Origin of the sequence: Epibacterium sp. MM17-32, assembly GCF_022348205.1 — a bacterium.
GTDB lineage: Bacteria > Pseudomonadota > Alphaproteobacteria > Rhodobacterales > Rhodobacteraceae > Epibacterium.
The window spans coordinates 111,723-205,025 of sequence record NZ_JAKRFC010000007.1 but is presented as its reverse complement, the minus strand read 5'-3'; the positions used below and the strand labels follow the sequence as shown (position 1 = coordinate 205,025).

The 93,303-nt window shown below is 62.1% G+C and carries 97 protein-coding genes, 1 tRNA gene and 3 pseudogenes (1 of these 101 cut by a window edge); 45 read left to right on the top strand and 56 right to left on the bottom strand.

Annotation, left to right across the window (positions count from 1 at the left end; all coding sequences use genetic code 11):
- Positions 1 to 82 precede the first annotated feature (82 nt).
- The 6 genes from MHM88_RS13490 to def (MHM88_RS13465) all read right to left on the bottom strand — a co-directional run bounded on the left by MHM88_RS13490 (position 83) and on the right by def (MHM88_RS13465) (position 3,246).
- The gene (locus MHM88_RS13490; RefSeq protein WP_239322602.1) at positions 83 to 319 is read right to left on the bottom strand and encodes a GlsB/YeaQ/YmgE family stress response membrane protein; all 237 of its coding nucleotides are present in this window, start codon (positions 317 to 319) and stop codon (positions 83 to 85) included.
- 74 nt (positions 320 to 393) lie between these two features.
- Positions 394 to 630, bottom strand: a complete 237-nt coding sequence (locus tag MHM88_RS13485; RefSeq protein ID WP_239322601.1) for a hypothetical protein — start codon at positions 628 to 630, stop codon at positions 394 to 396.
- Positions 627 to 1,553 (bottom strand): methionyl-tRNA formyltransferase, encoded by a 927-nt coding sequence (gene fmt / locus MHM88_RS13480; RefSeq protein ID WP_239366006.1) that lies wholly within the window; start codon positions 1,551 to 1,553, stop codon positions 627 to 629. The genes MHM88_RS13485 and fmt overlap by 4 nt, the downstream gene beginning before the upstream one ends.
- A 168-nt stretch (positions 1,554 to 1,721) precedes the next feature.
- Positions 1,722 to 2,219, bottom strand: a complete 498-nt coding sequence (gene def, locus MHM88_RS13475) for a peptide deformylase (protein ID WP_239322599.1) — start codon at positions 2,217 to 2,219, stop codon at positions 1,722 to 1,724.
- On the bottom strand, positions 2,216 to 2,725 hold the full coding sequence (gene def / locus MHM88_RS13470; RefSeq protein WP_239366004.1) for a peptide deformylase: 510 nt from the start codon (positions 2,723 to 2,725) through the stop codon (positions 2,216 to 2,218). Before def (MHM88_RS13470) ends, def (MHM88_RS13475) begins: the two co-directional genes overlap by 4 nt.
- The gene (gene def, locus MHM88_RS13465; protein WP_239322597.1) at positions 2,722 to 3,246 is read right to left on the bottom strand and encodes a peptide deformylase; all 525 of its coding nucleotides are present in this window, start codon (positions 3,244 to 3,246) and stop codon (positions 2,722 to 2,724) included. Before def (MHM88_RS13465) ends, def (MHM88_RS13470) begins: the two co-directional genes overlap by 4 nt.
- A 162-nt stretch (positions 3,247 to 3,408) precedes the next feature.
- Here def (MHM88_RS13465) and MHM88_RS13460 point away from each other — a divergent pair, with 162 nt between their 5' ends.
- Positions 3,409 to 4,581, top strand: coding sequence for a MalY/PatB family protein (locus MHM88_RS13460; RefSeq protein ID WP_239366002.1), 1,173 nt, complete (start codon positions 3,409 to 3,411; stop codon positions 4,579 to 4,581).
- Between the two features lie 459 nt (positions 4,582 to 5,040).
- Here the strand turns inward: MHM88_RS13460 and MHM88_RS13455 are convergent, their stop codons facing one another.
- On the bottom strand, positions 5,041 to 5,406 hold the full coding sequence (locus MHM88_RS13455; RefSeq protein ID WP_239366000.1) for a hypothetical protein: 366 nt from the start codon (positions 5,404 to 5,406) through the stop codon (positions 5,041 to 5,043).
- A gap of 264 nt (positions 5,407 to 5,670) precedes the next feature.
- On the opposite strand from MHM88_RS13455, the gene MHM88_RS13450 reads away from it, so the two are divergent.
- From MHM88_RS13450 to MHM88_RS13435, 4 genes are all read left to right on the top strand, one after another.
- The gene (locus MHM88_RS13450; RefSeq protein WP_239365998.1) at positions 5,671 to 6,645 is read left to right on the top strand and encodes a glutathione S-transferase family protein; all 975 of its coding nucleotides are present in this window, start codon (positions 5,671 to 5,673) and stop codon (positions 6,643 to 6,645) included.
- A 104-nt stretch (positions 6,646 to 6,749) separates the two neighbouring features.
- Positions 6,750 to 7,748 (top strand): threonine-phosphate decarboxylase, encoded by a 999-nt coding sequence (locus tag MHM88_RS13445; protein ID WP_239365996.1) that lies wholly within the window; start codon positions 6,750 to 6,752, stop codon positions 7,746 to 7,748.
- On the top strand, positions 7,745 to 8,656 hold the full coding sequence (gene cbiB, locus MHM88_RS13440) for an adenosylcobinamide-phosphate synthase CbiB (RefSeq protein WP_239365994.1): 912 nt from the start codon (positions 7,745 to 7,747) through the stop codon (positions 8,654 to 8,656). Before MHM88_RS13445 ends, cbiB begins: the two co-directional genes overlap by 4 nt.
- Before the next feature lie 43 nt (positions 8,657 to 8,699).
- Positions 8,700 to 9,896: a lytic murein transglycosylase gene (locus MHM88_RS13435; protein WP_239365975.1), complete on the top strand. Its 1,197-nt coding sequence runs from the start codon at positions 8,700 to 8,702 to the stop codon at positions 9,894 to 9,896.
- Here MHM88_RS13435 and MHM88_RS13430 read toward each other — a convergent pair whose 3' ends face one another.
- A complete protein-coding gene (locus tag MHM88_RS13430; protein WP_239365973.1) occupies positions 9,897 to 13,352 on the bottom strand; it encodes a chromosome segregation SMC family protein in 3,456 nt (1,151 codons plus the stop codon). It lies immediately after the preceding gene.
- 129 nt (positions 13,353 to 13,481) lie between these two features.
- Positions 13,482 to 14,696, bottom strand: a complete 1,215-nt coding sequence (locus MHM88_RS13425) for a PLP-dependent aminotransferase family protein (protein WP_239365971.1) — start codon at positions 14,694 to 14,696, stop codon at positions 13,482 to 13,484.
- A gap of 153 nt (positions 14,697 to 14,849) precedes the next feature.
- Here MHM88_RS13425 and MHM88_RS13420 point away from each other — a divergent pair, with 153 nt between their 5' ends.
- Entirely contained in the window at positions 14,850 to 15,617 is a 768-nt protein-coding gene (locus MHM88_RS13420; RefSeq protein WP_239322588.1) for a FadR/GntR family transcriptional regulator, read from the top strand.
- Positions 15,618 to 15,623: 6 nt separating this feature from the next.
- Here the strand turns inward: MHM88_RS13420 and MHM88_RS13415 are convergent, their stop codons facing one another.
- The 7 genes from MHM88_RS13415 to MHM88_RS13385 form a co-directional block, all read right to left on the bottom strand.
- On the bottom strand, positions 15,624 to 16,448 hold the full coding sequence (locus MHM88_RS13415) for a phosphate ABC transporter ATP-binding protein (RefSeq protein WP_239365969.1): 825 nt from the start codon (positions 16,446 to 16,448) through the stop codon (positions 15,624 to 15,626).
- A 160-nt stretch (positions 16,449 to 16,608) separates the two neighbouring features.
- Complete coding sequence (locus tag MHM88_RS13410) at positions 16,609 to 17,166, bottom strand: F0F1 ATP synthase subunit B (protein WP_239322586.1); 558 nt, start codon at positions 17,164 to 17,166, stop codon at positions 16,609 to 16,611.
- 4 nt (positions 17,167 to 17,170) lie between these two features.
- A complete protein-coding gene (locus tag MHM88_RS13405; RefSeq protein ID WP_239322585.1) occupies positions 17,171 to 17,716 on the bottom strand; it encodes a F0F1 ATP synthase subunit B' in 546 nt (181 codons plus the stop codon).
- Positions 17,717 to 17,802: 86 nt separating this feature from the next.
- The gene (locus MHM88_RS13400) at positions 17,803 to 18,027 is read right to left on the bottom strand and encodes a F0F1 ATP synthase subunit C (RefSeq protein WP_005636439.1); all 225 of its coding nucleotides are present in this window, start codon (positions 18,025 to 18,027) and stop codon (positions 17,803 to 17,805) included.
- 56 nt (positions 18,028 to 18,083) lie between these two features.
- Positions 18,084 to 18,887, bottom strand: a complete 804-nt coding sequence (locus MHM88_RS13395; protein ID WP_239322584.1) for a F0F1 ATP synthase subunit A — start codon at positions 18,885 to 18,887, stop codon at positions 18,084 to 18,086.
- Positions 18,888 to 18,926: 39 nt separating this feature from the next.
- Positions 18,927 to 19,268, bottom strand: a complete 342-nt coding sequence (locus MHM88_RS13390) for an AtpZ/AtpI family protein (protein ID WP_239365954.1) — start codon at positions 19,266 to 19,268, stop codon at positions 18,927 to 18,929.
- 209 nt (positions 19,269 to 19,477) lie between these two features.
- On the bottom strand, positions 19,478 to 20,365 hold the full coding sequence (locus MHM88_RS13385; protein WP_239365951.1) for a DMT family transporter: 888 nt from the start codon (positions 20,363 to 20,365) through the stop codon (positions 19,478 to 19,480).
- 87 nt (positions 20,366 to 20,452) lie between these two features.
- Between MHM88_RS13385 and MHM88_RS13380 the strand changes: the two genes are divergently transcribed.
- The gene (locus MHM88_RS13380; protein ID WP_005636424.1) at positions 20,453 to 20,782 is read left to right on the top strand and encodes a helix-turn-helix transcriptional regulator; all 330 of its coding nucleotides are present in this window, start codon (positions 20,453 to 20,455) and stop codon (positions 20,780 to 20,782) included.
- 39 nt (positions 20,783 to 20,821) lie between these two features.
- Here MHM88_RS13380 and MHM88_RS13375 read toward each other — a convergent pair whose 3' ends face one another.
- Both MHM88_RS13375 and MHM88_RS13370 read right to left on the bottom strand, forming a co-directional pair.
- On the bottom strand, positions 20,822 to 21,742 hold the full coding sequence (locus MHM88_RS13375) for a DMT family transporter (protein ID WP_239365948.1): 921 nt from the start codon (positions 21,740 to 21,742) through the stop codon (positions 20,822 to 20,824).
- Entirely contained in the window at positions 21,742 to 22,620 is an 879-nt protein-coding gene (locus tag MHM88_RS13370; RefSeq protein WP_225261621.1) for a LysR family transcriptional regulator, read from the bottom strand. The genes MHM88_RS13375 and MHM88_RS13370 overlap by 1 nt, the downstream gene beginning before the upstream one ends.
- Before the next feature lie 140 nt (positions 22,621 to 22,760).
- Between MHM88_RS13370 and MHM88_RS13365 the strand changes: the two genes are divergently transcribed.
- Complete coding sequence (locus MHM88_RS13365) at positions 22,761 to 23,342, top strand: FMN-dependent NADH-azoreductase (protein ID WP_239365945.1); 582 nt, start codon at positions 22,761 to 22,763, stop codon at positions 23,340 to 23,342.
- A gap of 161 nt (positions 23,343 to 23,503) precedes the next feature.
- Here the strand turns inward: MHM88_RS13365 and MHM88_RS13360 are convergent, their stop codons facing one another.
- Positions 23,504 to 24,031, bottom strand: a complete 528-nt coding sequence (locus MHM88_RS13360) for a prolyl-tRNA synthetase associated domain-containing protein (protein WP_239365942.1) — start codon at positions 24,029 to 24,031, stop codon at positions 23,504 to 23,506.
- Between the two features lie 99 nt (positions 24,032 to 24,130).
- Entirely contained in the window at positions 24,131 to 24,835 is a 705-nt protein-coding gene (locus MHM88_RS13355; RefSeq protein WP_239365939.1) for a hypothetical protein, read from the bottom strand.
- A gap of 459 nt (positions 24,836 to 25,294) precedes the next feature.
- On the opposite strand from MHM88_RS13355, the gene ffh reads away from it, so the two are divergent.
- The 8 genes from ffh to rimM are packed head-to-tail and all read left to right on the top strand — an operon-like array spanning position 25,295 to position 30,034.
- Complete coding sequence (ffh, locus tag MHM88_RS13350; protein ID WP_239365937.1) at positions 25,295 to 26,833, top strand: signal recognition particle protein; 1,539 nt, start codon at positions 25,295 to 25,297, stop codon at positions 26,831 to 26,833.
- A 9-nt stretch (positions 26,834 to 26,842) separates the two neighbouring features.
- Positions 26,843 to 27,373 carry a GNAT family N-acetyltransferase gene (locus MHM88_RS13345; protein ID WP_239365934.1) on the top strand — a complete coding sequence of 177 codons (531 nt, stop codon included), beginning with the start codon at positions 26,843 to 26,845 and terminating at the stop codon, positions 27,371 to 27,373.
- Complete coding sequence (locus MHM88_RS13340; RefSeq protein ID WP_239322574.1) at positions 27,370 to 27,975, top strand: GNAT family N-acetyltransferase; 606 nt, start codon at positions 27,370 to 27,372, stop codon at positions 27,973 to 27,975. Before MHM88_RS13345 ends, MHM88_RS13340 begins: the two co-directional genes overlap by 4 nt.
- Positions 27,968 to 28,276, top strand: coding sequence for a chorismate mutase (locus MHM88_RS13335; protein ID WP_239365931.1), 309 nt, complete (start codon positions 27,968 to 27,970; stop codon positions 28,274 to 28,276). Before MHM88_RS13340 ends, MHM88_RS13335 begins: the two co-directional genes overlap by 8 nt.
- A 58-nt stretch (positions 28,277 to 28,334) precedes the next feature.
- Positions 28,335 to 28,703, top strand: a complete 369-nt coding sequence (rpsP, locus tag MHM88_RS13330; RefSeq protein WP_239322572.1) for a 30S ribosomal protein S16 — start codon at positions 28,335 to 28,337, stop codon at positions 28,701 to 28,703.
- Between the two features lie 4 nt (positions 28,704 to 28,707).
- A complete protein-coding gene (gene bluB, locus MHM88_RS13325) occupies positions 28,708 to 29,361 on the top strand; it encodes a 5,6-dimethylbenzimidazole synthase (RefSeq protein ID WP_239365929.1) in 654 nt (217 codons plus the stop codon).
- 21 nt (positions 29,362 to 29,382) lie between these two features.
- Positions 29,383 to 29,517 (top strand): hypothetical protein, encoded by a 135-nt coding sequence (locus tag MHM88_RS23130; RefSeq protein WP_255734637.1) that lies wholly within the window; start codon positions 29,383 to 29,385, stop codon positions 29,515 to 29,517.
- A 1-nt stretch (position 29,518) separates the two neighbouring features.
- Entirely contained in the window at positions 29,519 to 30,034 is a 516-nt protein-coding gene (gene rimM, locus MHM88_RS13320; protein ID WP_239365919.1) for a ribosome maturation factor RimM, read from the top strand.
- Between the two features lie 32 nt (positions 30,035 to 30,066).
- Here the strand turns inward: rimM and MHM88_RS13315 are convergent, their stop codons facing one another.
- A complete protein-coding gene (locus MHM88_RS13315) occupies positions 30,067 to 31,110 on the bottom strand; it encodes an aminoglycoside phosphotransferase family protein (protein ID WP_239365909.1) in 1,044 nt (347 codons plus the stop codon).
- 54 nt (positions 31,111 to 31,164) lie between these two features.
- On the opposite strand from MHM88_RS13315, the gene trmD reads away from it, so the two are divergent.
- Both trmD and MHM88_RS13305 read left to right on the top strand, forming a co-directional pair.
- Positions 31,165 to 31,968, top strand: coding sequence for a tRNA (guanosine(37)-N1)-methyltransferase TrmD (gene trmD / locus MHM88_RS13310; RefSeq protein WP_239365906.1), 804 nt, complete (start codon positions 31,165 to 31,167; stop codon positions 31,966 to 31,968).
- A 79-nt stretch (positions 31,969 to 32,047) separates the two neighbouring features.
- Positions 32,048 to 32,380 (top strand): YegP family protein, encoded by a 333-nt coding sequence (locus tag MHM88_RS13305; protein ID WP_239365893.1) that lies wholly within the window; start codon positions 32,048 to 32,050, stop codon positions 32,378 to 32,380.
- Positions 32,381 to 32,417: 37 nt separating this feature from the next.
- Here the strand turns inward: MHM88_RS13305 and MHM88_RS13300 are convergent, their stop codons facing one another.
- Positions 32,418 to 32,861, bottom strand: coding sequence for a helix-turn-helix domain-containing protein (locus MHM88_RS13300; protein WP_239365890.1), 444 nt, complete (start codon positions 32,859 to 32,861; stop codon positions 32,418 to 32,420).
- A gap of 67 nt (positions 32,862 to 32,928) precedes the next feature.
- Here MHM88_RS13300 and MHM88_RS13295 point away from each other — a divergent pair, with 67 nt between their 5' ends.
- The 4 genes from MHM88_RS13295 (at position 32,929) to MHM88_RS13280 (ending at position 36,096) form a co-directional block, all read left to right on the top strand.
- Positions 32,929 to 34,137, top strand: a complete 1,209-nt coding sequence (locus MHM88_RS13295) for an MFS transporter (RefSeq protein WP_239365886.1) — start codon at positions 32,929 to 32,931, stop codon at positions 34,135 to 34,137.
- Between the two features lie 302 nt (positions 34,138 to 34,439).
- Positions 34,440 to 34,811: a 50S ribosomal protein L19 gene (gene rplS, locus MHM88_RS13290; protein ID WP_239322563.1), complete on the top strand. Its 372-nt coding sequence runs from the start codon at positions 34,440 to 34,442 to the stop codon at positions 34,809 to 34,811.
- Positions 34,812 to 34,822: 11 nt separating this feature from the next.
- On the top strand, positions 34,823 to 35,044 hold the full coding sequence (rpmE, locus tag MHM88_RS13285; RefSeq protein ID WP_239322562.1) for a 50S ribosomal protein L31: 222 nt from the start codon (positions 34,823 to 34,825) through the stop codon (positions 35,042 to 35,044).
- Positions 35,045 to 35,286: 242 nt separating this feature from the next.
- Positions 35,287 to 36,096, top strand: a complete 810-nt coding sequence (locus MHM88_RS13280) for a division plane positioning ATPase MipZ (protein ID WP_239322561.1) — start codon at positions 35,287 to 35,289, stop codon at positions 36,094 to 36,096.
- Positions 36,097 to 36,297: 201 nt separating this feature from the next.
- Here MHM88_RS13280 and MHM88_RS13275 read toward each other — a convergent pair whose 3' ends face one another.
- Together MHM88_RS13275 and MHM88_RS13270 are read right to left on the bottom strand one after the other, a co-directional pair.
- Positions 36,298 to 37,545 (bottom strand): adenylate/guanylate cyclase domain-containing protein, encoded by a 1,248-nt coding sequence (locus tag MHM88_RS13275; protein WP_239365883.1) that lies wholly within the window; start codon positions 37,543 to 37,545, stop codon positions 36,298 to 36,300.
- The gene (locus tag MHM88_RS13270; protein WP_009178138.1) at positions 37,542 to 38,000 is read right to left on the bottom strand and encodes a MarR family winged helix-turn-helix transcriptional regulator; all 459 of its coding nucleotides are present in this window, start codon (positions 37,998 to 38,000) and stop codon (positions 37,542 to 37,544) included. The genes MHM88_RS13275 and MHM88_RS13270 overlap by 4 nt, the downstream gene beginning before the upstream one ends.
- A gap of 76 nt (positions 38,001 to 38,076) precedes the next feature.
- On the opposite strand from MHM88_RS13270, the gene hmgA reads away from it, so the two are divergent.
- The 6 genes from hmgA (at position 38,077) to maiA (ending at position 44,410) form a co-directional block, all read left to right on the top strand.
- Positions 38,077 to 39,432: a homogentisate 1,2-dioxygenase gene (gene hmgA / locus MHM88_RS13265; RefSeq protein ID WP_110362748.1), complete on the top strand. Its 1,356-nt coding sequence runs from the start codon at positions 38,077 to 38,079 to the stop codon at positions 39,430 to 39,432.
- A gap of 116 nt (positions 39,433 to 39,548) precedes the next feature.
- Entirely contained in the window at positions 39,549 to 40,805 is a 1,257-nt protein-coding gene (gene fahA / locus MHM88_RS13260; protein WP_239365880.1) for a fumarylacetoacetase, read from the top strand.
- Positions 40,806 to 40,887: 82 nt separating this feature from the next.
- Positions 40,888 to 41,838, top strand: a complete 951-nt coding sequence (locus tag MHM88_RS13255) for an MBL fold metallo-hydrolase (protein ID WP_239365878.1) — start codon at positions 40,888 to 40,890, stop codon at positions 41,836 to 41,838.
- Between the two features lie 124 nt (positions 41,839 to 41,962).
- Positions 41,963 to 43,570: an FAD-dependent oxidoreductase gene (locus MHM88_RS13250; RefSeq protein ID WP_239365868.1), complete on the top strand. Its 1,608-nt coding sequence runs from the start codon at positions 41,963 to 41,965 to the stop codon at positions 43,568 to 43,570.
- A 5-nt stretch (positions 43,571 to 43,575) separates the two neighbouring features.
- Positions 43,576 to 43,782: a DUF2783 domain-containing protein gene (locus MHM88_RS13245; RefSeq protein ID WP_005631765.1), complete on the top strand. Its 207-nt coding sequence runs from the start codon at positions 43,576 to 43,578 to the stop codon at positions 43,780 to 43,782.
- A complete protein-coding gene (maiA, locus tag MHM88_RS13240; RefSeq protein ID WP_239365865.1) occupies positions 43,775 to 44,410 on the top strand; it encodes a maleylacetoacetate isomerase in 636 nt (211 codons plus the stop codon). The genes MHM88_RS13245 and maiA overlap by 8 nt, the downstream gene beginning before the upstream one ends.
- Before the next feature lie 51 nt (positions 44,411 to 44,461).
- On the opposite strand, the gene MHM88_RS13235 is transcribed toward maiA, so the two are convergent.
- Genes MHM88_RS13235 through MHM88_RS13205 form a run of 7 tightly spaced genes read right to left on the bottom strand, consistent with a single transcriptional unit; the run spans position 44,462 to position 50,893 of the window.
- Complete coding sequence (locus MHM88_RS13235; protein WP_239322557.1) at positions 44,462 to 44,755, bottom strand: amphi-Trp domain-containing protein; 294 nt, start codon at positions 44,753 to 44,755, stop codon at positions 44,462 to 44,464.
- A 38-nt stretch (positions 44,756 to 44,793) separates the two neighbouring features.
- Complete coding sequence (locus MHM88_RS13230; protein WP_239365862.1) at positions 44,794 to 46,134, bottom strand: metallophosphoesterase; 1,341 nt, start codon at positions 46,132 to 46,134, stop codon at positions 44,794 to 44,796.
- Positions 46,135 to 46,145: 11 nt separating this feature from the next.
- Positions 46,146 to 46,844, bottom strand: a complete 699-nt coding sequence (locus MHM88_RS13225; RefSeq protein ID WP_239365860.1) for a histidine phosphatase family protein — start codon at positions 46,842 to 46,844, stop codon at positions 46,146 to 46,148.
- Positions 46,837 to 47,925, bottom strand: a complete 1,089-nt coding sequence (locus MHM88_RS13220; protein WP_239365857.1) for an HprK-related kinase B — start codon at positions 47,923 to 47,925, stop codon at positions 46,837 to 46,839. Before MHM88_RS13220 ends, MHM88_RS13225 begins: the two co-directional genes overlap by 8 nt.
- On the bottom strand, positions 47,922 to 48,809 hold the full coding sequence (locus MHM88_RS13215; protein ID WP_239365854.1) for a GAK system ATP-grasp enzyme: 888 nt from the start codon (positions 48,807 to 48,809) through the stop codon (positions 47,922 to 47,924). The genes MHM88_RS13220 and MHM88_RS13215 overlap by 4 nt, the downstream gene beginning before the upstream one ends.
- The gene (locus MHM88_RS13210; RefSeq protein WP_239365850.1) at positions 48,802 to 50,436 is read right to left on the bottom strand and encodes an aminoglycoside phosphotransferase family protein; all 1,635 of its coding nucleotides are present in this window, start codon (positions 50,434 to 50,436) and stop codon (positions 48,802 to 48,804) included. The genes MHM88_RS13215 and MHM88_RS13210 overlap by 8 nt, the downstream gene beginning before the upstream one ends.
- Positions 50,423 to 50,893: an NUDIX domain-containing protein gene (locus MHM88_RS13205; protein WP_239365828.1), complete on the bottom strand. Its 471-nt coding sequence runs from the start codon at positions 50,891 to 50,893 to the stop codon at positions 50,423 to 50,425. The genes MHM88_RS13210 and MHM88_RS13205 overlap by 14 nt, the downstream gene beginning before the upstream one ends.
- Before the next feature lie 66 nt (positions 50,894 to 50,959).
- Here MHM88_RS13205 and MHM88_RS13200 point away from each other — a divergent pair, with 66 nt between their 5' ends.
- Positions 50,960 to 52,141: a GAK system CofD-like protein gene (locus tag MHM88_RS13200; RefSeq protein WP_239365823.1), complete on the top strand. Its 1,182-nt coding sequence runs from the start codon at positions 50,960 to 50,962 to the stop codon at positions 52,139 to 52,141.
- A gap of 187 nt (positions 52,142 to 52,328) precedes the next feature.
- The gene (locus MHM88_RS13195; protein ID WP_239365819.1) at positions 52,329 to 52,751 is read left to right on the top strand and encodes a hypothetical protein; all 423 of its coding nucleotides are present in this window, start codon (positions 52,329 to 52,331) and stop codon (positions 52,749 to 52,751) included.
- A gap of 70 nt (positions 52,752 to 52,821) precedes the next feature.
- On the opposite strand, the gene MHM88_RS13190 is transcribed toward MHM88_RS13195, so the two are convergent.
- The gene (locus MHM88_RS13190) at positions 52,822 to 55,038 is read right to left on the bottom strand and encodes a transglycosylase domain-containing protein (protein WP_239365816.1); all 2,217 of its coding nucleotides are present in this window, start codon (positions 55,036 to 55,038) and stop codon (positions 52,822 to 52,824) included.
- 288 nt (positions 55,039 to 55,326) lie between these two features.
- On the opposite strand from MHM88_RS13190, the gene MHM88_RS13185 reads away from it, so the two are divergent.
- Positions 55,327 to 55,665, top strand: a complete 339-nt coding sequence (locus MHM88_RS13185; RefSeq protein ID WP_239322547.1) for a P-II family nitrogen regulator — start codon at positions 55,327 to 55,329, stop codon at positions 55,663 to 55,665.
- Positions 55,666 to 55,695: 30 nt separating this feature from the next.
- Positions 55,696 to 57,015 (top strand): ammonium transporter, encoded by a 1,320-nt coding sequence (gene amt / locus MHM88_RS13180; protein ID WP_239365813.1) that lies wholly within the window; start codon positions 55,696 to 55,698, stop codon positions 57,013 to 57,015.
- A 151-nt stretch (positions 57,016 to 57,166) separates the two neighbouring features.
- On the opposite strand, the gene MHM88_RS13175 is transcribed toward amt, so the two are convergent.
- The 4 genes from MHM88_RS13175 to MHM88_RS13160 form a co-directional block, all read right to left on the bottom strand.
- Positions 57,167 to 58,351 (bottom strand): amino acid aminotransferase, encoded by a 1,185-nt coding sequence (locus MHM88_RS13175; RefSeq protein ID WP_239322545.1) that lies wholly within the window; start codon positions 58,349 to 58,351, stop codon positions 57,167 to 57,169.
- Positions 58,351 to 59,202, bottom strand: a complete 852-nt coding sequence (gene sseA, locus MHM88_RS13170) for a 3-mercaptopyruvate sulfurtransferase (RefSeq protein WP_239365810.1) — start codon at positions 59,200 to 59,202, stop codon at positions 58,351 to 58,353. The genes MHM88_RS13175 and sseA overlap by 1 nt, the downstream gene beginning before the upstream one ends.
- Before the next feature lie 131 nt (positions 59,203 to 59,333).
- Positions 59,334 to 59,834 (bottom strand): hypothetical protein, encoded by a 501-nt coding sequence (locus MHM88_RS13165; RefSeq protein ID WP_239322543.1) that lies wholly within the window; start codon positions 59,832 to 59,834, stop codon positions 59,334 to 59,336.
- A gap of 253 nt (positions 59,835 to 60,087) precedes the next feature.
- Positions 60,088 to 60,855, bottom strand: coding sequence for a DUF1013 domain-containing protein (locus tag MHM88_RS13160; RefSeq protein ID WP_239322542.1), 768 nt, complete (start codon positions 60,853 to 60,855; stop codon positions 60,088 to 60,090).
- Between the two features lie 174 nt (positions 60,856 to 61,029).
- Between MHM88_RS13160 and MHM88_RS13155 the strand changes: the two genes are divergently transcribed.
- Positions 61,030 to 61,674, top strand: a complete 645-nt coding sequence (locus tag MHM88_RS13155; RefSeq protein ID WP_239365808.1) for a ribonuclease T2 — start codon at positions 61,030 to 61,032, stop codon at positions 61,672 to 61,674.
- 222 nt (positions 61,675 to 61,896) lie between these two features.
- Positions 61,897 to 62,763, top strand: a complete 867-nt coding sequence (locus MHM88_RS13150) for a DUF2189 domain-containing protein (RefSeq protein WP_239365806.1) — start codon at positions 61,897 to 61,899, stop codon at positions 62,761 to 62,763.
- 48 nt (positions 62,764 to 62,811) lie between these two features.
- On the opposite strand, the gene MHM88_RS13145 is transcribed toward MHM88_RS13150, so the two are convergent.
- Together MHM88_RS13145 and MHM88_RS13140 are read right to left on the bottom strand one after the other, a co-directional pair.
- Complete coding sequence (locus tag MHM88_RS13145; protein ID WP_239365803.1) at positions 62,812 to 63,816, bottom strand: NAD(P)H-quinone oxidoreductase; 1,005 nt, start codon at positions 63,814 to 63,816, stop codon at positions 62,812 to 62,814.
- Between the two features lie 154 nt (positions 63,817 to 63,970).
- On the bottom strand, positions 63,971 to 64,675 hold the full coding sequence (locus tag MHM88_RS13140) for a COQ9 family protein (RefSeq protein ID WP_239365800.1): 705 nt from the start codon (positions 64,673 to 64,675) through the stop codon (positions 63,971 to 63,973).
- A 117-nt stretch (positions 64,676 to 64,792) separates the two neighbouring features.
- Here MHM88_RS13140 and rpsU point away from each other — a divergent pair, with 117 nt between their 5' ends.
- The gene (gene rpsU / locus MHM88_RS13135) at positions 64,793 to 64,999 is read left to right on the top strand and encodes a 30S ribosomal protein S21 (protein ID WP_005614280.1); all 207 of its coding nucleotides are present in this window, start codon (positions 64,793 to 64,795) and stop codon (positions 64,997 to 64,999) included.
- Between the two features lie 175 nt (positions 65,000 to 65,174).
- On the opposite strand, the gene ppk2 is transcribed toward rpsU, so the two are convergent.
- Complete coding sequence (gene ppk2 / locus MHM88_RS13130) at positions 65,175 to 66,092, bottom strand: polyphosphate kinase 2 (RefSeq protein ID WP_239322537.1); 918 nt, start codon at positions 66,090 to 66,092, stop codon at positions 65,175 to 65,177.
- Between the two features lie 217 nt (positions 66,093 to 66,309).
- On the bottom strand, positions 66,310 to 66,771 hold the full coding sequence (locus tag MHM88_RS13125; protein ID WP_239322536.1) for an Lrp/AsnC family transcriptional regulator: 462 nt from the start codon (positions 66,769 to 66,771) through the stop codon (positions 66,310 to 66,312).
- A 139-nt stretch (positions 66,772 to 66,910) separates the two neighbouring features.
- Here MHM88_RS13125 and ald point away from each other — a divergent pair, with 139 nt between their 5' ends.
- Both ald and MHM88_RS13115 read left to right on the top strand, forming a co-directional pair.
- Positions 66,911 to 68,035: an alanine dehydrogenase gene (gene ald, locus MHM88_RS13120; RefSeq protein ID WP_239365787.1), complete on the top strand. Its 1,125-nt coding sequence runs from the start codon at positions 66,911 to 66,913 to the stop codon at positions 68,033 to 68,035.
- A gap of 252 nt (positions 68,036 to 68,287) precedes the next feature.
- Positions 68,288 to 69,094, top strand: a complete 807-nt coding sequence (locus MHM88_RS13115; protein WP_239322534.1) for a mechanosensitive ion channel family protein — start codon at positions 68,288 to 68,290, stop codon at positions 69,092 to 69,094.
- Positions 69,095 to 69,102: 8 nt separating this feature from the next.
- Here the strand turns inward: MHM88_RS13115 and MHM88_RS13110 are convergent, their stop codons facing one another.
- From MHM88_RS13110 to MHM88_RS13090, 5 genes are all read right to left on the bottom strand, one after another.
- Complete coding sequence (locus MHM88_RS13110; RefSeq protein ID WP_239365785.1) at positions 69,103 to 69,627, bottom strand: hypothetical protein; 525 nt, start codon at positions 69,625 to 69,627, stop codon at positions 69,103 to 69,105.
- A gap of 194 nt (positions 69,628 to 69,821) precedes the next feature.
- Positions 69,822 to 70,412, bottom strand: a complete 591-nt coding sequence (locus tag MHM88_RS13105; protein WP_239365783.1) for a hypothetical protein — start codon at positions 70,410 to 70,412, stop codon at positions 69,822 to 69,824.
- Between the two features lie 70 nt (positions 70,413 to 70,482).
- Positions 70,483 to 71,046 carry a GNAT family N-acetyltransferase gene (locus MHM88_RS13100; RefSeq protein WP_239365781.1) on the bottom strand — a complete coding sequence of 188 codons (564 nt, stop codon included), beginning with the start codon at positions 71,044 to 71,046 and terminating at the stop codon, positions 70,483 to 70,485.
- Positions 71,043 to 71,492, bottom strand: a complete 450-nt coding sequence (locus MHM88_RS13095; protein ID WP_239365779.1) for a YtoQ family protein — start codon at positions 71,490 to 71,492, stop codon at positions 71,043 to 71,045. The genes MHM88_RS13100 and MHM88_RS13095 overlap by 4 nt, the downstream gene beginning before the upstream one ends.
- Positions 71,493 to 71,574: 82 nt before the next feature.
- Positions 71,575 to 72,213, bottom strand: coding sequence for a class I SAM-dependent methyltransferase (locus MHM88_RS13090; protein ID WP_370645719.1), 639 nt, complete (start codon positions 72,211 to 72,213; stop codon positions 71,575 to 71,577).
- Positions 72,214 to 72,297: 84 nt separating this feature from the next.
- On the opposite strand from MHM88_RS13090, the gene MHM88_RS13085 reads away from it, so the two are divergent.
- Complete coding sequence (locus tag MHM88_RS13085) at positions 72,298 to 73,188, top strand: LysR family transcriptional regulator (RefSeq protein WP_239365777.1); 891 nt, start codon at positions 72,298 to 72,300, stop codon at positions 73,186 to 73,188.
- Between the two features lie 82 nt (positions 73,189 to 73,270).
- On the opposite strand, the gene pheT is transcribed toward MHM88_RS13085, so the two are convergent.
- The 3 genes from pheT to MHM88_RS13070 all read right to left on the bottom strand — a co-directional run bounded on the left by pheT (position 73,271) and on the right by MHM88_RS13070 (position 77,259).
- On the bottom strand, positions 73,271 to 75,667 hold the full coding sequence (pheT, locus tag MHM88_RS13080; RefSeq protein WP_239365774.1) for a phenylalanine--tRNA ligase subunit beta: 2,397 nt from the start codon (positions 75,665 to 75,667) through the stop codon (positions 73,271 to 73,273).
- A 195-nt stretch (positions 75,668 to 75,862) separates the two neighbouring features.
- Entirely contained in the window at positions 75,863 to 76,525 is a 663-nt protein-coding gene (locus tag MHM88_RS13075) for a GntR family transcriptional regulator (protein ID WP_305037469.1), read from the bottom strand.
- A gap of 32 nt (positions 76,526 to 76,557) precedes the next feature.
- Complete coding sequence (locus tag MHM88_RS13070) at positions 76,558 to 77,259, bottom strand: M48 family metallopeptidase (RefSeq protein ID WP_239365770.1); 702 nt, start codon at positions 77,257 to 77,259, stop codon at positions 76,558 to 76,560.
- A 109-nt stretch (positions 77,260 to 77,368) separates the two neighbouring features.
- Here MHM88_RS13070 and MHM88_RS13065 point away from each other — a divergent pair, with 109 nt between their 5' ends.
- The 5 genes and pseudogenes from MHM88_RS13065 to MHM88_RS13045 all read left to right on the top strand — a co-directional run.
- Positions 77,369 to 77,695 carry a TIGR02300 family protein gene (locus MHM88_RS13065; RefSeq protein ID WP_239322526.1) on the top strand — a complete coding sequence of 109 codons (327 nt, stop codon included), beginning with the start codon at positions 77,369 to 77,371 and terminating at the stop codon, positions 77,693 to 77,695.
- 542 nt (positions 77,696 to 78,237) lie between these two features.
- A tRNA-Ala gene (locus MHM88_RS13060) sits at positions 78,238 to 78,313 on the top strand.
- Positions 78,314 to 78,483: 170 nt separating this feature from the next.
- Positions 78,484 to 79,023: pseudogene (locus tag MHM88_RS13055) on the top strand (AAA family ATPase).
- 529 nt (positions 79,024 to 79,552) lie between these two features.
- Positions 79,553 to 80,524, top strand: a pseudogene (locus MHM88_RS13050) (IS5 family transposase).
- 65 nt (positions 80,525 to 80,589) lie between these two features.
- A pseudogene (locus MHM88_RS13045) lies at positions 80,590 to 80,823 on the top strand (transposase); the annotation flags it as partial.
- 2 nt (positions 80,824 to 80,825) lie between these two features.
- Here the strand turns inward: MHM88_RS13045 and MHM88_RS13040 are convergent.
- The 5 genes from MHM88_RS13040 to MHM88_RS13020 all read right to left on the bottom strand — a co-directional run bounded on the left by MHM88_RS13040 (position 80,826) and on the right by MHM88_RS13020 (position 87,474).
- Positions 80,826 to 82,427 carry an ABC transporter ATP-binding protein gene (locus tag MHM88_RS13040; RefSeq protein ID WP_239365767.1) on the bottom strand — a complete coding sequence of 534 codons (1,602 nt, stop codon included), beginning with the start codon at positions 82,425 to 82,427 and terminating at the stop codon, positions 80,826 to 80,828.
- A gap of 58 nt (positions 82,428 to 82,485) precedes the next feature.
- Positions 82,486 to 83,592, bottom strand: a complete 1,107-nt coding sequence (locus MHM88_RS13035; protein WP_239365764.1) for an ABC transporter permease — start codon at positions 83,590 to 83,592, stop codon at positions 82,486 to 82,488.
- A gap of 4 nt (positions 83,593 to 83,596) precedes the next feature.
- Positions 83,597 to 84,685: a microcin C ABC transporter permease YejB gene (locus MHM88_RS13030; RefSeq protein ID WP_239322504.1), complete on the bottom strand. Its 1,089-nt coding sequence runs from the start codon at positions 84,683 to 84,685 to the stop codon at positions 83,597 to 83,599.
- Positions 84,686 to 84,692: 7 nt separating this feature from the next.
- Positions 84,693 to 86,633: an extracellular solute-binding protein gene (locus tag MHM88_RS13025; RefSeq protein WP_239365761.1), complete on the bottom strand. Its 1,941-nt coding sequence runs from the start codon at positions 86,631 to 86,633 to the stop codon at positions 84,693 to 84,695.
- A gap of 340 nt (positions 86,634 to 86,973) precedes the next feature.
- Complete coding sequence (locus MHM88_RS13020) at positions 86,974 to 87,474, bottom strand: cytochrome c family protein (protein ID WP_239365756.1); 501 nt, start codon at positions 87,472 to 87,474, stop codon at positions 86,974 to 86,976.
- Positions 87,475 to 87,594: 120 nt separating this feature from the next.
- On the opposite strand from MHM88_RS13020, the gene MHM88_RS13015 reads away from it, so the two are divergent.
- Positions 87,595 to 88,425 carry a prephenate dehydratase gene (locus tag MHM88_RS13015; protein ID WP_239322501.1) on the top strand — a complete coding sequence of 277 codons (831 nt, stop codon included), beginning with the start codon at positions 87,595 to 87,597 and terminating at the stop codon, positions 88,423 to 88,425.
- A 62-nt stretch (positions 88,426 to 88,487) separates the two neighbouring features.
- Here the strand turns inward: MHM88_RS13015 and MHM88_RS13010 are convergent, their stop codons facing one another.
- From MHM88_RS13010 to nudC, 3 genes are all read right to left on the bottom strand, one after another.
- A complete protein-coding gene (locus tag MHM88_RS13010; RefSeq protein WP_239322500.1) occupies positions 88,488 to 90,554 on the bottom strand; it encodes a bifunctional diguanylate cyclase/phosphodiesterase in 2,067 nt (688 codons plus the stop codon).
- A gap of 320 nt (positions 90,555 to 90,874) precedes the next feature.
- Positions 90,875 to 91,342 (bottom strand): SRPBCC family protein, encoded by a 468-nt coding sequence (locus tag MHM88_RS13005; protein ID WP_239365754.1) that lies wholly within the window; start codon positions 91,340 to 91,342, stop codon positions 90,875 to 90,877.
- Positions 91,343 to 91,424: 82 nt separating this feature from the next.
- Positions 91,425 to 92,444, bottom strand: a complete 1,020-nt coding sequence (gene nudC, locus MHM88_RS13000; RefSeq protein ID WP_239366029.1) for an NAD(+) diphosphatase — start codon at positions 92,442 to 92,444, stop codon at positions 91,425 to 91,427.
- A 279-nt stretch (positions 92,445 to 92,723) separates the two neighbouring features.
- Here nudC and MHM88_RS12995 point away from each other — a divergent pair, with 279 nt between their 5' ends.
- Positions 92,724 to 93,303, top strand: the start of a protein-coding gene (locus MHM88_RS12995; RefSeq protein ID WP_239365752.1) for a 5'-nucleotidase C-terminal domain-containing protein. The gene runs 1,310 nt beyond the window's last position; the window shows 580 of its 1,890 coding nt (coding positions 1-580); its start codon is at positions 92,724 to 92,726; its stop codon lies off the right edge, out of view.

Here is a 93,303-nt window from a genome sequence, read left to right as displayed (position 1 = left end):
GCCGCCGCGCTGGTCGTTTCGGGCAAAGCCCGAAGCGAAACACCTTACCGCCGGAGCAGAGGCGTCCCCCGCATCCGGGGCCTCACCTGTTCTGAATTTTCTGCCACAGATAGATCAACGCAAGCGCGCCCAACACGGCCCCCACCAACCCGGCAAGCAGACCCATGACCGCCAGCAGGGTGCGCAGCACCAGCCCCCCGATCAGGGCTCCGGCCATGCCGATGCAAATCGTGGTGATGACATCCGTCTCGATACGCATGATGCGCGTGGCGAGGAACCCCGCCGCCGCGCCGATGATAATCAGGAAAACAACCGACATTCTTCTGCCTTTCTTTCCGGCCCGTCTTTGACCGTCTGAAGGGAGCCAGCCTGAACAGCAGGCCCCGAATACAGTCAACGCCGCCAATGAAACGGCACGATGATCAGCGCCCCCACCGACGACAACACGGCATTCCAGCCCGGCGCGTGAAAGCCGATGCCGAACATCAGCCGCAGAAAGAAGAACAGGAATGCTCCGCCAACACAAATGATGATCGACTGGATGATCCCGTTGTGGGTGAACCCGCTGCGTTCCGCCGCATAGCCAACGATCCCGGCGATCACCACTGTTCCAAACAGCGCCAGCATCATGCCCCATCCTCCTTCGGTGCCAGCCGCACCCCGATGGCAATCGGGAACCCGCGCAGGAAGGTCTCCCGGTCCTGTACACCCTTCCCGGCCCGCTGGAGGCGCAGCAGTTCCACAGCGCCATCGCCACACGCCACGGTCAGGGTTTCATCCAGCACCGTGCCGGGCTCCCCGCTGCCCGGCGCGACCCGCGAGGCCAGCACCTTGATCCGCTGTCCCTCCACCTCGCACCACGCCCCGGGAAAGGGCGACAGCCCGCGAATCTTGCGATCCACCTCGGTTGCCGGTGCCTGCCAGTCGATCCGCGCCTCGGCCTTGTCGATCTTGGTCGCATAGGTGACGCCCTGAACCGGCTGCTCCTCCGGCACCAGATCCGGCAGGGTCGAGAGGGCTTCGACGATCAATCCCGCCCCGATTTCGGACAGCCGGTCATGCAGCTCAGAGGTCAGCTCCAAAGCGCCAATCTCCGTTTCCTGACGCAGCAGGACAGGCCCGGTGTCGAGCCCCGCCTCCATCTGCATGATGCAGATGCCGGTGCGCGCATCGCCCGCCATGATGGCGCGATGGATGGGCGCGGCCCCGCGCCAGCGCGGCAGCAGGCTGGCGTGGATATTGAGACACCCGAACCGGGGCGCATCCAGAACGGGCTGCGGCAGGATCAGCCCATAGGCCACCACCACGGCCACATCCGCATCGAGCGCTGCAAATGCCGCCTGCTCTTCCGCACCCTTGAGGGAAACCGGATGGCGCACCTCCAGACCCAGCTCGATGGCGCGCGCATGCACCGGTGTCGGACGGTCCTTCTTGCCGCGGCCGGCCGGGCGCGGGGGTTGGCAATAGACAGCAGCGATCTCGTGACCGGCATAGACCAGCGCCTCCAGCACCGGCACCGAAAACTCCGGTGTTCCCATAAAGATAACCCGCATGACCCTGCCCTTTCGCGCCGTTTGTTCGCTACTGGCAACAGGCTTAGCGCAGGTGGTCAAGCGGGACCAGAGCGGACGCGCATGCGCGCGCCAGTCTCAGCCTGCCCCTGCCGGGCAGGCCGGGTCGCAGAACGAAACCCTCTGACACGAACGCGGACCCGAGGCGGTTCAACGCGCCAGTTTGCGGGCCTTCTTGATCAGCATGTCGCGCTTCATCCGGGACAGGTGGTCAAAATACATCTTGCCGTTCAGGTGATCGATCTGATGCTGCACCGACGTGGCCTCGATCCCGACAAAATCGCGACGGTCCACCACCCCGTTTTCATTGAGAAACCGCACGGTGACCGCACGCGGGCGCGTGATCCGGGCTGACACGCCGGGCAGGTTGGGGCTGGCTTCGTCATGCTCGCGCAGCTCGATCGAAGCGTGCAATATCTCGGGATTGGCCAGCCGAACAGCGCGTCCCCGCTCCGAGGAGCCATCCACCACCGCCAACCGCAACATCACCCCGATCTGGGGCGCTGCGAGCCCGACCCCGGGCATCGCCTCCATCGTGTCGATCATGTCATCCCAGATGGCGCGGATCTCATCGGTGATCTCCGACACCTCTTCTGCGGCAGTGCGCAAACGCTTGTCGGGCCAGGGCAGGCAGGGGCGAATGGTCATGGCAGAGCCTCCTTTTGCGCGCAATAGCGGGCTTCGGCGGCGTCACGGTCCGCAGCCGATAAATGGTCAAAGGTCACGCGACCGTCGAGGTGATCGTATTCGTGCTGGATGCAGCGCGCCGCAAATCCGTCAAAACCGCCCTCTAAGCTCTCGCCCTGGGTGTTCTGCCAGCGGACACGGATCTGCACGGGGCGGATCACCTCCGTCAGGACACCGGGGATCGAGAGACACCCTTCCTCTCCCGGCGCGACGTCCTGCGAACGCCAGAGGATTTCCGGGTTCACCATCACAACCGGGGTGCGCGCGCCCGTCTTCCAGTCCACGTCCATCACAAAAAGGCGCTTCAGGACGCCTACCTGCGGTGCGGCAAGACCGCGCCCCGGCGCGTCATACATCGTCTCCAGCATGTCCGCGATCAATGTGGAGAGGTCCTCATCCGCCTGAACCGGGGCACAGACTGTCGCCAGTCGCGGATCGGGCCACCGGACGATGGGCAGCAGGCTCATCCGTTGCCACGAGCGCGTTCGCGCTTCAGCTTCTGCATCTTGCGCGTGATCATCTGACGCTTCAGCGGCTTCAGATAATCGATGAACAGCTTACCATCGAGGTGATCGATCTCATGCTGCACGCAGGTGGCCCAGAGACCATCGAAGGTCTCGCTCCGGAGGTTGCCGTCGCGGTCGAGCCATTCCACATCCACCACCCGGGGCCGGGTGACTTCGGCGTATTGCTCGGGGATCGACAGACAGCCTTCCTCGTAGACATTGGTCTCGTCCGAGGCAGCAATGACGCGCGGGTTGAACATCACAAGCGGGCGCGCATCGCCTTCGCCTTCCTTGACGCAATCAAGGACGATCAGGCGATCCAGCACGCCGATCTGCGGCGCGGCAAGACCGATTCCCGGCGCGGCATACATGGTTTCAAGCATGTCGTCCGCCAATTGGCGCAGATCGTCAGAGAGATCGGGCACTTCGGCGGCGGTCTTTTTCAGACGCGGGTCGGGATGGATCAGGATCGGGCGTTTCATGGCCCATCGCTTTAGGACAATCCCCGCAGCGCCGCAACGGCTCATGTCCGTTCCTGCGGTCGGCGGCGTGCTGCCCTGTGTTTGTACCAGCACATTGGAGGGGCTTTGCAGCGCTCGCGTGATCCCCTAGCCTCCCGCCAAACATGACGGAGACAGAGTTTCATGGATTTCGACAAGATCATTGACCGCCGCAACACCCATTCCATCAAATGGGACATGATGGAGCCCCTCTATGGTGTGTCCCCCGAGGACGGTCTGGCGATGTGGGTAGCGGATACCGATTTTGCGGTGCCGGATGTGGTGTCGGCGCGGATGCGGGCGATGGCCGATCACGGCATCTATGGCTACGTGAACTGCGAATCCGAGTACAAGGGGGCGATTCAGTGGTGGATGGAGAACCGCCATGGCTGGCGCGTCGATGCCGATGCGATCTTTACCACCACCGGGCTGGTGAACGGTGTCGGCATGTGTCTGGACACCTTCACCAATGAAGGCGACGGCATCGTGCTGTTCACCCCGGTCTACCACGCCTTTGCCAAGGTGATCCGCCTTGCCGGGCGTGAGGTGGTGGAATGCCAGATGGTGCAGGAAGACGGCGCCTACAAGATGGACTTTGCCGCCTATGACGCGCAGATGACCGGCAGGGAAAGGATGGTGATCCTGTGTTCGCCACATAACCCCGGCGGGCGCGTCTGGACGCAGGAGGAATTGCAGGGTGTTGCCGACTTCTGCAAGCGCCACGACCTGATGCTGATCTCCGACGAAATCCACCACGACCTGGTGTTTGAGGGCCATACCCACATCCCGATGGCAGTGGCCGCCCCCGACATTGCAGATCGGCTGATCATGCTGACTGCGCCGTCGAAGACATTCAACTTTGCCGGCCTGCACACCGGCCAGGTGATCATCCAGGACGAGACCCTGCGCGAGCGTTTCCGTCGGCGCATGCTGGCAATCTACCTGCAAGGCAACACCGCTGGCGAGTTTGCCACCATGGCCGCCTACTCGCCCGACGGGGCGTCCTATGTCGCGGAGCTGGTGCCCTATTTGGCGGCCAACAAGGCCCTGTTTGACGAGGCGGTGAATGCGATCCCCGGCCTGAGTTCCATGGAGCTGCAATCCACCTATCTGGCCTGGGTCGACTTCTCCGGCACCGGTATGGAGCGGGAGGAATTCACCCGCCGGGTGGAACAGGTGGCCAAGATTGCCGTCAACCACGGAACCACTTTCGGCACCGGCGGCGAGAGTTTCCTGCGCTTCAACCTCGGCACCCAGCGTGTTCGGGTGGAAGAAGCGTGCGAGCGACTGGCAAAGGCCTTTGCCGATTTGCAGTGAACTCACCGGGCGGGTGACCATCGAGAGAACCGGTTCCACGGCAGTCACCCGTTGTTGGATGAATGCTGCGGCTGGGCGACAGTTCGACGGCGTTTATGCCATTGGCGCGATCACCCGAAAGACTGGCCAGGGTCGCCGACGGGATTGCCGATCTTCAGTTACAGGGCCGTGGCAAAACACACAGCCTCCGGCGGGGCCTTGTCTCTGTCGGAGGCTACTGGCTTCGGTTCCTGAAAACGGACCGCCACGTTTTGCGCACTCCCAAGCCAAATGCATACGCCAACGGTACTATTGAGGTGTTTCGCTTCGGGCTTTGCCCGAAGCGACTCGCGCGCTGCGCGCCCGTACCGGGCGCGCAGCGCGCGGGGCCCAACTATTGATGTCAGGTCCTGAAAGGACGTGGCGCCAATGGGCGGGAGCCTCCCCCCTTGCATCCCACTCCCCCAGTACGCTGAGGTGTCAGCTGTCTCCCAGGTGGTCGTGTCCCAACAATCCAACTGGCGCATCGGGTGCACGATAGAAATCCAGCGGCGCCGTTTCCGCAGCGGCGGTTGCGCGCTTGAACTCATAGCGCATCTCGCCCGCCTCCGCTTCGGACGCAACGATCAGGCACTGTGACAGGTGACGTGTGCCATCGTAGAGATCCACAAGGCCGCGCAATTGCGGAACGGTTTCCTCTTCCACCGAAAACCCGCTCTCCCATTGACGCAGCACCGGATAAATCTCTTCGCCCGCGTGCACGCGAAGACGATTCTTCTTCTTCAGGCCCTGGAGGCGCGCCTTGTCCAGCGCATCCTGCACGGATTTAGGTACATATGTGGTCATGGTCTCAACCTCCGGCTCACGAGGACCGATCTACAGGGTGACGTCAAATTGGCTAAAATCAAGTGAATACACCGCATGTTCCGTTGAGCCGATGTGAGTGTTGTGGTCATGCCGCGTCCTGGCTTTGAACCTCCGCCCCCACGGGCTCTGCCCATCCCCTCGGCACCTGTGCGGCTGCGCAGGGACGCTGCGCAACGACACAGGTGGTCGAGCTTCGCCCGCGCCCCTATCCTTCTCAGCAACCGAGGAAAGAAAGGGCTGATCATGGGACTGCTGGTCGACGGCACGTGGCACGATGTCTGGTATGACACCAAATCGCATGGAGGTGCGTTCAAGCGCTCCGAATCGCAATTTCGCAACTGGCTCAGCGCGGACGGAAGCCCCGGCCCGGCGGGTCAGACCGGGTTCAAGGCAGAGAGCGGGCGGTATCACCTCTATGTCTCCTACGCCTGTCCCTGGGCACATCGCACGCTGATCTTTCGCAAGCTGAAAGAGTTGGAGGATCACATATCGGTATCTGTCGTTCATCCCGATATGCTCGACAAAGGCTGGGAGTTCAAAACCGACGAGGCGGGCGCAACCGGCGATACGCTTTTCGGGTTTGACTACATGCACCAGATCTACACCAAGGCGGACCCGGAGTACTCCGGCCGTGTGACGGTGCCAGTGCTGTGGGACAAGCAGGAAAACACCATCGTCTCGAACGAGAGCGCGGAGATCATCCGCATGTTCAACTCCGCCTTTGACGACATCACCGGCAATACCCGCGATTTCTGGCCCGAGGCGCTGCGTGAGCCGATCGAGGCGGTGAACGCCCGGGTCTATGACACCGTGAACAACGGCGTCTACAAGGCCGGGTTCGCCACATCGCAAGAGGCCTATGACGCAGCTGTAGGACCGCTGTTCGACAGCCTCGACTGGCTGGAGGACATCCTGAGCCAGCACCGCTATCTGATGGGCGATACGCTGACCGAAGCCGACTGGCGCCTGTTTACCACGCTGGTGCGGTTCGATCCGGTCTACCACCTGCATTTCAAATGCAACCGGCGCCGGATCATCGACTACCCCAACCTCTGGGCCTATACCCGGGAACTCTACCAGATGCCGGGCGTGGCAGAGACCGTGGTGATGCCGCATATCGTGCGCCACTATCATTACAGCCACGACACCATCAATCCGCACCGGATCCTGCCGATCAACCCGGTGCTGGACTGGGACGCCCCGCACGGACGCGGCTAACAGCGGGGGCGAACAAGGCGCGGCGGAGGATCCCGCCGCGCTTGCTTTATGCAGGCGTCAGAGGCATATCGTCCCGAGACCCTGTGAATAGAGACCGCTCCGCCATGTCAGACAGCCCCCCCAGCGCCGAAGACAGCGCCCCGGCGACCGCCCTGCCGGATCAGGCTTCGGTGCGAGACCACGGCGGCAACCTGGCCGCCGCCATCGCGCGCTTCGGCGGGCAACGCGGAGACTGGATCGACCTCTCCACCGGCATCAACCCGTCGCCCTATCCGCTCCCGCCGCTGCTGGCGGAGGACTGGACTGCCCTGCCCGACGCCGATGCGCAGCAGGCGCTGATTGCCGCGGCCCGCCGCTTCTGGCAGGTCCCGGACGAGGCGGATATTCTTGCAGCGCCGGGGGCCTCCGCCCTGATCGCGCGTCTGCCCGCACTCCGCCCGGCCCGCACCGTCAGCATCAGCACGCCGACCTACAATGAACACGCTGCCGCCTTCGACCAAAGCGGCTGGCAGATCCTCGACACCGGCCCGGCCGAGGCACAGGTGGTGGTTCATCCCAACAACCCGGATGGCCGTCTCTGGATGCCCGAAGAGGTCAACGCGCCCTTCTGCATCATCGATGAAAGCTTTTGTGACATCTGCCCGGATCAGAGCCTGATCGCCCGCGCCACCACCCCCGGTACGGTGATCCTCAAGAGCTTTGGCAAGTTCTGGGGGCTGGCTGGCCTGCGGCTGGGATTTGCCATTGGTGATCCGGAACTGATCGCAGGTCTGCGCGCCGCCATGGGGCCATGGGCGGTCTCCGGCCCGGCCCTGCGCATTGCCACACACGCCTTGAACGATCCCGACTGGGCCACCACCACCCGGCTGGAGCTGGCCGATGCCGCCGCGCGGCTGGACCAGCTGATGCAACAGGCCGGGGCTCAGACCGTTGGCGGCACCGACCTGTTCCGGCTTTATGACGTGGGGGATGCGCAGGCCTGGCAGGACCGCCTCGCCCGCGCCCGGATCTGGAGCCGCATCTTTCCCTATTCCACCCGCTTCCTGCGCCTTGGCCTGCCGCCGATGTCCCGCTGGAGCCAACTGGAGACCGCCCTGACATGAGCACCGCCGCGCTGCTGATCCCTGCCCTGCTTATCGACGCCGCCCTGGGAGAGCCGAAATGGCTGTGGTCCCGCATTCCGCATCCGGCAGTGCTGATGGGGCGGCTTGTGCAGGCGCTGGATGATGGGTTCAACGATGGAGAAGGCAAGCGTGGCAAGGGTGTCATGGCCGTGTGCGTGCTGGTCCTGACCGGGCTGCTCCTTGGCTGGATACTGTCTTGGCTCGGTGCGGTGGTCAGCGTCCTGATCGCTGCCGTCCTGATCGCGCAGCGGTCGCTGACCGATCACGTCGGTGCGGTGGCCGCCGGCCTTCGGCACAGCCTGACCGACGGGCGCACGGCGGTTGCACAGATCGTCAGCCGCGATACGGCCAGCATGACGGGGCCGCAGGTGGCACGCGCCGCGATCGAAAGCGGTGCGGAAAACTTCTCCGACGGGGTTGTTGCGCCGGCCTTCTGGTTCCTCGTCGCCGGCCTGCCGGGGCTGTTGATCTATAAACTGGTCAACACCGCCGACAGCATGATCGGCTATCGCACCGAAGCTTATGAGGAATTCGGATGGGCGGCGGCGCGGCTGGACGATGTGCTGAACATCATCCCGGCCCGGCTGAGCGCCCTGTTGCTGGCCATCGTCACCCGCCGGACAGGGGATTGGGGCATGATCAGCAGCGATGCGCGCAAGCATCGCTCGCCCAACGCGGGCTGGCCCGAGGCAGCGATGGCGCGCGCGCTTGGCGTGGCACTGGCGGGGCCGCGATCCTATGATGGCGCGGTGCGCGACTTTGCCTGGGTCAATGAAACCGGTTCCAAGAGCGCCGGCGCCCATGACATCACGCGCTGCTGCGAAATTCTTTGGAAATCCTGGGGGCTGACACTTGTTCTAGTGGTTGCATTGGGGCTGCTATTCTAGATACCGTTAGCGCGAAACCGATCCGACCAAAGGACATATGGCCATGCGCGTGCTGCCGAGCCCCAAAGCGGTCCTGCACCGCACCGCCCTGATCGCCCTGCTGAGCGTCCCGAGCCTTGTCGCAGCCCAATGCGGAGGCGGTTTCCAGAATTTCGTGCGCGGCCTCAAGGACGAGGCGGTCTCTGCCGGCTACGCGATCAATCTTGTCAACGACTTCTTCAAGGGCGTGTCCCAGGATCAGAGCGTGCTGCGCGCGGACCGCTCCCAGGGCGTCTTCCAGAAACCCTTCATTGAATTCTCGCGCCGTCTGATCTCTCAGGACCGGCTGATCCGCGGGCGTCGCAAGGGCGAGGAATTCGACAAGATCTTCGAACGCATCGAGACGACCTATGGCATCGACCGCGGCGTGCTCCTGGCCTTCTGGGCCTTCGAAACCGATTACGGTGCCGTGCAGGGGAATTTCAACACACGCGACGCGCTGGTGACCCTCGCCCATGACTGCCGCCGCCCGGAGCTGTTCCGCCCGCAGATTTTCTCGGCTCTGGAGCTGTATCGCAAAGGCGACTTTGATCCCGCGCGCACCACCGGTGCCTGGGCGGGCGAAATCGGCATGGTGCAGATGCTTCCCAGCGATATCCTCGAACACGGGGTGGATGCGGACGGCGACGGGCATGTCACGCTCAAGACGTCTGCCGCCGATGCGCTGATGTCGGCCGCGCGGATGCTGTCTCATCTGGGCTGGCGCGCGAATGAGCCCTGGCTGCAAGAGGTCACCATCCCCGCCGGCATGGATGTCTCCGCCTCCGGACCTGCGCATAAGAAAACCGTCTCCGAGTGGGATGCGATGGGCGTTGTGCCGCGGTCCGGTGGATTTGCGATGAAAGAGGCCAAAGCCTCCTTGTTGCTGCCGCAAGGCCACAAGGGGCCGGCCTTTCTCGCCTATCCGAACTTCGACATCTATTTCGAGTGGAACCAGAGCTTTACCTATGTCCTGACCGCCGCCTATTTTGCCACACGGCTGGAAGGCGCGCAGGTCTACAATGCCGGCGATTCCGAGCAGGGCCTGTCAGGTGACCAGATGAAGGAACTCCAGCGCCGCCTGCAAGCCCGCGGGCATGATGTGGGGGATGTGGACGGTATTCTGGGCGCCAATACCCGGCTCGCCGTGCAAAGGGAACAACAGCGCCTGGGCCTGCCGGCGGATGCCTGGCCCACACCGGATCTGCTGAACGCGCTTTAATCAGGCCACCAGCGCCTCGGCCTTTTTCAGATCCACGGACACCAGCTGGCTGACGCCTTTTTCCTGCATCGTCACGCCAAACAGGCGGTCCATGCGCGCCATGGTGACGGCGTGGTGGGTGATGATGAGGAACCGCGTATCGGTCTGGCGGCACATTTCATCGAGCAGATCGCAGAAGCGGGTGACATTGGCATCGTCCAGCGGCGCGTCAACCTCGTCGAGCACGCAGATCGGTGCCGGGTTCGACAGGAACACCGCAAAGATCAGCGCCATCGCGGTCAGGGTCTGCTCACCGCCCGACAGAAGCGACAGGGTCGACAGTTTCTTGCCCGGTGGCTGGCACATGATTTCCAGACCAGCGTCCAGGGGATCGTCGCTTTCGACCATCAGCAGGTTCGCCTCGCCGCCGCCGAACAGATGCGTGAACAGCATCGCAAAGGAGCTGTTGACCTGTTCAAAGGCGGTCAGCAGGCGCTCCCGCCCTTCGCGGTTGAGCGAGGCAATGCCCGCGCGCAGGGTCTTTACCGCCTCTTCCAGATCGAGCTTTTCCGCCACCAGCGTATCATGCTCTTCCTGCACCTCGCGGGCGTCCTCTTCGGCCCGCAGGTTCACCGCGCCAAGCGCATCGCGTTGACGCTTGTGGCGCGCCACCTCGATTTCCAGCTCTTCGGCGTTGGGCATGTCTTCGGGGGCGACCTGTAGCTGCTCCAGCAGCTCCGCAGGCTCCATCTGCATGACCTCGTCGATGCGCTCGGCGGTGGCCTCCACGGTTTCGCGGGCGGCCTCGGTGCGGGCTTCAGACCGGGCCCGCGCCTCCCGCGCCTCAGACGCCAGGCGCTCGCATTCGCGCTCGTTATGGACCGCTTCACGCAGCACCGCTTCGGCGGCGACCAGCGCATCCGATGCCTCTGCCTTGCGCGCTTCCGCATCGGTGATCTGTTCGTTCAGCTCCTCGCGGGTCTCGGCGATCTCGCCGGGCACCGCCATCGCGTCCTCAAGCTCCTCCTGACTGGCCTCGCGGCGCTCTTCCAGCTCGGCAATCCGCTTGCCCGCGGAGTCCAGTCGGTGCCGCCAGCCGGAGATTTCCTTGGTCACGGTTTGCGCGCGTTTGGTCCGTGCCTCCCCCTCGCGGCGCAATTCGTCCAGCGCCGAGCGATGGGTGAGCATGGTGATCCGCGCGGCTTCGACGCCGTGTTTGATCTCTTCGACCTTGGCGCGCGCCTCGGACAGATCCCCAAGGGCTGCCTGCGCGGCCTCGGCCTCCTTCAACTGCAGGGAGGCCGTCAGCGCATCCTCTTCGTGGCGGGCCACCGCGATGCCAAAATTCTCCAGCTTGCCTTCGGCGAGGTTCTTCTCCGCCTCCGCACGGCTGAGGGCGCGGGCGGCATCGGCGACACGCTGATCGGCAGCGCGGCGGGCCTGACGGGCGGCCTGGTCGGCGCGCGTGACCTCTTCGAGCTTGCGCACCAGCGCCTCATGCGCGGCCTGCGCGCCCTCGGTGCGGGCGGTGGCATGGGCCAGATCCTGCTTCAGCGCCTCCAGCCGGTTCATCTGCTCCAGCCGCATCGCCGCCGCCGAGGGCGCATCCTCGGCCCAGGAGCGGAACCCATCCCAGCGCCAGAGATCGCCCTCCAGCGTCACCAGTCGCTGCCCCGGCTGCAACAGCGGCTGCAAACGCGCCGCCTCGTCCGGGTCAACGACTCCGATCTGGGCAATCCGGCGCCAGAGCGCATCTGGGCCGTCCACATATTTGCCCAAGGGCTCCACCCCATCCGGCAGCGGCGCATCCCGCTCATAGGACGGCAGGGTCAGCCAGCCCGTCGGCCCATCGCTGCGCGCCAACGGTGCGCGCAAGTCATCGGCCAACGCAGCCCCGAGGGCCTTTTCATAGCCCGGTGTCACCCGCAGGTCATCCATGACCTGGCCGCCCTCGGCGGTGTCACGCTCGACCAGCTTTGCAAGCGCCGTGACCTCGGCCCGCAGCGCGCCCAACTCGCCCTCGGCCTCAGAGCGTTTGGCGCGCGCTTCGGTTTCCTGCGACTGGGTCTCGGTACGCAGCTCATCGGCTTCGGCCAGCGCGTCTTCTGCCATTTCGGCGGCTTCGCGGGCCTCTTCCTCAGCCTCGACGGCGGCCTCATAGCTGGCTTCGGAGGCCGTCAGGGCCTCGCGCGCCGCCTCCTGCGCAGCACGTGATTTCGCGCCCTCGCCTTCGGCACGCTCCAGCGCGCGACGGCAATCCTCGACCAGACGTTGCGCAGACTGATGGCGGGCGGCGAGACGTGCGACATCCTCCGTCACCTGCGAAAGATGCTCTTCTCCGTTGTGCAGGATCGACGTGGATTCCTGAGCCACCTCGGCGGCCTCCGTCATACGCTCGTCGTGTCCTTCACCCGCCTTGGCCAGTTCGCGCTTTTCCCACTCCAGCCGCTCGATCGTTTCACCGGCGTCCTTGTTCAGCCCCGCTTCGCGCTCAATGTCGTTGCCAAGCTGCTGGATGCGGCTGTTCAGACGTTCAATATTCTGCCGCGCCTGTGCCTCCTGGTCCGACAGCGCATCACGCTGCACCACCAGCCGCTGCAACACGGCAGCCGCGATGGCGTCTTCTTCGCGCAGCGGGGGCAGACCTTCTTCGGCGCTGGCCCGTTTTTCGGCAGCGACGCGGGCCAGCGCCTCCGCCTTGGCGGCCTGGCTGACGCGGGTGCGCAGCTCGTCCTCTGCCGCAAGCCGCGCATCGTCGGCCTCGCGCCAGCGGCGATAGAGCAGCATACCCTCGGCCAGCCGCAGCTTCTCGCCAATCTCGCGATAGCGCTGCGCCTGTTTGGCCTGACGTCCGAGCTGCCCCAACTGCGTCGCCAGCTGCTCGATCACGTCATCGACACGCAGCAGGTTCTGTTCGGTGTTCTTCAGCTTCAGCTCGGCCTCGTGCCGGCGCTGATACAGGCCCGAGATCCCGGCTGCCTCTTCGAGCACCCGCCGGCGCGCCTTTGGCTTGGCGTTGATCAGCTCGGAAATCTGCCCCTGCCGCACCAGTGCGGGCGAATGCGCCCCGGTGGAGGCATCGGCAAAGAGCATCTGCACGTCCTTGGCCCGCACATCCTTGGCATTCGCCTTGTAGGCGGAGCCGACGTCGCGCGTGATCCGGCGCACAATATCGAGCTGGTCCGCGTCATTGAAACCCGACGGCGCCAGCCGCTCCGAATTGTCGATCTGCAGGCTGACCTCTGCAAAGTTGCGCGCCGACCGCGAGGCCGTGCCTGCAAAGATCACGTCCTCCATGCCACCGCCGCGCATGGCTTTGGCACGGGTCTCCCCCATCACCCAGCGCAACGCCTCCAGCAGGTTCGACTTGCCACAGCCATTCGGCCCCACAACGCCCGTCAGACCATCGGCGATGATCAGGTCGGTGGGATCGACAAAGCTCTTGAAGCCGTTGAGCCTGAGTTTGGAAAAACGCAAGATCGCCCTTTCTGGTGATTCCGTTGCCAGAAATCACATCAGGCTTGCAGGCCGAGTGTCAACGGCACGTGACGCAAAATCGGCACTTTGAAGCAGGTGACCCCACCATATCTTGTGGATAACCAGGTTTTACAGCGCCGAGCGCAACACTCGGCCCAGACGCGCCATACCCTCCGCGATCGTAGTCTCATTGCTATTGGAGAAACTCAGGCGCAAACAATTCTGGCCCGATCCATCCGCAAAGAACGCCTGTCCGGGCACAAACGCAAGCTTCTCCTGTTCCAGCGCCTGCTCCAACAGGCGCGCCGCGTCCACGTCGGCCGGCAGGGTCACCCAGATGAACATCCCCCCCTCGGGCCGGGTCCAGGTCACGCCTTCTGGCATATGCTCCGCGAGCGCGGCCAGCATGGCGTCGCGACGGCGCGCATAGACCGCGCGCAGGTTGGCAACATGGGGCTCGAAATGCTGCTGGGCAACCTGATGTGTTGCGATCTGGTTGATGGTGGCCGAATGCAGGTCGGCGGCCTGTTTCATCAGCACCAACTGCTGGATCACCGGCGTTGCTGCGACAACCCAACCGACCCGCAGCCCGGGTGACAGGGTCTTGGAAAAGGTGCCGCAATAGATGGTGCGGCATGCCTCGAGGTCGCCACCGTTCTGCGCCAATTCGAGCGCCAGGATCGGCGGGATCTCTTCACCGTCATAGCGCAGCGCCTGATATGCGGCATCCTCGATCAGAGCGGCGTCCAGAGATGTGGCCATGTCCAGCGCCGCAAGCCGCTCGGCCCGGGTCATGGTGACGCCCGTGGGATTTGCAAAATCGGGGCTGACATAGGCAAACTTCACCCGGCCGCCTGCGGCCTCGGCCGCTGCGGCATATGCGGCAGGGGATTGATTCTCGCCCGCGCGCAGGGGGCTGTAGCGTGGCTCATAGGCGTTGAAGGCCGCCAACGCCCCGAGGTAGGTGGGCCACCCCACAAGCGCCGTGTCGCCGGGATCGAGGAACAATTTGCCAAGGTAGTCCAGCGCCTGCTGCGAACCGGAAGTGATGAGGACATTCTCGGGCGCGCAGGGAATCCCGCGCCCGGCCATATGCGCTGCAATCCACTGCCGCAGGGGCAGATACCCCTCTGACACGGAATACTGAAGAGACTGGGCCTGATGCTCTGGCGAAAGCGCGTCTTGAAACGCGTCGGCGAAGGCCTCGGCAGGAAACAGCGCCGGATCCGGGATCCCTCCGGCGAAGGACAGCATTCCCGGTTGATCCAACAGCTTGAGCAGCTCGCGAATTTCCGAAGCTTTCATGCGGTTCATTCGTTTCGCAAATTGCGCAGTTTTGCTCATTTGGGTTACTTCCTTTCAATTCTTTGGTTGCACCTGACCGAAGAGGTCAAAACAAGTCAATACTGCTGACCTATTATTTCAACCATCGTGATCTTGCAGGCGGTCTCGGTTGGTGGTCATATGATTTGACCAATCGCTGCCCTTCGAGACCCCATGCCCTTTCAGAAAGTTCAGCCCGAAAAGCTCTCTGCCGCAGTCGTGCGCCAGATCGAGAAACTGATCCTGCGGGGCATCCTGTGCCCGGGGGAGCGTTTGCCGTCTGAACGGGAACTGGCGGAGCGACTGGGCGTGTCGCGCCCCTCGCTGCGCGATGCACTGGCAGAGCTTCAGGACCGCGGCCTATTGGCCAGTCGCGCGGGATCCGGCGTATATGTGGCCGATGTGCTGGGATCGGCGTTTTCGCCGGCGCTGATACAGCTCTTTGCCAGCGATGATGAGGCGGTGTTTGACTACCTGTCGTTTCGTCGGGATCTGGAAGGCATGGCCGCAGAACGAGCGGCGCGGTTTGGCTCCGACGCCGACCTCGGCGTGATCCAGGAGATCTTCGACAAGATGGAGCTTGCGGGGGACCCGAGCATCTCCGAGGCTGCGGCCGAACTCGATGCGCAATTCCATTCCGCAATCCTCGAAGCGAGCCATAATGTGGTGCTCTTGCACATGATGCGTTCGATGTTCGACATGTTGCGAAAAGGAGTGTTCTACAACCGGCGGATCATGTTCGGTCAGCACACCACCTATGAGGCCCTGCTGGAGCAGCACAGGGCGATCAACGCGGCCCTGCAGAGCCGCGATGCCACCGCAGCCAAAGCCGCAGTCGAAGCGCATCTGGATTATGTCAAACAGGCGCTGGAGGAACAGATCCGCGCGGATCGCAATGCGGAAATCGCAGCGCAACGGCTGGAGCATGAACGCAACCGCTAGGGGCGCTTACATCGCGGTGCTGTTGATGAAATCACGGGTCTGCTGCTGCAACGCGGCCGTAAACATCATCTCTGCGGTGTCGATCTCCACCAGCTGTCCCTCGTCAAGGAACGCCACCCGGTCCGCAACCTGTGCCGTTTCGGTGAGCGAGGCGGTCACGATCACGAGGGTGTAGTCCCGCTTCAGATCCATCACCAGACGGTTCAGCATCTCCAGCTCCATCCGGTCGATCGACCCGGTCGGGCGGTCCAGAAGCAGCACCTGCGGCTGGATGGCGATACTCCGGGCGAGACAGAGCTGGCGCTGTTGGTGAATGGGCAGATCGGTGCCCCGCAGACTGTGCAGATGATCCTTGACCTGATCCCACAACAAGCAGCGGCGCAGGGCGCCCTCAACGACTTCGGAAATCGCAGGCGCGGTGGTGGCAACCCGGTTCAACCGTACCCCATAGGCGATATTGTCCCAGATCGAGACCGGAAACGGATTTGCCTCCTGGGGCATATAGGCCAGACGCCGGCGCAATGTCGGCAGATCACACGACCGCCGATGAATATCCTCACCATCGAACAGAATGCGTCCTGTGGTGACGATGCCGCGATCCTCGTCAAGCAGGCGGCACATCGCCCGCAGGAGCGCCGTCTTGCCCGCTCCGGCACGACCGATGAGGCCAAGAACCTCTGCGCGCATCAGATCGAAAGTCAGGTCGCGCAGAACCGGTTTACCACCAACAGCTGCGCCAAATCCGCAGAAAGACACCAGGGCGCCGTCATCGCGATCACCATTCCCGGGTGGCCGTGTCTGCTTCAGATGCAGGGGGCGAGAGTGGAACATGGGCAAGCCTTGACGTCTATGTCTTCCATTTACCTGATGTCACACAAGAAGGTTAACCGGTCATCGGGAAAATCACGGTTTCATAAAAACTTCATACAGCACGAACGCAACAGGCCCCGGAGCATCCCCGGGGCCTGTTGCTTGTCACATGTACAGCTGCTCAGTGCAGTTTCGCGTCCACGTCCTGGATCGCTGCATCGATCAGCTTGTTTGCGTCGGCGGCGGTCATCTGCTTCGAAATCACCTGATCGGCAACTTCGACGGCGATGGCGATCGCACGATCACGCACTTCTTTGACGGCCGAGGCTTCCGCAGATGCGATCTGCTCTTCCGCGGCAGCCAGACGGCGTGCGATGGACGCCGCGAGGTCGGTCTTGGCCTGTTCCGCAGCTGCAGCGGCCTCGTCACGGGCGTTGGCGACGATGCGCTCCGCCTGTGCCTGGACGTCCTGCTGCTTGCGCTCGTAGGAGGCCAGAAGGGTCTGGGCCTCTTCGCGCAGCGCGCGGGCTTCTTCCAGTTCCGACTTGATGCTGTCTGCGCGATTGTCGAGCTGTTTGCCGATCAGGGACGGCACTTTGGCAGCGAGCAGGATGCCAATGAACAGCAGGAAGGCGAGAACAACAACAAAGTCGGTGTTTCCGAGGTTCCAGCCACCGCCAGCAGCGAGGGCCGGAGATGCGGTTGCGAGGGTCAGAGCAATTGCAAGAGTTGCACGCATGGTCTTAGCCCTCCGTCCGTTTGGCGACAGCCGCCGCAACAGCGTCAGCGTCGTCCTTGCCACCCAGAGCCGTGACCAGAGCGGATGCGGTATCGGTCGCAACAACTTTGACACTTTCCAGCGCGGTGGCGCGGATTTCGGCAATGGCTTTCTCGGATTCCGCTGCTTTCGCAGAGATTTCCTCATCCGCCTTTGCGATTGCCTCGTCGACCTCGGCCTGAATTTCGGCACGGGTCTCTGCGGCGATGCGCTGCGCTTCCGCGCGGGCGTCGGCCAGAGCCTTGTTATAAGCGTTTTCGGCCTCGACAGCTTTGGCCTTCAGGTCTTCAGCCGCGGCGAGGTCGTTGGTAATAGTGCCCTGACGCTCGTTCAGAATGGCTGCAATACGGGGCAGCGCGACGCGCGACAGGATCAGATAGATCACGACAAGCGTGACCAGAAGCCAGAAGATCTGGTTTCCGTAGGTCGAGAAGTCCAGCTGCGGCATGCCGGAAGATCCGTGCGCCGCTTCGGCAGCTCCATGACCTGCGTCATGCGTATTAGATGCCATGTCGTCCTCCTATGGAACTTGCCGTTACACCGGGCGGGGCGCGATTGGCACTCCGCCCGGCCGTAAGGAAAAAGTGTTCCGGAGTCTTAGACGGCGAACATCAGGAGCAGAGCAACCAGGAACGAGAAGATGCCCAGAGCTTCTGCAAATGCGATGCCGATGAAGAGGGTTGCGGTCTGGGAAGCAGCCGCGGAGGGGTTGCGCAGAGCGCCCGCCAGGAAGTTAGCAGCAACGTTGCCAACACCCAGAGCAGCAATACCAGTACCCATGCCAGCCAGGCCAGCGCCGATGTATGCGAGATCGCCTTCCATTTGATATCTCCTTACGATTGGAAGTTGAGGTAGTCGTTCAGACCAGCAGCCTGCCCTTAGTGGGACGGATGCAGCGCGTCCTTCAGATAGACGCAGGTCAGAATGGTGAACACGTAAGCCTGAATGAAGGCCACGAGAACTTCGAGTGCGTAGACCGCGGTGATGGCAAAGATCGGCAGGAAGGCACCGGCACCCAGCGCGCCAGCAAAACCTGCGAACACCTTCAGAACCGCGTGGCCGGCCATCACGTTACCTGCAAGACGGATGCAGTGGCTGACGGGGCGCACGAAGTAGGAAATCAGTTCGATTATGGCCAGGATCGGACGCAGCGCCAGCGGTGCGGAGCTGACCCAGAACAGGCCGAGGAATTTCGCACCATGCAGCACGAAGCCGGTGATGGTCACGGTCACGAAGACCAGCATCGCCAGGATCGCGGTCACGGCAAAATGCGAAGTGGTGGTGAAGGACATCGGGATCAGGCCAAGGAAGTTGGCGGTCACGATGAACATGAAGAGCGTCATGATGTAGGGGAAGAACTTCACCGCGTCCTTGCCGGTGACGTCTTCGACCATCTTGTAGATGAACCCATAGGCCAGTTCCGCAACCGACTGCGCGCGCGAGGGCACGATGCCGCGGTTCGAAGAGCCCAGAACCAGCAGCCCGATGATCGCCACCACGGCAAACAGCATCCAGAGCGTCACGTTGGTGGGCGTGTACCAGGCGATGTGGTCACCGCCAAACAGCGGCTTCACGGTGAACTGGTCCATCGGGTGAATGGCAAGTCCGGCGTGCTCCGGTGCAAACACCAGACCCGATACGAGCACCAGAGCCAAAGCTACGTAAAAGAACAGTTTGCCCATCGTTCCGCTTCTCCTGTCGCTTAGGCCGTCGCCCAGCATTCATGCATCTTTGTCAGCGTCGGCGTGTTTCTCCGCCTCGGCCATTTGTTTGTCCTGAATCTCGCGTGCGCTGCGGAGCATCACGCTCACCCCGGCGGCCAGACCCAGCAATATGAACAGCACCATGAAGATGGGGGTCGTTCCCAAGAGAACATCCAGCCCGTATCCGATGCCAAGGCCGATCACGAGACCGGCCACCAATTCCGTCACCATCCGCCAGGCCTGATTGGCCATGGAATAGTGTTCATCCGCGCGAGGTTCCGGCTCTTCATGCGCCTTCTTGGCGGCTGCCAGTTTCTCCTCCAGCTGCGCCATGCGCTGCTTTTGGTCGTCGTCGATCAAGGTGACGCTTCCTCTCGCGAAATCTGAAGGTGTGCTAAGCGGTCCCCCGCTCAGAGTCAATTGCGCAATGCGCGCAGCTTCTGTGAGCTGAAATCATTTAATATCAACACCTTAATTTGACAGAGCAGGTCTGCCCCTGCCTCCCTGCCCCGCTGGGCTGCAGCAAAACGTGCCAGATCCCATATTCAACCAAACGGTTGATCTTGAAATTACGCGGCCGCAACCCGTCGACGGAACAGCCGGCCGTCGATCAGCAACAGACCAAAGAGGATGGCAAACAGCCCCGTCAGGTGGCTGATCTCGAGCGGCTCTCCCAGAACCAAGACCCCCAAGGTCAGCGCTGAGGCGGGCGCGATCAGCGTCGGAAGGGTGACATTGGTCGGGCCAATCTTCGGAAGCACCCAGTACATGGCGATGAAGGCGGCAGAGGTCAGCGCAAACCCGATGATCAGCAACGCCCCCCATGCCTGTGTGGACAGCCCGCCCGGCACCCCATCGGACCAGAGGGCCAGTGGCAGGATAAAGGCTGTTGCCCCGGTCAAGGCCCAGGCCACCAGCACGACTGGTTCCATATCGCGAAACTGGCGCGCGACATTGACCGAAAAGGCATAACACAGCGGCGCGCCCAAGGTGACGAGGATCGCCCAGATGGCAGAACTCTCCCCGCCCTGCAGGATCGGCAGAGACAGCAGAACGATCCCCGCCAGCCCGGACGTAACACCCAAACTCTTGCGCCAATTGGCGCGCTCGCCACCCGGCCAGAAATGGGTCACCACCACCGCGAGCGCCGGGGTACAGGCATTGACGATCCCCGCAACACCGCTGGCGATATGCTGCTGCCCGAGCGCATAACAGGAAAACGGGATCGCATAACTCAGGGCCCCAAACCCCGCCAGCGCCAGCGCGCGCGATGGCGATATGCGCCAGTTGCGCCCGCGCGCCAGCAGGAAAACCCAGCACCCCAAAGCCCCTAGCCCGACACGTCCGACAGAGATCCACAAGGGTGCCAACTCGCGCAGCAGCACCGCGTTGAACATAAAGGACATCCCCCAGCCAATGCCGAGGATCACGATGATGGCCCAATACCGCAATGCCATGGAGCTCTCCCTCAATAGCGCCCGCGCCGTTTTGCGCATGCGCTTCGGGATTGTCGACCCGCTTCCTGCGCTTTAGGAGATATCCCCATGAGCGATACTCTTGATACTGTCTTTGCGGCCCTCGCAGACCCGACCCGTCGGGCGATCCTGTCGATGCTGCTCGAAGACGATATGGCCGTCACCGATGTGGCAGAGCCCTTTGAGATGTCGCTGGCGGCGATTTCCAAACATCTCACCATCCTCACCCGTGCCGGTCTGATCCAGCAGGAAAAGCGCGGGCGGGTGAAATGGTGCAAGCTGCAACCGGATGCTCTGCGCGCCGCCTCGGTCTGGATGCAGGGCTTTGGTCAGTTTGAGCCGGTGAACTTGGATGCCTTTGAGCGGTTTCTCGAAGAAGAGCTCCGCGACGGCGAGTGAGGCACATGCCCGGCGCGGACCAAGTGAGACTTGGCGTCTTTAACCGTGTTCATCCTTCAACAGCAGCCAGAGCGCCACGATCGTCAGCGCGATCCCCACAAAGATCAGTGCCGGAGGCCAACCTTTGCCCAGCGCGATCTCCCACAGGATCACCCACGACGGCACCAGATAGGTATAGGCCATGACCTTTGCCGATGGCAGCCGCAGCGTTGCAAATTGCAGCAGGACAAAGGTACAGGCCGAGGCACAGACCGACACATAAATAAGACCGATCCAGACGATGGGCTTTAGCCCCGCCCAATCCGTGGCGATCAGATCGCGCCACGCCAGCGCGATCAGCGCCACCGCCCCGGCGACCAGCACCCCAAAGGTGAAGACCAGCGCAGGCTCGCCCCGGTTCAGCTTGCGCACCATCGGCGTATAAAGCGCGTGCGCCACACAGCCGACGAAATAGATCACCTCACCCTGACCGATCTCAAAGCGGACCGCAGCCTCAAGATCTGCGCGAAAGATCACCCAAAGCGCCCCCGCCCCGCCGATCATCAAGGCCAGCGCCATGCGCGGCGTGGTGATCTGGCGCAGCAAGAGCCAGCCAAAGACACCGCTCATGGCCGGCGTCAGCGTAAATACCGCCGCCGCGCTCACCGGATCCGCGGTTTTCAACCCGTAGAACATCAGTACGAAATAAGTCGCAAACACCCCGCCCAATAGCGCATAGCGCCAGGGCGCGCTGAAATGTTGCGACTTCAGACCCGGCCCGATGGCCGCAGCCGCGCCGATCAAGATCCCCGCCAGCACAAAGCGCACGGCATTCAGAGCCGCAGGCGTGACCTCATTCGCGATCAACGCGCCGAGCGAAAACGACCCCGCCACCAGCGCCGAGAACGCCAGCATCGCCAGATGCCCCTTGTGGCTGTCGCTGAGACCGCCCCGCATGGGTGCCAGATCCATATCGCTCATCACTGTGGCCAGGTTTTCGCGTGCTCTTTCAAAAAGCGCACGAAGCTCTGCACCTTATTGGTGCGATGCAGGTCCACATGAGTCACCAGCCAGATTTTGCCCGACCACTCATCACGAGGGTCCATCATCATCACCAGATCCGGGCAGCTTGCTGCCTCCCACAAGGAGATAAACCCGATGCCCGCCCCAGCCCGGATGGCCTTATGTCCGGCCACCGCATCCGAACAGCGAAACACAATGTTCTCAGCCGGGATGGTCGCGCGCAGCCAGCGTTCGAACGGGGCGCGGGTGTTTTCATTGTCACTGGCAACGAACCGGTGGTTCACCATATCGTCTTGCCCTTTGAGCATGCCGTGGCGCGCAACGTAGTCTTCCGAGGCATAAAGCGCGAGGCGCTGCCCCACGAAGGGTTGAACCACATTGTCCGGCTGTTCCGGTGCCGCCCCTGCGCGCAAGGCCACATGCGCCTCGCCATATTCCAGTCGGAACAACCGATCCCCGGTCAGATAGCGGATCACCAGATCCGGGTGCATCTGCTGGAACTCCGTCAGCGCGGGCGCCAGCATCGGTGCCATGGAGGACAGGGATGTCACCACCAATTCGCCGGACACCTCGTCGCCCTGCCCCTTGAGCCGCCCAACCAACTGGCTGAACTGATCGTCTGTCGCCTGCGCGACACGCAACAGATCCAGCCCGGCCTCAGTCGGCGTGTACCCCCGCGCATGGCGCTGGAACAGTTTTACACCAAGACGCGCTTCGATCGCATCAATATGCCGGATGACCGTCGCATGATGCACGCCCAGCACTTCTGCCGCACCGCTCACCGTGCCAAGCCGCGCAACCTGATACGCGGTGCGCACTTCGTCCCAATTCTCCACCTGATCCCCCGTCGCGAAGATATCTGCAAGTATTTGCGCGGATGCGCACAGACTTTGTTCAATATCACAAATTGTGTTCGGATGTGCAAATCCCCATTCTGAGCCTCAGACGAATTTTCCTCCTCACAAGGACCAAGACGATGGCTCACACCGTACTCCATATCGACAGCTCCGCCCGCCAATCCGGCTCCACTTCCCGCGTGTTGACCGCGCAGGTGGTGGAACGGCTGAATGCCGAAACCGTTATTCGACGCGATCTGTCGACGCCGCTGCCGCTGCTGGATGAGGCATGGATTGGCGCAAACTTCACCCCTGCCGATCAACGCAGCGATGAACAAAAAGCGACGCTGGCCTTGTCGGACAGCTTGATTGATGAGCTCAAAGAGGCGGACACCGTGGTGATCGGTGTCCCGATCTACAATTTCACCATCCCCACGACCCTCAAGGCCTGGATCGATCTGGTCGCCCGCGTTGGTGTGACCTTTCAATACACCGAGACCGGGCCCGAAGGTCTGCTGAAGGGCAAACGTGCCATTCTGGCGGTTGCATCGGGCGGCACCGAAGCCGGATCAGACATCGACTACGCCAGCCGCTACCTGCGGCACATGCTGGGTTTCATCGGAATTACCGACATTGAAATCGTCGCGGCGGATCAGCAAGCCATTGACGCCGAAGGGTCCGTACAAAAGGCCAAGGACGCCATCGCAGAACTGGCCGCATAAGTGACAATAACGTGGAGGAGGGGCGCTCCCGCCCGTCCACCGATCAGCCACAGGCTGCTCGCGTCCCGTTGGGCCCGGCAGGCCGCGCCGCAGGCGCGGCCTGCCCCCCCGGCGATCCGCAACGCGGAGCGCAACACCTCAATCCTCAGGTTTGAAACAGATCAGATCCACTCGGGCGTGGTGCCGATTTTTTCACAAAACGCCATGAAATCCGCGCGCGGCATTGCAACGGTGCGATCATTCACCAGAGGATGCATATATATACGATCCGCCGTCTGAGCCTCAGCGTCCATAAAGAACCTGACGCCCTTTGGCGCGCCATTGATCATCGCCAGCGGGGTGACCGCACCGGGACGAATGCCGAGATGCTCCATCAAGCGCTCTTCGGTCCCAAATGACAGCCCTCCCACCCCCAATTGCGCGCCAAGCGCCTTCAGGTCGATCTCACGATCCTGCTGCAGAGAGACGAGGTAATTGCGCTTCTTGCGATCCCGCAGATAGAGGTTCTTGAGGCGGAGCGCCGTTTCACCGGGCACCAGCAAATCGCCCTCCACCGCTTTGGACTCTTCGACCGTGCGCAATGGCACGTGCTGGTGCAGCGTATAAGACAGCCCCCAGGCGTCAAGCTGGGCCAGCAAAGCATCAGAAGACAGAGGCATAGAATCCGGTGCGGCGGTCGGCGCGTCCATAATCGCTCCTTCAGGTCAGGGAATTCGGGCCGTAACAGGCATACACCCGCCCTTTTGGCAGATTGCCCGGTATCTGTGCAACGCGGTTGCGACCGAACCTCAGGCGACTGCGGCAACCCGTGGGGCAAAACATCTGATCCAAGCAGCATCGATGTCGGTCATATCAGGGGCCGGCACAGCCGTGCCGACAGCCGCGGGCGCGTCCCAACGCCGCTCGCGTTGCCGCGCCGGTTCTGCATCCCGCGGAGACACAGATGCGGGGCGCAGGCGATCCAATCCCTCAAGCGTCACACGCTGATAGGGAAGCGCACTGCGATACGGGCTGAGATTGCCGATGCCGCATCCTGCCTGAGCCGCAAAATACTCCAACCGACGCGCCTTGGCGGTGAGGTTCTCGCCGCCCCGCTGCGCAGGGCGCATCTCACCCGGCCCGTCTTGGCCCTCATAAAGCCGCCCGCCGCCAAGCTCGACCATATCACACGCGAAGTAGTAGATCCGGGACGGGGCCAGGGACGCAAGGACCCAGTATCCCGCCACGAACGCCATGCCACCGCCCGTGAAAGGCGCGCCGCCGTAAAGGGTCTGAACCGGTGAAAACTCTGCCTCGGTGATAACCTTCTGGTCGCCTTCCAACAGCACCGGCCTCCTGTCCACGGAAAAGTCCCTTCTGTGGATCATATGCGTCCAGTCCTCACGGATGCTCCAGGCATCATGGATTGCAACCACATGATCAAACAGTCCGACCGGCCAGCCTGCGGCCTCGATCGCATAGGGCGCACAGCCAAGAATGAGGACCTTTGTCATAATTTCTTTACAACTCCTTGCCGAGCCCGGCTTTGAGCAAATGCGGCGGGGCAAGGTCAACGGCACGATCTGAAAATCTGCATGCCCGATGCACCTTTGGGTAACGATCCGCCAGAAATGGCGGGCACCGGTGAAAAACTGCCGACGCCCCACACCCCCCCGCGCATTTGCACTTGCGCCCTTCTTCTTGACTCTCAGGTGCCCCCAGAGTAGGGCAGAGCCAATTCCGGGAGTCGTCGTGTCTTCCGGTCCTCGGCATGGGTCGGGGATCGCCCTCCACCAGCGCGTTGCGCCCGTGGGGGCAAACCTTGTTGGTTTGCACCCACATTTCTAGCACGGCGGGGGCAAACCTTATTGGTTTGTGCCTGTGGTTGCGATCTGGTGGCAGGTGATTGAGGTTCGTTCCACCGCTCCTTACATCAGGAGCACATATCGTAACCGGCAATGGAGGCCGAAGGCATGTTTGAAAATCTATCCGAACGCCTGTCTGGTGTCTTTGACCGGCTGACGAAACAGGGCGCCCTCTCTGAGGATGACGTAAAAACCGCCCTGCGCGAAGTACGCGTGGCCCTGCTCGAAGCCGACGTTTCGCTGCCCGTCGCCCGCGACTTTGTCAAGAAGGTGCAGGAACAGGCCACGGGTCAAGCCGTCACCAAATCGGTGACACCGGGCCAGCAGGTCGTGAAGATCGTGCATGACGCGCTTGTCGATACGCTGCGCGGCGAGGACGACCCCGGCGCGCTGAAGATCGACAGCCCACCCGCACCGATCCTGATGGTTGGTCTGCAAGGCTCCGGTAAGACCACCACCACCGGTAAACTCGCCAAGCGGCTCAAGGAAAAAGAGGGCAAGAAAGTCCTCCTTGCCTCGCTCGACGTCTATCGCCCGGCGGCGATGGATCAGTTGGCGGTGCTCGGCACCCAGATCGGCGTCGACACCCTGCCGATCGTCAAAGGTCAGACGCCTGTAGATATCGCCAAACGCGCCAAACAGCAGGCGGCGCTGGGGGGCTATGACGTCTATATGCTCGACACCGCCGGTCGTCTGCAGATCGACGAAGTCCTGATGAAAGAGGTCGAGGACGTCCGCGACGTGGTCTCCCCGCGCGAGACCCTGCTGGTCGTCGACGGTCTGACCGGTCAGGTCGCCGTCGAGGTGGCCGAGGAGTTCGACAACAAGATCGGCATCTCCGGCGTCGTCCTCACCCGGATGGATGGTGACGGTCGCGGCGGCGCGGCGCTCTCGATGCGCGCGGTGACCGGCAAGCCGATCCGCTTTGTCGGCCTTGGCGAAAAGATGGACGCCATCGAGACCTTCGAGCCGGACCGGATCGCAGGCCGCATCCTTGGCATGGGCGATATCGTCGCCCTTGTTGAGAAGGCACAGGACACCATCGAGGCCGAACAGGCCGAGCGCATGATGAAGCGCATGATGAAGGGTCAGTTCAACATGAACGACCTGCGCATGCAGCTGGAACAGATGCAGCAGATGGGCGGCATGCAGGGCATGATGCAGATGATGCCGGGCATGAACAAAATGGCCAAACAGGTCGAGGATTCGGGCTTTGACGACAAGATGGTCAAACGCCAGATCGCCATGATCCAATCCATGACCAAGAAGGAACGCGCCAACCCCGCGCTATTGCAGGCCAGCCGCAAGAAACGCATTGCGGCCGGTTCCGGCATGGAAGTCGCTGACCTCAACAAGCTTCTGAAGATGCACCGTCAGATGGCGGACATGATGAAGAAAATGGGCAAGATGGGCAAAGGCAAGATGCTGAAACAGGCCATGAAAGGCATGTTCGGCAAAGGCGGCGGCATGCCCGACATGCCGGGTGGCATGCCCGGCGGCATGGATCCGTCGCAGATGGACCCCAAGGCCCTGGAAGCCGCGGCCAAGGCGATGGGCGGCAAGGGCGGACTGCCCGGTGGTCTCGGAGGCTTGGGCGGCGGCATGGGCCTGCCCGGCGGTCTCTCCGGTTTTGGCAAGAAGAAGTAACCGCAGCAGATGACCTCCGCGCCCACCATAGAAACCGACCGCCTGGTCCTGCGCCCGCATGAGGCCGCAGACTTGGATGCCTTCTGGGCATTCTATCAGAGCGACCGGTCGAAATACATGGACGCGCCCGGCAGCCCCTCGCAGCTTTGGACGGGGCTTCTGGCCGAAGTGGGGTCGTGGGAGTTCTTCGGCTGGGGTGGCCTCGCGATCGAAACCAAGGACGGCCAGCTGGCCGGCCAGGTCTGCATCAGCCAACCACCGCATTTTCCGGAACTGGAACTGGGCTGGATCGTGTTTTCCGGTTTCGAGGGGGCAAGCTACGCCTTCGAGGCGGCCTCGGCGATGCGCGATTATGCCTTTGAGATCCTCGAGGTCTCGACCCTGGTCAGCTACATCGACCGCAAGAACCTGCGCTCGATCGCCCTGGCCGAACGCATGGGCGCCGTGCACGACCCGGATGCGCGCACCTATGATCCGATGGACCTGGTCTATCGCCACGCACCGGACAGTTCCGGCCCCGGACTGGAGGCCTATGCATGAGCACCTCCTCCATTCCGGTGATCGAAACCAGACGTCTGATCCTGCGCGGCCCCGAGGCCTCGGATTATCCGAATTTCAAGGCCACGTTTACCTCCTACCGCGCGCGGTTCATGGGCGGGCCACTGAACACCTACGAGGCGTGGATGCTCTATGCCGCCGAGATCGGCCATTGGCAGGTGCGCGGCTTTGGCATGTGGATGATCCACGACAAGGTGACGGATGAGACCTATGGCATGGCCGGCGGCTGGCAGCCCGCAGGTTGGCCCGAGCGCGAGATCGCCTGGATCATCTGGCCGGAAAAATCCGGCAAGGGCTATGCCCTTGAAGCGACCCATGCGGCGCGGGATTACTTTTACACCCAAGCCGGATGGGACGGCGCGGTCAGCTATATTGACCCCAAGAACCTCGACTCGATCCGCCTGGCGGAACGTCTGGGTGCCAAAAAGGACCACGCCGCGCAGACCATCGACGGCAACGACGCGGTCTATCGCCACCCAGGCCCCGCGCAACTGCGCGACAGCCAGCTGGCACATGGCATCGAGATGGAGATCGGCCACTACGCCGACCCGCTGTTCAAACCGAAAGGATGGGCCATTGACTGAAACAACGACCGATCCTGTCGCCCGCGCCGCGGAGATCCTGAAAGGGCATCGCGAGAGCATTGATCGTCTTGATGCGATCCTTGTCTATACCCTGGGAGAACGCTTCAAGCACACCCAGGCGGTGGGCCAGCTCAAGGCGACACACGACCTTCCCCCGTCCGATCCCTCGCGTGAGGCAACGCAGATCGCGCGGCTCGAAGACTTGGCGAAGGAGGCCGATCTGGACCCCGCATTCGCCAAGGCGTTCTTGAACTTCATCATCGATGAAGTCATCCGCCACCACAAGAAACACCAGGAATAAGCGGGGGCGACCTGAACACAGGACACCCCGTTCAACGCCATCAAAGGAGAATGAAACCATGGCAATGAAAATTCGTCTCGCCCGCGGCGGCTCCAAGAAGCGCCCCTTCTACCGTATCGTTGCAGCGGATTCCCGCATGCCGCGCGACGGCCGCTTCATCGAGAAGCTGGGCACCTACAACCCGCTCCTGCCGAAAGACAGCGAAGAGCGCGTGAAAATGGACATCGAGAAGGTCCAGGCCTGGCTCGACAAAGGCGCACAGCCGACCGACCGTGTTGCACGTATGCTCGAAGCAGCAGGCGTTCGCGAGAAAGCCACCCGCAACAACCCCAACAAAGGCACCCCGGGCAAGAAAGCCCAGGAGCGCGCTGAAGAAAAAGCCGCCAAGGCAGCTGAAGCAGCCGAAGCCGCAGCAGACGCGGAATAATCACATGACGGGCCCGGTGCAGGATGCAAAGGGATGTTTCCCGCAGGCGTTCCGCGCCGAGCTCGATCTGTTGATGAAGTTGCGCCGGGACGTCCGGCGCTTCCGCACCGATCCGGTAGACGAGGCAGTGCTGACGCGCTGCCTCTCTGCTGTTTCGCTGGCCCCCTCCGTGGGCCTCAGCGAACCCTGGCGCATCATCCGCGTCGAAAGTGAGGCCGCACGTGCGGCAGCGCTGAAGAATTTCGAAGCCGCCAATGCCGAGGCGCTGGCGGATTACAGCGAGGACCGCGCCGCCACCTATGCGCGCCTCAAACTCTCCGGCATGCGCGAAGCCCCGGTTCAGATCGCGTTTTTCTGCGATGACGAGACCGAAAAAGGCCACGGCCTCGGCGCGCGCACCATGCCGGAAATGCGCCGCTATTCGGTGGTTACGGCCATCACCCTGTTCTGGCTGTCCTTGCGGGCAGAAGGGCTTGGCCTCGGCTGGGTCTCGGTCCTTGACCCCGACCAGATGGCGCGCGATCTGAATGTCCCTGCGGGCTGGAGTCTCATCGGATATTTCTGCATTGGCCATCCTGAACGCCTGTCCGACACGCCGGAACTGGAGCAGGAAGGCTGGGAAGACCGCTTCAACCTCCTGCCGGTCGAGACGCGATAACGGACCATGGGACTGATCCGGATGCTGATCTTTACCCTTGTCGCCTTTGGCGCCGGGGTCCTTTATGAACGCAGCGGCGCCCGCGAGCGCTGTGCCGCCGAAGGCGGTGACTGGGCAAGAACTGAAACGGGGACCGGCATGATTTGCCGGATGTGACATGAGCGACGACAGCAACGATCTGATCTGCGTAGGCGCGCTGGCTGGCTCTTTCGGCGTGCGCGGCGAAGTGCGGCTGAAGAGCTTTTGCGCCGATCCGCAAGAAATCGAGGACTACTCCCCCCTGCTGGGCGAGGACGGCCAGACCAGCTACAGCCTGGCCATCACCCGCGCCGTAAAGAACGGATTTGCCGCCCGCATTGTGGGGGTGGACACCAAAGAGGAGGCGGATGCGCTCAAGGGGGTGCAGCTGTTCGCGCCCCGGACGCGGCTGCCCTCCCTGCCCGATGATGAATTCTACCACGCCGACCTGATCGGCCTCGAAGTTGTTGATACCGGGGGCGCTTCGCTGGGGCGCGTGAAGGCAGTGCAGAACTACGGTGCCGATGACCTCCTGGAGATCCACAGCCCGGGGCTCTCGGCAACGGTGCTCTTGCCCTTTACCAAGGCGGCGGTGCCCACGGTTGACCTGACACAGGGCCGCATCATCGCAGACCCGCCGGAAGGCGTGTTTTAAAGGGCAGCTGGGTCGGTATGGCAGTCAGGCGCTCAGCCCGGGTGATGCGCCTGAAACCATGAGAACACACGCTGAGTACCCACAAAGGCCTCCTGCTCCCACTGCGCCATCTCACCCCCCGGCGGGGGCAGTTTTCTCCACACCTTGTAGAGCCGATAAAGATAGATGAACTGAAAGACGGGATCCTCGGTCAGAGCCTGGCCATACCCGCTTTCGAAGGCCTGCCAGTCCGCAGCCGCGACGCAGCCGAAATCCCGCTGCTGACCATGCTCCGTCAGGTTCTCCGGCAACTTGGCCTGCCAGAGATTGACGAGATCGATGTGATTGCAGCCGGCTCCCGCGGCGGAGAAATCGATAAAAGACACCAGATCCTGCGTCATCAGAATATTCCTGAAGTGAAGATCCCCGTGCAGCGCAACGGCGCGATAGGCCTCTCCGCGCGCGCGATTGGCGAACCGGTGCAGCATCGCGCAAAGCCCCAGAAACCGCTTGGGTTTGCGCAGTGCGATGTCCCCCGCCCGCACGCGGGTTGCACAAGCCGCGACCTCCCGCAGATATTCCCTCGGCCAGAAGCGCCGGTCCTGCGGGGTGCCGGTGTCATGCAGCGCAGCCACCGCACCACCAATCCGGCGCAGCAAGGATGCGCGGTCGGCAATGCCATAGCTCGCAAAGGTCAGCTCTCGATGGGCGGTCTCGCCGGGTGCGACCTCAAACAGCGCATAGGGGCGCGTCTCATCCTGCCACAACAGCGCCGGTACGTTCACCCCCGGGACATCGCGCAGCGCCTGTGCCGCCATCCGGTGCCGTTCAAGGTGCTTCATATGCGCGGAGACGTTGTCCGTCGCAAACTCCGCCCGCAGAACAAATCGCTGCCCGGTTGTGGTTCTCACCCCCAAAACCGCACGTTGATCCCGGCCTGAGGAGTTCACCAGCATCATGCTGAAGGCGGTATCTTCGGCCGGCAAGCCCATTTCTTCGGCGATGCGCGGCCACAGGGCGACCGCACGGCGCTCCGCCTCCGCCACAGCGGCATCCCGATGGTAGAGCGGCAACCGGTTCGGGATTTCATTCGTCATCGGACATCGCAGCTTTCGGTTGCGGTTCGGGTTGTTTCAACTAAACAGCTTCTCATGAGCAAGCCAATCAAATCCCACGGGCGCCTTTCGATCGGCGCCAGTCTGAAACCGCGCGAGTTGATGAGCGACACGCCGGATCTCGCTGGTGTGTGGAAAGCCAAAATCCTGACGCTCTTTCCCGGCGCATTTCCCGGTGTCCTCGGTGAAAGCCTGACCGGCAAGGCGCTCCAGCAGGGATTGTGGCAACTGGAGACCATCGACCTGCGTCCGTTCGGGATCGGCAAGCACAAGAATGTCGACGACACGCCTGCAGGCGGCGGTGCGGGCATGGTGCTGCGCGCCGATGTGCTGGGCGCCGCGATCGATCACGCAATGCAGGGCACCCGGGGCAACTGGCCCCTGATCTACCTGTCGCCACGCGGTCGCCGGATGGACCAGCAGATGATGCAGAACCTCGCCCGTTGCGATGGTATGACGCTGCTCTGTGGCCGATTTGAAGGCGTCGACGAACGTGTTCTGGAACACTATGGCATCATGGAGGTTTCGCTGGGGGATTTTGTGATGACGGGCGGGGAGTTGGCCGCTCAGGCGCTGATCGATGCCACCGTCCGACTGATCCCCGGCGTCCTGGGCAACCAGGCCTCCACCGAGGAAGAGAGCTTTTCCTCCGGTCTCCTCGAACACCCGCAGTACACCCGCCCCGCGGAATGGAACGGACGCGCCATTCCCGATGTTCTGATGTCCGGTCATCACGGCAAAATCGCGCAATGGCGGCGGGAGATGAGCGAACAAATCACCCGCGAACGCCGCCCGGATCTGTGGGACGCCTATACCCGCAAGGCCGACCCGAAGGACTGAACCGCCGCCTGCAACGTTGCCGAACACCAAAAGCCGTGCTTTAGTCCCTTCTATTCACTCAGGAATAGGAGACCACAGGGTGGCTGGGAAATTTGAACTCTATACCGACAACGCCGGCGAATACCGCTTTCGCCTGAAGGCCGGCAATGGCGAGAACATTCTGGCAAGCGAAGGCTACAAGCAAAAGGCCAGCGCCGAGAACGGCATCGCATCCGTCAAGAGCAACGCCGGTGACGATGGCCGCTACGAGCGCAAGGAAACCGCTGCCGGCAAGCATATGTTCAACCTGAAGGCCAGCAACGGCCAGGTGATCGGCACCTCGCAAAGCTATGCCAGCGCCTCGGGTCGCGACAATGGCATCGAGTCGGTGAAGAACAATGCGCCCGAAGCCCGGATCGAAGATCTGACCTGATCCCCTTATCCTTGGCGGGCCGCAGCCGGACTGCGGCTCAGCTGTCCTGCCGCATGCGCGCAGACCGCGACGCCCGGGCCTCGCGCTGTTGGGCGCGGATGGCCACCCGCAGCATCTGCTGGAACCGGGCACATTCCAGGTGGTTGGGCTCCGGGCATTCCGCGACATGGCGCATCATCTGCGCCAGCGCCTCCATCTGTTTTGCCTGTCGCAGCATATCATCGGCGCGGCTGTGCAGTTCATCCCGTGGCAGCTCCGGCTGGCCCTTTGCTCCGAACATCGCCGCAATCTCGTCGAGCGCAAACCCGCCCTGTTTCCCAAGCGCGATCAGCGCCAGCTGTTGCAGGACCTCTGGCCCATATTGGCGCCGCAACCCGTTGCGGGACAGGGACTGGATCAGGCCCTTTTCCTCATAATACCGCAGCGCCGAGGGCTTTACACCGCTGCGATCGGCAACCTCGCCAATATCGAGCAATTTCATCCTTGACCTCAAGTTGACTTGAATTCGTAGCCTGCATTCAATCCCGAACTTTGGCAAGGAGATCCTCGTGTCCCAATCTCTCTCTCCGCTCCCGTCCCTTGATCGCCGCGCCGTGGCGCTTTTGCTTGCGGCGACCCTTACCACCATGGCCAACGCCGCCATCAGCCCTGCCCTGCCGGGGCTGGAGGCCCGGTTCGCAGACCATCCGCAGGCCGCACTTCTGACCCGGTTTCTGGTGCCCGCGCCGTCGGTTGCCGTGGTGCTGATTGCTGGCTGGACCGGCGTCCTTGCCGACCGGATTGGCAAACGGATCCTCCTGCTGGGCGGTGTATTTCTGTTCGCACTGGCCGGATGTCTGGGCATGTTCCTGAACAGCCTCGAAGCGATCCTTGCCAGCCGCCTGGCACTTGGCGTCGCGGTTGCCCTGATCATGACCGCTCAAACAGCGCTCATCGCGGATTATTTCGATGGCGCGGCCCGGAGCCGTTTGCTTGGCCTTCAGATCTCGGCGCGCAACATCGGTGGTCTGGTTTCGATCACCCTCGCTGGCGTTCTGGCGCTGATGTCGCCCATGCATGCCTTCGCCATTCACGGCATCGCGCTGCTGATCCTGCCGGTGCTGTGGGTCGCCATCACCGAACCAAAGCGCCCGACGTCCTCCCCCGCCGAAACACTCGCGAGTGGGTCGGCCAGTGGCGCGCCAGGGCTCGGCGCCGGGCTGTGGTCGATGGCCGCGCTGCAACTGCTGACGACCTTGTGCTTTTTCACCATGCCGACCCAGGTCCCGTTCTTCGTCGCCAGCCACGGCATCGACAACACCGCGGTGATGGGAGCCGTGATGGGGGCGCTGACGCTGGCCGGCGCATTCGCCGCGACGCGCTATTCTGTCCTCAAGCCCCGGCTTGGTCATGCGCGGCTGTTCATGCTCGGCTACGGCCTGATGGGCAGCGGCATGGCGACGCTGGCGCTGGCGGGCGGGCTGCCCCTGATCTTTGTCGGCGCGACGCTTGTAGGCCTTGGTTTTGCAACCGTCTCCCCAAACTTCAACGAGATTGCACTGAAGTCCGCACCAGCCAGCCGCCGGGGGCGCGCTGCCGGTGTCATGACCACCTCGGTCTTTCTCGGCCAGATCATTTCGCCGTTCCTGACCCTGCCGCTGGTCCGTGCCAGCGGCTACCCCGGCACCTTCGCGGCCCTTGCCGTTGTGCTCCTGCTGGGCGCAGTCGGGGCGCTGGTTATCCACAGCCAGCAAAAACCGCTGACCAAACAGGTCTGATGCCTGCACCGCAGGGGGACACCCCTCGGCGGACGGCGCCGTATCGGGCTTGCAAACAGGCCCGAACTGGCCTATCAACCGCGCGTCCGGGGCTCGTCATGAGTCGTCCGGACCTGTTCCGTTTTGCCTGTGCCACCCTTCTTCGGCGGCGATACAGCACGCGGATCGAGACGAAAAGCAACGAGACCGTATCTCTGGCGGGCGCAGCAGGTGAGAGCCGTTTGCGGACCCGGTGAAGACCAGGAGCTCTGGGGATCACAAGACCTTCGTGGATATAACCACGAGCAGCATAGGAGACGATCATGGATCTGATCGCACAACTCGAAGCGGAGCAGATTGCTGCGCTGGGGAAAACCATCCCCGACTTCAAGGCCGGTGACACCATCCGCGTCGGCTACAAGGTGACCGAAGGCACCCGCACCCGTGTGCAGGCCTACGAGGGCGTCTGCATCAGCCGCAAGAACGGCTCCGGTATCGCCGGCTCCTTCACGGTTCGCAAGATTTCCTTTGGCGAAGGTGTGGAACGTGTGTTCCCGCTGTTCTCCACCAATATCGAGTACATCGAGGTCGTGCGCCGCGGTCGCGTGCGTCGCGCCAAGCTGTACTACCTGCGCTCGCGTCGCGGCAAATCCGCCCGTATCGCAGAAGACGCAAACTACAAAGCCAAAGCGTAAGGAGTGGTCTCATGAAAAAAGACACCCATCCCGACTACCACTTCATCGACGTCAAGCTGACCGACGGCACCATCATCAAGATGCGTTCCACCTGGGGCAGCGAAGGCGATCAGCTGGCACTGGACATCGACCCCTCCGCGCACCCCGCGTGGACCGGCGGCTCCTCCCGCCTCATGGACACCGGCGGCCGCGTGTCCAAGTTCAAGAAGAAATACGAAGGTCTGGGCTTCTGAGCCAACCCTTCCACCGGTTTATCCACAAGGATACACCTGTCAAACGCCGTCCCTCCGGGGGCGGCGTTTTGTGTTTGGGCCGTCGGGGTGCCAGCTGCTGTCGCTGTGGGCGTTACTTCAGGACAATAGGCTCTAACTTGGGTGTTTTGGCCGCTTTCCATTGATTCGCTTGGGTCTTATAGTCCCGGAAAAAGCAAAGGGCGCCGCCACGCAAGCGGCGCAGATTTGAAGGGATCCGTGAGATGGCGCATATCATTGTCGTCGGCAACGAAAAGGGCGGCGCAGGGAAATCCACTGTCTCCATGCATGTGGCCACCACACTGGCGCGCATGGGGTACAAGGTCGCGGGACTGGACCTCGACCTCAGGCAGCGTTCGCTCGGACGGTATCTGGAAAACCGTCTCGCCTTCATCGCCGCGTCCAATATGGATCTGCCGATGGTGGCCCTGCACGAACTGCCAGAGATCGATCCGGACACCTTGCAACCGGGCGAAAACATCTATGACCTGCGCTTGTCGGCAGCGGTTTCGGAGTTGGAGCCGGAGTATGACTTCATTCTCATTGACTGCCCCGGCTCCCACACCCGGCTGAGCCAGGTCGCGCATTCGCTGGCCGACACATTGATCACGCCGCTCAACGACAGTTTTGTGGATTTCGACCTGCTGGCGCATACGGATGAGAAGGGCGAAAAGATCAAAGGCCCCTCGGTTTACTCCGAAATGGTCTGGAACGCACGTCAGTTGCGCGCGCAGGCAGGTTTACCCCCCATCGACTGGATCGTGATCCGCAACCGGGTCGGTACCCAGCGCATGGTCAACAAGGAAAAGATGGAGCGCGCGATCAATATGCTCTCCAAGCGGATCGGCTTTCGCGTCGCACCGGGCTTTTCCGAGCGCGTGATCTTCCGTGAACTCTTCCCGCGCGGCCTGACCTTGCTGGATCTGAAGGATGTGGGCGTCAAACAGCTCAACATCTCGAATATCGCCGCACGTCAGGAGCTGCGCGATATGATGAAGGCGCTGGAGCTGCCCGAAGTCGAGATCGACATCTGACCTAACGGTCTGCGTAAGGTCGCCAAGGGGTTCCGCCCCCTGCCCTGACCCACCTTCGGTGTGCCAGATCGGGATCGGCGAAGGGCGCGCGCCGGGCCTTTGGCCCGGCGCGCGCGGGTCCACCCGGTCACGGGTGGAAACCCCTTCGACCAACAGAGTGATTGGGATCCTGCAACGATGTCCGGGGGCTTGGTTGGCGCCTCACACCTCCGGTTGATACAGCGTAAATAGCTCCACCGGCTCTGCCACCCCACGCAACATGTAGCGTCCGACCGAGATCAGACCCTCTCCGTCACGCCCTGCCGCATTGCGCACGTCTTCCGAGAGGATGATCGAGCGCTCCACCGTGCGATGCATGTCCGCAATCCGCGCCGTCAGGTTCACGGCTGGGCCGATCACGGTGAAATCCAGCCGATTGGGCGCGCCGATATTGCCATAGAGGATCTCACCCGCATGCAGGGCCATAGTATATTCGGCCAGCGGCAGACCTTCCGCGGCGCGGGCGGCATTGACCGCTTTCATCCGTGGCCCCAGTTCCGCGACGGCGCGCAATGCGGCCTGCGCATCCTCCTGAAGCGTGCCAAGGTTGAACATCGCCATGACCGCATCGCCCATGAACTTCAGGATATTGCCGCCATGCGACTGGATCAGCTCCACCACATGGCCAAAATAGTCGTTCAGCAAATCGACCATCGCCTCGCCCGGCAGAGCCTCAGAGAGCGCCGTAAAGCCGCGCAAGTCGAACAGGCAGATCACCGCATCGATATGCTGAGACGACCCGCGCGCGATTTCCCCGGACAGGACGCGCGCGCCAGCATCCCGGCCCAGATAGACCTGCAACAGCGCACGCCCCATTTCGCGGTTCCCCGCGCCTGCGAGTACAAGCGCCAGCGTGTCAAAGACCCCCCGAATGATGTTTAGATAGGGCGCGGCATCCTCGGGCGCGCCGTCAAAACTCCAGGACACCACGAGGCCCTCGGCATCCGGGCGTTCAGGCTCATAGGCGGTCTCGCTTGCAGGCCCCAACGGCTGCCAATGAGCAAAGTAACTCGTTGCGCCCATCGCCTTGAGGCGGGCAAATATCGGAAAACGCGACACATCCTGCGCGCTGAAGACACTGTGCATCTCAGCCTCGCCCGAGGTGAGAAGCGCATGAAACGGGCTTTGTAGCCACTCATGATGCGGTTCTTTGTGATCGACGCGGCCAAAATACTCGGCGTTCATCCCATCCTTGCGGGTCCAGGTAAAACCAATGCCGCCAAACTCAGGGTGCAGCGCGCGCTGTGCCAGCTGCATCCGCAACAGAGGTACCCCGTGGTTGACCAGTCGTTCGCAAAAGGCGCGCAACAGCTCTTCGCGTCCACGGGATTTAAGCCCCTGACGGGTGAGCCAGTTCTTTAGATCTTCGGTGGCGGCGTGAATTGCCCCATCCTCCTCATGGTGGGTCATGTCTCAAGATCGACCGGGCATTCCATGCTGGCCAACTGCCGTAACATACGGCGCAAGAGCGCCACATCGCCAGCCGAAAACCCCTTGGTCAGTTTCTGGTCATACGCCCGCGCCTGCTTACGCAGATCGTCGTAGACGCCACGCCCCGCCGCCGTCAACTCAAGGTGCTCTGCCCGGCGATCTGACTCATCCCGGCTGCGACTGACCCAGCGGCGTTCCGCCAATTTTGCAACGGCGCGGCTGATCTTTGTCTTGTGGATCTTGGCCCTTTGACTGATGTCCCGCGCGGTCATGCGATTGTACATGCCGAGATGGAACAGCACCCGCCATTCGGTGCGCAGCATGCCGTAGCGCCCTTTGTAGAGCTTTTGGAACTCCAGCGAGGAATCCTCCGCCGCCCGATTCAGGAGAAACGGCAGGAAATCCTGCACTATAAAATCATCATTTTTGTCCATACCCGCGCTCCGCATCTCTTGTTAGTTACAAAATCAACTATTACCGAGAGGGAAATGCAAGAGGAGGTTGGCTAAAATGACCCGTCACGCTTTGCCTGACCAGATGATTCAAGCCCCGTCCAATCAGGGCACCCATGAGGGTTACATGCCCGGATTTGGGAATGATTTTGAAACCGAAGCCCTGCCCGGCGCCCTGCCCCAAGGCATGAACAGCCCCCAGAAATGCGAATATGGGCTCTATGGCGAGCAGCTCTCCGGCACCGCCTTTACGGCGGAACGCCCCGAACGTACCTGGTGCTATCGCATTCGCCCCAGCGTGAAGCATTCGCACCGCTACGAGAAAATCGACCTGCCTTACTGGAAGAGCGCGCCGCATATTCCAGAGGATGTGATTTCGCTCGGCCAATACCGCTGGGACCCGGTGCCGCATTCGGATCAGGGGCTGACCTGGCTCACGGGGATGCGCACCATGACGACGGCGGGGGATGTGAACACCCAGGTCGGCATGGCGACCCATATCTACCTTGTGACCGAGTCGATGAAGGATGAATATTTCTTCTCTGCCGACTCGGAGCTTCTGGTGGTCCCGCAAGAAGGCCGCCTGCGCTTTGCCACCGAACTCGGAATCATCGACATCGAGCCCAAGGAGATCGCCATCCTCCCGCGTGGTCTGGTGTACCGTGTCGAAGTGCTGGATGGCCCGGCTCGCGGCTTTGTCTGCGAAAACTACGGTCAGAAATTCGATCTGCCCGGCCGTGGTCCGATCGGTGCAAACTGCATGGCCAACCCGCGGGATTTCAAGGCACCGGTGGCCGCATATGAGGACCGTGAAGTGCCCTCGACGCTGACCGTGAAATGGTGTGGCCAATTCCATGAGACCAAGATCGGCCAGAGCCCGCTGGATGTGGTGGCCTGGCACGGTAACTACGCGCCCTATAAATACGATCTGCGCACCTATTGCCCGGTGGGCGCGATCCTGTTTGACCACCCTGACCCGTCGATCTTTACCGTGCTGACCGCGCCCTCCGGTCAGCCGGGAACCGCCAATATCGATTTTGTGCTGTTTCGCGAACGCTGGATGGTGGCCGAGAACACCTTCCGCCCACCGTGGTATCATAAGAACATCATGTCGGAGCTGATGGGCAACATCTACGGCCAGTATGATGCCAAGCCGCAGGGTTTTGTCCCCGGTGGTGTAAGCCTTCACAACATGATGCTGCCGCATGGTCCCGACCGGGAGGCCTTTGAGGGCGCGTCGAATTCAAACCTCGGGCCGGAGAAGCTGGAGAACACCATGTCCTTCATGTTTGAAACCCGCTTCCCTCAGCATCTGACGGAGTTTGCCGCCAATGAGGCCCCGCTTCAGGATGAATACATCGACTGCTGGAGCGATCTGGAAAAGAAATTCGACGGAACACCCGGTAAGAAGTAAGGGGCGGGGGCGCTGCCCCCTCTGCGGCCCCCAATTGGGGCCGCATTCACCCCCGAGATATTTGTAAAAAGCTGAAGGAGGGCCGACAGAGCCCTCACCACCAAAAAGGAACGCGCATGCCTTTGAAAAAATCCTGGGTGACGTCGGCCAATTCCGCTGACCACCCTTTTCCGCTGAATAACCTTCCCTATGGTGTGTTTTCGACCACCGACAGCGATCCGCGCTGTGGCGTGGCGATTGGTGACATGATCCTCGACCTGCAGGCGGCAGAAGCGGCTGGACTGGTTGATATGGGCGAGGAAGCGCTGTTCGAGTTGCCCTTCTGGAACGAGTTTATGGAAGAAGGCCCTGCGGTCTGGGCCACGCTTCGCAATCGCCTGATCGCGCTTTTGCAAGAGGGCGCAGAAGAGCAAAAGAAAGTCGAAGCCTGCCTTGTGCCGATGGTCGATGCCGAGATGCACATGCCCTTTATGGTGTCGGAATACACCGATTTCTATGCCGGGCGTCACCACGCCACCAATGTCGGCACCATGTTCCGTGGCGCGGAGAACGCGCTGCCGCCAAACTGGCTGCACATCCCGATCGGGTACAACGGTCGTGCGTCCTCTGTCGTGGTGTCCGGCACCGATGTGCGGCGTCCTTGGGGCCAGCTCAAGGGGCCAAATGATGACGCGCCCCGTTGGGCGCCTTGCGCACGATTTGATATCGAGCTGGAAATGGGCGCTATTGTTGGCACGCCATCGGATGGGCCGATCACGGTGCAGGAAGCGGATGATCATATCTTTGGGTATGTGCTGCTGAACGACTGGTCGGCCCGCGATATTCAGGCTTGGGAATACCAGCCGCTCGGCCCTTTTCAGGCCAAAGCGACTGCCACCACCATCAGCCCGTGGATCGTCACCAAAGCCGCGTTAGAGCCTTTCCGCTGCGACACACCTGCACGCGAAGTAGAGCTTCTGGATCACCTGAAGGACTGCGGCCCGATGCTCTATGACATCGACCTTGCCGTGAGCCTGCGTCCTGAGGGGGGCGAAGAGGCCACCATCGCACGCACCAACTACAAGGAAATGTACTATTCCGCCGCGCAGCAATTGGCGCATCACACCACCTCGGGCTGTCCGATGAACGCGGGCGATCTGCTGGGATCCGGCACCATATCAGGCCCGAACAAGGACGAACGTGGCTCGCTCCTTGAACTCAGCTGGGGTGGCAAGGAGCCACTCACGCTGCCCTCGGGCGACACCCGCAGCTTTATCGAGGATGGCGACACGCTCACGCTGAAGGGCGCGGCCAAAGGCGATGGCTACACCATCGGGTTTGGCGACTGCACCGGCACGGTCTTGCCCGCGCTTAGCGATCCTTTCGCACGCTGACGCCTTCATCTTTTCATAAATACCTCCGCCGGAGGCATCCCAACCTGACCTCCGGCGGAACAGACAAAAAGGATACGCAACCATGGCCAAGGCATTCGCATCCCAAGGCGACATGAGCGAAAAGACAATTTCCTTCACCGAAGTGGGCGAGGGACTTTATGCCTTCACCGCCGAGGGCGACCCGAATTCGGGCGTCATCATCGGGGATGACTCGGTGATGATCGTCGAGGCGCAGGCAACCCCGCGTCTGGCCAACAAGGTGATCGAATGTGTGCGCTCCGTGACCGACAAACCGATCAGCCATGTGGTGCTCACCCACTACCACGCGGTGCGTGTGCTGGGGGCCTCGGCCTTTGGTGCCCAGAACATCATCATGTCCGACACCGCACGCGCCATGGTCGTCGAACGCGGTCAGGAGGACTGGGACAGCGAATTCCAGCGCTTCCCGCGCCTGTTCGAGGGCCATGAAAGCATCCCCGGCCTCACCTGGCCGACCACAACATTCTCGGACAGTATGACCGTCTACCTCGGCAATCGCCGCATCGACATCAAACATCTGGGCCGCGCCCATACCGCAGGGGATGCGGTGATCCATGTGCCGGACCAGAACGTCATGTTCACCGGTGATATCGTCGAATACCACTCCGCCTGCTACTGCGGCGACGGGCATTTTGGCGACTGGGGCAACACCCTCGACAATATCAAAGCCTATGATGTGGACGCCATCGCCCCCGGTCGTGGCGACGCGCTGGTCGGCAAGGACATGGTCAACACCGCCATTGAAAACACCCGCGATTTTGTCGAGAGCACCTATCGCCCGGCCGCCAAGGTTGCCGCCCGTGGTGGGTCCCTCAAGGAAGCATGGGACGCGGTGCGCGAGGCCTGTGATCCCAAGTTCAAGGACTACGCGATCTACGAACACTGCCTGCCGTTCAACGTTGCCCGCGCCTATGACGAGGCCCGTGGCATCGACACCCCCCGCGTCTGGACCGCCCAGCGCGATCTGGAGATGTGGGAGGCGCTGCAGTCCTGATTTTCGGCTCTAACGCCTGATTTAGAGCCTGTTTTGAACGCATCGGCGGCCTTGTCCGCCCCTGCACCGGTCCCCAAGTCGCGGGACCGGACCCGTGCCTGCTTGCCCGGAGGGAGGAAACCGGATGAACAAGATTTTCGAGGTGCCGCTATACCCATATACGCGCCATGCGGATCAGGACGCGCATCCGCCTGCGCGCCACAAGGTGGTTGTGGTGGGGGCAGGTCCCGTGGGCCTTGCCGCCGCCATTGACCTTGCACAATCCGGCGTTCCGGTCGTGGTACTGGACGACAATGACAAGGTGAGCTTCGGCTCTCGTGCGATCTGTTTTGCCAAACGCACGCTGGAAATCGCGGACCGCCTTGGTGTTGGCCATGCCATGGCGGGCAAGGGAGAGGAATGGAACGTCGGCAAGGTGTTTTTCGGCGATCGCAAGGTCTATGACTTCAACCTTCTGCCCGAAGATGGCCACCAGTTTCCGGCCTTTGTGAACCTGCAACAATACTACATCGAGGAATATCTCGTTGACCGCGTCCGCGCCCTGCAAGCCGAGGGCGCGCCGATTGAAATGCGCGGCAAGAACCGCGTCACGGATGTCTCGGACCACGGCGATTATGCCGCGCTGACAGTGGAGACCCCGGACGGGGCCTACACACTGGAAACCGAGTGGCTCATCGCCTGTGACGGAGCGGGGTCGCCCATTCGCGCGCAGATGGGGCTCGACTTTGTGGGCCGGGTGTTTGAAGACAACTTCCTTATTGCCGATGTGGTCATGGATGCGGATTTCCCGACCGAACGCTGGTTCTGGTTCGATCCGCCCTTCAACAAGGGTCAGTCGGCGCTGCTGCACAAACAGCCCGATGGCGTCTGGCGCATCGACCTGCAACTGGGCTGGGACATCGACAAAGAGGCCGAGAAAAAGCCCGAGAACGTGATCCCGCGCCTCAAGGCGATGCTGGGCGACGACGTTCAGTTCGAGCTGGAGTGGGTCTCCATCTACACGTTCCAGTGCCGCCGGATGGAAAAATTTCGCCACGGTCGGGTGATCTTTGCCGGAGATAGCGCGCATCAGGTTTCGCCCTTCGGCGCACGCGGGGCAAATTCCGGCCTGCAAGACACTGACAATCTGATCTGGAAGCTGAAACTGGTGCTGGACGGCATCGCGGACCAGAGCCTCCTGGATACCTACGATGCCGAGCGGCTGGCGGCGGCGGATGAGAATATCCTCAACTCTTCCCGCTCAACCGACTTCATTACGCCCAAATCAGAGATGTCGCGCATCTTCCGCGATGCGGTGCTGGATCTCTCCGAACATCACGGCTTTGCCCGCCCGCTGGTGAACTCGGGCCGCCTCTCGGTGCCCTCTGTCTATGACGGCTCCCGGCTCAATTCTGCCGATCAGCTGCCCGGTGGCCCTGCCCGCACCCGTCCCGGTGCGCCCTGCCCCGATGTGCCGCTGGACGCAGGCTACCTGCTGGCGCAGCTCGGCGGCGGGTTCACCTTGCTTTCGATCAACGCAGAGCTGCCCGACGGGTTCGAGGAGGCCGGCGTGGCCGTCTCGTCTTTGGCGCTCACCACCGAAACCCACACGGCATTGGCCGAGCGTTACTTGGGTGACGCCGCATCCGCCGTTTATCTGATCCGCCCGGATCAGCATGTCGCCACCCGGATGGACCGCTTTGACGCGCCCCATTTCCGCGCCGCCCTGCGCCGCGCCATCGGTAAGGAGTGACCCATATGACCGATGCTCTGACCCTGACCCCGAACCTTGCAAAACCTGATGACAGTTACGCTCTGCTGCTGGCTGCGCATGAGGGGCTGACCAAGGCCCAAAGTGATGCGCTGAATGCCCGCTTGATCCTGCTTCTGGCCAACCACATTGGCGACCCACAGGTTCTGAAACAGGCTCTAACAGAGGCCAAACGAGGGCTGCGCGATGACTGAGGCGGTGCTTTATGATTACTGGCGCTCCTCGGCCAGCTACCGTCTGCGCATCGCGCTGAACCTTGCAGGGATCGCTTATGAGAGCCGCGTCGTTGATCTGGTGGCGGGCGATCAGCGGTCCCCGGATCATCTGGCGCTTAATCCTCAGGGGTTTGTGCCGGTGCTGGAAATCGACGGGCATCGGTTTACGCAGTCGCTGGCCTGTCTCACCTACCTGAACACAACCCGCGACCTTGGCTTGTTGCCCAACGCCCCGTCCGAGCGCGCCCATGTCGAGGCGTTGGCACAGTCAATCGCGGTCGATCTGCATCCGGTCTGCAACCTCTCTGTTGCCCGTTTCGGCGTTGCGCAAAGCGGCGGCAACTTGCAGATGGGCGACTGGATGCGCCAGTTTATTGGTCCCGGGCTTGCCGCATTTGATGGGCTGCTCAATCGCTGGGATGAGGCTCCCTATTGCACCGGTGATCGCCCCGGGCTGGCTGACATCTGCCTGATGCCGCAGCTTTATAATGCGCGGCGCTGGGAGGTCGATCTCAGCCCCTTCCCTCGCCTGAAGCGGATCGAGGCCACCTGCGCGGATCATCCAGCCTTTGCCGCCGCGCATCCGGACCAGCAATCGCACAACTGATCGCACGCCGGACATCGGCCGGGCCGGTAATCAGGTCGACCGGGGGGGCGCCTAGCCTCGGGACTTCACCTTGGGCGCGCTCTTTTCCTGCAGGTCGGCATCCCGCTCTGTCCAGCTGACGCGGAAATCAACCTTGCAGTGCCCGTCGTTGCGCTCTGCCCGGATGCGCAGCGTCAACAGGCCTTCCGGCGTCAACACGATCTCGCCATCCTCATCACTGAGGCTCAGCTCGCCTTTTGCCAACCCTTTGCTGATCGCGTCGATCAGGGTCTTGATCGTTTTGCGATCCTGCAGGGAATCATGGCGAAAGCGGGCGTCGTCGCGTGTCTTTTCGTCCTTGGCCATTGGTGCCTGCCCTGTTGTGTCCCGACGTCCGCGCAGCGCTAGCGCGAAAGAAACTGTCGCTCCGGTGCAAAATGCTTGGCCCGCGGATAGTCCCTGCTCAGACCGATGACATCGCCACTGGGAAAGATCAAGGTCGCCCCTGCCCCGATCCCGGGCAAGCCCTCGGATCGGCGCGACGCCCGATCAAGGGTCACGTCCCCTTCAAGATGCAACAGGCCCTGCTTGGTCAGAAGGCGCTGACCGCTCTGGTTGTTGACATGGCCCTGGACCACCATGTGGATACCAAGTTCGTGCAGCATCGCCACCCCCTGGTCCGTCAGCGCGGCGTCGGAGCTGCGATATTTGGTCCGCACAAGGTTCGCGAGGGGACCGAAGTAAAACGCAAAAGGATGCGCCCCCTGTTCCGCGCGGTAGCGTGCGTTGACTGCGCCTGCTCCGCCCTCTGCCAGCAACGCGCACATGCTGTCGTCCAACCCCGCGTGCACAAACAGCAGTGAGCCCAGTTGGCAGACGACATCCATCGACTCGTAGAACCACGCGTAGTCGCCATCTGGCGCAAAGAACACATCGTGACACTTGAGCGCGGCCGCCAGGACCATACGCGCGGTCATGCCCGCCTGTGCCACTTCGCGGTCGAATTGCGCGGCCTTCTTTTCAAGTTTTACCACCTCGCGCGCGACGGCGGCGGAATTCAGATGCGCCAAAGCCTCGGTCGAGAAACGCTCCGCCCAGTCGGGGCGTGGATGCAGCCGCGCGCGGCAAGCGGCTTCATCCGGTAGCGCGGCCAGATCGGCATCGGTCACGTATCGATCATGGATTTCACGCAGAAGCGGGATGATCTTGCGCCCCATCCGCACCAGGAGATGTTCAGTCAGGGCGGTCGGTGGCGTGCGCAAGGCCCCCACCGCGAGCCGGAGGCGCAGGTCATGGTTGCCAGCGAGAATGCGCAGATCAGGGCCCTTGGCCATCAGCCGCCCCAGCGCATCCAGCATATCCAGATCGCTCGGCCCTTTGTCGAGGCAATCCCCGCCGATCAAGATCGTGGCGCTCTGCCCGAACTCTGTCAGGCCGAAGCCCCCCGCTTCGCGCCGGTCTCGCCGGATCAGCCCTGCGGCGGCAAGTGATCGCAGAAAGCCCTCGGCATCGGCATGAGTATCGGAGAGGAACACCACCGGTCTGGTCGGCCAGCGCCACCCACCATGGGCCTGGGCACGGGCCAGGCAGGCGCGCAGATGCGCGGCGCTTTCGGGGGCGGCACTGCCGGAATGCTCTGCGGTGAAGGCCCAGCGTTCTAGCTGGTTCGGCAGGTCTGACAAGTCGCCAACGGGGTCGTGAACAGGCGGCAGAAGCGGCGAACGGTCGGTGCGGCAGGTCTGCAAGTCGTAGATCCCTAGTCCAGATGGGTCTCCTGTCTTTGTCGCTGCTTCCAGGCACCGCCAAAGTGCGCCCATCTACCATGGCCCATGTAACAGAGCAGTAACGGCTGTGCATGAAACATCGACAGCTGCGGGATCTCGCTCAATTGCAACAGCCCAAGGTGGTGCGCTGCGTGTCGGAAGGATGCCCCATGGCCGACACAGATCGTCAGGGTCCCGGCATCGGCTGCCCGGGCCACATCGGTGAGATGCGAGGCCACACGCGCGCCCGCCTCCATCAGCGATTCCGCCCCCTGAAACGGCAGGCGATAGTGACTGTCAGATTTCCAGCCTGCGGGGGCAGATGCGTAGCGCGGGTCGACGTCCAGCAGGGTCTCGATCTCCGAAGTGGTCAAATTCGCCACGGCCCCGACGCTGCGTTCGGCCAGGTCTGCCGTCTCGGAGATCTGTGCCACGTGGTGTCCCGCGGCGCGGAGGGTTTGCGCAATCAGATCCGCCGTTTGCCAAGCCCGCAACTGGTGCGAGGCATGAATGACCGGAGCAAGCTTCAGCGTTTCCGCGTTCAGGATTCGGTCAAGCGCCGAACCGCAGGCCTGCGCCTGCGCCTTGCCCTCCTCGGTCAGCGGGAAGGGCTGCAACGCCGAGGGCGCAGCTGGTCGCTGCGCATAGGCCCCGTGGCGCACCAGTGCGATGACACGCCGTGGCTCAGGCATCGAACAACTCGCGCCCGAAATAGGCAATGGCATCAAAATTCACCTGCCCGGTGACCTCCTGCACACGCACATTGCGCAACGCCGCAAGATAGCCCTGCGGATCGGGGGCTTCATCGTCATGCAGGAAGCGGCCATCGGGATATTGATAGAATGGCCCGGGGCTCTTCATGATCGCGCTCAGTAGATCCGGGCGCTCCGCAAGATCGACCTCTTCGATCATGGTCACCTTGTCTGCGTCCCGCTGCCAGTTCAGCACCCAGAAATCCGTCAACGGGCCCGCATAGGCAATGCGGTTCTCGCCATAGATGTCCGGGATTATCAGGTCGTGTTTCTCTTCCAGCTCCCACAGATCGCTTTCCGGCATGGCACGCAGTTCAGCGATGCGCGCCGTACTCAGCATGCCGTGCAAGCGGCCATTGCCAAGGATGGTACCGGGGTTGATGCGCGGATGTTTCGGGATGCCCAGCCCCCGGGCCCCGCTGTCGTCAGACGTTGCCAACAACCTGTCATTGGTCATGAACGCCGTACCCGGGATATCCATCAGGCGCAGGATGGACGTGGACTTGCCGCCTCCCGAAAGACCGGCGATCGCAAGCGTGCGCGCCCCCCGGGTAACAGCCGCGGCATGACAGATCTGCCACCCCATGCGCTGGCCATGGTTCAGCACCTGCGTATTGATGAAGTTCACCACCTGATTGGGATGTGCCGAAACCGGACCAAACGCCACCAGCAGGTCCGGCGATTGCAGGAACGTGACGCCGGTGCGCCATTTGTGAATCAACCGACCGTCTCTCAGGTCGAAGATTGCATCCTTGCGTCCGGTCTTGCCCGGCTCTCGCGCCCAGTCCTGCCAGACCGGGGCCGGCTCCAGCAATTGCCCCTCGACCACATGGACACTGATGTCGGGGGCCACGACCGTTGCAACGGCATCCTTGAAGTAGTCTGCATGCGCCTCGCGCAGGGTCCCCTCGCAAAGAATGCGCAACGTCACCGGCCCGACCTGCAAATCCAGCGGCGCGGCGGCCATGGCGCGGGTCAGGTCGAAATGGGCGCGCATGTCAGCAACTGTCCGTGCCGTCATGCAGTGACCCCCGTCAGCACGTGATCGGCCACCAGCGCCGCCGCATCGATGCCGCAACCGTCCCGAACCCCGCGATAGCCCCCAAAGGCAGAGACTTCGAACACGATCGGACCGGTCTCGGTCAGGGCCACATCCACGGTGGTAAAGCTCAGACCGAAGGGGGCCTGTGCGCGCTGCCCCAACGCGATCAGCGCGGCGTCCGGTTCAAACGACTCGTATTTGCCGCCCGACAGGATGGTCGTGTTCCAACTGCTCTCGTCCTGTTTCACCCGCGCATAGGTGCACAGATAGCGGCCGCCGAGAAACACCATGCCCAGGTCCTGCCCGGAGAGTTCGCGCTTGGCCTGCACATACATCACCGGGTTATCCGCCTTGAAGGCCGCGACCCGGTCTGCCGCATCCGCATCGTCCGCAGAGATCACGCACATGCCGCGCGCCTTGGTCGAGAACAGCGGCTTGAACACTGCGCTGCCATAGGTTTCCACCGCCCGCAACGCCGCGCCTTCGTCTTCTGTGATCGTGGTTGGCGGCATCGGGATGTCGACATTTGCCAGCGTCACCGTACAGGCCAGCCGGTCCATCAACCGCAAGATCGCCTCGGGGCGGCTGTAGATCTTCACGCCCTTGGCTTCGGCCACGCGCAGCATTTCCAGCCGGTCAAGCGCATGGACGCTGTAGTCTTCGGAAATCTTCTTGATCACCAGCCCGTCAAGCTGGCACAGATCCTCGCCGCGATACATCAGCGCGCCAGACGCAAGATCCAGCGAGACCTCCGCCATGTCGATCACCAGGCGAAATCCCGTCCGCGCCTCCAGCGCCTCTGCGATCGCTTCGGTCGACCACTTGCCCGGGATGCCGACCACCCCGATTTTCCGTTCAGTCACCAAACAGCTCCTTGATTGGCAATTTCAATCGGCCTTCGCGGCCTTCAGGCACGGCAAGGGCTCTCTCCAGCAGGTAGCGCGCGCGCAGGAACATGCGCCGCGCGTGTTCCTTGTCAAAGACAAACCGCGTGGATGAGGCAAAGCTCCGCGCCAGTCCCAGCGCCAGCCGGTATTCGAATGTCGTGTCCTTTTCGGCACGGGCGAACTTTGCCGCCATCCGGTGCAGCCCCAACGCCGTGTCGGCAATCCGCGCCCGGACCGGGCCGTCCTGCACCTGCAACCGGTAGTTCGAAACCATGAACACCGATACATCCTGCACGTAGTCCATATAGCGCGAGCGATGCAAATCGATAAACCGGACTTTCTTTTCACCGGGATCGTAGATCACATTGTCGAGGTTGAAGTCCCCGTGAATGTAAACCGAAAACGGTGCGGTCACCTTTGCTTCGCGCCTCTCCGCCGCTTTTAACAGATCTTCGAAAGCAGGGTGGTTTACGCCCTGGATGCACGCGGTGCCGGTGTCGAATTCGGGATGAACACGATAGACGTCCTGCATGCGGTCGGCCAGTTGCTTCATCGCGCGCATCTCGACCGGATCATCCGCGCGCGTGCGCGTCCAGATGTCTTGCAGGGTCTTGTACAATGCCCGCTGAGCTGCGGACAACGCCGCCTCGCCCTCGTTCAGCAGGGCGTGTTCGAAAGTGTAGCCCGGCAGGTGTTCAATCAGCAGCGCCGCGGACTGGCCGCGTTTTTCATACGACAGGATTCGCGGCGCCAGCCCGGGATAGATCGCATGCCAGCTCTTGACCCCTGCCCGCTCCTCCTTGACCTTGCGTTTCTCGCCGTCCTTGAACACCGCATCGATCAGATCTCCGCCCTTGTCACGGGTGCTGACCGCGGAAATCGCGCTACCGGAACGGGTTTCAGCCAGCGGTTTCAATACCAGGTCCTCATCAGCGACCTTGCTGCCCGACAGCACGCTGCGCAGGGTGAAATAGCGTTCGAACTGCACGTTCTGCCCGATCGAAATCGACAGCAGCGCCTCGGAAATGCCTTGCAGGCTTTCGCCCATGCGGCGCACCTCGTTCAGGACCAAAAGCGCATTGGCGAGGTCTTCGGTGTGGCGGGTGTCGCGCATATCGCGCGTGTAGGTCCGGAACATCCGGTCGTAGAAGTCATCGACCTCGGCCTTGTGCTGCCCGATGGCGATCGCGCTCTTGCCATCGGTAGCCTCCAGCGCCGGCAACACCTCATGCAGCGCGCCCGCCACCTGTTTCAGGACCTTCCGATAGGCCTCGGGGCGCAACAGCTTCCCCCGCTCCACATCCTCCGCATGCAGCAAGGCCATGCGAGACAGGCGCGACAGCTGATCGAGGTTGCGGGCAATGGTGTCCACATTCTGAAGCACCAGCCGCCGGGATTGCGAGGGTTTGCCCCGGGTGGCAGCGCTGCGGCAGGCCGACTGCACCCGTGACCACAGGTTGTGGGCATAGCCCGCGCGCTGCACCACCTTCTGTGCCGCCTCCGGCGACGGGGCCTTGAAATAGGCCAGCAGGCCGGACATCTGCCCGTCCAGCTCCGCCAGCAGAAACGCCAGGTTTTCTTGTGCCGCCTCAGGCAGTTTCATCTTGTACTACCCCTCGGTAGATCTCGGCGATCTGATCCGTCAGCAACGCACCATAGGGTGGATCAAACAGGTCGGCCTCGGCAACGGGATCGGCCCAGCGCACCGCGATCTGCTTGGAATCCGGATGTTTCCCCATCTGCGGGACATATGTGTCATCCACATGACAGGTGAACAGATGTTCCACCTGATGGCGTATCCCCTCGGGGCGCTGGCGGTAGGTTTCCAGAACATGGATCAGAGCACCGACCTGAACGTTGGCGCCGACTTCTTCTTCGGCTTCGCGCCGGGCGGCTTCGGCCAGTGTTTCTCCCGGCTCCAGCCGTCCGCCCGGAAGACCGAGATAGATGCGCCCGTCCGCGGCCTGCTTGACCTGAACAAGAACACATCCTTCACGCCAGATCACCGCCCGCGCCACAACGCGGATGACATCAAGGAACTCTGGTGCAGGAGAGGGCATGGCAAGTCTGTGGTGTTTTGGCAAAAGGAGTGGCATGGTCGCCGCGAGCAGCACGAGTGGAGATCCATGACCGATTTCGCGATCCTACGCCAAGCCTCGGTTCCCGACAACCTGCGCATCACACGCTCGCGGGCTGCGCCCAACCTCGGGCCGCGCCTGCTGTTCTTTTCCGGTGGCAGCGCGCTCAACGAGATTTCCCGCAAACTCAAGCACTATACGCATAATTCGGTCCATCTCATCACTCCGTTCGACAGTGGCGGCTCTTCGCAGGTGCTGCGCGAAGCCTTCGCCATGCCTGCCGTGGGAGATTTGCGAAGCCGCCTGATGGCACTGGCTGATGAAACCGAACTGGGCCAGCCGGACATCTATCGACTGTTTTCCCACCGGCTGCCGAAAACGGCCCGCGACAAGGACCTGGCCCGCGAGGTGGCCAGCCTGTTCGACGGATCGCATCCACTTCTGAAGGCCCTGTCCAAGCCGATGCGGCAGTTGATTGTCGGCTACCTGCGCCATTTCTCCGAGGCCGCGCCCGGTGATCTGGACTATCGCAACGCCAGCATCGGCAACCTGATCCTCGCCGGCGGCTACCTCGACAATGACAAGGGGCTCGAACCGGTGCTGTTCCTGATGTCGAAGATGGTCGATGTGCGTGGAACCGTGCGTCCCATTGCCGATGTGAACCTGCAGATCGGGGCCGAGCTGGAAGACGGGCGGCGCGTCATCGGACAACGCCAGATGACAGGGAAGGAGAGCGCGCCGCTCGGCACCCGCATCCTGCGCCTCTTCCTGTCGGATGGCACCGGAGAATTGCCTGCCGACTCGGTGCGCCTGCCGAAACGGAACCAAAAGCTGATCGCGGCCAGCGATTTGATCTGCTACCCGCCCGGCAGCCTCTATTCCAGTGTGATCTCCAACCTGCTGCCCGCCGGTGTCGGACGCGCCATCGCGTCGCGCACCGTGCCGAAAATCTATGTGCCCAGCCTCGGTGACGACCCGGAGTGTCATGGCATGCGGCTGACCGATCAGGTCGCCGCCCTGCTGAACGCATTGCGCCGCGACGCAGGACCCGTTTCCACGTCCGCGCTTCTGACCCATGTGGTCTGTGACGGGCAAACCCCGGCCCAGGACCGCGACCAGGTCAGCCGCGACCATGGCATCCCCTGCATCGGCCAGCCGCTTGCACATGCACCCAAGCCGCACCGATACGATCCGGAAGCCTTGTGCGAACTCCTGATCTCACTCAGCTGAGCACCTCTCTGTCATCGGGGTCCGCCGACACTCAACCAAGCATCAGACTGACATCATTGGAACTTCGGGACAATTCTTACCAAACTGATAACAAGCTCCGCAATTTCGCCATAGGCTGATCCCAGCCCTTCCGCGCGCCCCACCTACTCCTGTCCCCAAGTCGAAACTCACTTGCGAGGACCGGACCATGTCACTTTCCAAAGCTCTCTCCCGCGTCGTCTCCGCCGCGCTGCAGTCCAATGACCAGACGCGGCCCCTCGCCGCCGGCCCTGCGCTCTTTGCCTTTGCGGCCTTGGTGACCCTGGGTGGCGCACAGGTGGCCGGGGCCACCACCAGCGGACCCCAATCCGCAGCCTATACCGTACAGTATGAGCGTGGCGGTCCCCTCCATGACCGCCTTGTCCGGCTGAATACTCTGCGCGCCGACAACGCCGCTGTCGCGTTTCGCGATCGAGTTTGCAACGCGGCCTGCACGATGGTTCGGGGCCTGCCGCAAACCTGCGGCACTCCCGAAACCGCGTTTGGATTGCAGGGGGTGTCCCGATCCCATCGCCTGATGGAGCCTGGCAAAACCGGGTCTGCAGCGCAGCAACACCCAGGATTGTTTTGATCCCATCCGGGCGGAGCGCCCTCTTGCGACAGGCGCTCGGGCAAACTCGGGGGGAACCTTTCCCGCCGCGTCAGTTGCCGAAGATGTCGCGCAGCACGCCGTTCAGGGCCCGCTCGATCCCACGCCCGACGCCATCTCCTTGTCGACGCGGAGCCGGCTGGGGCTCCGGCACCGCGATCGGCTCCGGGGCCTTCATCGGCAGCGGCTGCGGCTCCAGACCAGAATGAACACGCACCATGGCCTCGCGCCAGATCTCGGCCGGCAGACCACCGCCGGTCACACCGGTCAGGGGCGTGTTGTCATCGTAGCCCATCCAGACCCCCGCCACGTATTCGGCGGTAAACCCGATGAACCAGGCATCCTTTGCCGCCGAGGTCGTGCCGGATTTACCCGCCGCCTGCCAGCCCGGGATCTGCGCGCGCCTTCCGGTGCCCTCGGCGATGACTTTTTCCATCATCCAGATCAATTCCTGCGCGGCGGCAGGGCGGATCACCCGCTCTCCCATGCCGCCGGACGCGCCCATCAAAGGCTCGGCATCACCGACCAGCGTCAGGGCCTCCACGCCATAGGGGGTCACAGACGATCCCCCGTTCAGAATACCGGCATAGGCGCCGGTCATCTCGATCAGCGTGCTCTCCGAGGCGCCAAGCGCGAGCGACGGACCGTCCGCCAGGCTGCTCTCGATGCCGAATTCGCCCGCCACGTGGCGCACGTTATCCCGCCCCACGGCTTCTGACACTTTGACCGCCGGCACGTTGAGCGAGTCGCGCAAGGCGCGGGTCAGGGTGATTTCGCCGTAATGCTTGCGGGTATAGTTCTGCGGACACCACGGGCCGGATCCCGGAATGTCGATGCAATATTCCGCATCCAGCACCCGGTCGTAGGGCGAATAGCCAAGTTCAAGCGCCGCCGCATAGACGAAGGGTTTGAACGACGATCCAGTCTGCCGCTTGGCCTGCGTGGCCCGGTTGAACACGCCCGAGGCCCGGACCTTGCGCCCGCCGACCATCGCACGCACCGCCCCATCCGCACTCATGACCACCACGGCAGCCTGTGCCTTGGACCCCTCGCGCACCTTGTTTTCGAACACATAAGTGACCGCATCCTCGGCCGCCTGCTGCAAACGCTGGTCGAGCGTGGTGCGGATGACCACATCCTCGGTGGTCTGGTCGCCCAGGAACCCCGGCACCGTATCCATGATCCAATCCGCAAAATAGCCACCGGCGCGGGCTGCTGCCGCTTCGCTGAGCTCTGCGGGATTGGCTGCTGCCATCTCGCGTTCTTGTTCGCTCAGATAGCCTTGCTCCTCCATCAGACGCAGCACGGTGGCCGCGCGATTGCGCGAACGTTCGATGTTGTTGGTCGGCGCCAGCGTCGAAGGGGCCGTCAGCAAACCGGCCAGCATTGCGGCCTCGGGCGGGTTCACCTGATTGGCGGATTTGCCAAAGAACCGCTGCGATGCCGCTTCGGCGCCATAGGCCCCACCGCCCATATAGGCGCGATTCATGTAGATCGAGAGGATCTCGTTTTTCGAGTATTTTGCCTCCATCGCCATGGCAAAGATCGCTTCCTTTGCCTTGCGCCAGAGTGAGGACTGGCGGCAGTCGCTTTCATAGGCGGCTTCGCTGTCCCAGATCTCGGGGTCGTATTCAACGCCGAGGCACATCAGCTTTGCGGTCTGCTGGGTGATGCTAGAGCCACCGTGCCCGGACAGCGGGCCGCGTCCTTCGCGCAGGTTGATCCGCACCGCGCTGGCGATCCCGCGCGGCGAGACGCCGAAGTGGCGGTAGAACCGCTTGTCTTCGGTGGCGACGATCGCGTTTTTCAGGTGTGGAGAGACGGTTTCGGCCGTCACCACGCCACCAAACTGGTCACCGCGCCAGGCAAATGTCTTGCCGTCGCGATCCAGAAGCGTGACCGAGCCCTGATTTCGCCCGTCCAGCAGCGCCTGGTATTCCGGCAACTTCGAATAGTGATAGGCCACCGCCGCCACGAGAAAGAGCCCGACCAGAACCCCCATGCGCCAGCTGACGGCCCAGATCGCACGCAAGACGATCTGGAACGGCATCAGCAGCCATCCCAGCAGGCCGCGCTTGCGCGGAGGCCGCCGCACCGCCTTGCGCCGCCCGAACAGGCGCCATCCGGATTTGGCCTTGGCTGAGGTTTTCCTACGGGGCGCTTTCTTGGCGGGTTTGCGTGCGCTCCCGCCAGGGTAACGCTTGTCCGCAACCAGCGGACCACGTCCACGTCCCGAAGTTCCGCGCCCGGAATTGCGCCCCTGCGTCATGCTGAAATCCTGTTCTGACTGCTCATCTTCGACGTCTGGGCGGGCTTAAGCCCTGCCTCTTTGGCACAGAATAGCGCCTCTTGCGCAGGATGTAGAGAGGCGGTTTTCCGCCACACCCCATCCAAAATGCGCCTAATTAACAAGCAGAGCCCCTTTTTTGAGCGAATTTATTGAGCCGACGCCCAGAAAGCAGGCGTCTTAACCCAGCTGTAACGTTCCCCCGACTCGAGCGGGACGATCTTCTGCACCTGCAAACATCGGGCGCAGGGCCCGGGAAAGGGTGACGAGATGAAATTGATCATTGCAGCCATCAAACCCTTCAAGCTGGAGGAGGTCCGCGAGGCGCTGACCGCGCTTGGGGTGTCAGGTTTGATGGTAACCGAAATCAAGGGCTTTGGCGCACAGGCGGGTCACACCGAGATCTACCGCGGCGCCGAATACGAAGTGAATTTCGTGCCGAAGGTGAAACTGGAAATCGTGGTGCCCTCCGACCTGGCTGACCAGGTGGTTGAAACCATCACCCAGACCGCCCGCACCGGCAAGATCGGCGACGGCAAGATCTTCGTGCTGGACGTGGCCCAGGCCGTGCGCGTGCGCACCGGCGAAACCAATCAGGACGCGCTCTAACGCGCCTTTCGCAAAGGAAAGCCAAAACCAATGAAAAAACTGACAGTGACACTCGCCGCCACGGCGCTGGCGGCCCTGCCGGGTCTGGCCTTCGCGCAGGAAGCTGCGGCGGAGACACCGGACATCAACCCCTATATCTTCACCACGCTCCTGTTCCTCATCGGCGGGTTCCTGGTGTTCTGGATGGCCGCCGGCTTTGCCATGCTCGAAGCGGGTCTGGTCCGGTCCAAGAACGTGACCATGCAGCTGACCAAGAACATCGCGCTGTTCTCCATCGCGGCCATCATGTACTGGCTGATCGGCTTCAACCTGATGTATCCGGGTGAATGGATGATCGAAGGCGTGATGGGACCGTGGTTCTCCATCACATCGCTGGAAACCGTTGGTCTCGACGCGGCGGATGCCTCGCTGGATTATGCATCTGTCGGCTCCGACTTCTTTTTCCAGCTGATGTTCTGCGCCACCACCGCATCGATCGTGTCGGGCACCCTGGCTGAACGCATCAAACTCTGGCCCTTCCTGATCTTCGTCGCCATTCTGACGGGCGTGATCTACCCGATCGAGGCGTCCTGGCAGTGGGGCGGTGGGTTCCTCTCCGAGATGGGCTTCTCCGATTTCGCCGGTTCGACCCTGGTGCACGCCGCTGGTGGCTTTGCCGCGCTGGCCGGTGCCCTGATCCTCGGCCCGCGTATCGGCAAATACAAAGACGGCAAAACCATCCCGATGCCCGGCTCCAACCTGGCGCTGGCGACTCTCGGTACCTTCATCCTGTGGCTCGGCTGGTTCGGTTTCAACGGTGGTTCGCAGCTGGCGATGGGCACCGTGGGTGACGTGACCGATGTGTCGCGTATCTTTGCCAACACCAACATGGCCGCTGCCGCTGGCGCTGTCGCCGCCCTGCTGCTGACCCAGGCTCTGTTCAAGAAACCGGACCTGACCATGGTACTGAACGGTGCGCTTGCCGGCCTGGTGTCGATCACCGCAGGTCCGCTCGACCCCAGCCTGTTTGGCGCTCTGTGGATCGGTGCCATCGGCGGTGTGATCGTGGTCATTGTGGTGCCGATGCTCGACAAGCTGCAGATTGATGACGTCGTCGGCGCGATCCCGGTTCACCTGGTGGCGGGCTTCTGGGGCACCTTCGCGGTTCCCTTCTACACCGAAGGCACCTCGTTTGTGACCCAGATCATCGGCTTCGTCGCCATCGGCGCCTTCACCTTCATCGTCTCGGGCATCGTCTGGTTCATCCTGAAGGCCACCATGGGCATCCGCGTGAGCGAAGAGGACGAAATCAACGGCCTCGACATGGCGGAACTGGGCATGGAAGCCTACCCGGAGTTCAAGGCCGGCTGACACGGCGGTCCAACACCCAAACACCTCAAACGCGGCGCTCCGGCGCCGCGTTTTGCGTTTCCAGACCGGGCGCTTTTGCACGTCGCCCAACAAAAAACGCGCCCTCGCAGGACAGGGGCGCGTTGTCAATTCTGAACGAACTTGGAAAGGATCAGACGCCCGCGTCGACGATCGCCTTGGCCAGGATCGGTACCGTCTGCGCATTGAGACCGGCGATGTTCAACCGGCTGTCACCCACCATGTAGATCCCCGCATCCACGCGCATCTTTTCCACAAGTTCCGGCGTGGTGCCGAGCAGCGAGAACATGCCCCGGTGTTCGGCGATGAAGCCAAAGCGATCAGATCCGGTCAGGCGCTGCAACTCGTCTGCCAGTTGTTGACGCAGGGCCAGCATGCCGAGACGGGTCTCTTCCAGCTCTTTCTGCCAGTCGGCGCGCAGCTCAGGATCGTTCAGGATCGTGGTCACGACACGCGCGCCGTGATCCGGCGGGAACGAGTAGTTCTGGCGGTTGAGAAAGGCGAGCGTCTTCTGGTTGAGCCCCTCTGCGTCCCCTTGTTGGCTGATTGCCATCAACAGGCCGGTGCGTTCGCGGTAGATGCCGAAGTTCTTGGAACAGCTTGCCGCGATCAGGCATTCCGGCACCGAAGAGGCCACCAGACGGACCCCTGCGGCGTCCTCTTCCAGACCGTCGCCAAAGCCCTGATAGGCGATGTCGATCATCGGAATGAGACCGCGTTCATTCAGCAGCTCAACCACCGCTTTCCACTGGCTCTGGTTCAGGTTGGCCCCGGTGGGGTTGTGGCAGCACCCGTGCAGCAACACCACGTCACCCTCTTTGGCGGTTTTCAGGTCCTCGATCATGCCGTCGAAATTCACCGCACGGGTCTCGGCGTCAAAATAGCGATAGACCACCGTCTCGATGCCAACGTATTTCAGGATCGACACGTGGTTCGGCCAGGTGGGATCGGACACAAAGACGCGTGCGCCGGGGTTCGCCATCTTGATCAGCTCAAACGCCTGGCGCACCGCGCCGGTGCCGCCGGGGGTCGCGACGGCCGCAATCTTGCTGCGCTCGACGGCGTTGTCGAGGATCAAGCCGATCATCGCATCCGCATAGGCCGGATCACCCGCCAGCCCGGTGTAGGCCTTGGTGGTCTGCTCGTCGATGATGCGCTGTTCAGCAGCCTTGACCGCCCGCATGACCGGGGTCACGCCCTCGGCATTCTTGTAGACCCCCACACCCAGATCCACCTTCTGGTCCCGCGGGTCATCGCGGTACATCTGCATCAGCGCCAGGATCTTGTCGGCGGGCTGGGGTTTCAGGTTCTCGAACATCAGTCGTCTCCGGTTGCAACGGGAAGGGTCGGGAAAGCGCCCCATTCGGACCAGGATCCGTCATAGAGCGCGTGATCGTGCTTGCCCATGCGTTCCAACGCCAGGCTGAGCACGGCGGCGGTGACGCCCGACCCGCAAGAGGTAATGGCAGGTTTGCCAAGGTCGACACCGGCCGCCTCGAAGATCGCACGCAGATCGTCTGCCGCCTTCATGGTGCCATCGTCATTGAGAAGCGTGGTAAAAGGCACGTTCCGGGAGCCCGGAATGTGCCCCGCCCGCATGCCTGGGCGCGGCTCAGGCGCCTCTCCGCGAAACCGCTCCGCGGCGCGCGCGTCGATGATTTCGTGATCGCCAAGCTTGGCGGCGGAAGAGACCTGGGTCACATCGCGCACCATGTGGTTCTGCACGCGAACGGTCATGTGGCGGTCGCGGATCACCGGCGGCAGATCCTCCAGCGGGCGGCCCTCGGCGGTCCACTTGGGCAGGCCACCGTCCAACACCGCGACATTACTCTGCCCCATCAGGCGGAACAGCCACCAGACGCGGGCCGCGGAAAACAGTCCCATCCCGTCGTAGACAACCACCTGGTGGCCATCCCCAACGCCCATGGCGCGCAGCCGCGACATGAACTTTTCCACCGGCGGAGCCATGTGCGGCAGATCCGAGCGGTGATCAGAGATCTCATCGATATCAAAGAAGCGCGCGCCTGGAATATGCCCGGCCTCATACTCGGCCTTCGCATCGCGTTCCATCTGCGGCAGATACCAGGACGCGTCGAGGACCCGCAAATCGGGGTCCCTCAGATGCGCCGCCAGCCAGTCGGTGGAAACCAGGGTTTTTGGATCGTCCATGCTCAACGCCTCCCGGGACTTGCGTTGGCGAAATGCCTACAACCCGCGCCCCGGTCGTGCAAGACTGCTTGCTGTGCTTTCCCGCCGGCCGTTACGAAACTTCGGGCACGCGGCGTGGCGCGCGGCGGCGCTTAACGGACCACCCGAAGCGCCGGCGCGCCCCGCAGACGCTGACGCGCCCCGGATGGAAACCGATCCGAAAACGACAGCCCCGCCCGGATCAACTCCGGGTCCATGCGCCCCAACGTCAGCGCGTCAACGGCATCCCGGGCGCGGTTGGTCTCATCCCGGCGCATGTGATGCAGCATCGCCAGGAATTGTGCCTCATCCGCGGTCAGCAGATCCCGCGTGTCCAGATCCAGTGGATCGTTGCAGGCAAAATCATCGCCCCGCAGCGCCAGCACCTCACGCACCACCGGCCAGAGAGCGTAGGCCACCGCCAGACCCTGCGCCTCTCCCCAGGTTTCCGCCGCAATCACAAAGCCACGGTGCCAGGCCTGACTGTCCGGCGCGCGCGATGTCGTCACGAGATGCCGCGTCACCGCCAGCAGGCGGGTTTCAAACGGGTCAAACCCGAAGGCCGCCACAGGGGCCTGTCCCAGATCTGGCGCGATAGGAACCTGAAGTGTCATGGACGCTCACCCTCTTTACCTGCCGCGCCGGAACCATCGACGGGCGCTGCATTTGCTACGGATTGGTCCGGGCAGGTTCGACGCGTCAGAGGCGGTCGATAAGCTGGGTGTGCATTTCTTAGTTATTTACTCAGCTATTTGCAAGAGTGAAAAAACAAACGCCGCCCCTCGTCAAAAGGGCGGCGTTTGTTGTTTTTCGACAATGCCTTACCCGGCAACTTGGCAAATTACCAAAGCGGGTGCATCGCAGGACTTAGTACCGCGGATCGTCACTATCGTCGTCTTCATCCTCATCGTCAGACGCCGGCAGATTGAAGAAGCTGTCCGCATCGACGATTTCTTCTTCTTTCTTGTCATCCTCGTCGGACGAGCCAAGGGTAAAGGTCTCCAGCCCTTCGATCGCGGTTGGGATTTTGGGCTCTGCATCCATCTCCAGCGACTGTTCGGTGGACACCAGTTTGCGACGCTCATCATCGCTCATGATCCCGCCCTCGGCGGCGCGTGCCTTGGCCGCTTTCTGCACAGCTGCGTCAAGTTCGGACTGTTTACACAGGCCCAGCGCCACCGGATCGATCGGCTCCATGTTGGAGATATTCCAGTGGGTGCGTTCCCGGATCGACTGGATCGTCGGCTTGGTGGTGCCGACCAGCTTGGCGATCTGGCCATCGGACAGCTCCGGATGGAATTTGACCAGCCACAGGATCGAGTTCGGACGATCCTGACGCTTGGACAGCGGGGTGTAGCGCGGACCACGGCGCTTTTCCTCGCCTGCGGCGGCGGCGTTGAACTTCAGCTTCAACTTGTGCAGCGGATTGTTCTCGGCGGCGTTGATTTCATCCTGGGTCAGCTGGTTGTTGGAAATCGGGTCGAACCCTTTCACGCCAGCCGCGACGTCGCCGTCCGCGATGCCCTGGATCTCCAGTTCGTGCATGCCCACGAAATCTGCGATCTGCTTGAAGCTGATCGTGGTATTGTCCACCAGCCACACGGCGGTCGCCTTGGCCATCAACGGTTTTGCCATGTGCTTTACTCCTTCGAAACACGTCTGTCCCCGAATGTCACGCTGGACCGGACAACCTGCGGGTAAACCTCTCCCGTCGCCTTAAATCGGCTTCCCCGGTCTGCGGGGCGGGTTTCCGTTGTCGGGGAACTTCAGGTCTATATAGTCGCCTTGAAACCATAAGGAAAGAGGCGAATGCGGCGGTTGATCTTTACAATTCTGGCAAGTCTGGCCGGCTTCGCCCCTTCTGCGCAGGCCGAGGGCGACCCCGCGGGCCAGTTCGACTATTACGTTCTGGCGCTCAGCTGGTCCCCCAACTGGTGTGCGATCGAGGGGGACGCAAAAGGATCAGACCAATGTGATCACCGCCACGATCACGGCTGGACCCTGCATGGCCTGTGGCCGCAGTTTCACCAGGGCTGGCCAAACTATTGCCGCACAACCGAAGCGCCCCCGAACCGCCGCATGACCGGCGAAATGGCCGATATCATGGGCACGCCCGGCCTTGCTTGGCATCAGTGGAAAAAACACGGGACCTGTTCCGGCCTGTCGCCCCGGACCTACTTCGACTTGTCCCGCCGGGCCTTCGACAGCGTCACGCGCCCCGTGGCCTTCCGCCGCCTCGACAAGCCGGTGACACTGCCCGCTGCCGTGGTCGAAGAGGCGTTTCTGAAGGAAAATCCAGCGCTTGATGAGGACAGCCTGACCATCACCTGCCGCGACGGTTTTATCCAGGAAGCGCGAATCTGCCTGTCCCGCACGCTGGATCCGGTTCCCTGCGGACGTGACGTGATCCGGGACTGCGCCCTGACCGACGCGCGGTTCGAACCCGTGCGATGATCCGGCCACGCGCCGGATCTGCTCCCGCGACTGTGACAGACAAAACCGCGCAGGCGTGTTAGGGTGGGGATCCGACATGCCGCGCGACGGCCCAATCGAGGGTTTCCCACCGGGACCATCCGAGACGCAGACGCGCATGATCGCATATCTTGGCCTGGTCCCGGCTTGGATCCCAGCTGTTCCGCGCGGCACGCCCCGGCGAGCCACAGGAGGAGCCAAGCTATGTCAGAGACCGCCCCCAAGACCATCGGCAACCCCGCAAGCTGGGTGTTGCAATCGCTGAAATCCGCCAGTCACGGCACCACCGAGGCGATTGACGAGATACGCAGCGACACCAACGCCCGCCCCCGGGTGCGGAGCATGGACATGGGCGATATTTCGCACGCGCTGCGAGCGGGCTGGGCGGATTTCAAGGCCGCCCGTTCAGATGCCATGTTCCTGGTGTTCATCTACCCTCTGATCGGCCTCGCTATGGTGATGAGCGGATTTCATCTGGACGTTCTGCCGTTGTTGGTGCCGATGGTGATGGGCTTTGCCATCGTCGGCCCCGCAGCCGCGATCGGGCTGTATGAAATGTCCCGGCGCCGCGAGGCCGGCGAACCGAGCGGCTGGATGTCAGCCTTTTCCGTGCTGCGCTCTCCCGCCTTTGCTTCGGTCCTGATGCTGGCATTCTATCTCGCGGCTCTGTTTGTGATCTGGATCATGGTGGCGCAGGCAATCTTTGGCGCGACGCTGGGACCGGACACGCCCGCCTCGCTCGCGGCCTTTGCCCGTGATGTGTTCACCACATCGTCCGGCTGGACTATGATCGTGGTTGGCACCCTCGTCGGCGCGGCCTTCGCCTATGCAGCGCTTGCAGTCAGCATCGTATCCTTCCCGCTCCTGCTGGACCGGCATGTGGGTTTGCCCATGGCTGTGGCGACGTCCCTGCAGGTGATGCGCCAGAACCGCCTTGTCTGCCTGTTGTGGGGCGCTCTGGTCGGAGCCTTGCTGGTGCTTGGATCGGTGCCGCTTTTTGCGGGTCTGATATTTGTCGTCCCGCTGCTGGGGCACGCCACGTGGCATTTCTATCGCCGTGCCGTGATGTGATCCCGGCGCGCGGAATAGCCGCTCGGAGTGCCGCAGCGATCTTTTGGCTTAGGCGTCAGCCCCCACGTTCAGGACGATCTTGCCGATATGCGTGGAGGCTTCCATCCGCGCATGAGCCGCTGCCGCCTCCGCCAGGGGGTAGGTTGAATCCATGACCGGGCGCACCTTGCCCGCTGCAATCATCGGCCAGACCGCCTCGACCAGATCCCGCGCGATCCGCGCTTTTGCGAGGTCACTCTGCGGACGCAGCGTGGACCCAGTCACGGTCAGCCGGCGCGCCATGATCTGAGCAAAGTTCAACTCCGCCTTTGGCCCCTGCAGAAAGGCGATGTGAACCAGCCGACCATCATCCGCCAGCGCCCGAATATTGCGGGGGATATAGTCCCCACCCACCATGTCGAGGATCAGATGCGCGCCACCATCTGCCTTCAGGATCTCCACAAAATCCTCGTCGCGGTAGTTGATCGCCACGTCCGCGCCCAATCCGACACAGGCGGCGCATTTGTCATCAGATCCGGCGGTTGCATAAACGCGCGCACCGAGGGCCGACGCCAATTGGATCGCGGTTGTGCCGATCCCGGAGGACCCACCATGCACCAGGAACCGCTCTCCCGCCGTCAAACCGCCGCGCGTGACCACGTTTGACCAGACCGTGAAACAGGTCTCGGGCAGGCACGCCGCCTCTTTCAGGCTGAGGCCCTCCGGGATCGGCAGGCAATGGGCCGCAGGGGTCGCGACAAACTCGCCATATCCGCCCCCCGGCAACAGGGCGCATACCTGATCGCCCAGGGCCCAACCGGTCACCCCAGCGCCAAGTGCGACAATCTCCCCCGCGGCCTCAAGCCCCGGCAGGTCGCTTGCGCCCTTGGGCGGTGCATAGGCGCCCGCCCGTTGCAGGGCATCGGGACGGTTCACACCGGCATAGGCCACCCGGATCACGACCTGACCGTGGCCGGGCTGCGGCACCGGGCGCTCCACCAGTTTCAGCACCTCCGGCGCACCGTGTTCTGAGATTTCAACCGCGCGCATCATGGCAGGCAGGGCATGTGTCATCGGCAGGGATCCTCTTTCGGGATGTCAGTCTCCGCTCAGAGCTAACACCCCTTCCGCCCCCGGCCAAGCCACCACCTGCGCCCGGCCCCGCGCGCGCAGGCGTCGCGCACAGACGCACCGCCCGACGCGGGGCCACCGGGGATCACACCGGCGATCAGGAGTGCCATCGCCCCGGCAGGTCCTCGCGACGCGCAGGAGCATGGATCCGGCTCATCACCCACGCCGGCCCCGCCAGCAGCGGTTTCAACAACGGGTTCTTGCCAACACTGGCTTTGAACTTCTCAAACTGCATCACATCGTCGATACGCCGGTCCAGAAAGTCCCAGGTCGCCTGGTGCTCCGGGCTGTCATCGCCCAGCCAGAACAGGACGGACGAGGAATAGACTGCCGACAGTGTCGCCCGCTTTGTGTACCAGTTGGCATCCTCGGACGTATCACCAAGCGCGGTCCAGATCGCATCCGCCGTCTCCCAGATCAGCCGCGACCCGGTGGCCGCATGATGCGGCAGCGCAAACAGCGTGGCACCGCGGCGCACCGCTTCCTTGTCCTCGACCGCTTCGAGACGATATCGCACAGCCGCCGCGACCCGGTCCCGGAACCGCAAGGTGTCCAGCTCACCCTCCGCCAGCCGCGCCAGCATCAGCGCATCACCGCGCTTGTGATAGGCCACCGCGAGATCGAGCGCCCGGCGCGGAAACAAGGCCTCGGCCACGGTCGGCTCCACGCCCGAATCAGCCACCGCGGCCGCCCAGGTGGGCGCGGTCCAACCGTCAAACGGGACATGCATCAGCGCCGCGTCCAGCAGCCTGTCCCGCAATTCAGCGCTCTGATCGCTGGAATTTCCGTTGTTTTCTGCCATAATGGACATGCTCCTCTGTCTCGGCGGTTCCAGTACTAGACAATTTAGGTCCGCCTTGCTATACGGCCACCTCCTGCAAATCCTTGCAACTCAACTTAGAAAGGTGGTGAAAACCACATGCAGGTTAGTGTTCGCGACAACAACGTCGATCAGGCGCTCCGTGCCCTGAAGAAGAAGCTGCAGCGCGAAGGCGTCTTCCGCGAAATGAAGCTCAAGCAACATTTCGAGAAGCCCTCCGAGAAAAAAGCGCGCGAGAAAGCTGAAGCTATCCGCCGTGCCCGCAAGCTGGCACGCAAAAAAGCACAGCGCGAAGGTCTCCTCTAAGACCCCTCGCCCGTTTCCAGTCTCTTCTGGATACTGTTTAAGACTTAAACCCCCGAGGCATTCGCTCCGGGGGTTTCACTTTGTCGGCCTCGCAGTCTGCCTGCTCCCTCTGCTTGCTGCCTGCCCGGCCCTATCGGTCGGAACAGGGGGGCGCCCCCCTGTCACATCGTCGGGATCAGTAGATCTTTGGCACGTATAATTCGTCCGGCAGCACCCGGCGTTCGTAGCTCGGGTTGTATTCCCGATCCGGCAGCGTGACCTTCTCACTTGGAACATCGTGATACGGGATCTTGGTCAACAGGTGCTCGATACAGTTGAGGCGTTCACGCTTCTTGTCGTTGCCTTCGACGATGTACCAGGGCGCTTCTTCGATATTGGTGCGGAAGAACATGTCTTCCTTGGCCTTGGTGTACTGCTCCCAGCGGATGCGGCTTTCGAGATCCATCGGCGACAGTTTCCACTGTTTCATCGGATCATGGATGCGCATGAGGAATCGCAACTGCTGCTCTTCGTCGGTGATCGAGAACCAGTATTTCAGCAGGATGATACCGGACCGGACCAGCATGCGTTCAAATTCCGGAACGTCCTGAAAGAACTGCTCCACCTGATCGTCATTGGCAAAGCCCATGACACGCTCGACCCCGGCCCGGTTGTACCAGGAGCGGTCGAACAGCACGATCTCTCCCGCGGCCGGCAGATGCGGCACATAGCGCTGGAAATACCACTGGCTCTGCTCGCGACGGCTGGGCGCGGGCAGCGCCACAACCCGGGCGACACGCGGGTTCAGGCGCTGGGTGATCCGCTTGATCACGCCCCCCTTGCCGGCACTGTCGCGACCCTCGAACAGGATGCAGACCTTGGCTCCGGTGTGCTGCACCCAATCCTGCACCTTGATCAACTCCGCCTGCAACCGCAGCAGATTGCGGAAATAAACCTTGCGGTCCAGCATTTCCGGATGCTGGGCGCGATAGATCTTGCGAAGCTCCATGGACAGCATGGGCTCGGCAAATTCGATTTCGAAATCCTCGTCCAGCGTGTCCTGCAGCTCGGCTTCCAGCCACTCGAAGGAGGTATTTTCCTGATCGCTGCTCACACTGTGTCTCCTTAGTCTTGCTATAGCGTTGTACCACCGCATAGCGGCGTCATGTGATCCTTTGGTGTCAAATGGCGGCATGCCGGTCGAAAATCGCCCGCCTCCGCCTGAATTTCCCGCCCGCGCGATCATTGTGCCTCCGGATCAGGCCACGTGGCAGATCCATGTAGGCCGGCACGATGATTTTACGCTCCCCGGCCGCCAATGCGCAGCTTGATCAATTGATCGGCAGCGCCGTGGTCTTGAACACCGTTCGCAACGCAAAGCTCGATTGCATCTGCGCGACCCCGGGCAACCGGGTCAGATGTTGGCGGTGGATGCGGGCAAAGTCATCCGTGTTCTCCGCCACCACCTTGAGGATATAGTCTGCCGTCCCGGCCATCAGGTGACACTCCAGCACATCCGGAATGCGTGCCACCGCCTTCTCGAACGCCTCCAGCACCTCGTCAGCCTGGGTTTGCAGGGTAATCTCCACAAATACCGTGGTCGGCACCCCCAGCTTGCGTGCGTCCAGCAACGCTACATAATTGCGAATATAGCCGTCGCTCTCCAGTCGTTGCACCCGCCGGTGACAGGCCGATGCCGAAAGGTTCACGGCCTCGCTCAACTCCGCGTTCGAGATCCGGCCCTGCTTTTGCAGCACCTCGAGGATTCGACGATCCACCTGATCTAACGCCAAATGACCCACCTATTCTTGCGTAGGATTGAGTTCTATTCGAAGATCCTTCGAAAGTCGAGTTTTCAAACTGCCGAAAAAAGCAGCACATTTGAAACCGACCCTGCGACACTCTGTCCCAAAGGGAACGGAGGAGAGACCCATGAAAATCGGATGCCCCACGGAAATCAAACCCCAGGAATTCCGCGTCGGCATGACACCCGACGCCGCGCGCGAGGCCGTCAGCCATGGCCATCAGGTCATGATCCAGTCCGGTGCGGGACTGGGGGCCGGCTTTCCGGATGCGGATTACACCGCCGCCGGTGCGACAATCATCGACAGCGCCGAAGAGATCTTTGCCAGTGCCGACATGATCGTCAAGGTAAAGGAGCCCCAGGCTGTCGAACGCAAGATGCTGCGCGAGGGGCAGCTTCTGTTCACCTATCTGCACCTGGCTCCGGACCCGGAGCAGACCCACGACCTGCTGGCCTCCGGCTGCACCGCCATCGCCTATGAGACCGTGACCGATGACCGTGGCGGCCTGCCGCTGCTGGCCCCGATGTCGGAGGTCGCCGGTCGGCTGGCGCCACAGGTGGGCGCCTACACGCTGCAAAAGGCCAATGGCGGACGCGGTGTCCTGATGGGCGGCGTGCCAGGTGTCGCCCCGGCGAAGGTCGTCGTGGTGGGCGGGGGCGTTGTCGGCACCCATGCGGCCAAGATCGCCGCCGGCATGGGCGCTGACGTGACCGTTCTGGATCGCTCGCTGCCGCGCCTGAAGTATCTCGATGATGTGTTCGGCAACACGTTCAAGAACCGCTATTCCACCGCTGGCGCCACCGCAGAGCTGATCCGGGATGCCGATATGGTCATCGGAGCGGTGCTGATCCCCGGCGCCGCAGCGCCCAAGCTGGTGTCGCGTGCGGATCTTTCCGACATGCAACCGGGCGCGGTTCTGGTCGATGTCGCCATTGATCAGGGCGGCTGCTTTGAGACGTCTCGCGCCACCACCCATGCCGACCCGATCTATGAGGTCGATGGCATCATGCACTATTGCGTCGCCAACATGCCCGGCGCGGTGGCCCGCACCTCGACCCAGGCGCTTGGCAACGCCACGCTCCCCTTCCTGCTGGCATTGGCCGACAAAGGGTGGAAACAGGCCTGCGCCGACGATCCGCATCTGCTGAACGGGTTGAACGTGCACGCGGGCAAGCTGACCTACTATGCCGTTGGCAAGGCGCTTGGCCTTGACGTTCTGTCGCCGACGCTCGCCCTGCGCGACGCCGCCTGACCCGGCCGAGTGACGCGGCATCCTGACACCGGTGCCGCGCCGCCCCGACCGGAACCCGCGCGTTTTGTGTGACACGCGGCACAATTTCCCCGTGCCGCGTGTTAAAAACCTCTCGATTCTCCCCGCCCTCCTGACGCAAGAAGGACAGGAGCAGCGGCTGCGATCCGCGCCGCCGCACAGATGACGGCCCCGCACAGCCGCCGGATCCTTGTTCGGCCCATTGCGGGGTGAACAGAAAACGTGGGGACTGACATGGAAGAATTCATCGAACAGGCTGGTGCGATGTGGCCGCTGGTGGTCAGTGGCATCAAGGCGCTGGTGGTGCTGGTACTCGGCTGGATTGCCGCAGGTCTGATTTCAAGCGCGGTACGCAGCCGCATCAACAAGACACCGCAAATTGACGAGACGCTGGGCAACTTCGTCGCCAGCATGGTGCGCTGGGTGCTGCTGGCAATCGTTCTGGTCGCCGTGCTTGGCGTCTTTGGCATCGAGGCCACCAGCCTGGTGGCCATGCTCGGTGCAGCCACCCTCGCCATCGGTCTTGCGCTTCAGGGCACGCTGAGTGATCTGGCCGCCGGTTTCATGCTGATCCTGTTTCGACCCTACAAGCTCGGCCAGTTTGTCGACATCGGCGGCACCGCCGGGACGGTGAAGGACCTGAACCTCTTTGTGACGGAGCTGGTCACCCCTGACAACGTGCAGATCATCGTTCCCAATGGTCAGGCCTGGGGCGCGATCATCACCAATTACTCCGCGCATGACACCCGCCGCCTCGATATCACCTATGGCATCGACTACGGCGACGACATCGAAAAGGCCAAGGGCATTATCCTGCGCCTGGCCGAGGCCGACGGACGCGTGCTTGCAAACCCGGAACCCTGGGTGCGCGTAACCAACCTTGGTGACAGCTCGGTCGACATTTCCACCCGCCTCTGGTGCACGGCGGGCGACTATTGGGAACTGAAGTGGGCGATGATCCAAGGCGTGAAAGAAGCCTTTGACGCAGAAGGCATCTCCATTCCCTATCCCCACAGCGTGGAAATCCAGAAAGAAGGCTGAAACTGGCCCTAGCGGCTGAACGCGGCTCCCGGCCCTCGGGTCGGGGGCCAGGTACCCGCTCCAAACCCGGCCGTTTCCCCCTGATCCCTGGGGGCGGCCTTGGGGCGCTGCGCGATGAGCGGTGCAGTTCCGAACCGCAGGGTCTGCCCGTCATGCGCCTGAAAGGCCCAGCGCGCCAACATGAATTGCAGACTTCGGCGTTCCTGCCCGTTTTCATCCACCAGCATCCGGGCCCGCCATGCCCCTTCGCATTGCACCTGCAACTGGATATCGTTCACATCGCGCATTTTGACACCACGAATGGCGTCCATGTGATGCGCCTGGGCATACATATATCGAAGCTGGTTATAGATGGCCTCGAAGTGGGGCCGCCGCCGTCCGGCAAAGACAACTGACACCTCGCAGCCGTCAGCATTGAAGCCACGGGTTGTGCAATCGCCGCGCGATGTGGTGCCAAAAACCGGAACCAGCGCCAGTTGCACCTGAATCACACCGCCTTTGAACAGGCCGCTATCCTCGTATTCCGGGGACACGGGAGTTTGCGCACGACGGTCGATTCTGGATGTGGGAGGCATCATGTTTTCAGCAGCAATTCCATTGTCATTACGAGAGACCCGCCGTGACGGTGCCCCTGCACATATAGTGGATTTCAAATCTTAAGAATCCATGGCGCTCACCGTGTTACAAAGGCGTCGAAACACGCTCGCCGCGGTATGCGATGCGCCGTTCAGATTGCGCCGGCATCGCTGCTGCGATTGCCATAAAGCGCCTGCTTGCCGCTGGTGATCGTCTCGCCGTTGCGGTCCAGAAACCCCCAGCGGGCCGCGAGAAACTGCAACACCCGAATGTCCTCGCCGGTATTGCTGCGTTCGAACCGCACCCGCCAGGCGCCTTCGATCTGTGCGGGCAGGCGAATGCTGTTGACCGGAGGCGGGTCCTTGCGGCGCCGTTGAGCCGAATAATTCGCCTCCGTCAGCAGGCGGCGCAGCTCTTCGTGCAGCGGCCCGAATTCCTTGATCCGCCGCCCAGCAAAAATGACAGAAATCTCTTCGCTTTCACTGACGTAGCCGCGCACCGAAATATCGCCGCGCGCCGTCTTGCCGATCACTGGAACCAAGGTCAGCGCAACCTGTGTCAAACCGCGCTTAAACAAACCGCGGTCTTCGGTTTCCGGTGTAACTTCGAACCGGGATCTACGGCGATCTGTTTTATTCGTGTCGGACATAGAACCACTTGAATTGTCTGAAATGGAATGCGCTCTCGCGGCGGCGTCACTCTCACTTAACAAGCCCACCGTTAAAAAACAGTTCAGGTGCATATTTTCAGCGCAAATCCAACGCGCGACATTCAACCGGTGGATGTGCCCTTGAGATCAGACCCCTACCGGTTCATCGGGGGATATCACGCTGCATCACCAGGGTAGGTTTTTCGTTGTAAAGCGCCGTGTCCGACACCGTGTGATAGCCCAGTTTGACCGCGACCTTCTGCGACACCTTATGGTCGGGATCGAAGATGCAGCAGGTGCGCGCCCATTTGGTCTGCGCCTCGGCCCAGTGATGGATACACCGCACCGCCTCTGTGGCGATACCACGCCCGTGTACCGCAGGTGACAAGACCCAACCGGCTTCTGGCACCGCGCCAAGGTCTGGCTCGATCATCCGTTTGTAATCAGCAAACCCCACATCGCCCGCATAGGCCCCGGTGTCGCGCAGGATCACCGCCCAGTAGCCGAAGCCCAATGCCTGCCAATGACCGATGTAGCGCAGGAGCCGCGACCAGCTTGCCTCTGCGGTCGACGGCACGCCACTGATGTAGCGCACCACCTCCGGATCTGCCCACATCGCGGCGAGATCGTCAAAATCTTCAGTGCCGTGCGGACGCAGAATCAGCCGTTCCGTTTCCAGAATCGGCGGCCCGCCCGCGGCAAAATATGCCGCCGACCCGGCGCTCATTCGGGCAATGCCCCGGTCAGCACATAGGTGAGGATCTCGACCACCTGACGTGGTTCTTCGGCCACCGCAAGCGCCGCGGCATGAACTTCCTTCAGGGCGTGCTGATGCTCGGGCGGGTTCAGCACAATGATCGACTTGCCCAGCGCCGCTGCATAGCCCGCATCAAAGGCCGCATTCCATTGCTTGTATTTTTCACCAAAGCGGACCACGATGACGTCGGCCTCTTCAATGCCCTTGCGGGTGCGGATCGCATTCAGCTTCGCCCCCTTGTGGTCATGCCAGAACTTGCTGTCCTCGGCCCCGAGGATCGCCACACCGCAATCGTCGGACGCATCGTGATCCGTCACCGGGCTGTCGAAACGCAGGTTCAGATCCCGCGCACCTTCGATGATCTGCTCGCGCCAATCGGTGTGGATTTCGCCGGAAAGGTAAACGGATAGGGTCATGGTCGGTCCTCCTGCCGCGCCCCGGTCGGGGCCATGGGTTCGCGCCAAGACCTACCCGCTCCACCAAGAGAGGCCAACCCCGTCAGCGCTTGCGCGCCACCACAAAGTGATTGGGCGGATCCGCCGGGTAGTTGCCGGTTTCGATGATGTCGAAGCCCGCCGCTTCGATCCGCGCCTGCCAGTCGGCGACGGTCATGAAATGCACGACCTCAGGCGCCTTGCCCACCAGTTGCATCAGTGGGATCAATCCACGCATCAGGATGCGCTTGAACGCGCTGCGGGTGTCTTTCAGACAGATCGTCTTTGAAATGAACAACCCACCCGGACGCAGACGCATCGCGGCCGCGTGCAAGCTGTCGTCCTGCGCAGCGAGCAAGTGGAAAAGGTTGAAGGCGAGCACCACATCAAATGGGCCCTCCGGCGCGGTCAAGGGCTCCGCCACCTGAAGCTGAAGGTTGGTGACACCCGCCTCCAACGCCCGCCGCGCGCCAATATCAATCATCGCCTGCGACAGATCGGTGGCAATGATCTGCGCCACATGCGGCGCCAGCGTTACGGCTGTAGAGCCGGTCCCGCAGCCGAGTTCCAGTGCCACCTGATCGCCATGCAGATACTGCGCCACACGATCCAGCGTCACTTGATAGGCCGCAGCGTCGGCCACCGGGCGCGCGGCATAGGACTGTGCGATCCGGTTCCAGAACTGAGCATCCGCAGTCATCATTTTTCTCCACCATTTCCCGCACCATACTCATGCGCATAACCGGCAGGAATTGCGAAAATTCGCAGGAGATATATACAAATATGCATGAACACGCCCCCACCGACTGACTGGAACCATATCCGTGCTTTCCTTACCACCGCAGAGACGGGGTCCCTGTCGGCCGCGGCGCGGCGTCTCGGCCTGACCCAGCCGACTCTCTCGCGCCAGGTTGCGATGCTGGAAAGCGAACTTGGCCTGATGCTGTTCGAACGGGTCGGTCGCAGACTGGTGCTGACGCAAGCGGGGCAACAATTGCTCAACCACAGCCGCCGCATGGGAGAGGCCGCCGCCGCCATGAGCTTTGCCGCCAGCGGTCAGGCTCAGGCGATCGAGGGCACGGTGCGCATCACCGCCAGCGACATGCTATCGTCCTACCTGCTGCCGACGGTGTTGCAGAAACTGCGCCACCTGGCTCCGAACCTGCGCCTGGACTTGATTGCGACCAATGACATCCGCGACCTGATGAAACGGGAGGCGGATATAGCGATCCGCCACGTCCGACCGGAGCAACCGGATCTGATCGCGCAACATGTGCTTGAAGGCACAGCCCGCTTTTACGCTGCGACCCGGTATCTTGATCGGCACGGCCGCCCCGATACCCCCGAAGACCTCGCGGCCCATGATTTTGTCGGTTTTGGCGATGTGGACCGCATGATCGAACATTTTCACGGCTTCGGCCTGCGGTTGCAGCCGGGACAATTCAAGGTCAACTCGCAGAACGGGCTTGTGGCCTGGGACTTGGTGCGCAGCGGGTTTGGCATCGCGCCAATGTATGACAAGATTGCCCAGCAAACGCCTGACATCGAACGGGTCATGCACTGGGTTGAGCCGGTGCGTTTTCCGTTCTGGCTCACCACCCATCGCGAGCTGCACACCAGCAAGAAAATCCGCCTGGTCTTCGATCTCCTCGCCGACACCCTGCGCATGGAGGGCTGACCGGCACCTGTCGGAGCAGAAAAAAACGCGCCCCATTTCCGGGGCGCGTCTGCATTGCAGGCCGGCGCTGCAAGGGTCCGGGTCAGCCGCGCAGGGTACCGCCGGTGGCCTTGGTCACCTTGGCAATGATCTTCTCGCTCACGGCCTCGATGTCCTTCTCGGTCAATGTCTTGTCCATCGGCTGCAAGCGCACGGTTATGGCCAGGGATTTCTTGCCTTCCCCCAGCGCACCGCCGATGAACTCGTCAAAGACACGCACCTCTTCGATCAGCGCCTTGTCGGCCCCACCGGCCGCATTGACCAGCGACAACGCCTCGACCTCCGCATCAACCACAAAGGCAAAATCGCGCTCGACCGCCTGAAGATCGCTGATCGCGAGCGCGCTGCGGCTGGCCCCGGATTTGCGCGGCAGAGGGATTTCATCGGGATAGATGGTAAAGGCCACGGCGCTGCCCTTGACGCCCAGCGCCTCTAGCACCTTGGGGTGCAGTTCCCCAAAGACACCCAGCGTCTTCTTCGGGCCAAGGCAGATCCGGCCATGGCGGCCCGGATGCCACCAGCCATCCCCTTCGCGCAGGATCTGTACCTTTGCAGGGGCGCCGATGGCCGCTAGCACGCCTTCGGCATCTGCCTTGGCGTCATAGACATCCCAATTGCGCGAGGCGCCGTGTACATCTTTCGGCCCGTTGCGATTGACCAGCAAACCCGAGACCTGAATACGCTCCTCGCCCGGCTCGCCGCCGGTGAACGCAGGCCCCACCTCGAACAGAGACACGTCGGCAAAGCCGCGCGCCTGATTGCGCGCCGCGGCCTGCAACAGCCCCGGCAGCAGGTCCGGACGCAGATGCGACATCTCTGACGAAATCGGGTTGGCCAGCATGGTCGCGTCCGTTCCGCCGCCAAACAGCGCGGCTGCCGCCTTGTCGATAAAGGTGTAGCTCACCACCTCGTTATAACCGAGCGCGGCAGCGGTGCGGCGTGCCATTTGCAGGCGGCGCTGCTGCGGCGTCATCACCGGCGCCGGGATACCGGCGGTCAGGCGCGGCAGGGGCTTTCCCTCAAGCTTGGTCAGCGATGCGATCCGCGCCACCTCTTCGACCAGATCGGCCTCACCCTGCACGTCGGGGCGCCAGCTCGGCACATGTGCCAGATTGCCCTCGAGACGGAAGCCAAGGCGCGTCAGGGTCTGGCGCTGTTCGCTTTCGGGGATGTCCATGCCGACAAGGGACTGCACCCGCTCGGCGTTCAGACGGTAGGCGCGGGAATGGTCCGGCACATCCCCCGCAGAAACCACATGCGACGCCTCACCTCCACACAGATCCAGGATCATCTGGGTGGCACGCTCCAGACCTTCGTAGGTGTATTCCGGATCAACGCCACGCTCGAAGCGGTAGCGGGCGTCGGAATTGATCTTCAGCGCACGTCCGGTGGTTGCGATCTGGACATGATCCCAGAACGCGCTTTCCAGGAAGACATCCACCGTCTCCTCGGTGCAGCCGGTTTCCTCGCCGCCCATGATGCCCGCGACGCTTTCCGGGCCGTTGTCATCGGAGATCACCATCATCCCGGGCGCAAAGCGATAGGTCTTCTCGTCCAGCGCCAGCAGCTCCTCGCCGCCCGCCGCACGGTGAATGCGCAGATTGCCGGCGACCTTGGCCGCGTCAAAGACATGCAGGGGTCGGTTCTGATCGAAGGTGAAGAAATTGGTGATGTCCACCAGCGTTGAAATGGGCCGCAACCCGATGGCGTTCAGACGGTCCTGCAACCATTTCGGCGAGGGGCCGTTCTTCACACCGCGGATCAGCCGGCCCGTGAACAGGGGGCAGCCATCCAGCGTGTCCTCGTCGATGGTGACCTTGATCGGGCTGTCGAACTGACCTTCAACCGGCGCATAGTCCCGGGTTTTCAGCGTCCCCAAACCGCGCGCGGCCAGATCGCGGGCAATCCCGTAGACGCCCAGCGCATCCGGGCGGTTGGGCGTGATCGCGATTTCGATCATGGGGTCCACCTTGGCGGGATCGTTCTGCGCCAGCCAATCCACCAGCTTTTCGCCCACCTCGCCCGAGGGCAGCTCGACAATGCCGTCGTGATCCTCGCCCAGCGTCAGCTCCTTCCAGGAGGCCATCATGCCATGGCTTTCGACACCACGGATCTTGCCCACTGAGAGGGTGAAATCCAGCCCGGGCACATAGTCACCCGGCTTGCAGAGCACCACGGTAATGCCTTCGCGCGCATTGGGCGCACCACACACGATCTGCTTTTCGCCCTCATCGGTCATCACCCGGCAGACGCGCAGGCGGTCCGCATCCGGATGTTGTTCCGCGCCAACCACTTTGGCCAGGGTAAAGGCCCCAAGAGCGTCGGCAGGGTTCACGACCTCCTCGACCTCCAGCCCGAGGTCGGTCAGGGTCTCGGTGATCTCCTCGACGGTTGCATCCGTGTCGAGGTGGTCCTTGAGCCAGGAGAGAGTGAATTTCATCGGTCAGCGCCCTTTGGCAAAGTCATCAGGTTTGACCATGGCAATGACAAAGAATGCCCCGGGGTTCAAGCCTTGGCAGATCCAGACGCCCCCGCCGCGGCAAACTTCGGCGCGAATGCCGCCTTGGCCTCTCCTCACGAAGGCAGAATGACGGCCCACGACACGTGCACATGGCGCAACCCAGTCGCCTGCCCCTTAGCCGGCCAGCAGGCGCAGCCCCTGCGTCACATCGGTGCGCACCGCCAGACGCAGCCCTGGCTCATCGCCAGCCTTCAACGCCGCGATGATCAGCTTGTGATTATGCGGCGGCTCGGTTCGGCCCAGCCGACCATACAGCGCCCGCATGGTCGGACCGAGTTGCAGCCAGACCGTCTCTGCCATCGCCAGCATAGCAGGCGCCTGCGCCCGCAGGTAAAGCGTGCGGTGGAATTCAAGGTTGGTGCGAATATACCCCACCGCATCGCGTTTGGAGATCTTCTCGGCCACGGTGCCGTTGATGGCCTGCAACCGGTCGATCAGCGCCATATGGGCGCGCGGCAGGGCGCGAGAGGCAAGCTCCACCTCGATCAGGGCGCGCAGAGCGGCAAGTTCCTCGATCCGCTCGTTCGAGAGCTCCGGCGTCGAGACCCGCCCCGAGGACGACAGAAACAGCGCGCCTTCGGCCACCAACCGCCGCACCGACTCGCGCGCGGGCGTCATGGACACGTCGTAGTCCTTGCCAATCCCGCGCAGCGTCAGGGCTTCGCCCGGGCTTATTTCGCCGTGCATGATGCGGGTACGAAGCGCCCGATAAACGCGATCATGGGCCGAGCCTGTGTTCTCGGCAGTGGGTCGATTGCCCGTCAGCAGCTTGTCCATGGCGCGGTATGTGATCACAAAACCGGTGAAGATCAATCCTTTTCGGAGATATCTTCGAAACGATAGCGGTGCAGGGCATTGCCGTCGCTTTGCAACCAGCGGCGTGGCGCAGCGTAGTCACCATAAAGATCCTCGACCACCGACCAGAACGCGGGCGAGTGATTCATCTCCTGCAAATGCGCCACCTCATGGGCCGCCACATAGGTCAGGACGTCCGGCGGCGCGAGGATCAGCCGCCAGGAGTACATCAGCCCTCCGGCCGCGGAACATGATCCCCAGCGTGACCGGGTATCACGCAGGCTCAGGCTACAATAGGACCGCCCCAACCGGGCCGCGTATCTGTCGGATGCCGCCGCAAGTCGATCCCGGGCAAGTTCCTTCAGGTATCGCTCCAGCCGGCGCGCCGGTGCCGATCCGGGCACGATCAGGGCCTCGCCGTGCTGCTCGACCCTGCGACCGGCACCAATGCGGATATCCAGTTCCCGCCCCTCTACCGGCAGTCGAATCCCCGCCCGCACCGCAACCGGCTTTGGCTGCCGGGCGAGATGGCTGCGGATCCAGTCTTCCTTCTCCAGCAGAAACGCGCGGCCCTCCCGTTCGGACACCCGTTTGGGCAAGGTCAGCGTCACCCGCCCGTCGAGCGAGGAAATCCGCAGCGATAACCGCCGCGCCCGGGCCGAGCGGCGCAGTATGACCCGGACATCCGGATCGCCGGGCAGGCTCAGTTCTGGCATGACATCTCCCCACGCAGGCATGGCTGCAAAGGCTTTGACAGGGTCTGTCGCTTATGGCAAGGCACCTGAATCGTCTTACCGACTCACGCTATTTTCATAGGGGACCCACATGCCCAAGGAAGAATGGGGTACTAAACGCGTCTGCCCGACCACTGGCAAACGCTTTTACGACCTGAACAAGAACCCGATCGTCAGCCCCTACACGGGCGAGGTCGTGGAAATCGACACCGCCAAGAGCCGCATGATCGAAGCAGACGCGGAAGATGCGGCAAGCCTGAAGGCAAAACAGAACACCGACGGCGACGAGGCCGTGCTGGACGATGACGACGACGCAGTCGACATGGACCTCGGTGACGATGTTCTGGAAGACGACGAAGAGGACAACGTGTCCCTCGATGAGATCGCGGATGTTGCCAACGAGGACGACGAGTCCTGAAGTGCCCGCACAGGGCCCCGCGCGACCGCTTGGCGGCGCGGGGCTGAAACCGGCTCCCGGTTGCCCCCTTATACCGACATTAAGCTGTTCTCCATGGTGTTGTCTGGACACGCCAGCACCGCAGAGCGTACCGCTTGGCGGTGCGGGTCACGCGCCACTGAGCCCTTGCCCTCCCCCAAAACACCAGGGCCATCGATACGGCCTGCCATCTCTGCGTCAGAGGTTGCGTCCTGCACAGGAGGCCACCGCGCACAAGGCTCCGCCACCAATAGATGCAGCATCGATTGAGGACGCACCCACGCCCCTCCTGCCGATGCTCAGCAGCGCCTGGGACAGCAGCCATCAATCACAAGCACTCTGTTCCAATCTTTTGGTCCCCTTCACAGCCGCTTGCCTCGCTTTCCTGCAGCAAAGTTTTCACGCTGATCTGACAGGGCAATTTAAAAAATCCGCGTCCGGTGACATTTTCCGCTTGCAGCCAAAACTCTCCTCCCTTAAACGACCTCTCACACCGCAGGGGCGATGCCCAAGCGGAGTTGGAAGGGGCCTTAGCTCAGCTGGGAGAGCGCCTGCATGGCATGCAGGAGGTCAGCGGTTCGATCCCGCTAGGCTCCACCAATCCTTCCTGAAAAGCACCAGATAGTTCTGCCTTTCTTGTCAGAGAATTTGCCTCTGCCGCGCAGACAGGTGCTATTTTCCTTACGAAAATCCATGCTGCTTTGATCCGCGCCTTTTCGGCGTGTTGATCGCTTCGCAGCCCTCCCCTCTGTCAAAACCGAGGATGGCCCATGAGCGACCATTTCTTCGTCGTGACGGGCGGCCCCGGTGCAGGCAAGACCAGCCTGATCACCGAGCTTGCCCGTCGCGGCTTCCACACAATCCCCGAATCCGGCCGCGCAATCATCCGCGAAGAGACGGCCAGCGGCGGAGACGCCCTCCCCTGGGCGGACCGCATGGCCTACGCGGAGCGGATGCTGGAACGCGATCTGAGCGCCTACGAGGACGCACAGGCCCTCTCAGGCCCCGTGATCTTCTAGCGAGGCATTCCCGACATCATGGGCTACCTGACCCTATGCAGCCTCCCCGTGCCGCCCCACGTCGCCGCTACGGCCAAGGCAGCCCGTTACAACGCCCGCGTCTTCCTGACACCCTACTGGCACGAAATCTTCACGCAGGACTACGAACGGAAGCAGACGCGCACCGAAGCCGAAGCGACCTGTGCCGTCCTGCGCGAGACCTACACCGCGCTCGGATACAAAATCACGGAGCTGCCGTGCACCGACATTGTAACACGCGCCGACTTTGTCTGTAAGCAACTGGCAAATTGACCGTCATCTCTAGTTGCCGTGGCGAAACTGCTGAAGCAGACAAACCGCATGGTCCCTCCGGCCTCCCGCTGCCCGACACTCACGGCTCCAATGCCGACATCCGCCTTGCCATTCAGATGCCGCGGCGCGGCCCATCGATCCGGGCATTCGCGGCAACCGCGAAGCGAACAAGCGAACGAATCTATAATTCACAGCAAACGACGACTTTCACTGTTATTGCGCTTGCCTCAGCCCCTAGTTAACTCAAACATTTTGGTTGGCTTGTAGCTTCATGCGACCCTGGCTTTCAGTCTCGATGACCTAGGAGACGGTTCGGCTCCAATGGCGGCCAGTCAACCGACTCAAAGTTCTCAAATGCGCGCGCACCATAGTCCGGCTCGACGGTCTCCGCCCAAGCGATCAAACCACTGACATGGTAAAAGATACCGGACACGGAAGTTTTCCTTGAAGCTGCGTGCACAGACGGGGTTTGTTGTACAGATCGTTCCCTGGGATTCATCTCATCAATCCAGCGTGATACCTAGTATGTATGAGCAGTTGGGCCGCTACGAAATACGAGACCACGAACTGGTCGTCCTACAATGATCCAATTAAGCAGCGCGGATCGCTATCGATCTGGTTTGATCCAGAGATGGTTTGGACGCCGCCGCCCAGCGGCAAGCGCGGTCGGCAGCGAAGCTTCAGCGATGCGGCGATCCAGACTTGCCTCACGATGAAGGTGCTGTTTGGTATGCCGTTGAGACAGAAGACGGGTTTCGGTCAGAGCCTCCTGCGGCTGGTTGGGCTGGATTGGGCTGTGCCGGATTACAGCACGTTTTGCCGCCGCCAGAAAACGCTGAATGTATGCCTGCCGTGTCGAGGCGGTACCGGCCCGTTCAATCTCCTGATCGATAGTACCGGCATCAAGGCCGAGGGTGAAGGCGAGTGGAGTGCGGAGGATCAGAAAACAGTCTGGGGGAGTGTTTCCCGACAAACGCGCAAGCATGGCGGTCCGAAACGCCGGATTTGGCGCAAGACACACATCGGTATTGATGAATGAGCGCTGGAAGTGCGCGCCGTGGAGGTCACAAGCAGCAATGTCGGTGATGCGCCAATGCTGCCCGAACTGTTGGGTCACCCCCCCCGACCAGACAATCGGATCAGTGACTTCCAACGGAGCATACGACACACGCAAATGCCACGAGGCCGTTGCCGTCCGGGATGCACATGCTGTGACCCCGCCGCGCAGGAACGCCAAGCCCTGGAAGCCCACCAGTGCAGGCGCTATCACACGCAAAGAAGCAGTGCGTGCGTCTCTTTACCTGGGGTGTGCCTGTGGCGAAAGCGGTCAGGATACCACCGCCGAAGCCGCGTCGAGAGCAAAATGCACTGCGTGAAACTGATGGGTCAAAGGCTCATGGCGCGGGACTTCGATAGACAGGTCGCGGAAATCCAAATCCGCATCGCCGTGCTCAACCGCTACACAACCCTCAGCATACCTGTCACCGGGCCCATAGGCTAAATCCGCCCGGGGAAAGGGGAAGCACGCCCATAAACCGGTTTGTGCAACAAAGCCACGCCGACTAGTTCCGCGAAGCCCTGCACAATAGAGGGACACGCGCCTGTACCCCCGGTCGGAAGCAGCGCAAAACATCGCTAAAGCATCACAAGCGTCGCTACAAACACCGCAACCACACCGGCATAATGCTTGACCGGCTCAAAGATCGACGACGTGTCGCAACCAGATACTACCGGTGCCCCAAAACTCTCTCCTCCGCCATCGCACTCGTAGCGCTTGTTATTTTCTGTTTTGAGTCCTGAGCCTACGGGTGACCGTCCAATGTGACGGCGGAGAGTAGATGTCGCGTGTAGTCCTGTTTCGGCTTGGTAAACACCTCATCCGCGGCGCCATGTTCGACGATGTCGCCCGCCTTCATCACCAGGATCTCATGCGACATGGCGCGTACGACATTGAGATCGTGGCTGATGAAGAGATAGGCCAGCCCGTAGCGGGCCTGTAGGTCGCGCAGCAGGTCAACGATCTGCACTTGAACCGTCATATCAAGCGCCGATGTGGGCTCGTCCAGCACCACCAGTTTCGGGCGCAGTACCATGGCGCGGGCAATCGCTATACGCTGGCGTTGTCCGCCGGAAAACTCATGCGGGTAGCGATCCATGGCGGCGGGGTCGAGGCCGACCTCCTCCATCACCTCCGCCACCAGTTCGCGTGGTTTGCGGTGCTGGTCGACCTCGTGGATGGCCAGGCCTTCGGCGATGATCTGCTGACAGGTCATCCGCGGTGACAGCGATCCAAAGGGATCCTGAAACACGATCTGCATGTCCTTGCGCAGGCGGCGCAACTCGCGCGTGGACCATTTGCGCAGATCCTGACCCTGAAAACGCACTTCGCCCTCGGAGGCGATCAGACGCATGATCGCCAGCGCCATCGTGGTTTTGCCAGAACCGGATTCCCCGACAATGCCGAGGGTTTCCCCGGCGCGCACCGAAAGCGACATCGGGTTCACGGCCTTCACATGGCCAACCGTGCGTTTGAGCAGGCCGCGCTGGATCGGGAACCAGACCTTGAGGTCGGTTGCCGCGACAAGCTCCTCCGCATTCTCAGGGACCGGCCCCGGCCTGCCGGACGGCTCGGCGGCCAGCAGTTTCTGCGTATAGGGATGTTTAGGATCAGAAAACAGCTCTGCCGTGGGGCCTTCTTCGACGATCTCGCCGGATTTCATCACGCAGACCCGATCAGCGATGCGGCGCACGATCGACAGATCATGAGTGATGAACAAAAGCCCCATGCCTTCGCTTGATTTCAGATCCGCCAGAAGGTCGAGAATCTGCGCCTGAATGGTCACATCAAGCGCCGTGGTGGGCTCGTCCGCAATCAGCACGTCTGGCTTATTGGCAAGCGCCATCGCGATCATCACCCGCTGACGTTGCCCACCCGAGAGCTGATGTGGGTAGGCACCAAGCCGGGTTTCGGCGTCGCGGATGCCGACCTTGTTCAACAGGTCCAGAATGCGCCCGCGCGCATCTTCGCCCATTACGCCCTGATGCAGGTCAAGCGCCTCGCCCAGCTGTTTTTCAATGCTGTGCAACGGGTTGAGCGAGGTCATCGGCTCTTGGAAGATGAAGGAAATATCATTGCCGCGCACCCGTCGCAGGGTGCGTTCATCTGCGCCGATCATTTCCTGCCCATCATAGGTGACGGAGCCGGAGACCTGTGCGCTGTCGCCCAGCAATTGAACCGTGGACAGTGCGGAAACCGATTTGCCAGACCCCGACTCGCCCACCAGAGCAACCGTTTCACCGCGCGACACCGTGAAGGACACGCCCTTCACCGCCTCGGTGAGCTGACCGTCTTGGCGAAAGGCAACGCGAAGGTCCTTGACCTGAAGAATGGGAGATTGCGTCATTGGTGCGACCCGCTCTGGCGAGAGGTCGCGCGTTTTTCAATCCTCATGTCTGCATGGCTCATGAAAAGGTCTTTCTCGGGTCAAACGCGTCCCGCACGCCTTCAAAGATGAAGACCAGAAGCGAGAGCATGATTGCAAAGGTAAAGAAGGCGGTGAAGGCAAGCCACGGCGCTTGCAGGTTCTGTTTGGCTTGCAGGGTCATCTCGCCCAGCGATGGCGCAGAAGACGGCAGGCCAAAGCCGAGGAAATCAAGGCTCGCCAAGGTGCCGATGGTGCCCGTCACGATGAACGGCAGCATGGTGAGTGTCGCCACCATGGCATTGGGCAGCATATGGCGGAACATGATGGTGACGTTGCCCACGCCAAGCGCCTTGGCCGCGCGCACATATTCGAGGTTGCGCGCCCGTAGAAACTCTGCGCGCACCACGCCCACAAGCGCCGTCCAGCTGAACAGGATCATCAAAAATACCAGGAGCCAGAAACTACGCCCCAGGATCGCAAACATGATGATGATGACATACAGCGATGGCGTTGCGGACCAGATCTCGATCACGCGCTGGAAGATCAAGTCGATCCAGCCGCCAAAGAACCCCTGCACAGCGCCCGCGACAATCCCGATCAGGCTTGCGGCGATCGTGACCACGAGGGTGAAGACGATCGAAAGCCGGAAGCCATAGATGACCCGCGCCAGCACGTCGCGTTTGGTATCATCGGTGCCCAACCAGTTCTGTCCGTTGGGCGGCAGCGGCGCGGCCCCGGAGCGATCCACTGGCGTGTCGAAGCTGTAGGGGATCGGCGGCCAGAGCGACCAGCCTTCGACAAAATCCTCTCCCGCATAGGTGCCCGCGTCAATCTCGGCAATGATGCCATCCGGATCGTCGAAACAATCCAGACTGCCGCCGGACGCGATCAGGCATTTCACTTCCGGGTCGCGATAGACGGCCTCGGTCTGGAAATCACCTCCAAAGGCGGTCTCCGGATAGAAGTTCCAGATCGGAGTAAAATACTCGCCGCGATAGTTCACCAGGATCGGTTTGTCGTTGGCCAGCACATCCGCAAACAGCGACAGGCCAAACAGAACCAAAAAGATCCTGAGCGACCAGAGGGCCCGGCGGTTGCGCTTGAAGTTGTTCCAGCGACGTTGGTTCAGCGGAGACAGTGCCATCGGATCACCCCTCCCGCTTTTCAAAATCGATGCGCGGATCGACCAGCACATACATGATGTCAGACAAGATCCCCACCACTAGGCCCATCAGCCCGAAGATGAAAAGCGTTCCAAAAACAATAGGGTAATCGCGTGCCACTGCGGCCTCAAACCCGAGCCGCCCCAGACCGTCCAGCGAGAAGATCGTCTCGATGATCAGGCTGCCGGTGAAGAAGATCGAGATAAACACGCCCGGAAACCCTGCGATCACGATCAGCATCGCATTGCGGAACACATGCCCGTACAGCACCCGGTTCTCCGTGAGCCCCTTGGCCCGCGCGGTCATCACATACTGTTTCTTGATCTCATCCAGAAAGGAGTTCTTGGTCAGCAGGGTCAGCGTCGCAAAGGCCGAAATGGTCGAGGCCACCACCGGCAAGGTGATGTGCCAGAAATAATCGCCGATTTTGCCCAGAAGGCTCAGCTCTTCCCAATTCTCGGATGTGAGACCCCGCAGCGGGAAAATCTGCCAGTATGAGCCCCCGGCCAAGAGCACCAGCAACAGGATCGCAAACAAGAAGCCCGGGATTGCATAGGCCGCGATGATCACGCCACTGGTCCAACTGTCAAAGCTGCTGCCATCGCGCAGCGCTTTCTTCACCCCAAGCGGGATCGAGATCATATAGGCGATCAGAGTTGACCACAGGCCAAGCGAGATTGACACCGGCATTTTCTCCAGCACCAGATCGATCACGCCTATGTTGCGGAAGTAGCTCTCGCCAAAATCGAGCCGCATATAGTTCCACATCATGTTGAGGAACCGCTCCAGCGGCGGTTTGTCAAAGCCGAACTCCCGCTCCAGCTCTTCGATGAACTCGGGCGGCAGACCGCGCGCGCCGGCATACTGGCTCTCGGCTTGGCCCACGGTTTCAGCGCCGCCATCGTTTGTGGCACCGGCAAAGCCGCCAAAGACGTCGCCGCCGCCCTCAAGACGGGCGATCATCTGTTCGACCGGCCCACCGGGAACAAATTGCACCAGCGCGAAATTCACCACCATGATCCCGATCAGGGTCGGGATCACCAGCAAGAGGCGCCGTAGAATATAGTTGAGCATCGGGGATTTACCTCAGCGCGCCTGCATCGCGCAGCGCCTTGGCCTTGTCCTCGTTATACCACCAGAAGTCCAGATACCCGAGGCTGTAGGGAGGGATTTCCGCCGGGTGTTCGTATTGGTCGTAATAGGCCGCCCAATGGTTCGGGTTGTACCACAGCGGGATCATGATGAACTCATGCCGCAAGGCGCGGTCGAGCGCGGTCATGATTGCAACTTCTTCCTCGCGGGTTTCTGCCCGCAGAGATTTTGCGATGATCTCATCCACCAGCGGCGACGCCAGCCCGGCCGGGTTGAACAGCGAATAGGCCGATGCCTCGGACCCGAACCGCTGCTCCAACCCAGTCCCGGTGCCAAGGAAGGTCGTGTAGCGGTCGACAACCAGATCGTAGTCCCGATCCCGCTCGCGGCTGGTGTATTGCGCGGTATCGACAACCTCGAAATTGACGGCGACGCCAAGGTTATCAAGGTTGTCGACAAAATTCTCCATCACCCCGCGTGTTGTGGGCGAAGAGGAGGAGGAGAACAGGAAATCGAGTTCGAACGGCGCGCCATCAGGAGTAACCCGCTTGCCGTCGCTGCCCACGACATAGCCCGCCTCCTCCAGAAGCGCAGCCGCCTTGCGTGCATTCCGGCGATCAAACAATCGGGCCGGATCAGATGTAGCCGGGACATAGACCTCTTCGTTCAGCATCTCTGGCGGCACCAGATCACCGAGGCTTTCCAGGAACTCCCGCTCCGCTCCTTCGGGGGTGCCCGTCGCCATCAGGGGCGAGTTCTGGGTGAAGGACGCCCGACGTTCGAACAAGCCGTAGAGCAGGCTTTCATTGGACCACTCAAAATTGAACGCCAATGCCAGCGCCTCGCGGACACGGCGGTCCTGAAGCTTGGGGGATGCCAGATTGAACACAATACCGGAGGCCGCGGGCGGTGCACCATTGGGCAGTTCTTCGAGCTTTACCGCGCCGCTATCAACCTTGGGGAAGTCATAGCCGCTGGCCCATTTCTTGCTGTCACCCTCGGCACGGAATGTGTACTCGCCCGCCTTGAACGCCTCAAAGGCGGCGGTGTCATCGGCAAAGATCTCAACCCGCAGCGCATCAAAGTTATGCCGCCCCTGATTAACGGGCAGGTCCTTGCCCCAGTAATCGGGATTGCGTTTCAGGACGATGCGGCGCGACAGATCAATTTGGTCGATCACATAGGGGCCAGAGCCCGGAGGCCCCTCGATCCAGTTCTCGTTGAGTTTCTGACCGGTCTCTTCGAACCATTTCTTCGACCAGGCAGGCACCCCGCCCACCTGTTCGACTAGGCTGCGGCGGGACACGCCGTCGGCAAAATAGAATTTGATGGTGTGGTCATCGATGACTTCGACCTTGGGGATCAGCTTGCGCACAAAATCGGCATAGGACTGCAACCCCTGGTCCAGCAGCAGATTGTGGCTGAACGCGATGTCATGCGCCGTAACCGGAGTGCCATCAGAGAACCGTGCTTCGGGCCGCATATGGAAAATGACCCAGCTCTTGTCTTCCGGATATTCCACGGTTTTGCACAGCAGGCAGTAGGACTGGCCATATTTGTCCGCAGGCGCGGCATCCGCAAGCAGGCTTTCGTAGGGGTAGACGGAAAAGGCATGTGCGCGCCCCTTGCCGGAATAGGGGTTCATACTGTCCAGCGTGCCGATGAAGGGCACGGACAACTCCCCTCCCTTGGGCGCATCCGGGTTCACGTAATCGAAGTGCTCGAAATCAGCTGGGTAGTCCAAATTCCCATAGAAGGAATATCCGTGGCTGGTGGTCACATTGCCGTCCTCTGCGCCCTGCGCTGCGAGAACCGAGGCCAGCAGAGCGGCGGAGGACAACAGCATGGCGCTGGCAAAGGATCTGGGCCTGGATACGATGGGGGAAATTGCAGCCACCTTTGCCATCACACGCGCGCGTCTGTTCGTCATCTGCCTAAACCCTTCTTATCCGACACAATCCCGAACCGCCGCGCATCTGTCGGGCGGTCACCGGTGTCTTTTTCTGCTGCCTTCGAAGCTAAATGTCGGAGCCTGTTGTTTTCAAGCCGAGATTGCCGCCTCGCGCCGAATTGACAACCGATCCCCGCCGATCCGGGGGGCCGGAGCGCCCCACGCCGGGCAAAAGTACAAAATCAGGGCGCTGGATGCTGGATGCTGGATGATCGCAGGACAGCACCACATATGCCAAAGGGCCGCAGCGCAGGCTGCGGCCCTTTGTGAATGGTTCGGGAATGATCGGGGGACTGGGCCGATCAGTGGGCTGAGCCGATCAGTTGCCGAGACTTTCCAGATAGGCAATCAGGTCCACGCGGTCGCCGACCTTCTTCAGGCCCGCAAACGACATGGTGGTGCCGGAGGCATAGGCAGAGGGTTTGGTGAGGAATTCGTTCAACTCCTCCGGTGTCCACGCGCCTTCGATCGCAGCCAGCGCGCCGGAGTAGCCGAAGCCACCCACCGACGCGATCTCACGACCAACCACGCCATCGAGATGGGGGCCGGTTGCATCGGTCCCATCAACCTTGTGGCAGGCGGTACACTTGCGGAAGACCTTGGCGCCTTTGTCCACGTCGGCCTCGGCCATCAACGTGGCAAAATCCACCTCGGGCTCATCGCTTGCGCCACCGGCGTCGGCCACTTCGATGACATAGGACGCTTCGCCGTGTGCATCGACATGGTAAAGTTCCTCAGCAACCCATTTGCCCAGAAGGAAAACAAGGAACGCACCGCAGAAACCTGCGGTCGCTTTGGTGAGTGTCATCGTGTCAAACATGATAGCGAGTCCATTTCAGCTGTCTTGCAGGCTGTCTAAGGCTTCCCCTATCAACTGGCAAGGTATAGACACCGCGACTAAACGACCATTTCCCCAAGTTTTTGCAAAGATGACGCAGCTATGACCCAAAAAATCGCAATCCAGGGCGAACTCGGCTCCTACAGCCATGAGGCGTGCCGCAACAAGCGCCCCGACATGGAGGTGCTGCCCTGCCGCGGTTTTGAGGATGCGATCGAGGCGGTCCGGTCCGGCGCAGCGGAGCTTGCGATGCTGCCGGTGGAGAACACGACCTATGGGCGGGTGGCCGATATTCACCGGCTGCTGCCCCATTCCGGGCTGAAGATCATCGACGAGGCCTTTGTCCGGGTGCATATCAACCTGCTGGCGGTGCCGGGCGCGACGCTTGCAGATGTGAAAGAGGCCCATTCGCATCTGGTGCTACTGCCGCAATGCGCCAGCTTCCTGCGCACGCATGACATCCGGGGCCGCGTCAGCCCCGACAATGCCCGCGCTGCGCGCGAAGTCGCCGAACGCGGCGACATCACGCACGCGGCCCTGGCCTCGGAACTGGCAGGCGAGATCTACGGGCTGAACACGCTGGCGCGCCACATCGAGGATCAGGGCAACAACACCACCCGCTTCCTGACCATGGCACGCGAACCGGATCTGAGCCGACGCGGCGACAACGGCATGATCACCAGCTTTGTCTTTCAGGTGCGCAACATCCCCGCCGCGCTTTACAAGGCGATGGGGGGCTTTGCCACCAATGGCGTCAACATGACCAAGCTGGAAAGCTACATGGTCAACGGCTCTTTCACCGCGACACAATTCTATGCGGATATCGACGGCCACCCGGAAGATGACAATGTGCGTCTCGCGATGGATGAACTGGCCTATTTCACCACCAACGTCGAGATTCTCGGCGTATACCCTGCGGATCGCAAGCGCTGAGCACTGGCGCTGGCCAGCCGGGGCACCGCATCGCACTGTAGCGATGCCCCCCGATGGCCGGGTCAGGCCACGCTTGTGGCGCCGCTCTCCCCGTCGGCCTCGTCTGCGCACGCGATCAGACGCATGTTGTCCCGGTTCATCGGCATGCCGAAATAATACCCCTGGACCGACGCGCAGCTTTCACCGCGCAGGAATCGCAGCTCGTCCTCCACTTCGACCCCCTCGGCCAGCACGGGAATGTCCAGCGCCGCACCCAGCAGCAGCGTCGAACGGACGATGGCGGCGCGTTGCGCATCCTTATGCACATCGCGCACGAAACTCCGGTCGATCTTGATCTTGTCGAAGGGAAAGGCCTGAAGCGTGGCAAGCGAGGAATAGCCGGTGCCAAAATCATCCATCGCAATGCGAATCCCGACCGACTTGAGCTTGTGCATCACCTTCAGCGTATGCGCCTGATCGTCGATAATACTGGCTTCGGTGATTTCCAGTTCCAGCCGGTCCGGTGAAAGTCCTGTCGCCATCAGGATATCCATGACATCCTCGACAAAGGACGGCTGGACCAGCTGCTGCGGCGCAACATTGACGGCAACGCTATAGGGGCGGTCCCATCCGGCAGCCTCGCGGCAGGCCTCCCGCAGCACCCATTGCCCGATTTCGCGAATGAGCCCCGTTTCCTCGGCCACCGGGATAAACTCGACCGGGGACACGCGGCCCCGCGTCGGGTGGTTCCAGCGCAGCAGGACCTCGAACCCCACCGGCGCCAGCGTATCAAGCGCATTTTGCAACTGATAGACCAGTTCGAACTCGTCACGCTGAAGCGCCAGGCGCAAGTCATGTACCATCTGCGTCCTGTCGCGGCTGCGACGGTCCATCTCCTCGTTGAACAGGCAAATCGACGCGTCCGGTTCCGATTTCGCGCGGTACATCGCCACGTCTGACTTGTGCAGCAGTTCCGACGGATCGCGCCCATCCTCCAGCGTGGTTGCGACACCGATGGCGGCGCCGACACGCAGAGACACTTCTTCGAGGTCAATGGGTTCGACAATCGCTGCGTGCAACCGCTCGGCAAAGCTCAGCACTTCCTCGATACGGCGAAACCCCTCCTTGATGGCGACAAACTCGTCGCCGCCGACGCGGGTGACATATTCATCCTCTCCCTGCTGCGAGATCAGACGCAGGGCCACGCGTGTCAGCACCGCATCGCCGACGGCATGGCCATAGACATCATTCACCTCCTTGAAGAGGTTGAGGTCCACGGTCAGGACCGCGACGCGGGTTGTTTCGTTCTCCTGCAGGCGGAGCTTCAGCGCATCCAGCCTGCGGGTCAGCCACATGCGATTGGGCATGCCGGTCAGCGGATCATGCTGCGCCGCATGATCGAGCTGGGTCCGAGTCTCCCCCTCCAGATTGACCTCGATACTGGCCGAGGCGATGGCAATCAGCAGGATGATGGCAGTCACCGCAAAGATCAGCATCGCCATCGCCGTGTCGGAAATCGTCTGTGGCGGCACCACGACCGCAGAGTCCAGCCGGACATCGATCGCGCTCATGCCGGTAAAATGCATCAGACAGATCGCCAGCACCATGACCAGCGCCGGCCACGCGCGGCCGCCAAGACCACCGCTACGACGTGCGATCAGGCCATAACTCAGCGCTCCGAGGCCCGCGCCGATGCCGACGGACGCGGTCACTGTCCCGATGTGCCAGATAATGTTTCCCGGCAGCAAATAGGCACTCATCCCGGTGTAGTGCATCGCAGATACCGTCATGCCAAAGATCGCCCCGGCCATGATCGGTGCGGAGGCCCCCCGGGCAAAGGCAAGCCCGGCGTTGGCGGCAAACGCGCCAAGCACGCCGACCACCAGCGACACCCCCGTCATCACAGGCTCGTATCCGTGATCGTAGCCGGGTTCATAGGCCAGCATGGCAATGAAATGCGTGGACCAGATCGTGGCGCCGGTGATCAGCCCCGCCAGCGGCAACTGCACAAGCCGTCGCTTGCCCCGCCATTCGGTCAGCCGAGCGGACATATGCGTGGAAAGCACGGACCCGACAACGCAGATCAGGGCTGCAACGGCGACAAGACCATAGTTGTGTTCCTGCGTGATGCAGTCCAACAAGCGATACATTGAACAATCCTTGGCTCAGATAGGTCGTGAGCCCACCCTCGCACAGGATTGTTAACAAGTGAGGCTGATGACCCGCGCAAGTCTTTGAAAAAATAGATATAAGTCTAATAATTTTATGGAAACTTGACTATTGTCGAGGCGCGCGCCCCCCCCTCGACACTCCTGAATACCGCAGATCAGCGCAGCCTCTGCATACCCAAACAGAGATCGGGCCCGTGCGTCCCAACAGGATCAGCTTGGACTGTTTCCGGCAATGCGACAGAGCAGATAGCACCCGGTTTTGCGAATCCGCGATCAAGCCAAGCGTTCAGGCCAAGCGCTCAGGCCGACTGTGCCAACCGTTCTTCGGTGGTTTTGGCGAACTCGGCCACGCGCTGGCGGAACTTCCGGTTCAGCTTGTTGCGGGCGAGTTTCAGAGACTGGATCAGCAAACGTGCCGCAAGTGTCTTGGGTGTCAGATCAACCCGCACGGTCATCCGCGTGCGGCGCGGCGACAGGGCCAACAGTTCCACCCGCATGGTCCCGCTCATGCCATTCCCCTTGGCCAGCACGGCAATCGCATTTGGCCTGTCGTGTTCCTGCAGAGAAACCGTCATCTGGCGCTGGCTGCCGCGAAACACAAAGGCCACCTCCCAGGCAAGCCCGGGCGCAGGGGCGGCCACCTCACCGATGCGCTGAACCTCGGCCCCACGCCGGATGGCGGATCGCTCGAACGCCTCGAAATCTGTAATGGCAGCAAAGGCCTGCTCGATCGAGCAATCGATGTCTTCCTTGGTTTCGAAATGCATGCTGCGCCTGCTCCGTCACAGTTTACTCATCACATCCGCGCTGCGGGCGGATCGCCGTCGAGGTCACAATAGATCATGTCCGTTACCCGAGTGTATCCGCAACCCAGTTTTCCAAGAGAAAACCGGCAATCGCCCCCTTGCGCGGTTTCTGCACCTTCGGGTGCTGCCCCGAGATCATATCCATGACCTCTTGCCGGGTCAGCCAAAGCGCATCTTCGATTTCGCTGGGGTCAATCACGATGTCGCTGCTCAGCGCCTCACCGTGGCAGCCCAACATCAGGGACATCGGAAAGGCCCAGGGCTGACTGGCCAGGTAGCTGACCGGACCAACCTCGATGCCGGATTCCTCCAACACCTCGCGGCGCACGGCGGCCTCAAGCGTCTCTCCGGGTTCAACAAAGCCTGCCAGCAGAGAATACATGCCGTCTGGCCAGCCCGGAGACCGCCCCAGCAACACGCGATCCCCACGTGTAATCAGCATGATGACCACCGGATCGGTACGCGGGAAATGCGGTGCACCGCACTCCGGGCATCGCCGCTGCCAGCCAGCCTGCTCGATCCGGCTCGGCGCACCGCAGCAGGCACAGAAACCATGGGTGGCGTGCCAGCCCAGCAGCGCCTTTGCGGTCGCGGCCAGCTCCGCCTCCCGCGGGGTCAGCTGCGTCATCACCGCGCGCAATTCCGCAAAGACATGGTTCCGCGGCAACTCCGGATGATGCTGGAGACTGGGATCAAGGAATGTGCCAAGGGTGGTCGCTTCGATTTCGTCCGGTGACCAGTCCTGCAGATCGACGGCGAAATATCCCGCGTCTGGGCCCTCCGCTTCCCCGACCGCATCGCAGCTTGACGCGTCGGCGCCCCCCAGAAACAGCGCGGTCTCGCGACGAGAGGCCACCAGCGGATGGCTGGTAGACACAAGCGCCAGTCCTTCGGGGGCGGAGTCCGGCGTATTCTGCAGGCAAAGTGGCTTGCCCTGCCACAGCAGAAGCACCCGACTTGCGGGTGCGGACCACAGGCGTTCCAGCACATGAGCATCACCGCGGACATGCGCCGCGCGATCCAGCCCACTGCCACCAAATGTGACCTGTTCCGCCCGTTTCATCATCGTCCTGCCCCGTTGTTGAGTATCCGCCTGCGCCCTGTTCGGCAGGGGATGACCGACTTTGAACCATCGGTATGCAGACAGGCGATGCCGCATTCCCGACGGCGACTCAAGCAAAAATGCCACGGTTCACATTTTCTCGCAAAAAGCTGAACTGGAGGGTTCCGCCTGTTGCACAAGCCTGTTTTTCTCGGCGTTAACGAATTCGCACCCCCCTGCGGACACACCGGTCGAGCAGCCGGAGCAGCGGGGGAAGCGATGGGCGAAGAACGGCACGTGATGACAGGTTCAGACAAAGGCATGGATGCAATGCACCATGCCAGCCATGGCACGGATCAGGTGGCAGGCCGGTTGCGGGTACTGGCCACAACCGACGTGCACAGCAACCTGCTCAGCCATGATTATTACGCGGATTCGTCCAACCCGGCCTTTGGCCTGAGCCGCACCGCAAGCCTGATTGCCCGTGCCCGCAGCGAAACCGACGCGATGGGCGGCGCCACACTGTTGCTGGACAATGGCGACTGGTTGCAAGGCACCCCCCTGGCGGAGACCGCCGCCGGGCAGGCAGGCATCGTTCCTCCGGCAATTCTTGCCTTTGCCGAATTGCGATATGATGCGGTGGGACTGGGCAATCACGAGTTCAACTTCGGCCTTGATGCGCTGTCACATGCGCTGGATGCCCTCCCCTGCCCGGCTCTGTGCTCCAACCTGCGCGCGCTGGATCCATCGTTGGAGTTGCCAATTAAGCGCAGCCTGGTGCTGACCTGCCAGATTGCCGGCGCCGATCAGCCTCCGGTGCGCGTCGGCCTGTTTTCGGTTCTGCCGCCTCAAACAATGATGTGGGACGCAGATCACCTCG

Bases quoted from the DNA above. Each gene is read 5' to 3' on its own strand.
- MHM88_RS13395 (WP_239322584.1), bottom strand. From the start codon at position 18,887: ATGGGCAAACTGTTCTTTTACGTAGCTTTGGCTCTGGTGCTCGTATCG.
- MHM88_RS13360 (WP_239365942.1), bottom strand. From the start codon at position 24,031: ATGGACGCGCCGACCGCCGCACCGGATTCTATGCCTCTGTCTTCTGAT.
- MHM88_RS13025 (WP_239365761.1), bottom strand. From the start codon at position 86,633: ATGACGAACAGACGCGCGCGTGTGATGGCAAAGGTGGCTGCAATTTCC.
- MHM88_RS13210 (WP_239365850.1), bottom strand. From the start codon at position 50,436: ATGAAACTGCCTGAGGCGGCACAAGAAAACCTGGCGTTTCTGCTGGCG.
- rimM (WP_239365919.1), top strand. From the start codon at position 29,519: ATGAGCGACGACAGCAACGATCTGATCTGCGTAGGCGCGCTGGCTGGC.
- MHM88_RS13035 (WP_239365764.1), bottom strand. From the start codon at position 83,592: ATGGCACTGTCTCCGCTGAACCAACGTCGCTGGAACAACTTCAAGCGC.
- MHM88_RS13105 (WP_239365783.1), bottom strand. From the start codon at position 70,412: ATGCACCTGAACTGTTTTTTAACGGTGGGCTTGTTAAGTGAGAGTGAC.
- MHM88_RS13185 (WP_239322547.1), top strand. From the start codon at position 55,327: ATGAAATTGATCATTGCAGCCATCAAACCCTTCAAGCTGGAGGAGGTC.
- MHM88_RS13015 (WP_239322501.1), top strand. From the start codon at position 87,595: ATGACCCAAAAAATCGCAATCCAGGGCGAACTCGGCTCCTACAGCCAT.
- def (WP_239366004.1), bottom strand. From the start codon at position 2,725: ATGAGCCTGCTGCCCATCGTCCGGTGGCCCGATCCGCGACTGGCGACA.
- MHM88_RS13175 (WP_239322545.1), bottom strand. From the start codon at position 58,351: ATGTTCGAGAACCTGAAACCCCAGCCCGCCGACAAGATCCTGGCGCTG.
- MHM88_RS13205 (WP_239365828.1), bottom strand. From the start codon at position 50,893: ATGCCCTCTCCTGCACCAGAGTTCCTTGATGTCATCCGCGTTGTGGCG.
- MHM88_RS13355 (WP_239365939.1), bottom strand. From the start codon at position 24,835: ATGACAAAGGTCCTCATTCTTGGCTGTGCGCCCTATGCGATCGAGGCC.
- MHM88_RS13200 (WP_239365823.1), top strand. From the start codon at position 50,960: ATGACCGATTTCGCGATCCTACGCCAAGCCTCGGTTCCCGACAACCTG.
- trmD (WP_239365906.1), top strand. From the start codon at position 31,165: ATGAGCAAGCCAATCAAATCCCACGGGCGCCTTTCGATCGGCGCCAGT.
- hmgA (WP_110362748.1), top strand. From the start codon at position 38,077: ATGACCCGTCACGCTTTGCCTGACCAGATGATTCAAGCCCCGTCCAAT.
- maiA (WP_239365865.1), top strand. From the start codon at position 43,775: ATGACTGAGGCGGTGCTTTATGATTACTGGCGCTCCTCGGCCAGCTAC.
- MHM88_RS13490 (WP_239322602.1), bottom strand. From the start codon at position 319: ATGTCGGTTGTTTTCCTGATTATCATCGGCGCGGCGGCGGGGTTCCTC.
- MHM88_RS13450 (WP_239365998.1), top strand. From the start codon at position 5,671: ATGGGACTGCTGGTCGACGGCACGTGGCACGATGTCTGGTATGACACC.
- MHM88_RS13445 (WP_239365996.1), top strand. From the start codon at position 6,750: ATGTCAGACAGCCCCCCCAGCGCCGAAGACAGCGCCCCGGCGACCGCC.
- MHM88_RS13085 (WP_239365777.1), top strand. From the start codon at position 72,298: ATGAACACGCCCCCACCGACTGACTGGAACCATATCCGTGCTTTCCTT.
- MHM88_RS13435 (WP_239365975.1), top strand. From the start codon at position 8,700: ATGCGCGTGCTGCCGAGCCCCAAAGCGGTCCTGCACCGCACCGCCCTG.
- def (WP_239322597.1), bottom strand. From the start codon at position 3,246: ATGAAACGCCCGATCCTGATCCATCCCGACCCGCGTCTGAAAAAGACC.
- MHM88_RS13190 (WP_239365816.1), bottom strand. From the start codon at position 55,038: ATGACGCAGGGGCGCAATTCCGGGCGCGGAACTTCGGGACGTGGACGT.
- MHM88_RS13315 (WP_239365909.1), bottom strand. From the start codon at position 31,110: ATGACGAATGAAATCCCGAACCGGTTGCCGCTCTACCATCGGGATGCC.
- MHM88_RS13065 (WP_239322526.1), top strand. From the start codon at position 77,369: ATGCCCAAGGAAGAATGGGGTACTAAACGCGTCTGCCCGACCACTGGC.
- MHM88_RS13485 (WP_239322601.1), bottom strand. From the start codon at position 630: ATGATGCTGGCGCTGTTTGGAACAGTGGTGATCGCCGGGATCGTTGGC.
- MHM88_RS13425 (WP_239365971.1), bottom strand. From the start codon at position 14,696: ATGAGCAAAACTGCGCAATTTGCGAAACGAATGAACCGCATGAAAGCT.
- MHM88_RS13020 (WP_239365756.1), bottom strand. From the start codon at position 87,474: ATGTTTGACACGATGACACTCACCAAAGCGACCGCAGGTTTCTGCGGT.
- fmt (WP_239366006.1), bottom strand. From the start codon at position 1,553: ATGCGGGTTATCTTTATGGGAACACCGGAGTTTTCGGTGCCGGTGCTG.
- ffh (WP_239365937.1), top strand. From the start codon at position 25,295: ATGTTTGAAAATCTATCCGAACGCCTGTCTGGTGTCTTTGACCGGCTG.
- MHM88_RS13345 (WP_239365934.1), top strand. From the start codon at position 26,843: ATGACCTCCGCGCCCACCATAGAAACCGACCGCCTGGTCCTGCGCCCG.
- MHM88_RS13070 (WP_239365770.1), bottom strand. From the start codon at position 77,259: ATGCCAGAACTGAGCCTGCCCGGCGATCCGGATGTCCGGGTCATACTG.
- rpmE (WP_239322562.1), top strand. From the start codon at position 34,823: ATGAAAAAAGACACCCATCCCGACTACCACTTCATCGACGTCAAGCTG.
- MHM88_RS13270 (WP_009178138.1), bottom strand. From the start codon at position 38,000: ATGGACAAAAATGATGATTTTATAGTGCAGGATTTCCTGCCGTTTCTC.
- MHM88_RS23130 (WP_255734637.1), top strand. From the start codon at position 29,383: ATGCTGATCTTTACCCTTGTCGCCTTTGGCGCCGGGGTCCTTTATGAA.
- MHM88_RS13250 (WP_239365868.1), top strand. From the start codon at position 41,963: ATGAACAAGATTTTCGAGGTGCCGCTATACCCATATACGCGCCATGCG.
- rpsP (WP_239322572.1), top strand. From the start codon at position 28,335: ATGGCAATGAAAATTCGTCTCGCCCGCGGCGGCTCCAAGAAGCGCCCC.
- MHM88_RS13030 (WP_239322504.1), bottom strand. From the start codon at position 84,685: ATGCTCAACTATATTCTACGGCGCCTCTTGCTGGTGATCCCGACCCTG.
- MHM88_RS13415 (WP_239365969.1), bottom strand. From the start codon at position 16,448: ATGTTCCACTCTCGCCCCCTGCATCTGAAGCAGACACGGCCACCCGGG.
- def (WP_239322599.1), bottom strand. From the start codon at position 2,219: ATGACCATTCGCCCCTGCCTGCCCTGGCCCGACAAGCGTTTGCGCACT.
- MHM88_RS13195 (WP_239365819.1), top strand. From the start codon at position 52,329: ATGTCACTTTCCAAAGCTCTCTCCCGCGTCGTCTCCGCCGCGCTGCAG.
- MHM88_RS13235 (WP_239322557.1), bottom strand. From the start codon at position 44,755: ATGGCCAAGGACGAAAAGACACGCGACGACGCCCGCTTTCGCCATGAT.
- cbiB (WP_239365994.1), top strand. From the start codon at position 7,745: ATGAGCACCGCCGCGCTGCTGATCCCTGCCCTGCTTATCGACGCCGCC.
- MHM88_RS13375 (WP_239365948.1), bottom strand. From the start codon at position 21,742: ATGAGCGATATGGATCTGGCACCCATGCGGGGCGGTCTCAGCGACAGC.
- MHM88_RS13040 (WP_239365767.1), bottom strand. From the start codon at position 82,427: ATGACGCAATCTCCCATTCTTCAGGTCAAGGACCTTCGCGTTGCCTTT.
- MHM88_RS13075 (WP_305037469.1), bottom strand. From the start codon at position 76,525: ATGGACAAGCTGCTGACGGGCAATCGACCCACTGCCGAGAACACAGGC.
- MHM88_RS13165 (WP_239322543.1), bottom strand. From the start codon at position 59,834: ATGACACTTCAGGTTCCTATCGCGCCAGATCTGGGACAGGCCCCTGTG.
- nudC (WP_239366029.1), bottom strand. From the start codon at position 92,444: ATGAAACGGGCGGAACAGGTCACATTTGGTGGCAGTGGGCTGGATCGC.
- bluB (WP_239365929.1), top strand. From the start codon at position 28,708: ATGACGGGCCCGGTGCAGGATGCAAAGGGATGTTTCCCGCAGGCGTTC.
- MHM88_RS13405 (WP_239322585.1), bottom strand. From the start codon at position 17,716: ATGGCATCTAATACGCATGACGCAGGTCATGGAGCTGCCGAAGCGGCG.
- MHM88_RS13115 (WP_239322534.1), top strand. From the start codon at position 68,288: ATGGAAGAATTCATCGAACAGGCTGGTGCGATGTGGCCGCTGGTGGTC.
- pheT (WP_239365774.1), bottom strand. From the start codon at position 75,667: ATGAAATTCACTCTCTCCTGGCTCAAGGACCACCTCGACACGGATGCA.
- fahA (WP_239365880.1), top strand. From the start codon at position 39,549: ATGCCTTTGAAAAAATCCTGGGTGACGTCGGCCAATTCCGCTGACCAC.
- MHM88_RS13095 (WP_239365779.1), bottom strand. From the start codon at position 71,492: ATGACCCTATCCGTTTACCTTTCCGGCGAAATCCACACCGATTGGCGC.
- amt (WP_239365813.1), top strand. From the start codon at position 55,696: ATGAAAAAACTGACAGTGACACTCGCCGCCACGGCGCTGGCGGCCCTG.
- MHM88_RS13160 (WP_239322542.1), bottom strand. From the start codon at position 60,855: ATGGCAAAACCGTTGATGGCCAAGGCGACCGCCGTGTGGCTGGTGGAC.
- rpsU (WP_005614280.1), top strand. From the start codon at position 64,793: ATGCAGGTTAGTGTTCGCGACAACAACGTCGATCAGGCGCTCCGTGCC.
- MHM88_RS13365 (WP_239365945.1), top strand. From the start codon at position 22,761: ATGGCTCACACCGTACTCCATATCGACAGCTCCGCCCGCCAATCCGGC.
- sseA (WP_239365810.1), bottom strand. From the start codon at position 59,202: ATGGACGATCCAAAAACCCTGGTTTCCACCGACTGGCTGGCGGCGCAT.
- MHM88_RS13155 (WP_239365808.1), top strand. From the start codon at position 61,030: ATGCGGCGGTTGATCTTTACAATTCTGGCAAGTCTGGCCGGCTTCGCC.
- MHM88_RS13460 (WP_239366002.1), top strand. From the start codon at position 3,409: ATGGATTTCGACAAGATCATTGACCGCCGCAACACCCATTCCATCAAA.
- ald (WP_239365787.1), top strand. From the start codon at position 66,911: ATGAAAATCGGATGCCCCACGGAAATCAAACCCCAGGAATTCCGCGTC.
- MHM88_RS13385 (WP_239365951.1), bottom strand. From the start codon at position 20,365: ATGGCATTGCGGTATTGGGCCATCATCGTGATCCTCGGCATTGGCTGG.
- MHM88_RS13340 (WP_239322574.1), top strand. From the start codon at position 27,370: ATGAGCACCTCCTCCATTCCGGTGATCGAAACCAGACGTCTGATCCTG.
- MHM88_RS13225 (WP_239365860.1), bottom strand. From the start codon at position 46,844: ATGCCTGAGCCACGGCGTGTCATCGCACTGGTGCGCCACGGGGCCTAT.
- MHM88_RS13245 (WP_005631765.1), top strand. From the start codon at position 43,576: ATGACCGATGCTCTGACCCTGACCCCGAACCTTGCAAAACCTGATGAC.
- rplS (WP_239322563.1), top strand. From the start codon at position 34,440: ATGGATCTGATCGCACAACTCGAAGCGGAGCAGATTGCTGCGCTGGGG.
- MHM88_RS13100 (WP_239365781.1), bottom strand. From the start codon at position 71,046: ATGAGCGCCGGGTCGGCGGCATATTTTGCCGCGGGCGGGCCGCCGATT.
- MHM88_RS13140 (WP_239365800.1), bottom strand. From the start codon at position 64,675: ATGGCAGAAAACAACGGAAATTCCAGCGATCAGAGCGCTGAATTGCGG.
- MHM88_RS13150 (WP_239365806.1), top strand. From the start codon at position 61,897: ATGTCAGAGACCGCCCCCAAGACCATCGGCAACCCCGCAAGCTGGGTG.
- MHM88_RS13005 (WP_239365754.1), bottom strand. From the start codon at position 91,342: ATGCATTTCGAAACCAAGGAAGACATCGATTGCTCGATCGAGCAGGCC.
- MHM88_RS13275 (WP_239365883.1), bottom strand. From the start codon at position 37,545: ATGACCCACCATGAGGAGGATGGGGCAATTCACGCCGCCACCGAAGAT.
- MHM88_RS13280 (WP_239322561.1), top strand. From the start codon at position 35,287: ATGGCGCATATCATTGTCGTCGGCAACGAAAAGGGCGGCGCAGGGAAA.
- MHM88_RS13300 (WP_239365890.1), bottom strand. From the start codon at position 32,861: ATGAAATTGCTCGATATTGGCGAGGTTGCCGATCGCAGCGGTGTAAAG.
- MHM88_RS13455 (WP_239366000.1), bottom strand. From the start codon at position 5,406: ATGACCACATATGTACCTAAATCCGTGCAGGATGCGCTGGACAAGGCG.
- MHM88_RS13380 (WP_005636424.1), top strand. From the start codon at position 20,453: ATGAGCGATACTCTTGATACTGTCTTTGCGGCCCTCGCAGACCCGACC.
- MHM88_RS13090 (WP_370645719.1), bottom strand. From the start codon at position 72,213: ATGATGACTGCGGATGCTCAGTTCTGGAACCGGATCGCACAGTCCTAT.
- MHM88_RS13410 (WP_239322586.1), bottom strand. From the start codon at position 17,166: ATGCGTGCAACTCTTGCAATTGCTCTGACCCTCGCAACCGCATCTCCG.
- MHM88_RS13010 (WP_239322500.1), bottom strand. From the start codon at position 90,554: ATGTATCGCTTGTTGGACTGCATCACGCAGGAACACAACTATGGTCTT.
- MHM88_RS13420 (WP_239322588.1), top strand. From the start codon at position 14,850: ATGCCCTTTCAGAAAGTTCAGCCCGAAAAGCTCTCTGCCGCAGTCGTG.
- MHM88_RS13400 (WP_005636439.1), bottom strand. From the start codon at position 18,027: ATGGAAGGCGATCTCGCATACATCGGCGCTGGCCTGGCTGGCATGGGT.
- MHM88_RS13220 (WP_239365857.1), bottom strand. From the start codon at position 47,925: ATGACGGCACGGACAGTTGCTGACATGCGCGCCCATTTCGACCTGACC.
- MHM88_RS13255 (WP_239365878.1), top strand. From the start codon at position 40,888: ATGGCCAAGGCATTCGCATCCCAAGGCGACATGAGCGAAAAGACAATT.
- MHM88_RS13145 (WP_239365803.1), bottom strand. From the start codon at position 63,816: ATGACACATGCCCTGCCTGCCATGATGCGCGCGGTTGAAATCTCAGAA.